Source organism: Marinobacter sp. G11, from assembly GCF_021282325.1.
Taxonomy (GTDB): Bacteria; Pseudomonadota; Gammaproteobacteria; order Pseudomonadales; family Oleiphilaceae; genus Marinobacter; species Marinobacter vinifirmus.
Genome location: NZ_JAJSPB010000015.1, coordinates 1 through 95,046 on the forward strand (window position 1 = coordinate 1; position 95,046 = coordinate 95,046).

Here is a 95,046-nt window from a genome sequence, read left to right on the forward strand (position 1 = left end):
GCTTTGTTCTCCACTATGGCATTTGCTAACTCTGGCTTGGCCGACCGGTTCAACGAGGCGCGAAGCTATCCGCACAAAACAACTGAGAGCACTATGGATACTGGCGCAATGACCAATCATCATGAGCAGATGAAAATGAATATGAGCAAGTCAGATATGGAAAATCAGCATAAAAAAATGCATATGAAAATGAGTGCAGCGAAGTTAAAGAGCCATCATGATTCATAAAGTATAAGAAGTTTGGAATCCACGCTCTCAAACACTGAAAATATTAGCAGCGAAAAAGCCACGTTAAAAACGTGGCTTTTTATTTTATATTTAAAAGGGTCGAATAGACTAAATTTTCCCAAAAGCTAAGGAAGGTCTGAATAACCGCTGCTTTTTGCCGATGTAGGTTTAAATCAGCAAAAATCGGAAGTTTCAGACGCTATTCTCCCGTTATTTGTATGTCTCTTGCCCATTTCCCGCCATTTTGGCGAAAAACAGGCGCACTGGCCCTACGCCAGCATGTATTTTTCACCAATAAGCAGGTTGCTGAACGCGGCCAGCAAATGCAGCCGGTTGTTGTTTTTGGCAAGACCGCGATAGCGGACTTTGCTGTAGCCGAAGACCTGCTTGATGTAGCGGAACGGATGCTCGACCTTGGCACGAACACTGGCTTTGATTTTCTCGGCTTTCAGCTTATTGGCATCCAGCTTCTTCCGGGTGCCAGGCCTTTTGGCAATGTACCAGGAGACGTTCTCGCGGTGCTTATGCTCATCCCGCTTTTGAATGCCAAGGTAACCGGCGTCGCCGAAAACTCGTTGCTCTTCTCCGTGCAACAGCTTACCGGTGGGCACGATGTCGTGAACATTGGCCGCCGTGGTGTCGATGCTGTGAATCAGTCCGAGGGTGTCGTCAACGCCGATGTGCATTTTCATGCCGAAGTGCCACTGGCTGCCCTTGCAGGTTTGATGCATTTCCGGATCTCGTTCGCCCTTTTCGTTTTTAGTGGAGCTGGGCGCAGAGATGATGGTGGCATCTACGATGCTGCCTTCGCGCAACATCAGGCCGTTCTTCTCCAGGTGTTTGTTCACCTCTTTAAACAGTGCCTTGCCAAGACCGTGCTGCTCCAGGAAATGCCGGAAGTTAAGAATAGTGGTCTCGTCCGGCAAGCGATCCAGCTTCAGGCCAGCGAAGTGCCGCATGGATTCGATCTCGTACAAAGCGTCTTCCATGGCCGGATCGCTCAGGTTATAGAACAGCTGCATGCAGTGAACTCGCAGCATGGCAGACAGCGGATACGGAGGCCGTCCGTTCTGGCCCTTGGGGTAACAACGGGCTACCTTCTTCTCCAATTGCTTCCAGGGAATCAGCTTGTCCATCCGTTCCAGAAAGATCTCGCGGCGGGTCTTGCGCTTCTTGTTCTGGTACTCGGCTTCGGAAAAGGTCATCTGATCCATGGCGGCAACGAATCCTAAGCGGTTGGCGATGGTCGTATTATCGCTGATTTTGAGACTTATTCAGAGTCTCCCTAAAGCTTACATCCCGCTCCTTTCAAACCATGCATCATATATCCGCTTATCCCATTTGCTCTGGAAGAAGGCGATAGCGGCTTTTTGATCGTCTTTAGAAAGTATACCTCCGAAGGCAGGCATTTGTCCGCCCATGGGAGCGCCACCTTGAGCGATTGTGCCCATCAGCATGTCGAATGGATGGTGCCAGGCGTGGCCTGTTCCGTTGAGTGGCGGCGGCGGAAAGGAACCATCCGCTAGCCGCTTTCTCCAATTGAAGGCGCCTTGAGCGTTGGATCCATGACAGCTTGCGCAGTTGTTGTCGAACACGGGTGATCCACGCTCGACTTGCGCCTGGGTATACCAGCGCCCATCCACAGTCCCATCACTGCAACCGCTGATAAATCCAATCATAAGAACACCCAAGGAAATCTTTACCTTACGCATCATGTTTTGTGCCTCAGATCTTTTGCGCACCCCCAAGCCAAGGCGGCTTGGGGTGCCGTTACACGTTCCACTGGGAAAGACTCAAACCGTGTTTATTTAAGCTTAACCACCCTCAAACGCAGCGCATTGGCAATGACACTGACTGAAGACAGTGACATCGCAGCAGCAGCAAAAATCGGTGATAACAGAATCCCTGCGACCGGGTAGAGCACACCGGCGGCAATCGGTATGCCAGCCGCGTTATAAATGAAGGCGAAGAACAGGTTCTGCCGTATGTTGCGCATGGTCGCGATTGATAAGTGGCGCGCTTCCACAATACCCATCAGATCCCCACGCAAAAGGGTTACGCCCGCGCTTTCAATCGCCACATCTGTGCCGGTACCCATGGCAATGCCCACATCGGCCGTTGCCAGCGCCGGTGCGTCGTTCACGCCATCTCCGGCCATGACCACGATACGGCCCTGATCCTTGAACCGCTGAACGATCTTCGCTTTGTCCTCTGGCAGCACTTCTGCTTCGACTTCATCAATATGGAGCTTGCGAGCGACGGCTTCGGCAGAGGTTCGGTTGTCCCCTGTCAGCATAACCACGCGGATGCCGTCCTTCTGCAACGCAGTTATAGCCGCTTCGGTGGTTTCTTTGATTGGATCTGCAATGGCGATCAACCCACAAATCCGGTCTTCCACCGCGGTGAATATCACCGTGGCGCCATCCACACGCAACTGGTCTGCCTTTTCTTCAAAAGCAGAGGTATCGACGCCTTGTGATTCCATCAACAGCCGGTTACCAATCAGAACGCTTTTCCCATCAATCTTGCCAGTTACGCCTTTACCATTGGGCGAATCAAAATCCTCTGCATCCGGCAAGGCAAGTTCCATGGCTTTGGCTTTATCAAGAATCGCATGGGCCAGTGGGTGCTCACTGCCCTTCTCCAGGCCACCGGCATATCGCATCAGATCTTCCTCACTGAAGCCGTTTGCCGGAACCAGTTTCGTCACCTTGGGCTTACCTTCGGTCAGTGTGCCGGTTTTATCGACCACCACCGTATCGACCTTCTCCATACGCTCAAGCGCTTCGGCATCACGGATCAACACACCATTTTGTGCGCCCCGCCCTACGCCAACCATGATTGACATAGGCGTCGCCAGACCAAGAGCGCATGGGCACGCAATAATCAGCACGCTCACCGCTGCAATAAGGCCATAGGCCATTGGAGGCGTTGGCCCGACGACGGACCAGACAATAAAGGCAATAACGGCGATCACGATGACCACTGGAACAAACCAGCCGGACACTTTGTCTACCAATGCCTGAATCGGCGCACGGCTGCGCTGTGCGTTGGCCACCATCTGCACAATCTGCGACAGCATGGTGTCGCGCCCGACTTTGTCAGCTCGCATGATGAAGCCGCCTTGCTGGTTCATGCTGCCACCAATCACCTGATCACCCGTCTGCTTGCTCACAGCCAGGGGTTCACCCGTCACCAGGGATTCGTCGACATTGGAGCGCCCCTCAAGAATCTCTCCATCCAATGGCACTTTGTCGCCCGGGCGTACTCGCAAACGATCACCGACCTTCACCTGATCAAGAGAAACGTCGGACTCACCCCCGTCATCGTCCAGCTTTCTTGCCGTGGCCGGGGCCAGATCCAGCAGGGCTTTTATCGCACCCGAGGTTTTCTCTCGAGCACGGAGTTCCAGCACTTGCCCAAGCAACACAAGCACCACAATAACGGCAGCTGCTTCGAAATAAACGGCGACCGAGCCATCCACCTGGCGGAAAGCATCGGGGAAAATCTGTGGAACCAAAGTCGCGACAAGGCTATAGATCAGCGCAACGCCAGTACCCATTGCGATCAACGTGAACATGTTCAGGTTGCGGCTGAGAACTGATTTCCAGCCTCGCACAAAGAACGGCCAACCACTCCAGACAACAACAGGCGTTGCCAGCACCAACTGAATCCAGTTAGAAGTTTGCGGCGACAGGATGTGATCGAGGCCTGTGAGGTGGCCGCCCATTTCAAGCAACAACACCGGAAATGCGAGAAGCAGTCCAATCCAGAATCGACGAGTCATATCCGTAAGCTCTGCCGAAGGCCCGTCGTCGAGGCTCACTTGTTCCGGCTCCAGGCCCATGCCGCAAATCGGGCAATCTCCAGGCCCTTGCTGACGAATCTCCGGGTGCATCGGGCAAGTGTACATGGTTCCGGGGGCTACCGGCTCCGCAGGCTCCTGTTTCTCCCCGAGGTATTTATCCGGGCTTTCATCAAACTTCGTCTGACATCGGGAAGAACAGAAATACCAGTTTTTGCCAGCATGCCGGCTGCGATGCTCCGCGGCATGGGGGTCTACAGACATTCCGCAAACCGGGTCTTTAACAGCGTGTTCATCGTGATGCTCACTCATTACGCGCTCCTGCTTTATCTGCCGGCCAATCCGCAAACGCAACGAAATATAGAAGAACCAGGTTTACCATCGGTATAAGGATCAATATTCCCATCCAACCGGGGTAACCGGTACGCTGACAGATCCGCCACGCGGGTATGACCACGACAATGGCGATGACCAGCATCCATAGCCAATGCCCTGCCCACATTGTATTCCCAAACATATCCCCTTCCATCATGGGGTTACCCTCCGATTTGCGTGTTGAAAGTCAGTGATGGTGTTCATGAGATTCATCACTGTTTAGCGACTTTCTTCTAGCGGACGACTTCAGGAATATCTGCTCGGCAACCGCTATTACAACCATTGTGGCCACCGCCACGCCTATTACAAAGGGGTCGGTGTTCAGCTTGACCCACACAAAGCCGCCCAGAATCATTAAATCCAGGATGATCGCCACCGCTGGTACCCATCTCGCAGCCTTCACATCCTGATGCAGGTAGCGCAGCACGCCCCAATGAATGGATATATCCATGATCAGATAAAACACAATGCCCAGTGCTGCAATTCTTGATAGATCGAAGAAAGCGGTCAGAACCAGGCCGAGCACCACGGTGTATACAAGAGTGTGTTTCTGGATGCTGCCAGGCATTCCAAAGTGGCTATGGGGCACCAGCTTCATCTCGGTCAGCATGGCCAGCATGCGAGAGACTGCAAAAATACTTGCGAGAATGCCTCCGGCCGTTGCCATCATGGCGAGCACAACTGTGAACCACAGGCCGTAATCACCCAGTGCCGGGCGCGCTGCAGCAGCTAGAGAATAGTCCTGGGTTTCAATGATTTCGGCTAGGGATAAATTACTCGAAACGGCGAACCCCACCAGTGTGTAGAGCACAACGCAGGCGGCAATGGAGATGACAATGGCGCGACCGACGTTGCGATGCGGGTCTTTCACCTCGGAGCCGCTGTTGGTAATGGTGGTAAACCCCTTGAAGGCCAGTATGCCCAGAGCCGTTGCGCCCAGGAAGTTACCGAAGGTGCCTGCTTCACCGCTTTGGGAAAAATCTACAGCGAGGCTGTCGGCCAGCCACACGCCTACCAGCCCGAAGACAAGAATGCCGCCAATCTTGAGCATCCCGATCAACGACGCTGTGCCCTGAATCCAGCGGTTACCAAGCAAGTTGATCAGGAATGCCGCAACAATCAGCGACACACCCAGGATGGAAACCATGCGCCCGCTTTCATCGCCGCCGAACAATTGCATGGTGTATGACCCGAATGTTCGAGCCAGGAAGCTCTGGGCAATCACCATGGAGAAATACATCAATAGCGCGTTAAATGCCGTTGCCAGCTTGTCCCCATAAGCCTTATGAAGATACATGCCAATACCACCCGCCGATGGGTAGGCATTGGAAATCTTGATATAGGAGTAGGCGCTGAACGACACAACGATTGCTGCCGCGAGAAAGGCCAGTGGAAAAAGAGCCCCGGCCATCTGGGCCATCTGCCCGGTAAGTGCAAAAATACCGGCGCCAATCATGACGCCGGTACCCAGCATGACTGTCCCTGGTAAAGTGAGACTGCCCTCCTGGTAGCGGGTAGTTCGATCTTCCTCCCTGTTCATTCAACCTCCTGTTATTTTTTCATGGGTGGAATCTTGGAACAGCAGAACGGCTCATGCTTGGCATTTGCCCGGACGTTGTCGTCGGTAAACCGGTACCAGGCCAGTTTGCGCCGGGTCCACCATCCGGTTTTCAATCGGCCACCGTAAGCCTTGATCAGTTCCAGTAATTCATCGACGGACCAGTGGGTTCCATCGTACGTCACCTGCAATGTGCCATTTGGCTTACGCTCGGCGAAATCAACGCATGGGTGGTGATTCAGATCGTGGATGAGCCCCTCCCACTGATCCTCTCCAAGCCCCTCGACGGTCATTTTTCGGCGCAACAAAAACTGCTCCTGATTGGTTGCTTTGTGTGCTTTGGTCATGGGGTAACACCTCTCTTCCTGATGACTTCTCCCTGTATCAAAACACTTCAATCTGAACTGCGGCTGAAAATGGACACAGACTTTCGGTGGATTTGAGTTACATCAAATCATAGACGAAAAAGGGCCGTGGGTTTCCCCATGGCCCATCAGCATCAGAATGCGATTCGAGCGCCGATCACGGCAAACCAGTCTTCTGTGCCACCGCCGTCCGCCTCGGCCAGGTCGGCGCTATCGCCATACTTACGCTCGTGCACCACACCCACGTAGGGTGAGAACGCACGGTCGATCAGGTCGTAGCTGAGCCGGAGGCCGGTTTCGGTGGAAACCAATCCCTTGCCGACGCCGATCTCTTCATCCTCACTGAACGCTACTGAGGCATCCAGCGTTGCCGCCAGAATCCAGTAGTTGGTGAACAGCAATTCGTACTCAGCGTCCAGTTCAGCTGACGTATCGCCATCCTTGCTGACATACAGATTTGCATCGATCTCAAACCATTGGGGCGCCAGCCCGGCCACACCGAGAACCGCATACGTACGGTCCGGCCCCTCGGGCGTATCGAAACGCACGCCCGCTTTGGCGTCGAAGAACTTGGAGATAGGGATCTGGCCGACCAGCTGGTTTTCCAGCGTTTCGTAGGCCTGCTCCTCTATCTCGTACTCCCCGGTTGTGAGCAGCCGGACTTTAAAGTCGTCGGTGCCATAGAAGGCATCCGCATTCCAGACGCCCAGCTCCTCGTCATCGTCGCTGTAGCGGTACTCAAATTCCTCGAATTGAACGCCCCAGGTTGTGAGCGGCTGTTTACGAGCCGTGGTGTCGGAAATCATTTCCTGAGCTGTCACCGCCGTTGAGACACCAATAGAGGCAAGAAAACTGACGGCGACAAGTGATCGAATACAACTCATGCCTCACCTCCATCTTCAGCAATCACGTCTGTTTTGGCCTGCGTTGAATCTGGCCCACCTTCAATAATTACCTTGCGGAACATACCAGCGGCCGCGTGATAGGACAGGTGACAGTGGAACGCCCACTGGCCGGGCGCGTCGACCTCGGTTTCCATGTAAACCGTGGTGCCTGGCTGCACACTGACCGTGTGCTTGATCGGGTTCCATTGGTCTGCACCAACATCGAGAATGGACCACATACCGTGCAGGTGCATAGGGTGAGTCATCATGGTCTCGTTCACGAATTTGAAGCGAACTCGCTCACCGTATTTGAGACGAATTGGGTCTGCGTCTTCGTACTTGACGCCATTAATGCTCCAGGTATAACGCTCCATATTGCCGGTCAAACGAAGCTCAATTTCCCGGGTCGGTTCGCGGTCTTCATACAGTGGATCTTGGGCCTTCAGGTCAGCATAGGACAGGAACTTGCCGCCATTGGCTGCCGTGGGTACAAGGCCACTTCCCTTGGCGTAAAAGGGGTCGCTTTGGCCGCCTTTTCCCATCGCCATGGAACCATGATCCATGCCTTCCATGTTGGAATGATCCATGCTGTCCATGTTGGAGTGGTCCATTCCCTCCATTGAGGAGTGATCCATCCCGGACATATCTTCTGAGCTGTCCATATCCATGTTCCCATGATCCATGCCCGCCATGCTGCCATGGTCCATACCAGGCATACCGCCCATATCAGCCATGGTCAGTCGGGCAGCTTCACGCAGTTGCGGCACTGCCGCTTCCATGCCCTCTTCGGGGGCCAGTGTTGCCCTGGCGTATCCGGAACGTCCCATGGATTCGGCGAAGATGGTGTACGCCTGCTCATCCTTCGGACGTACGATCACGTCGTAGGTTTCCGCTACACCAATCCGGAATTCATCGACACTAACGGGCTGAACGTTGTTGCCATCGGCCTGAACGACGGTCATATCCAGACCAGGAATCCGGATATCAAAGTAGGTCATGGCCGAAGAGTTGATGAATCGCAGCCGAATGCGTTCGCCCGGCTCAAAGAGTCCCGTCCAGTTCTGGTCCGGGCCTTTGCCGTTGATCAAGCCCGTAAAGCCATGGATATCCTCAACGTCCGCTTTCATCATCCGCATGCCACCCCAGGCCATACGGTCACTGACGGTGTTCATCAGGCCATTTTTTGACACGTCCGAGAAAAACTCGCCGACAGTTTGCTGCTCGCGGTTGTAGTAATCCGGCATCATTTTCAGGTTGCGCATGATGCGGTCACCGGAATGGGGGTGCTTGTCAGTCAGCTGCACCACGTATTCACGATCGTAGCGGAATGGCTCACGGCCCTCGGGCTCGATGACAATGGCACCATAGGCGCCGTCCGGCTCCTGAAAACCAGAGTGGCTGTGGAACCAGTAGGTGCCTGCCTGCTGGATAGGAAACTCATAGGTAAAGGTTTCACCCGGCTTGATGCCCGGGAAACTGATACCAGGCACACCGTCCTGGTTAAAAGGAAGGATCAGGCCGTGCCAGTGAATGGACGTCATCTCATCCAGGTTGTTGGTCACGTTGATCCGGACGTTCTCGCCTTCCTTGAAACGCATTACCGGTCCCGGAGATGCGCCGTTGTATCCAATGCCTTCCTTCACAAAATCGCCGGTATCAATTTTTACCCGGTCGACCGTAAGGTCGTATTCGCCGGCCAGAACCATGGCTGGCATCAGCAGGCTCAAAAGCCCTGTCAAAAAGCGTGGTTTCATCTGTGTTGCTCCGAACTACACGTCATTGAAGCCGGGCCGAGAAACGTGTCTCAGCCCCGCGCTCGCGGACCTCAGTTAAGCGAGTTACTCGAAATTGACCTCACCGTACATCCCGGCCTGATAGTGGCCCGGCACGTTGCAGGCAAATTCGATATTGCCTTTATCAGAGAACTTCCATACCACTTCTTTACTTTGGCCCGGTTCCAGCAACACGCTGTTCGGGTCGTCATGCTTCATGGAATGGCCATTCCCCATATCCATATTCATCATGTCGTGGTTCAGCTTGCCGCCCTGGATGACGCCATGCTCAACCATCATCATCATTTCCTCTTGATGAGCTTCGTGCATGTCGGGAGTGCCAACATTGAACTCATGGACGAGGTTTCCCTTGTTCTCCACCACGAAGCGAACGGTTTCACCCGGCTTTACACTGATTTCTTCGGGTTCGTAGTAGTTGTCGTACATCTCGACAGTTATGGTTCGGCTGGCCTCCGACGCTTTGCCAGGTTCACCGCTTGTAACGCCGTGCCCGTGGCCACCATCATGGGCGCCAGCCGCAAACGCTGTTGCCGACATTGAAAGCGCCATACCCGCTACGAATAGTTTTGATGCATTCATCTTTTTATCCTCTGTAAAATATTGCTCGAAAAACACTGCCGGATTGAGCCCCAATCTTGAGCAATGTCCAGAATCGGTTGTTACCTTCTCTCACTAACCTGAATTCTTTCTGAAAAACTCGAACTATTTTCCGTTCAGGCTGAATTCAGGTTAATCAGTCACACTTTCGACCGCGGACCATACATAGAAGGAAAAACTCATGCGTTTACTGCTCGTCGAAGATGACCGCTTGCTTGCTGAGGGTCTGGTCAGGCAGTTGGGAAAAGCAGGTTTCAGCGTTGATACAACTCCCAGTGCCCGAGAAGCCGTCGTTCTGGGTGAGCAAGAGGATTACCGTGCTGTTGTTCTGGACCTGGGTCTACCTGATGGCAACGGGCTGGACGTATTGAGAAAGTGGCGAACGAATCACGTCAGCTGTCCGGTCTTGATTCTGACCGCGAGAGGCGATTGGCAGGATAAGGTTAACGGCTTAAAAGCCGGGGCAGACGATTACCTGGCAAAACCTTTTCAGACAGAAGAGCTAATCGCACGCCTCAACGCACTCGTGCGTCGAAGTGAAGGAAGGGTCCATGCTCAGGTTAAAGCCGGCCGCTTTCAACTGGACGAAAACCGCCAGAGTCTCAAGATGGACGACGGCGTGGAACATACACTTACCGGCACCGAATTCCGGCTGCTACGTTGTTTGATGAGCCGCCCTGGCCACGTCTTTTCCAAAGAACAACTAATGGAACAGCTTTACAACTTGAATGATAGCCCGAGCGAAAACGTCATTGAGGCGTATATTCGGAGGTTAAGGAAGCTAGTGGGCAGCGAAACCATCTCAACACGACGCGGCCAGGGGTACATTTTTAATGCGATTCCTTAAAAAGCCTGCGTCCGTAAAAGGAACCTTGCTTGCGCTGTTACTGCCCGCCGGAATTGGTCTAATGGGGGTGGCGTGGTTGGTCCATGGCTTGCTGCTCGACCGAATGTCTCGGGAATTCGTTGAAAGCCGACTGAAAGATGAAGTCGTTTTCCTTGAGCACCAGATTCGCGACGCGAATGGTGAAGTTGACACTCTCCAGACGGGCGATTATTTCCAGGATGTTTTTCATCATGCCTTTGCCATACATACACCCGAACAGACCATCATTTCACCCAATACTTGGGAGCCCTTGTTAACGCCTCTGATTGAAAACGAAGAAGACGGAACCGTTCGCGTAGAAGATGCCGAAACCACTGATACTCCCTTAGACATCCTCGCCTACCGAAAGTCTTTTCAGGTCGGTGAAACACCCATCGTCGTAATCGTTTCTGAAGATCTGGGTGCGCTGAAACGCAGCCAAGCTGCACTTCATGCCTGGACCGCCGTAGTATCAGTTCTGTTGATTATGCTCTTGGTCGCCGTGCTCTGGTTCGGAATCACGATGTCCATGCGACCGGTTGTCACACTCAAAGCCGCATTAAAAAGACTCCAGGACGGAGAGATCTCCCGAATCAACGTTCAGTCGCCAGAGGAGTTCCACCCGCTGGTTCTTCAACTAAATCAGTTGCTGGACTCCTTAGATCATCGACTGGAGCGCTCCAGGGACGCTCTCGCAAACCTGTCTCATAGCGTCAAAACCCCCATCGCAGCCGTCCGGCAGATACTGGAAGACGACACACGTCCTCTCGACACCAATCTAAGGCGCCAGATGGTGGAGCGACTAAGCGATATCGACAGGCAATTAGAAGCTGAAATGCGTCGAAGCCGTTTTGCAGGGCCCCAGATTGGAAAAAGCGCCTACCCCATAAAACAGGCACGGGATCTTTTGTGGATGCTCGGTCGACTATATCCCGAAAAGTCGTTTGAACTATCGAGTTCCCTGCCGGAAGACAGCCGATGGCCGATAGAAGAACATGATCTGAATGAAGTGTTGGGGAACCTGCTTGACAATGCTGGCAAATGGTCTTCGAGATGCGTAGAGCTGTCCTTCGAACAAGGCAGTGGCTTTAAGCGAATAATTGTTGCTGATGATGGCCCGGGGGTTAACCATAAAGACTTAGCCAGTTTGGGCCAGAGGGGGCTACGACTAGACGAGCAAACACCCGGGCACGGTCTCGGTCTTGCTATCGTTCGAGATATAGTGACTCGCTATGAAGGTAAAATCAGCTTTTCGACTAAGTCTTGTAGCGGTTTACGCGTTTTTATCGAATTCTCAAAATAAAATAGATTGTAAACATCTCTGTTTTAGTTGCTCCTCGAATTAGGGTTCTCCGCCCGATTGCGTTTTGCCAAGTATTCCAACGGCCGCGAGTCTTTCATTGAATTGGGGGTGGGGAAGGCAACCAGCTCCCGCAGCCGAAGAAAAGGTCCGCTTTTTGATCAAATTCGGTCGTTTTTGAATGTTCGCTCTTGTTTAGCTGGGTTCAGAGGATGCCCTGGTCGCAAAGCGAACGTTCAGATTTCGGAATAACGCCCGGGCTCAGCGGCCGATTTGGAGGCGTAGCGCGCCGGAAAAACAGTCCGCTGCAGCCCTTGGTTAGGAGCTGCCTATGACTTCAGTGCGGACTAAATCTGCTAGCCACTTCGGCTGATCACATTGTACTGAATGACCTTTCCATACCTCCAGAATACAACCCTTACCCTTTCCTGTGCTCGTAGGTGGCGTTCAACCTTCCCGCAAGATAGTTCGAACAGGTGATCGGCTCATACTTCGGCGTCCCACTTCCGTTTATGTCCCGGGGGTCCACCACCGCATCCGGGTCCACTTCCAGAAAGAAGGCCACTGAATAGCGCTCCTGGTCTGGCACCTTCACCCTGTGTGGCGTCGAGAGATAGATATCGTTGGTCCAGCGCATCAGGCAATCACCAATGTTACAGACAAACGCGCCTGGAACATGGGGAGCTTCCAGCCAGTGCCCTTGTCGGCTGCGCACCTGAAGCCCCGCTACACCGTCCGTCGCCAGAATGGTGATGTTGCCATAATCGGTATGAGTGCCTGCCCCCGCATCTTCCCGGGCATGCACATCCGAACCCGGCGGATAACGCAGCATTCTCAGGGTTGCAATTGGCTGCTTCAGGTGGGGTTCGAAAAAGTCTTCAGCCAGCCCGAGATCCAGGCTAAAGCCGCGATGGATCAACCGGCCAAGCGCCAAGCATTCCGCAAAGTAATCCAGCGCCCCGGCCTTCCAGCCCTCAATCGGTGGCCAGAAATTAACACCCCGGAACGGCTTTCCTGCCAGTACATCCGGGTGATCTTCAGGGAAATCAGTGCCTATATTAAAGGCCTCTTTCCGGTCTGCGCCGGCTTGCGGGTTCAATCTTTCATCCGCCAGCGCCACATAGCCGCGATTGTGTGGCGACCGCTTGATCGACATCTGCTGCTTCTGCTCGGCTGGCAACTGGAATAACTGCCTGGCCAGATCAAATACGCCCTCACAGACCTCCGCCGGGATGCCGTGGTCACTGACGTAAAAAAAGCCGATATCCCTGCAGGCCCGCCCCAGTTCTGCCGCCGTTGCCTGGCGCTCGGTCAGGTCCGGGCTCCGCAAACCTTGTAGTGAAATCACAGGTAACTCATTCATGAACCTTCCTCAGGCAAAACCGGTTGTATGGGGGTGTTCAGCAGCACTTCGTCGCAGTTAACGCCCGGGCCGGCGCGATCCACCACCAGGTAATCGGAGTCAGCCGCCAGCGGCAGTAGCGGCGCGTGCCAGGTGCCCGGCCGGTAGTTCACGCCTTGCCCGCCCCTGGCCCAAAAAGCCCGAACCTCCGTTTCATTAAAGTCGCCGGGGGGCGCCACCACCGCCAGGAAATCTCCACCGTTCATTGGCACAAATGCCTGGCTCCCGAGGGGGTGTCGTTCCATCATGTGGATCTCCAACGGTAAAAGCGGCTGGCCCCGGAAAATGGAGAGGATAGCCCGGGCGCCCTCGCCCAGGCACTCAGCACCTGCCAGCTGGTGGAAACGCTCGGTGCGCCCCTGATTAATCAACAAAGGTGCCGGGCCGTGAGTGTCAATGACATCACCGAAGGGCTCAAAAGCTTCGCGGGTAAGCCGCTCAACCGCTATCAGTCGTAACACGCTCACAGAACCGGCTCCCCGAATAACCGCACCCGACTCACCCCGCCGTCAGGAATCATGTTGAAGCGAATGTGGGTAATGGCTCCAAGCTCCTTGAGATCCGTGAACTTAAGTATGGCGTCGGCCTCAAGGGGTTGGGGCTCCAGCAAGGTCGGCCAGAACATGCTCTGGGTGATCAGCGACGCCGCCGTGCCCGCCCCGGCTTCCACACAGGCGGCCTGTACCGAGCAGGCGGCCGGGAAGTTGCCCTTGAAGTGAGCAGTATCTACCTCGATGCTTTCCGGAATACCTTTGTGGCCGAGGGCCAGAATGCACCAGTCGTTGCCTGGTTCTCTCCTACGCCGTGTTTCCCAGCCGTCGCCCATATTGATGCCCCGCCCGGGGCGCAGCAGCTTTCGGGGTTCACCATAGTGGGCGTCGCTCCAGGCCACCTGGTCAGCACCGCATTCCAGCGCCAGCAAGTTGATGGATTGGTTGGGGGCTGCCCGGCGCCAGTCCATCCAGGGCCTGCCATAAACCCGCAGGCGCGCAAGCCCACCGTCCGGGTAGATATGCAAACGCACATGGGTCCAGGGCCGGTCAGAAGTGATGGCGCAGAACCGATGATCGTTGCCGGCAAGCTCGGTAGCCGGCACCAGGGGAACCCACTCGCTGTTGCCATCAGGCACAGATTCAGGGCTGTAACAGGCTTCCAGTGATGCCGCCGGTGGGAAGTTGCCGGTAAAGAAACTGGTATCAAAGTCCACGCCGGTCAGCACCCCCAGCATGGCCAGCCGCACAATGCACCAGTCATGGCCGGTGGTCCGGCGCCGGCGGGTTTCCCAGCCGTCCATCCACTTGCCGTGGTCATCGTAGCGGTCAGGGTAGAAAGCGGCCGGCCCAGGTGCCAGCATTCGCGCCCGGGGTGCAAAAAACTCGTCGGTGACTTCCAGTACTTCGGCTCCCAGAGAACTGTCCGCCAGGTTCAGTCCCAGCCGGGCAAACTCCGGGCCTTCCGGTACCGGGGCAATCACTACATCAGTCATGGCAGATACTCGAGGTAGGTTGAGACTCAAAGGGATGGTGCGTGCGCCAGTGCCGGGCAATGTCGACCCGGCGGCACACCCACACCCGGTCGTGCTGTTCCAGGTAATCCAGAAATCGCTGCAGGGCGCGGAATTTTCCCGGCCGTCCGATTAACCGGCAATGCAGCCCCACCGACAGCATCTTCGGGGCTTCCAGGCCTTCGGCGTACAGCACATCGAAACTGTCTTTTAAATACTGGAAGAACTGCTCGCCGGTATTGAAGCCCTGGGGCGAGGCAAAGCGCATATCATTGGCTTCAAGGGTGTAGGGAACCACCAGGTGGGGCTGCTGTGTGCCAGCGGAGTCGATCACCTGTGTCCAGAACGGCAGGTCATCACCGTAATAATCGCTGTCGTACAGAAAGCCGCCCTCCTCGACCACCAGCCGCCGGGTATTGGGGCTGTCGCGGCCGGTATACCAGCCTTGCGGGCGCTCACCGGTGAGTGCCTGGTGCTGCTCTATGGCCAGCTGCATATAGCACCGCTCTTCGGACTCGCTCATCTCCTGATAGTGAATCCAGCGCATGCCATGGCAGGCGATTTCGTGGCCGTCTTCAATAAACGCTCTGACCACCTCCGGGTTGCGGGCCATGGCCATGGTCACACCGAATACGGTCAGCGGCAGCCCGCGGCGACGAAACTCCCGCAATACCCGCCAGACCCCGGCCCGGGAGCCGTACTCATAGAGCGATTCCATGCTCAGGTGCCGGTCACGATAGGGTGCGGCGCCGATGATGTCGGACAGAAAGGTTTCCGAGTGCTCGTCGCCGTGCAGCACGCAGTTCTCACCGCCTTCTTCGTAATTCAACACAAACTGCACCGCGATACGGGCGTTACCGGGCCACTGCGCGTGGGGCGGATGTTCACCGTAACCGCGCATATCCCTTGGGTAGGTTTTACCTTCATTCATCCAGGTCGCTCCAGGCCACAGCCTCTGAGAATAACGTCAACAAGAAAATCCGCGGCATGCTCGAAGTCCCTTGGCTCGTACTCTGCCTTGTTTTCCACCATCAGGATTTGCACCTGAAAATCGGCATAATGCTGGGTCGACGACCAGATCAGGAAAATCAGCTGTACCGGATCCACCTGCGCCATCCTGCCCTCATCAATCCAGTGCTGGATTACCGACGCCCTGCCCCGCACCCACTCGCGCATGTTGGTGCGCAGGTGGTCGAGCAAGAAGGGCGCGCCCTGAATGATTTCCATGGCAAACAATCGTGACGCTAGCGGGTATTGCTGCGACATGTTCACCTTGGTGCGAATAAAGGTTTCCAGTGCAGTAGCCGGATCGTCGTCCGGTTTTATTTCCGAGAATACTTTGTTCCAGCGCAGCAGAATGTCGTCGAACATGGCGCTGTACATGCGTTTTTTGTTGCTGAAGTAATAAAGCACGTTGGACTTCGGCAAGCCGGCCCGTTCAGCAATATTCTGGATGGTGGTGCCCTTGTAGCCGTGCAGGGCAAACTCCTGCTCGGCCGCCTGCAGAATGGCTTCCCGGTTCCGCTCCCGGATCCGGCCAGGCCGGTAGCTCCGGGCCGCTTCAGATGTGTTCTGCTGCACTGACAGTGATCTGGTCATGGTTCACTCACTTGTTGTCCGGTGATTCAGGAGTCCACCCTTTCCATTCCGATGGACTCCTGAAATGGATCAAAAGTGGAATTTCACCAGTGCGCTGACTGAACTCTGGGTGTCTACCAGCGTCTCGTTCAGGCCAAACTTGTTGTTCCAGTACTGGTACTCAATACCGGCGTAGAGCACGCCCGGGTTGCCCATGAAGTTACCCACGTCCAGCTTGATCTGGGGCGTGAACTGGAACTCGGACTCGTGATCACTGGCCGAGGTGGACCAGTCGATGTAACCATCCACCAGGAATTTCGCCGCACCCACATCAAACGGCAGGCCCCAGGTGACCGTCATCTGCCAGTCATCACTGATCTCGCTGTTATCAACGTAGTAGAAAGATGTAGTGAAGTAACGGAACGCAGGCACGTCCCACGCCAGGCCGAAACCGTACATGTAGTTGTTTGCCTCGGTACCGCCGCCAAATTCGTACTGCCCGGCCAGGGTGATGTCTTTCACCGGCCCGAACGACAAATCCTGGCCTGTCAGCCAGCTGCCGCTGATATTGGGCGCGAATTCACCGTATACGTTGTCGGTACCTTCAAGGTCTCCCTGAGGCTGGTCCCGGTCGATAAAGAAGAAGGTGCCACCCCAGTTGTGGGCGGTCACGTTCTCGAACGTAAAGTAGGTCGCCTCGTATTCCACTCCCCCGTTACCACCGGCGTCGAACTGAACGCCCTGGTAATCGGCACTGTGCAGGATGGAGATACTGGAGCCACCGAAGAACTTCTCGGCATGGGCAGCAGGCGCAAAACAGGCTGCAGCAACGCAGCTTGCGATCAGGGTTTTACGAAGTGCTTTCATGGCATAGCCTCTCTGGTTACTTTTTTGGGTCATCGGTTGTTAGCAATACATCGTTTTAGTTAATGTCCCGGCCGGTAGGGCTGGCCAAGAGACAGCGGGGTGTTCAACCGGGTGCGTACCGGATCGAACGACAAAAGAATCAGCATCAGGATGGTGACCACATAGGGCAGCATCGCCAGCAACTCGGTGGGGCTTCGCCAGCCCAGCCCCTGCAGCACCAGGTGAAGAATGGAGGCCGCCCCGAACAGGTAAGCACCCAACAGCAAGCGCCCGGGGCGCCAGCTGGCAAACACCACCAGCGCCAGCGCTATCCAGCCCCGGCCTGACGTCATGTTCTCGGTCCACATTGGGGTGTAGGCCAGCGACAGATACGCGCCGGCAAGGCCGGCCATGGCTCCACCAAAGGCCACGGCAAGGTAACGCACAGTCAGAACCCGCAAGCCATTGGCGTTGGCCGCACCTGGCGACTCCCCCACAGCCCTAAGAACCAGGCCGCCGCGGCTGAAGCGCAGGAACAGAGCAACACCTGCAAACACCAGCCAGGAAAAATACACCAGCAAATCCTGGGTGAAGAGCGCCCGACCCAGCACTGGAAGATCACTCAACAGGGGGATCGCAATTTTTTCAAAACCCTCGATGGACTGGCCGACAAAGCCGGCACCCACGAAGGCGCTCAGGCCCGTGCCGAAGATGGTTAACGCCAGCCCGGCGGCGTACTGGTTGGCGGAGAGGGTCACTGCCATAACGGCGAACAACATCGACATCGCCAGCCCGCTCAGCATGGCGACAACAACCCCGGCGGCCAGGCTGCCGGTAGACAAGGTCGCGATGAACCCGGCCACCGCGCCCATCAGCATCATGCCCTCCTGCCCCAGGTTGAGAACACCGGAGCGCTCACAGATCAGTTCGCCCAGAGCCACCAGCAGCAGCGGGGTGCCGGCCACCACCGTGGCGGCAAGAATGTTGGTCAACAGGTCCATATCAGAGCTCCTGGCCGGCCGGGACGGCGGGTTGGGACAGGCCTGCCGGTAAAGGCCGGCGAAAACGAATCCGGTAGTGAATAAAGGCATCGCAGGTGAGCAGGTAGAACAGCAGCATTCCCTGGAACATGGCGGTCACCGCCTTGGGCATGTTCATGGCAATCTGCAACATCTCGCCGCCAATAAAGGTCAGGGCCAGCAAGGCACTGGCGGCAATAATGCCCAGGGCATGCATCCGGCCCAGAAACACCACAATGATCGCGGTGTAGCCATAGCCCGGCGACACCTGGGGCACCAGCTGTCCGATCGGCCCGGTCACTTCCGCGGCGCCAGCCAGCCCCGCAGTTGCGCCACCAACCAGCAGCGCAAACCAGGTCAGCCGTCTGGCACTGAACCCGGCAAACGCCGCCGCCCGATGATCCTCACCCACCACGTTCAACTGGTAGCCGATGAAGCTGCGGGCAAACAGCACCCATACTGCGACAGCCGCCAGCAACCCGAAGGCCAGGCCGATGTGCAGCCGCGTGCCGTTAATCAACGCTGGCAACAAAGCCGCATCGGCAAACATCACCGACTGGGGAAAACCAAACCCGTAGGGATCTTTCAGGGGCCCGTGCACCGCATAGAGCAGCAGGTTCAGGGCGATGTAATTGAGCATGATGGTGGTGAGGATTTCGTTGCAATTCAGGTGGGTCTTGAGAAACGCGGCAATCGACGCCCATGCCATACCACCGGCGATGCCCGCCAGCAGAACCGCCGGCAAAACCAGGAATCCACCGGCATCCCCCACCGAAACCGCAACAGCACTGGCAGCCACCGCGCCAATCAGGAAATGGCCCTCGGCACCGATATTCCAGATTCTGGCCCGGAAGCAGACCGTCAGCCCGGCGGCACACAGCAACAAAGGCGCGGTTTTCAGGCCCAGCTCGGCAAGCCCGGTGAGGTCACTGATCGGCGTGATAAAGAAGAAGGTCAGGGCCTGGATCGGGTCTTTGCCCATGCCGAGGAATAACAGGAAGCCGGTTGCGACCGTCAGGGCCAGGGCCAGCAGAGGCGATAACCAGCGCAGGGTGGTAGAGGCTTCAGGGCGGCGCTCAAGCTGCAGCATCAGCAAGCTCCTCCACCTCGAAGTTTCCTGCCATCCACTGCCCCAACTGATTGATGCTCAACTCAGAGGCCGGGGCCAGTGGTGACAGACGGCCATTACAGATCGCGCCCATCCGGTGGCAGAGCTGGTAGAGCTCATCCAGGTCTTCTGAAATCAGCAGGATGGCGGCGCCCTCATCGCGCAGTTTTACCAGCGCCTGATGAATAGCCACTGCCGAGCCCACATCCACACCCCAGGTTGGGTGGGAGGCCACCAGAAGCCTTGGTGACTGACAGGCTTCGCGGCCGAGGATGTATTTCTGCAGGTTGCCGCCGGACAAGCTCGAGGCGCTGCTTTGCTCGCCAGAGCAGCGCACGCCAAAGCGTGAAATGACGTCTCTGGCAAACTCCCGAACCCGTTGCCGCCGAATCACACCACGCCGCACCAGGCCCTGCCCTGCAGCGGTCAGCAACGCATTGTCGGCCAGCGACATCACCGGCACTGCACCCCGGCCCAGCCGCTCCTCAGGCACCACAGCCAGCCCCCGGGCTCGCCGTGCCCCGGGAGGCAGGCGGTCAATCGCCTCGCCGGTGAAACGAATGGCCTCACCCTTGAGGGTGATCTCTCCGGACAAAACCTTGAGCAGTTCCTCCTGGCCGTTTCCGGCCACCCCGGCAATGCCGACGATCTCGCCAGCGCGCAAGGAAAACCCGATGTTCTTCAGGCTGGTGCCGAAAGGGTCATCCGTTTGCCAGCTCAAATTCTGCACCTGCAGCAGGGTGTCACCCGGTTGGGCAGCGCTGACCTGGGTTGAAATCGGGGTATCGTCGCCCACCATCAGGCGGGCGATGTCTGAGGCAGACAAGTCTTTCGGCTGGCAATGTCCGCTCACCCGGCCCTGGCGCAACACCGTGGCCTGATCACACAAGCTTCTGACTTCCTCCAGCTTGTGGCTGATAAACAGAATGCTGCAGCCGTCCCTGGCCAGTTTGCGCAACGTTTTGAACAGTGTGGCCACTTCCTGGGGTGTCAGTACCGAAGTGGGTTCGTCCAGGATCAGCAGGGTACTTTCCTGAACCAGGCAGCGGACAATCTCCACCCGTTGCCGCTCCCCCATAGACAAGGTGCTGACAAAGCGCCGGGGGTCCAGGGCCATGCCATAGTGTTCGGACACCTCCCGGATACGCTGCTCCAGTGCGCCTCGGTCGCGAACCTCGTCTGCCGGCAGGCCCAGCGCAATGTTTTCCGCCACAGTCAGGGTTTCAAACAGAGAGAAGTGCTGAAAGACCATGCCTATGCCCAGTTGCCGGGCTCGGGCAGGGTTCTCCACTGTCACCGGGTGGCCATTCCAGACAATACGACCGGCATCCGGCTGAACCACGCCATAGATGATCTTCATCAGCGTGCTTTTGCCCGCGCCATTCTCCCCCAGCAGGGCGTGGATCTCGCCGGCGCCCACAGTAAGGTCTACGCCGTCGTTAGCCCGGCATCCCGGGTAGTCCTTCACGATCCCCTGCAGCTTTAACCTCTGAGCAGAAACTGCCATTCCCGGCCTCCTCGTAGTCTGGGTCTGGTCCGGCCATAAAGAATCTGACCAACCAATCAATATTTGGTAGCTGAGCAATAACCTTGCCAAAAATGAATTGGCGCTTGATTTGAACAGAGCTAACCAGTTGGTCAGCTTTTTGCAGAAGCTCTGGAAAAGAACCTGATCCGGGCGCCTGCCTTATAGGTGCAAGGCCCCGGAATCCCCTTTCCAGACAGCAGAAGCGGAGACCAAGGTGATCGAATTTGTTCTCAACGGCCGTGCCGAAAAAATTGACCAGGCCGACCCAAACCAGAGCATTCTGGAGTGGCTACGCACCAAAAAGCGGCTTACCGGTACCAAAGAAGGCTGCGGCTCCGGAGATTGCGGCGCCTGCACCGTGATTACCGGGGCGCCAGACAAGAACGGTCAAATTCGCTATGAAGCCATTAACAGTTGCATCACCCTGATTGGCAGCCTGCAGGGCAAGCACCTGCTGACCATTGAAGCCTTTCGGGAACAGCCGGCACACCCGGTTCAGCAGAGCCTGATGGACTGCCACGGGGCACAGTGCGGTTTTTGCACCCCGGGCATTGTCATGTCATTGATTGCCCTGCACAGCGAATCTGCACCGGGCGACGCCGACGACCACAAACTGATGGAGGCCCTGGCCGGAAACCTGTGTCGCTGTACCGGCTACCGGCCGATCATGGAAGCCGGCCGGCAGGCGCTGGTGCAAAGCTGGCAACCTGGCTCCGATAACCACCCTGCCCGGTATCTGGCCAGGGCCGATAAAGCGGATGGGCTCGCAACGGTTGACGACACCTCGATGACCAGTCTGGAAGCCCGGAACGGCAATCAATACTACGCCCCGGCAACCCTGCCTCAGCTCAAACGCCTGTTGCGCGCGCACCCGGATGCCCGGCTGATTGCCGGAGGTACGGACCTGGTGCTGGAGATCACCCAACAGCTGAAAACCCTGCCCAAGCTGATTAGCCTGGAGCGGGTGCGGGAACTGAATGGCTGCCAGCTGGAAGAAAACCACCTGGTGATCGGGGCCGCCACCCCCTACCGGCAGTTCCACAGCCAGCTGTCCGGGCTCTGGCCGGCCTTCGACCACCTGCTGGAACGGCTAGGCTCATTGCAGGTGCGCAACCGGGGTACCCTCGGCGGCAACATCGCCAACGCCTCCCCCATTGGCGATATGCCGCCGGCATTGATAGCGCTCGATGCCACCCTGGTACTGGAAGGCCCGGAGGGGGCCAGGGAACTCCCGGCAAAACAGTTCTTCAAGGGCTACCGGCAAACCGACCTGCAGCCCGGCGAGTTTGTCCATTCCATCCACATCCCCGTTCCCGAGCCCAACCAGCGCCTGTTCATCTATAAGGTTTCAAAACGGCTCGATGACGATATCTCCGCGGTGCTCGGAGCTTTCCGGCTGACCCTTCGGAACGGTGTGGTTCAGGATTGCCGACTCGCCTACGGCGGTATGGCCGCAACCCCTGCCCGCGCACGCCTTACAGAAGCCGCGCTGCTGGGCAAACCCTGGAATCAACGTTCTGTTGAGCAGGCTATAAAAGCGCTGAGCGACGACTTCTCCCCGTTGACCGACGTGCGGGCTTCTTCCGCTTACCGGTTACAGGTCGCGGGCAATCTGCTTTACAGGGCACTACTCGAAAACTCCGACCTGCATCACCGGGATACCCCGCTCATGGTGACCGACTATGCGTAAACTTCCGCTCAATACCCCCACCCCGGCCCACAGCGCTCTGGGCGTAGTGGGCACCGGCGTCGAACACGACAGTGCCTGGCTGCATACCAGTGGCCAGGCCCGGTATATCGATGACCTGCCAGCACCGGAAGGCCTGTTGCACGCGGCCGTGGGCCATAGCGAACAGGCCCATGCCTGGATTCTGGAGCTGGACCTGTCCCGGGTTCATGCGTCCCCTGGCGTTGTCGCCGTGATTACCGCAGCCGATGTACCCGGCCACCTGGATATCGGCCCGGTGTTCCCCGGCGATCCGGTGCTGGCCCAGGACACGGTTGAACACATTGGCCAACCCCTGTTCGCCGTTGCCGCCACCAGTCACGAGGCGGCTCGCAAAGCGGCCCGCAAAGCCATCGTGAAGTATCAGCCACTGGAAGCCGTCATCACCGTTCAGGATGCCCTGGAGCAGCAGCTGTTTGTGCGGCCGGGCCGGCGCCAGCAACGGGGCGACCCGGACCAGGCCATCGCCGGCGCCTGCCACCAGCTTAAAGGCCAGCAACACATCGGCGGTCAGGAGCACTTTTATCTGGAGGGCCAGGCCTGCCTGGTGGAGCCCACCGAAGATGGCGGCATGTTCGTCCATACCTCCAGCCAGCACCCCAGTGAGGTGCAGAAGCTGGTGGCTGAAGTGCTGGGCCTGCCCATCCATTGCGTGCAGGCCGAAGTACGCCGCATGGGGGGCGGCTTTGGTGGCAAGGAAACCCAGGCAGCACCGCTGGCCTGTGTGGCCGCACTGCTGGCCCGGGTGACGGGCTGCCCGGTCAAATACCGCTTGTCGCGCTCAGACGACATGGTGCAAACCGGCAAACGCCATGATTTCTTCAACACCTACCACATCGGTTTTGACGACTCGGGGCTGATCAAAGGCGCGGACCTCATGGTGGCCGGGCGCTGCGGTTATTCTCCGGATCTTTCAGATGCCATTGTCGACCGGGCCATGTTCCATGCCTGCAACGCCTACTACCTGGACCAGGCCCGGGTGGTTGGCCACCGGTGCAAGACCCACACGGTATCGAACACCGCGTTCCGGGGCTTTGGTGGCCCCCAGGGCATGATGATCATCGAACAGGCCATGGACGACATTGCCCGCCATCTGGGCAAAGACCCCCTGGATATCCGCAAACTCAACCTGTTCGGCCCCGGCCGCGATGTCAGCCACTATGGCCAGACCATCGAACAACAGGTGCTGCCGGAACTGATCGCACAACTGGAACGCAGCTCCGCTTACCGCCAGCGGCGCCAGGAAATCATTGCCCTGAATGCCCGCAACCCGGTGCTGAAACGCGGGCTGGCGCTGACCCCGGTGCAGTTCGGCATCTCCTTTACCGCAAAACACCTGAACCAGGCCGGTGCACTGGTGCACATCTACACCGATGGCAGCATTCAGGTAAATCACGGTGGTACCGAGATGGGCCAGGGCCTGTACATCAAGGTAGCGCAGGTGGTCGCAACCGCCTTTCAGGTGGACGTGGCGCGGGTCAAGGTTTCCGCTACCCGCACCGATAAGGTACCGAACACCTCCCCCACGGCGGCCTCTTCCGGTTCCGACCTCAATGGCATGGCTGCGCTTGATGCCTGCGAAAAGATACTGGGTGGCCTGACCGCCTTTGCTTCATCCCACTGGAATGTGCCGGAAGAACACGTGCGGTTCCATGCTAACCAGGTTCATATCGGAGACCACTGCCTGAGTTGGGAAGACTTTATCCAGACCGCCTACATGCACCGGATATCCCTGTCCTCCAGCGGCTTCTATGCCACACCGAAGATCCACTATGACCACGACGCCGGTCAGGGCCGGCCGTTTCTGTACTACACCAACAGTGCCGCCTGCTCCGAGGTCGTAGTCGACACCTTGACTGGTGAATACCGGGTGCTGCGTACCGACATTCTGCACGATGCCGGGCGCTCCCTGAACCCGGCCATCGACATGGGTCAGATTGAAGGCGGCTTCATTCAGGGCATGGGCTGGCTCACCACGGAAGAGCTGGTGTACAGCGCCGAAGGCCGGTTACTGACCACCGGCCCAGCCACCTACAAAATTCCCGCCGTTTCCGATTGCCCGCCAGACCTGCGGGTAGCGCTGCTGAAAGACAGCCCCAACCACGAAGCCACGGTATTCCACTCCAAAGCCGTGGGCGAACCCCCGTTCATGCTTGGCATTTCAGTGTGGAGCGCGCTTCGCGACGCGGTATCCAGCCTCAGCGACTACCGCTTCAGCCCGCCACTGGACACGCCGGCCACACCGGAACGTGTACTGAATGCCGTTACCGAAACCCGGCGCTGGGTAAACCAACAGGAGAACGGACAATGATGGCAACGCCCCTTAACTGGCACCAGGCGGTCGCCCTCTGTGAGCAGCGTGGTGAGCCCTATGCCCTGGTGACCGTGCTGGGGGTGACCGGCTCGGTACCGCGGGAGCCCGCCACCAAAATGGTGATCACCGGAGAACACTGTTACGACACCATTGGCGGCGGCCATCTGGAGCACCGCATCTGCCAGCAGGCCCGGGAGCGTCTGGCCAAGGGGCTTTACCAGAGCGAACTGGCGCATTTTCCCCTGGGCGCAAGCCTTGGCCAGTGCTGCGGCGGCAGTGTGTCGGTGCTTCTGGAAACCCATCCGGGCAGCCAGCAACAACTGGTTATCTTTGGCGCCGGCCACGTGGCCAGGGCCCTGGTGACCATCCTGGCGGAACTGCCCTGGCGCGTTACCTGGGTTGACCCGCGACCAGAACAGTTTCCAGCCGGACCACCGGCCAATGTCCGGATTCACCACACCGATGACCCCGCCGGCGATGCGCCTGAACTGTGCAACCAGCAACAGGTGTTGATTGTCACCCACAATCACCACCTGGATTTCGAGCTTTGCCGGGCTCTGCTCACGGCCGGTACCCCCGCCGGTATCGGCCTGATCGGCTCTGCCACCAAGGCCGAACGTTTTCGTCAGCGCCTGGCCCATCGCGGCTTTTCGGATACCGACATTGCCCGCATCCGCTGTCCTGTGGGGCGGTCCGACGTGCCGGGCAAACGCCCTATGGAAGTAGCAGTTTCCATCATGGCTGAACTGCTCACCCTGACAGCACAGCCCGATAACCCTGCGTCCAAACGGGGCATTTCCTGGCAACAACTCAAAGGCCTGCTGCCCGAAAAAGAAACCGGAGACCTCCCTTCATGAACCTTGGCGATTTCAATCAACTGCCAGCAGCCGAGGCGGAACCACTGCTGCGGAACTGCTGCGCAGCAGAGACCTGGGTGCAAGGCATGCTTAACGCCCGCCCTTTCATGGATCGCGGCAGCCTCTACGCCGCGTGCCGGCAACTCTGGCCGATATTGACGGAAGCCGACTGGCTGCAAGCGTTCGAGGCCCATCCCAGAATCGGCAATCTTGACAGCCTTCGGAAAAAATACGCCAGCACCCGAAACCTGGCCGGCGACGAGCAGGCCGGCACCCGGCAGGCGGATGAAGACACCCTGCAAAGACTGAGCACCGGCAACCAGGCTTACCTGGACAAGTTCGGGTTCATTTTCATTGTCTGTGCCACCGGCAAAAGCGCCCCGGACATGCTGGAACTGCTGGAACAGCGCCTGTGCAACACCCGGGGCGAGGAGCTGCAGAACGCGGCACAGGAGCAGGCAAAAATAACCGAATTACGACTGGAGAAACTGTTATGAGCCCGATCACCACCCACGTCCTCGATATCGGTAGCGGCAAACCGGCCGCAGGTGTTCGGGTTGTGCTGGAACGGATCACCGAAGGCGGCCCCGAACTCATGGCCGAAGGCGCTACCGACCAGGACGGCCGGATAACATCCTGGCTGTCTGGTCCGGTTGACTCCGGTCATTACCGGCTGCGCTTTGCCACCGGCGACTGGTACCAAAAGCGCAAGCTGGACTGCTTCTACCCGGAAGTGACCATCGACTTCACCGTTGCCGACACCGATAGCCACTACCACGTGCCCCTGCTGTTGAACCAGTGGGGCTATTCCACTTACCGGGGGAGCTGATAGACGTGGACCCATTACTTGCGTTTCCGGCGGGATGCCAGGCTTACCGGGGCAACATCCTCCATTTTCTCAACGACCCGGGCAACGCCCCCGAGCCCGAACCTGACAGTTACGAGTACTACCCGGACGGCCTGCTGGTCGTTCACCAGGGCCGGGTACTGGCCACGGGGCCGGCCCCCGAACTCATATCACGCCTGCCCGGCGGAACCGATATCCGGCACTGGCCCGAGGGCCTGATTATGCCGGGCTTTATCGACACCCATGTGCATATGCCGCAACTGGCGGTGATGGCCAGTTATGGCACCCAGCTTCTGGACTGGCTGGAGACCTATACCTTCCCCCATGAAGCCCGGTTCTGCCAGGCCGACTGGGCCCGGGCCGAAGCCAGCCAGTTTCTGGATTTGCTGTTGTGCCATGGCACCACCTCTGCCCTGGTGTTCTGCACCTCGCACCCGGCCTCGGTTGATGCGGTGTTTGAGGGCGCACAAAGCCGGGGCATGGCCCTGACTGCCGGCAAGGTCATGATGGACCGGAACGCGCCGGCGAACCTGACCGACACAGCCCGGGAAAGTTATCGGGACAGCTGCGAACTGGCCAAACGCTGGCACAACCGCGGTCGCCTTCGCTACGCCATCACCCCCAGATTTGCCATTACCTCAAGCCCGGCACAACTGCAGCTGGCTGGTGAACTGGCACAGGCATTCCCGGACGCCCTGATCCAGACCCACTGGGCTGAGAATACCGGTGAAATCGAGCTCACCCGGCAACTGTTCCCGGAGCGCCACAGCTACCTGGATGTGTACGACCACTATGGTTTGCTGGGCCGGAATACGGTGCTTGCCCACGGCATCCACATTGGCGACCAGGACCGCCACCGGCTGGCGCAAACCGGCGCGTCTATCGCTTTCTGCCCCACCTCTAACACCTTTCTGGGCAGCGGCCTGTTCGATCTGGGCGCCGCCCGCGCTGCCGGTGTCCAGGTCGGGCTGGCGTCAGACGTCGGCGGCGGCACCAGCCTGTCCATGCTGGCCACCATGGCAGAGGCCTACAAGGTGTGCCGGCTCAGGGGCCAGACACTGACACCCTGGCTGGCCTTCTATCTGGCCACATTGGGCAATGCCAGGGTTCTGCAGCAGGAAGACCAGACCGGTAATTTCCGCCCCGGTAACCAGGCCGATTTTGTGGTTCTGGACCCGCTTGGCGCACCCATCACGGCGATGAAACACCGTGCCGGCCAAAGTCTGCAGGAATTGCTCTTTGACCTGATGATTCTGGGCGATGACCGGGCCATTGCCGCAACTGCCGTCGCCGGCCAGCTTCTCTGGCAGCGCCCTGACGCAGACGAACAACCTGCCCCCCTTTCTTTGACGGCAACAGGAGCCTGACCCTATGGAGGCGTATCTCACCGAATGGCTTGGGCTGATTATTCGCTGGTTTCATGTGATTGCCGGCGTCGCCTGGATTGGCGCATCTTTCTATTTTATCTGGCTGGACAACCACCTTCGGGAGCCGCCGGAATGGAAGCAAGCTAAGGGCATCAAGGGTGACCTTTGGGCCATACACGGTGGTGGCTTTTATGAAGTGGCCAAATACCATCTGGGCCCGGAGCAGATGCCCAGGGAACTGCACTGGTTCAAGTGGGAAGCCTACAGCACCTGGCTCAGCGGCATGGCCCTGCTGCTGTTGGTTTACTATCTGGGCACACCCGGCTACCTGCTGGACCCGGCCAAAGCCGATCTCGGTGCCGGCACCGGCGCCGCCATCGGGCTGGCCAGTATTGCCGCGATGCTTGGCATTTATGAGCTGATGATCCGCAGCCGGCTGGCCGGCAATGGCAAGCTGTTCGGTGCCCTGCTCTACGCACTCCTGGTGTTTGCTGCCTGGGGCCTGTTTCAGCTCTTCAGTGGCCGGGGCGCGTTCATTCATATCGGAGCGATGATCGGCACCCTGATGGTGGCCAATGTGTTTCTGGGGATCATGCCCTCACAGCGCGCCCTGGTGAGCGCGGTTCGCGAGGGCAAAACACCGGGGCCGGAGGTTGCCCGGCTGGCAGGCCTCGCCAAGCTGCGTTCCACCCACAACAATTACCTGACCCTGCCGGTGCTGTTCATCATGATCAGCAACCACTACCCCATGTTGTATGGCCACCCCGAAGGCTGGGCCATTCTGGCGGCCATCGGTTTTATCACCGCCTTTGCCCGGCACTATTTCAACCTGAAACACCGGGGCATCCATAAGCCCGGAATACTGGTGTTTTCGGCCTTCCTGACCCTGGCTCTGGTATGGGTTCTCGCCCCTGACAACCGAAATTCTGACGCCGCTGTTGAACGTGTTGTGGCTACCGATACCGAGGTTTCCGGTCTGCTCCGCCAGCACTGTACCGCCTGCCATGCCCGAGAGCCGGCGCATCCGGCCTTTCAGGCACCGCCTGCCGGCATCGTACTGGAACAGCTGGCTGACCTGCTGGCCCATTCCGCCCGGGTGCAGCAGGCAGCCGTCCGCACCCATTACATGCCCCTGGGCAATACCAGCGGCATGACCGAGCAGGAGCGTACCGCACTGGGGGGCTGGCTGGATAACGCTGGCCAATAACGCCCTGGCGGCACCGGTTTGGTCCACAGGGCCAGGCCGGAGCGCCATTTCAGGGCACTCTCTTAACACCCGGTGGAGCCCGGAAGCCAACAAAATAGACCATGTGGTCAGGTTTTACGGCACTCGGGCCGGTGTTCCGGGACTCTGGTACGGCAATTGCACTTTCCCTGTGAGTACGCAAAACCTCTATTCCAAACACAGCGAGGAACACCTCCATGAAAGCAAAACAGCAAAAGCCCGGCCTGCTCAGGGGGCTGTCAAAAGCCGTCACTCTGGCAGGCGCCTTGGCCGCGAGCACCTTCGCCCAGGCTGATACCGACATTCGGTTTACCCTGGACTGGCGTTTCGAAGGGCCCTCTGCGCCTTTCCTGATGGCACTCGAAAAAGGCTACTTCAAGAGTGAGGGGCTCAACGTCACCATTGATGCCGGTAACGGCTCGGCAGGCGCGGTTACCCGCGTAGCCACCAATGCCTACGACATGGGCTTTGCCGACTTCAGCGCGCTGACAGAAACCACCTCAAAGAACCCGGAAACCGGCGTAACCGCTGTTTATATGGTCTACAACACCATGCCTGCGGCGGTGTTTGCCCTGAAAGACTCCGGCATTGAAAAGCCCGAAGACCTGGCAGGCAAAACTCTGGGCGCCCCCGTTTTCGATGGTGGCCGCAAAGCCTGGCCGTCGTTTGCGCGGCATAACAACCTGGCGGTGGACTCGGTTGAGTGGCAATCGGCCGATCCTGCCATCCGGGAAACCCTGCTCGCCCGGGGTGAGGTAGACGCCATTACCGGTTTCTACTTCACCAGTCTGCTGAACCTCGAAGCCCGCGGCGTGTCCCCGGACAACATCGTGGCGCTGAAATACCCGGATTACGGGGTGGAGTTCTACGGCAATACCATCATTGCCCAGGATGCCTTGCTCGAACAGAACCCGGAGGCGGTCAAAGGTTTTCTGAGAGCCTTCAACAAAGCGCTGAAAGAAACCATCGCAGATCCTGAAACCGCGATTACCTATGTAAAAAAACGGGATGGCCTGATCAAACAGGACCTGGAGCTGCGCCGCCTTAAACTGGCCATGGACAACCACGTGATCACCGAAGAAACCCGCGCCGAAGGTCTGGGCGCCATCACCGAAGCGCGCATGGAGCGGGCCATGGCGGACATGGTGGCCTCCTATAACCTGGAACCGTCAGACCAACTCACGCAGTTATTCGACAGCAGCTACCTGCCATCACAGGCAGAGCGCTCGATCGATTGACGCACCTGTGCCCGGGTACCGCGCACCCGGGCTCCCTGGCCTACCGGAGTACCAGATGGACCTTGTCGAGTTTGAGAATGTAAGCATGCGTTATGGAGAGGATGGCCCGCTGGCGATCGAAAACATCTCCCTGAGCGTGAAAGAAAATGAGTTTGTGGCGGTGGTGGGCCCATCGGGCTGTGGCAAGTCCACCCTGATGAAGCTGGTCACCGGGCTTGCGCCACCGAGCGATGGCTATGTCTATCTGGGGGGCAAGCAAGTGGCGGGCCCGCAGAAGGGTGTTGGCATGGCGTTCCAGGCCTCCAACCTGCTGCCGTGGCGCACGACCCTTGAAAACGTGCTGCTGCCACTTGAGATAGTGGCGGAGTACCGCCACAAGTTCCGCCGGGAAAAAACACAGTTCGAAGAACTGGGGCGCGCCCTGCTCAAGCGGGTTGGCCTTGCCGGCTGTGAACACAAATATCCCTGGGAGCTGTCCGGCGGCATGCAGCAGCGGGCGTCAATCTGCCGCGCACTGATCCACCGCCCCTCCCTGCTGATGCTGGACGAACCGTTTGGCGCACTGGATGCCTTCACCCGTGAGGAACTCTGGTGCATGGTCCGGGATTTATGGCAGGAAGAGCCCTTTACCGTGGTTCTGGTAACCCACGACCTTCGCGAAGCGGTTTTTCTGGCCGATACCGTATACGTCATGAGCAAGGGCCCGGGCCGGATACTGGTTCGCAAGCCGGTAAACCTGCCCCGGCCCAGAGAGCTTTCCGTCACCTACACCGATCCCTTTGCCGACCTGGTGTTCGAATTACGTGACCACATTGGCCGAATCCGGGAGGGATCCTGATGACCCTGGCTCAGCGCAAACGCCTGTTGATGAAAGCCTCGCCCTGGCTATTGCTCCTGTTTCTGGGGCTGTTCTGGGAGCTGCTTTGCTTTGCTTTCCAGATTCCTGACTACCTGTTTCCCGCCCCCACCGATATCTGGCGCTCCTGGCTGGAATACCGGCCACAAATCATTGAGCATGCCACCCAGACACTGTTCACCACCGTTGTCGGATTCGCCCTTGCCGTGGTATTCGGGCTGGTTCTGGGCATGCTGGTGGGTTCCTCACCGGTAATCTACAAGGCCGTCTATCCGTTGATGGTGGGCTTCAACAGCATCCCGAAAGTGGCTTTCGTGCCAGTGCTGGTAGTCTGGTTTGGCATTGGCACAGTGCCCGCCATACTCACCGCATTTCTGATCTCGTTCTTCCCGGTGGTGGTGAATATGGCCACCGGCCTGGCGACGCTGGAGCCAGAGCTGCAGGATGTTATGCGTTCGCTCGGCGCCAGCCGCATCGATATCCTGAAGAAAGTCGCCCTGCCCCGCTCCATGCCATACTTCTTCGCTTCACTCAAGGTTGCTATCACTCTGGCCTTTGTCGGTTCGGTCATCTCTGAAACCGTAGCGTCCAACGTTGGCATCGGGTACCTGATGCTGTCGGCAAGCTCGACGATGGATATGGGGCTGGTGTTTGCAGGCCTGGTGGTGATCGGCGTCATGGGCGTGGTGATGTACGAACTCTTCGCACTGGTCGAGCGACGGATGACCGGCTGGGCCACGCGCGGTTCCGACCCCGCTTTCTGAAACACACCCGCTAGTCAGCCAAAAAAGAGCCCCATTGATCGGGGCTCTTTTGTCAGTGTCTGATCAGAATCGTTACTGCGGCAGTGTTGCCCCGACGCCTTCCACGAACCAGTTCATACCCGCCAGTTCCTGCTCGGTCATGGTCACCCCGTCTGCCACTTTCAGCTCGCCGGCCTGGTCTTTCAAAGGACCGGTAAACGGATGCAACTCACCGGCGCCAATAGCCTCAATCACCTGGTTCACGGCCGCCGACTGCTCCTCGCTCAGGCGGTCGCTCAGGCCGATAATCTGGATCATATCCTCGTCAATGCCACCCCAGTGATCCTCTGGCACCCAGCTGTCATCCATGACCTTCTGAACCTGCTCAACGTAATAAGGCCCCCAGTTATTGGCGACGGATAACAGGTGGGCCTCCTTGCCAAACTCCCGCATATCAGATGCCTGCCCGACACCCCAGTTACCCCGGCGCAAGGCGGACATCAGAGGCGCAGGGCTGTCGGTGTGCTGAATCACCACATCGGCCCCCTGATCCATCATGGCGTTGGCAGCATCGGCCTCTTTGGCCGGATCAAACCAGGTGTTGGCCCACACCACCTTGATCTCGATATCGGGGTTCACCGACTTAGCCCCCAGATACACCGCGTTGATATCGCGAATGACTTCCGGAATCGGGAACGAGGCAATGTAACCCAGCACATTCGACTCGGTCACCAACCCGGCCGCCACTCCCGTTACATAACGCCCCTCGTAGGTCTTGGACAGATAGGTACCCACGTTATCCGCCTGCTTATAGCCGGTGGCATGCATGAAGGTGATATCAGGGAACTGTTCGGCAACCCGGATGGTGGGGTTCATAAAACCGAACGACGTGGTGAAGATAACGTCGTTGCCGGCCTGGGCCAGCATGCGGATGGTGCGCTCGGCGTCGGCACCTTCGGCCACGTTTTCCACATAGGTGGTTTGAACCTGGTCACCGAAGTGCGCCTCAACGGCTTTGCGGCCCAGATCGTGCTGGTAACTCCAGCCGTGATCCCCGATGGGGCCAACATAGACAAATCCGATTTTCATCGGGTCTTCTGCCATTACGGAAGAAGATAAAGTCAGGGCAATGGCCGCTGCCAGACTGCGTTTCATGCTCATGCATCGTTCTCCTGAACCATTCTGAAGTTGTGTTGCACCGCCCTAAGCGGGTAACAACATCAGATGGAGCAAAAAGCTGGCCAATTGTTCAGGTTTTTCAATGCATTGTTTTTAATGAATTTTCCATTGTCGCTTTGCCAGAATTTAAAAGGCCTGCACTACACCGGTGCGCAACGCCACACCGACAGGCAAGCCCCGGGGCAATAATCACCAGCGATCCCGTTCCTCCTCGTCTGCCTTCTCCTGCTCCGCCTTACGCTCCCGAATTTTTTCCAGCTTTTCCCTGGGAATTTTCATATTGGCGCTATCCCGCAAAAACAGCAGGCTGCCGACAACCAATGCGAATGCAGCGAAAAGAAATAGCCAGCCAATGAGCGGCATAATACGGTCTCCTTGAATATCGGCCTTTACGAACAGTAGCACAGCCGGTAAAGGCGCGCTCCCGTAGCCGTTTCCGCTATAATGCCCGGCCTGCTTACCTGAAACCGGAGTACTCCAGCCACCATGCGCCAGACCATCGACCTGACTGTTGAAAGCTCCCGGCTTGCGGTAGATGCGCTGGCGGAAGCCTCTGGCCTGCCCAAGCAGCGCATCAAGGATGCCATGGCCAAGGGCGCCTGCTGGTGGACACAGAAAGGCAAGCAGGTGCGGTTGCGGAAGGCCAAGCGGGAGCTGAAGCCGGGCACTCGCATCCAGTTGTTCTATGATGACCAGGTTCTGGCGCGCCAACCGGAAGAACCCGAATTGCTGGAGAACAAAGGCCGTTACACTGTCTGGTTCAAGCCGCACGGGTTGCTGTCCCAGGGTTCGCAGTGGGGCGACCACTGCAGCTTGCTGCGTCTGGCTGAAACCGAACTGAACAAACCCTGTTTTCTGGTGCACCGGCTGGACGGGGATGCCGCGGGCATCATATTGATCGCCCACGATGGTAAAGCCGCGGCAGCGCTGTCCCAACTTTTCTCCGGGCGAACCATGACCAAGATCTACCGGGCCCGGGTAACCGGCAACCTGGTTGCCGACGACCTGCGGATCGACACGCCCCTGGACGGCAAAGCCTCGGTCAGTCGCGTGACTACCCTCACCTATGACGAAGATTCCGATACCACCGCGTTGGAAATCCGCATCGAAACTGGCCGAAAACACCAGATACGGCGACACCTGTCCGGTATTGGTCACCCGATTGTCGGAGACAAACTTTACGGAACAGCAGATTCTGCCGGGCTGCAACTGACCGCAGTTGAACTGGCCTTCCACTGCCCGGTCACCGGCAGACCGGTATCTTTTGCGCTAACCAACCAGGTCTCGTAAACAAAGAAGGCCAGCAACGATGCTGGCCTTCTTTCTGTGCAGTGGCGATCAGACCTTGTAGAAATCCCGGTACCAGTCCACGAAGTTGGCTATGCCCTCTTCCACGGTAGTCGACGGCTTGTAGTCCACATCGTTGATCAGGTCGTCCACATTGGCGTAGGTCGCCGGCACGTCACCGGGCTGCATGGGCAACAGGTTCTTCTCGGCCTTTTTGCCGACCCGCTCTTCGATGATCTCGATAAACCGGGACAGCTCCACCGGGTTATTGCTGCCGATGTTGTAGATGCGGTACGGCCCCTTGCTGGTGCCCGGGTCCGGCTGGGCACCGCTCCAGTCTTCGTTGGGCTGGGCGACGTTGTCCAGCGTACGGATGACACCCTCTACGATATCATCGATGTAGGTGAAATCCCGCTTGTGATGGCCGTGGTTGAACACGTCAATCGGCTCGCCTGCCAGGATCTTCTTGGTGAAGATAAACAGCGCCATATCCGGCCGGCCCCAGGGACCGTATACGGTAAAGAACCGCAGGCCGGTGGTGGGCAGGTTGTACAGGTGGCTGTAGGTGTGGGCCATCAGCTCATTGGCCTTCTTGGAGGCCGCGTACAGGCTCAGGGGGTGGTCTACGTTGTCATGCACGGAGAACGGCATGGTCTCGTTAGCGCCGTATACCGAGCTGCTGGAGGCGTACACCAGGTGCTTCACGTCGTTATGGCGACAGCCTTCCAGGATATTCATAAAGCCAACCAGGTTGGCGTCTATGTAGGCGTGGGGGTTTTCCAGGGAGTAACGTACGCCGGCCTGGGCGGCCAGGTGCACCACCCGCTCGGGTTTGTGTTCCCGGAACAGGGCTTCCATGGCGGCCCGGTCCGCTACGTCCTGGCGCACTTCGGTGAACCCCGCCTTGCCGGTTAGCCGGGCCAGGCGAGCCTCTTTCAGGTTCACATCGTAATAGTCGTTTACGTTGTCCACGCCGATGACTTCATCACCGCGATCCAGCAGTCGATGGGCCAGGTGTGAGCCGATAAAACCGGCGGTTCCCGTAACGAGGATTTTCAAGATCTGTTCTCCATGAAAAATGGCGCCCGGAGGCGCCTTTTAATACTTGCTCAGAAGGTGAAGCCGACGCTGGCGAAGGGGCCGGAGAGCTCCACATCCAGGTTGTCGTCGTCATCTTCGTAATCGATCGCCATTTCACGGTAGCCTGCACGCAGCTGCAGCATGGCAATCTCGAACTGGCCATACACGTTCACATCGTGCAGGGAGTCGCCGCTGTAGCTTACAAAGTTACCGTCAGCGCCCACAGATACACCGGTGAACGGCAGGTCGAAGCGGGCGGCCAGGTAGCCCATGGGTACCACGGCATCGACGGTGGTTTTACTGACGTTGGCGGTGTTGGTCTGGTCCCGAACGATCAGCTCGCCATCAAACTTGCGAGCGGTCAGGCCGAGATCCAGGTTTACCCAGTTATCCAGCACTTCGTAGTAGAAGGTGGCGTCCAGCTGATCCAGGTCCAGTTCTGACTTAACGTCTGCACCCGGGAGGATGCCATCGAACGCTTCCAGGCCAATCTTACCGCTACCACTCTGGGAAATGCTGGTGTAGTTCACCCGCACGTTCGGCAGCAGCAGCACCGGATGCTCGAAGTAAGCCGTGAAGTTGGCGTTGCTGTCGCTGTCCATATTGAGATCGTTCTCGATATCAACGGCAGAGCCTTTGTTCACCACCTCACCGGAGAAATCGGAATCCCAGTAGCTTACGTTTGCGCCCACGCCCAGAATGTCGGCATTGGCCAACGGGGCCGCCAGTACCAGCGAACCACCTACAGCAATCATCAACTTACGCATACATCACCTTTCTGCTTTTTGTGCTTTATTCAGTCAAAGTTGATGCCAAGACGGCGACCAACTTCCTCATAGGTTTCGATGACATCACCAAGCCCTTGACGGAAACGGTCCTTGTCCATCTTCTTGCGGGTTTCCTTGTCCCAGATGCGGCAGCCGTCGGGGCTGAATTCGTCGCCCAGAACGATCTGGCCGCCGCTGCGGCCGAATTCCAGCTTGTAGTCCACCAGCAGCATGCCGGCGTCATCAAACAGGGCCTTCAGTACGTCGTTCACCTTGTAGGTGAGCTCCTTCATCCTGGCCAGTTCCTGCTCGCCGGCCCAACCAAAGCTGACCGCTAGGGATTCGTTCACCATCGGATCGTGCAGGGCATCATTCTTCAGGAACAGTTCAAACGTGGGCGGATTCAGCTCCTGGCCTTCGTCTACACCCAGGCGACGGCACAGGCTGCCGGCGGAAATATTGCGAACCACACACTCCACCGGAATCATGTCCAGCTTCTTGACCAGTGATTCGGTATCCGACAGCAGGCCCTCGAAGTGAGTCGGTACACCGGCTGCTTCCAGCTTTTCCATGATGAAGGCGTTGAACTTGTTGTTCACCATGCCTTTGCGGTTCAGCTGTTCTTTCTTCTCGCCGTCAAAGGCCGAGGTGTCATCCCGGAATACCAGAACAAAACGCTCGGGGTCGTCAGTGCGATATACGGATTTTGCCTTGCCGGCGTAGAGTTCTTCGCGCTTTTCCATTGGGGTCTCCAAACGCGGGCGACCTGTCAGCCGCCCCGTTGATCAATACAGTTGTTCAAACAAACGGGTGAGCAAGTCAGATGCGCTGTACTCACCCGTGTAGTTGTCCTGCTGCTCGGCCGTTACAAACACGGCGTCGTCTTGCTGCTCAACCCGCACAGTATGGGTGTGAGTGGGTTCGTCTTTACTGCTGAACCAGGAGAACCAGCCGGGCGAGCGCTCGTCTTCGGTGCGGAAATCCACCTGGAACCAACCGGCACTGCGGTTAAGGTCCATCACCTCAGCGTCGATCTCGGTCAGGGACCGGTTTACCTCAGCCCAGGTTCGGCCGTAATCCAGCTCTACCCTCACCGCAGTGGCAACGTCGCCTTCCGACAACAGCCGCACCAGGGGCTCGGCCACCATGCCGGATGCTGCCCGGGAGAAGGACTTGTTGTCTTCACGGGCTTTGAGGAACGCGCCCAGTTCACCCAGCAGGGCTTTCTGGCGCTCAAGGGCCGATTCAGAGCCGGCAGCACCGTCATCCCAGCTGACCAGGCCCTCAGGGTTCTGTGCCAGTTCAACCGTGCGGATACGGATCTCGGTGGTCTTGCGGCGGATGCCCGGGGCCAGGCGGGTCTGTACCAGCACACGCGGCTCGTCGGCGGCCGGGGTGTTATCCAGGCCAAGAAGCTCACGGCTGCGCTTGCTGAAGTTAGCCAGCTCACTCTGCATAACGCCCAGCTGCGGGCTGTCGTGGGCCATGCCCAGGCCAGACTGGTTCATCCAGGCGCTGACCACCGGCCACAGCCGGCCCGGCACTTCGTTCACCAGCAGCCAGGCCCGACCATCCAGCTCTTCGATCACATAGTTCTGATCGAGAATTTCGGAGGTCATGTCCGGGGGTTTGGGAATCGACGACGGATACATCCGGCGGGAATCATCGGTATTGATGATCCGTACCGGCATGATTTCAGAAAAACGGGACTGGTCTGCGCTCTCCGGGATTTCAATGGGCTGCCCTTCGGGCGCATCCACGTAGCGCTGGGAACGGTCTTCCAGCAAGCTGCAACCAGCCAGGCTGGTTACAAGCAGAATCCCGGCCACTGGCCGGGACATCTGCGGGGTTTTACTGCGGGCTCGTGCAAGAAACTGCATCGGCAACTCCGGTTAGCGGGTGGTTCTTACGGCTTCAGAGAACACCAGCGGCTCTGAGGGCGTCTTCCACCTCGCCGTGGAACTTCTCGCTGAGCGGAGTCAGCGGCAAACGGATGCCTTCACCAATCATGCCCATGCGCTGCAAGGCCCATTTCACCGGAATCGGATTGGCTTCCAGGAACAGCTTGCGGTTCAGGGGCATCAGCAGCTCGTTAAGGCGAGCGGTTTCGCTCTGATCACCGGCAACCGCCGCTTCACACAGCTGGGACATGGCTTTCGGAGCCACGTTCGCGGTTACCGAAACGTTACCCTTGGCGCCGGCCAGCATCAGGTCTGCTGCGGTGGCATCGTCACCGGAGTAAACCGCCAGGCGACCTTTAACGGCCTCGATCAGTTCGCTGCCGCGGGGAATGTTACCGGTGGCGTCTTTAATACCGACAATATTGGGAATGTCAGCCAGGCGCTCAACGGTTTCGTTCAACATGTCACAGGCGGTGCGGCCCGGCACGTTGTACAGAATCTGGTTCATGCCCGGTACAGCTTCAGCGATGGTCTTGAAGTGCTGGTACAGGCCTTCCTGGGTCGGCTTGTTGTAGTAAGGCACCACAAGCAGACAGGCATCGGCACCCAGTTTGTGGGCTTCAGTGGTCAGTTCGATCGCTTCGCGCGTACTGTTACCACCGGTACCGGCAATCACAGGAATCCGGCCGGCCACCCGTTTTATGATATGCCCGATAACCCGACAATGCTCTTTCGGGTCCAGGGTTGCGGATTCGCCGGTGGTACCCACAGCAACAATACCGTGAGTGCCGTTTTCGATGTGAAAGTCCACCAGTTTGTCCAGATCCTCCCAGTGAATCTCACCGTCTGGATGCATGGGCGTGACCAGTGCGACAAGGCTACCCGTAATCATAAAAGCTCCGTCCGAATAAAACCGATATGGTAATGTTGGGCTCGTAACGACACAAGGGAATTCAAGGAGAACTCATGTCATCTGTAGCATTGAACCAACCCATCCCTGATTTTGAAGCCTCGGCCACCGGTGAACAGGTCATCCGGCCAGCCGACCTCAAGGGCAAAAACATCGTTATCTATTTCTACCCGAAAGACAATACACCCGGCTGCACCACCGAGGGCCAGGACTTCCGCGATCGCATGTCACAGTTCGCGGAGCTGGACACCGAAATCTTCGGTGTTTCCCGGGATGGCCTGAAAGCTCACGAAAACTTCCGGGCGAAATATGAATTCCCCTTTCATCTGATCTCAGACAAAGATGAAACCCTGTGCAAGCTGTTTGACGTCATCAAACTGAAAAAGCTCTACGGCAAGGAGCACCTTGGCATCGAACGCAGCACCTTCCTGTTCGACAAGAAAGGTGTGCTGCGCCAGGAGTGGCGGGGCGTAAAAGTGCCCGGCCACGTTGATGAAGTGCTCGAGGCCGTCAAGGCGCTCTGAATCAGGCTTTCTGTGCCGGTGCGGGTATGTCTTCCTGCACCGGCCACGCGGCAAACACGGCTTTCAGCATGGTTGCCAGCGGAATCGCAAAGAACACACCCCACAAGCCCCAGATACCTCCGAAGAACAGCACCGCCACGATGATGGCCACCGGGTGCAGGTTGTTTACCTCTGAAAACAGTACCGGAACAAGCACGTTGCCATCCAGCGCCTGGATAATGCCGTAAACCACCATGATCCAGATAAACTGGCTGCTCCAGCCGAAGGCGAACAAGCCGATCACGGCGACCGGCACGGTCACCACCGCAGCACCAATGTAGGGAATCACCACGCTCAGCCCCACCAGCAAAGAGAGCAGCGCCGCGTAGGGCATGCCCAGCAACTTGAACGCCACGTAGGTGGTCCCGCCAACGATCAGGATTTCCACGGCTTTGCCGCGCACATAGTTGGCACATTGCAGGTTAACTTCGTGCCAGATACGTACCATCATCGGGCGTTGCGGCGGCAGCAGGCGGCCAATGGAATTGACGATGAGCTCCCGGTCTTTCAGGAAGAAAAACACCAGGATCGGCACCAGCACCATATAAATCAGCAGGGCCACCAGGTCCGGAATACTGGAAAGCGAGAAAGACACCAGCCACTGGGTTGCGTGCCCTACTTCCGCAGAGATTTCCGCGTAGATCAGATTCACCGCCTCTCCAGAGACCAGGTGAGGATATTCCTGCGGCAACAGTGAAAGATACGACTGCAGCTCCCGGATAATCCGGGGCGCTTCGCCGGCCAGGGTGCTCACCTGCGTCCAGATAAGCGGCAGCAGGCCGAAGATAAAGCCGATCAGCACGCCCATAAACACCAGGAACACCGAAATAACCGCAACCGTCTGGGGAACCCCCATGCGATTCAGCTTGGACACCAGCCCTTGCAGGATAAAAGCGACAATCAGTGATGCAATGGCCGGGGCCAGCATGGCACCGAACCAGATGACGAAAATTGTTCCGGTCACCAGCAGCAAAAACAGGATGACCGCTTCTTCGTCCGAGAAATACTTGTGGGCCAGGCCCCGTAAAATTCTGACCATGAAAATCTCCGGAAATTAACCGCCGCACTCTATCATGAAACGATAGACGCCATTACTCTCCGATTGGCTGACAAGCCGGTGGGGCGACATGGCAACATAGGCGGGAATGTCCCGGTTAGAGCCGGCATCGGTAGCCAGCACTTCCAGCTGCTCACCCGGCGACATGCCGTTGAGCTCAAGCTTGGTCTTCAGTAACGGCATCGGGCAGCGCAGGCCGCTTGCGTCCAGACTTCGGTCAGCCATAAGAAAAAGTTACCATTAACATTCAGTCAGTATTCAGGCACGCATTATGCCGGTGGTGTTACCCTATTGCACCTCAAGAGTTGGTAATCCAAACCAGAACTTCGAAGGGCACCACTGGTCTAACGGCCATCTGAAACCGGGGCAGTATCGGAATCCATGACGCACTCCAAAAATCGCCGAAGCAGATCGCGTTTAAGCCTGGCCCTGACCCTGGCCCTGGCCGCCAGCCTGCTGACCACACCGGCTGCGCTGACCGCCAATAACTCCACACTGCCCAGCATTGGCGGCAGCGGTGGCCTGATTTCCGGCCAGCAGGAGGCCGACATCGGCCAGCAGGTGATGACCTCCATCCGGCGCTCGGCCCCGCAGATCCAGGACCCGCTGGTTTACGACTATCTCAGTTCAATGATTTACCGGCTGGTGCCCTCGGCTCCGCTGGATGATCGCAATCTCAGCCTGGCACTGATCGACAGCCCTGCCCTGAACGCCTTTGCCGTGCCCGGCGGTATCGTTGGCGTGAATGGCGGCCTGTTTTTGAACGCCGCCACCGAGCAGCAGTTTGCTTCGGTACTCGCCCACGAACTGGCGCACCTGAGCCAGCGTCACTTTGCCCGGCGCATGCAGCAGCAGGAAACCAGCGCACCGCTGACCCTCGCCGGCATGATTGCCGGCATTGTGTTATCGGCAGTCACCCAGTCAGACATCGGTATTGCCGCCATTGCCGGCACCCAGGCCATCTCCATGCAGAACATGCTGGCCTACAGCCGATCCCACGAACAGGAAGCTGACCGTGTGGGCCTGGACATCCTGGCCAGCGCCGGCATGGATCCGCGGGGCATGCCGGAAATGTTCGAGATCATGATGCGCCAGAACCGCCTGCAAGGTAATCGGCTGCCGGAATACCTTTCCACGCACCCGCTCACCCAGAGCCGGGTAGCCGACACCCGCAACCGGGCCGAGCAATACCCTGACGAACGAGTGCGGGATGGCCAGGAATACCACCTTGTGCGCAGCCGGCTGCAGGTGCACTACGCCCAATCCCCGGAGATTGCGATCGAAACCTTCGAGGCCTACCTGAACCGGGACGACGCCCAGCGCAACGATGCCATCCGCTATGGCCTGGCCGTGGCCTATCACGAAGCCAGGCAGTACCAGAAGGCAGAAAACATCCTGAGGGAACTGCTGGAAGACAATCCGGGGCGCATCACGTTTCAGGTCTCCCTGGCCGAAACACAGATCAGCCAGCAGCGCTTTGCCGAGGCCCGGAATCTGTTGCAGGGTGCGCTGTCACGCAATCCGGGCAACTACCCGATCAGTATGATGCTGGCCAGCGCCGAAATCGGTGACGGTAACGGCTCTGCAGCAGCGTCTGTACTCAGGGATATGAGCCGACAATATCCGCACCAGGAACAGGTCTGGCTGCGACTGGCAGAAGCGGAAGGTATGGCCCGCAATATTGTGGGCGTGCATCGGGCACGGGCAGAGTATGAGGTATTGATGGGAGACTGGCGTGCGGCCCAGCGCCAGTTGCGCCAGGCCCAGGAACTGCTGCCGGCCGGGTCTACCGAACGGCAGGTGATCAACCAGCGCCTGGGCGAAATTGCCAGCCGCCTGCAGGAAGCCCGCCAGTAATAACGGGCAAGGCTGAAATCAGGCGTTGCCTGCGGCCTTCAGGTTCATATTGGCGGTAAAGTCCAGCATACGGCGCAGGGGGCGCAGGGCATCCTCACGCAATGCATCGTCTACCAGCACTTCCTGGTCACCGGTTTCCAGCACATGCAGCAGGTTTTCGAGCCCGTTCATGGCCATCCAGGGGCAATGGGCACAGCTGCGGCAGGTAGCGCCGTTTCCGGCAGTCGGGGCTTCAATCAAAGTCTTGTTCGGCGCCAGCTGCTGCATCTTGTAGAAGATGCCGTTGTCGGTGGCGACAATGAACTCTTCATTCGGCAGGGTCTGCACCGCGTTAATCAGCTGGGACGTTGAACCCACCACATCCGCCATCTGCACCACGGCATCCGGTGATTCCGGGTGCACCAGCACGGCGGCATCCGGGTACAGGGCCTTGAGGTCTTCCAGGCCGCGGAACTTGAATTCCTCGTGCACAATGCAGGAGCCGTCCCACAGCAGCACATCGGCGCCCGTGGTCTTCTGCACGTAGTGGCCAAGGTGTTTGTCTGGCGCCCACAGGATTTTCTCGCCCCGGGCATCCAGGTGCTCAACAATAGCCTGGGCACAGCTGGAGGTAACCACCCAGTCTGCCCTCGCCTTCACGGCCGCCGAAGTATTGGCGTAGACCACCACGGTCCGGTCCGGATGCTGGTCGCAGAACTCGGAGAACTCGTCCGCCGGGCAGCCCACATCCAGCGAGCAGGTCGCTTCCAGGGTGGGCATAAGTACACGCTTCTCCGGGTTAAGGATCTTGGCGGTCTCGCCCATAAAGCGGACGCCTGCCACCACAACCGTAGACGCGGGATGCTGGTTGCCAAAGCGGGCCATTTCCAGCGAGTCTGCCACACAGCCGCCGGTTTCCTCAGCCAGTCGCTGGATGTCCGGGTCTGTGTAGTAATGCGCAACCAGCACGGCATCCTTCGCCTTGAGGGCATCTTTGATGCGCGCCTCGAGGTCGGCCTTTTCACTGTCGCTCAAAGGCTTGGGCTCGGCTTGGTGGGCCAGGTGTTCCTGAACAAGGATACGGTCTTGCGCTCGTGTCATCGCTGGATCTCTGAAATACGTTTACCGCCAGAGTATATCACTTCCCCACCGCATTTCATCGGCCTGCAATATACCCGTGATAAAGCCCTGAGTGGCTGCCGGGGCTGATTGAAAGATGGTGGCCCGACAGGCAAAAAAAAAGAGCCCGAAGGCTCTTTTTTTCAACCGAACTGCCCTTAGGCACTCCGGTTTGTTGGTGGGTCGTGAAGGATTCGAACCTTCGACCAATTGGTTAAAAGCCAACTGCTCTACCAACTGAGCTAACGACCCGTAACTGTTTTGCCGGCCTTTCATCCGGCGAACACCCGCGTTGGTTTCGGGTATTCTGTGTTTGGTGGGTCGTGAAGGATTCGAACCTTCGACCAATTGGTTAAAAGCCAACTGCTCTACCAACTGAGCTAACGACCCAAACGAGGCGCACATATTACTGAATTTTTTTTGGTGATCAACCCCTTTTTTCGGGAATCTTTATATTTTTTTCCTGACTGATCACCCGACAACCAGATCGTTCAATGTGCGATCAACTTCCTGCACTGTCCAGGTATTTTTTAGCCAGGTCTGCGGCAGACGACTGTGGATAACGATCGACCACGCTCTGCATCCGGCGCACGGCTTCGTCTTTCTCGCCCAGCCGATCCAGCGCGACACCCAGCTTGTAGACCGCATCTGGCGCTTTGCGGTGATCACTGTAGCGGGTTGCCACAATCGTGAACGCCTGCTTTGCCTGCTCGGGCTGCGGCTTTGCCAGATAAACCTCACCCAGCCAGTAATAGGCATTCACGGTAAGGTCGCCTTCGGGATACTTGTCGACAAAGTCATACAGCCGTGAAATGGCGGTGTCGTAATCCTTGTCGTTACGGATCAGGCTGATGATCTCGTCGTAGGCCTGCTTTTCATCCGCTTCCGGAGACCGGTAAACCTTCACCGGCTGTACCGGCTGCGAGCCACTGCCCCCTGAAGCGTTCGCGGCCCCGCCTGAACTTGCGGCAGCAGGCTCAGGGCGCGCCTCGATCGCCTTGGAGAGATCCAGGATACGCTGATCCAGGTCGACGTACCGATCCCGGCCCTGCTGTTGCAACCGGCTGATTTCGTGCTGCTGCTCTTCAACCCTGCCCTGCAGGCGGCGAACATCGCCCTGCAACTGCTGGATCATGTAGAACAGTTCGGCACTGCTCTGGGAGGAGACATTCGACGACTGTGCCTGAACGACTCCCGCCAGGCCAAGGCCCAGCGGGATCAGCACGGTCGCCATGAGCTGTTTTCTCATGGGCCCGTCCGGTTAATCAGAAGGTTTACTGGAAAATCAGCTCTACGCGACGGTTCTGCGCCCGGGCGCTGTCGGAAGTGCCACGTACAGCCGGCTTCTCTTCTCCGTAGCTTACGGTTTCCATCTGGCCACGGGAAGCCCCGTTCACAATCAGGAAACGCTGGATAGCATTGGCACGGCGTTCACCCAGGGCCAGGTTGTACTCCTTGGTGCCGCGGTCATCGGCGTGGCCTTCCAGGCGAACCTGCTGGCGCGGATTGTCGGCCAGGTAGCGGGCGTGGGCAACCAGCACGTCACGGGCTTCCTGCTTGATTTCGGAAGTATCGAAATCGAAGTAGAAGGTTGTGATATCACGCAGGGCCTGCTGCTCGGCCTGCTCACGGGCAGCCTGACGCTCTTCGTCGCTCAGAACACCGGAGGAAACGCCATCGCCATCGTCGCCACCATATACCGTAGAGCCGTCATCACCGCCGATAGCCTGGACGTCAGAACCGTAGGCTTCGTCTTCCATGTTTTCGCCGGTGGAGCTACAACCTGCTACCAGTCCGGCAGAAAGCACCATAGCGAACACTTTTGTTGAGAATGACAGTTTCATACTTCCTTTCCCTCTTTTTGAGTTTGCTTAAACCAGTTTTTCTGCCCGCGCTAACAGCCTCAGCGGGTGATCGGCCCCCAGGCCGGTTCTCTTACATCGCCATCGGCCGCTGGCAGGCTGTAGGCCGCACCGCCGTCAGCAGAAACAACGGTCAACACGCTGGATCCGTTCTGGCCGGTGGCATAGATCAGCAGTCGGCCATTGGGCGACACACTGGGTGATTCATCCGATTCGGTGCGGGTGATAATGCTTTCGTCACCGGTTTTCAGGTTGGTGCGGGCAATGTGGAATGCCCGGTCCCGCTGGTGCACGTAATACACGTACTCACCCTTGTTATCCGGCCGAGGCCGTGCGTTGTAACGACTGCCGAAGGTGATCCGGCGCGGCTCGGCACCCGGGCGCTCCATGAAGTAGATCTGCGGGCCACCGGAACGGTCCGAGGTAAAGTAAATGCCCTTGTTGGCATAGTCCCAGGCCGGCTCGGTGTCGATGGCCCAGTGGTTGGTCAGCTTGGTGGTTTTCCGGCTGGCCAGGTCCATCTGGTAGATTTCCGCATTGCCGTCACGGGACAGGGTCATCAACAGCGACTTGCCGTCTTCCGACCAGGCCGGGGCCGAGTTCAGGCCGGAGAAATCCGCTACCTTGTCCCGCTGTCCGGAAGACAGCTCGTGCACGTAGATGGCTGGCTTGCCAGTTTCGAACGACACATAGGCCAGCTTCTTGCCGTCCGGCGACCAGGCCGGGGACAGAATCGGCTCACGGCTTTCCAGCCGGATTTTTGCCCGCTTGCCGTCCACGTCACTGACCTGGAGCCGGTAACGCATCTGGTCGCCCTCACCGCTCACCGTCACATAGGCGAGCTTGGTGGAGAACACGCCCGGCTCTCCGGTAATGGCTTCGTAAATGCGGTCGCTGATGTGATGCGCCAGGGTGCGGACGCTGCCAACACCGGCAGCTGCGGTCTCACCCAGAATCCGCTTCTCCTGGTTTACATCAAACAGTTCATAGCGGGCCTGAACCCTGTCGCCACTGCGGGTCAGTTCGCCTACCAGCACATAGCGCTGGCCGAGCATGCGCCAGTCCCGGAAGTACACATCTGAACCCTTCGATGGCAGGCTCAGCATTTTCGAGGGTTCAAGCGTGCGGAACTCACCGCTCATGGTGAGGTCGCCCTGTACGATACTGCTCACCTTGTCGCCCGGCGGCATGGCGCCGCTTTCGGCAAACGGCACAACCGACACCGGAATGGCCGAGTTCGCCCCTTCGGTTATCCGGATCAGCAGCTCGGCGCTGGCGTTACCTGCCGACAGCATCATCGCTGCCAGCCAGCCGGTCAGGAGCATTTTCACGGTTGTTTTATGGCAACTCGTTTTTTGTGTCATATCAGTCCCTGGCCTCACCGCAGGCGTTGCGGATTGAATTCAATCGTAAACTGGCGGAAGTACCGCTCGAAAGTATCCCTGTCGTCCGGTACCGGGTAGCGGTTAAGCGAGCGAGCCGCACCCAGCGCCGAGTTATCGAATGCTGTATTACCACTACTGCTGACCAGCCGCACATTGGCGAGTTCCCCGGTCGGCAACAGGGTTATCTGCAGCCTGGCCACCATGTTCTCTGTGGCGGAAGACGGCGGATACCAAACCTGAGTCAGACGGTCCCGAATCAGGGCCTGGTATTTTTCGCTGTCACTGAGCATCCGGGCTTCCCGGGCTCGTGCCGCTGCTGCCTCCTGCTGGCGCCGTGCTTCTGCCTCACGTTCCTGCCGCGCCTGCTCAGCCAGCGCTTCCAGCTGCTGTTCTTTCAGGCGGCGTTCGGCTTCTTTGCGCTTACGCTCCGCCTCTTCCCGGGCTTGCTGTTCCTGGCGCTGGCGTTCGGCCTCCTCTCGGCGGCGCTGCTCTTCTTCCGCCTTACGCTTAGCCTCTTCGCGGGCACGCTGTTCCTGCTCGGCTTTCTGGCGAGCACGCTCCTTTGCCTCGGCTTCCGCTTTCTGGCGGGCGGCTTCTTTCTCGCGAGCCTGTTGCTCGGCCAGCTCCCGGGCTTTCGCCTCCTGCTGCTTGCGCTCCTGCTCTCGCTTGCGAGCCTGCTCTTCGGCCTCTTTGCGCCTGGCTTCTTCCTGTTGCCGCTTGCGCTCGGCTTCCGCTTGCTGCCGCTCTTTCTCTTCCTGCAGACGACGCTCTTGTTCCTTGTCGCGCTGATCCTGCTCGTCGACCACCGGGCTGGGCTTGGGCTCGGGGCTTACCAGCCTTGCCGAGATACTGCGGGGCTCCGGTTCCTGTACAGGATTGGTCCACGACCAGCCAGCCAGGGCAATCACCAGAAGCAGCACATGCAGCGCCACCGATAACACAACCGGCGACTTCCACGGCGGCGTATCGGTACTGATCGTTTCCCGTTCGTGACCTGTCACAACTCGTTCGCCACCTTGTTACGGGTTAGTGTCGGGCATGTCTGTGATAAGTCCAACGCCGCTGGCGCCGGCCGCCTGCAATGCTGCCATCAGGCGCACCACAACACCGTAATCCACAAACTCGTCCCCGCGTACCATGATTTCACTGTTGGCCCGCTGGGAAAGAATCTTCGCCACCTGGTCGGTCACTTCGTCCAGCGACATCGGATCGCCGCCACGATCACCTACTTCCAGGTAATAGGCGCCATTGGCATCCACAGACACGGTAATGGATTCCACGTCTTTGTCCTGCTGGATCGGGTCAGACGTCGTCTCCGGCAAATCCACCTTCACCCCCTGGGTGAGCATGGGCGCCGTCACCATAAAGATCACCAGCAGCACCAGCATGACGTCGATGTAGGGCACCACGTTGATTTCCGACATCGGCCGGCGCCGCTGCTGGGGCATCATTCCCATGCCTTTCATACCGCTTCTCCCCCTTGCCTGGTATCAGCCATCAGCCTGCGGCCTGGTCGTTGTTATGAACCCGGCGATGCAGAATGCTGGAGAATTCCTCCGCGAAGGTCTCGTAGTTCTTCAGCAAGGCATCAGACATAGCGGCGAACCGGTTGTAGGCAATAACCGCCGGAATCGCGGCAAACAGACCCATGGCGGTGGCAATCAGGGCTTCGGAAATGCCCGGCGCAACCGTAGCCAGGGTTGCCTGCTGAACCTGCGCCAGGCCACGGAAGGAATTCATGATGCCCCAAACGGTACCGAACAGGCCCACGTAGGGACTGGTGGAACCCACTGTGGCCAGGAACGGCAAATGGGTTTCGAGCCGCTCCTGCTCCCGGGAGAAAGCCACACGCATGGCACGCTGGGCACCTTCCATGACCGCATCTGCGTCCCGACTTTGCTGGCGCAGGCGGGAAAATTCCTTGAAACCGGACCTGAACACCGCCTCCATACCGGAGTACGGCGTGGGGTCTGAGCTTACTTCCTTGTACAGCTGGCCCAGGTCCATGCCAGACCAGAACCGTTCTTCAAAGGCCAGCTGCGCACGCTTGGCCTTGCGAAACACCTGCAGGCGCTGAAAGATCAAAGCCCAGGACATAACCGAGGCTGCCACCAGCAACAACATAACCAGTTGCACCAGTACCCCGGCGTTCGCAATCAGATGCCAGACTGAAAGTTCCGCTTCCACTATCTACTCCCGACCAAGTTTATTTTTCAATTCGTTACGCGGAGTTCTTCAGAATCTCCAACATGTTTTCCGGCAAGCGGCGCGGCTTGCCGGTATCCAGTGCAATACACGCCACCCGCACTTCTGCCTCACACAATAACTCCCGGCTTTCCGCCTTCAGTACCTGCTGGCGAAAGCTCATCCATACCCGGGACGATGCCGCCGGCTCGGCAGTGACCAGCAGCTGGTCATCCAGCTTTGCCGGCGTCCTGTAATGGATGTTCATGCGCTGCACCACATAGCTGATGTTGTCCTCAAGGCCAGCCCGAAGTCCCACACCCCGGCTGCGAACCCATTCGGTTCGTGCCCGTTCCATGTAGTGCAGGTACCTGGCGTGGAAAACAATACCACCGGCATCCGTATCTTCTATATACACCCTGATGGGTAGTTCGAAGATATTCGGGCTGTTCTCAGTCAAAACGATCTTCCTCCCTACCGGATTTCGGCGGGACTACACCGAAATGCTGGTAGGCGTTGGAGGTCACCATACGCCCCCGGGGAGTGCGCACCATGTAGCCCTGCTGGATCAGGAACGGTTCCAGCACATCCTCGATGGTGCCCCGCTCCTCGCTGATTGCAGCCGCCAGGCTTTCTACGCCCACCGGGCCTCCATCAAACTTTTCGATCATCGCCAGTAACAGGCGGCGGTCCATGTGATCAAAGCCCTGGCTGTCTACTTTCAGCATATTCAGGGCCTGGTCGGCGATATCGGCGGTGATATGGCCGTCTGACCGCACTTCCGCGAAGTCCCGCACCCGGCGCAGCAGTCGGTTGGCAATCCGCGGTGTGCCCCGGGAACGACGGGCAATCTCGAAGGCACCGGACTCGTCAATTTTCACCGACGACAGGCGAGCCGAACGGATGATGATGTGGGTAAGGTCCTGGGTGCTATAGAACTCCAGCCGCTGCACAATGCCAAAGCGGTCCCGCAGCGGCGAGGTCAGCAGGCCGGCACGGGTGGTGGCGCCCACCAGCGTAAACGGTGGTAAATCCAGCTTGATGGAGCGGGCGGCCGGCCCTTCTCCGATCATGATATCCAGCTGGTAGTCTTCCATGGCCGGATACAGCACTTCTTCAACCGCAGCGCTCAGGCGATGAATCTCGTCGATAAACAGGACATCGCCTTCTTCCAGGTTGGTGAGCATGGCGGCCAGGTCGCCGGCTTTCTCGAGCACCGGTCCGGAGGTGGTCTTGATAGACACACCCATCTCGTTGGCAATGATGTTGGCCAGCGTGGTTTTACCCAGCCCCGGCGGGCCGAAGATCAACACGTGGTCCAGGGCTTCCTGCCGGGCACGGGCGGCAGAAATAAAGATTTCCATCTGCTCACGGACACTGGGCTGGCCAACATACTCGGATAGCAGCGTAGGCCGGATGGCCCGGTCCTGTACTTCCTCGTAGTCTCCGGCTGTCGCCGATATCAGTCGGTCCGATTCAATCATGGCATTATCCGCTTGCTGGGAATAAACAACGTGCCCGTTGGTTGCCCCTGAATTCCAGGTTTCACCAATTGTACAAAGGGCTTGGTTCGAGTCACGTTACGCTCTCTACACAATAGTGTCATGGAGCGACACAAAAAAGCCGGGACATCACCCGGCCGGTATCATGTTCTTCAGGGCAAGCCGAATCAGCATTTCGCTGGTCATCTCCGGCTGGGCTACCTTACTGATGACCTTTGCCGCTTCCTGGGGTTTGTAGCCCAGGGCAATCAAGGCCGCTTCTGCTTCGTTCCGCGGGTCCGGGCCTGTTGGCGAGTGGTTGCCCGGGCCGCCGGATGCAGACGGGGTGTCCGGCGCGGATGGTACAAACTGCCCTTCCAGCTGGCCGATACGGTCCGCCATCTCGATCAGCAGTCGCTCTGCAGTCTTTTTGCCGACACCGGGCAGTTTCACCAGGGCGTTAACGTCTTTCACCTCGACGCAGCGGATAAACTGCTGCGCATCCAGGCCGGAGAGTATGCCTACCGCCAGCTTGGGGCCTACACCGTTGACCTTGATCAGCAGGCGGAACAAATCTCGGTCGAGCCTTGAGGCAAAGCCGAACAGGCTCTGGGCATCTTCCCGCACCGCAAAGTGGGTATGCAGGGTGACTTCCTGGCCCGCATCCGGAAGATGAAAAAACGTGGTGTAGGGAATGTCGATTTCGTAACCCAGACCAGAGCATTCCACCAGAACGTGCCCCGGCGCCTTCTCCAGCAATATTCCTCGAATACGACCAATCAAAGCAGGACTCCTGTAGCTGTTGCCAGCCGGTTATTGTTGTCGCACACGCCCGCTACGCACCTTGCCACCAGACCGTGCCAGCTTCATGACACTCTGGTTCATATGGGCATGGCAAAGGGCAATGGCCAGGGCGTCAGCGGCATCGGCCTGGGGCTTACGGGACAACCCCAGCAGCGCCTGTACCATATGCTGCACCTGGGACTTGTCCGCGCCGCCAGTCCCCACTACCGCCTGTTTAACCTGCCGGGCCGAGTACTCGTGTACCGCCAGGCCGCTGTTGGCAGCACTGACAATGGCCGCTCCCCTGGCCTGCCCCAGTTTCAGGGCGGAATCCGGGTTGCGGGCCATGAACACCTGCTCGATGGCAAATTCTTCAGGGCGATACTCGCCGATGAGAAGCGCAAGGCTTTGGAAGATGGTTTGCAGACGCTCGGCCATGGGCTTTTCCCCCACCCGGATGCAGCCGCTGTCGATGTACTCGATGGTGCGACCTTCCACGCGGATGATGCCGTAACCGGTAATTCGGGAACCGGGGTCTACCCCCAGGATGATTGCCATCCGTCTGCCCTCGGAAGTGGGAGAGTGTGGCCAGGCCGGAGGTGGCGCACCACCTCCGGCATTGCGCCCTTACTCTTTGTCTTCTGCCTTGTTGCCTTCAACGGCCTTGGCAGAGCGGCGCAGGCGAATGTGCAGTTCTTTCAGCTGCTTTTCATCAACCTCGCCCGGCGCCTGGGTCATCAGACAGGTGGCGCTCTGGGTTTTCGGGAAGGCAATTACGTCACGGATAGACGACGAGCCGGTCATCAGCATCACCAGACGGTCCAGGCCGAAGGCCAGGCCACCGTGGGGCGGGCAACCGAACTTCAGGGCATCCAGCAGGAAGCCGAACTTGGCGCGGGCTTCTTCCTCACCAATGCCGAGGATGCGGAATACGGCTTCCTGCATTTTCTCGTCGTGGATACGGATGGAACCACCACCCAGCTCGGTACCGTTCAGAACCATATCATAGGCACGGGACAAGGCGTTCGCCGGGTCTGCGGCCAGGTCTTCCGGGCTGCAGGACGGTGCGGTGAACGGGTGGTGGATAGCCGTCAGGCCGCCGTCCGGCAGTTCTTCGAACATCGGGAAGTCGACAACCCACATCGGTGCCCACTCGCAGGTGAGCATGTCCAGGTCGTGGCCAACCTTGATGCGCAAAGCGCCCAGAGCTTCATTCACCACGGTGGCCTTGTCAGCACCGAAGAATACAATATCGCCGTCTTCTGCACCCACGCGCTCCATGACCGCCAGGGCAACGTCATCACCCAGGAACTTCACGATCGGGGACTGCAGGCCTTCGGCACCCTTGGCCAGTTCGTTGACCTTGATATAGGCCAGGCCTTTCGCGCCATAGATACCGACAAACTTGGTGTAATCGTCAATCTGCTTACGGGTCAGCTCGGCACCTTTGGGCACACGCAGGGCGGCCACACGGCCTTTCGGGTCCTTGGCGGGGCCGGCAAACACCTTGAAGTCGACACTTTCAACCAGGTCGCCCACGTCTTGCAGCTCGAGCGGTATACGCAGGTCCGGCTTGTCGCTGCCGTAGCGCTGCATGGCCTCGGAGTACGGCATGCGCGGGAATTCCGGCAGGTCGACATCCAGCACGTCTTTGAACAGTGCACGGATCATGTCTTCGTTCAGCTGCATCAGGGTCTCTTCGTCAATGAAAGAGGCCTCGATGTCTACCTGAGTGAATTCCGGCTGACGATCGGCCCGCAGGTCTTCGTCACGGAAGCACTTGGCAATCTGGTAGTAACGATCAACACCGGACACCATCAGCATCTGCTTGAACAGCTGCGGAGACTGGGGCAGCGCGAAGAAGGAGCCTTCGTGGGTACGGCTCGGTACCAGGTAGTCGCGGGCACCTTCCGGGGTGGCGCGGGTCAGGATGGGGGTTTCCACATCCATGAAGCCGCGGCTGTCCAGGAAGTTACGGATGTAGCTGGTTACCCGCGAACGGAAACGCAGGCGGTTGATCATTTCAGGACGGCGCAGGTCGATAAAGCGGTAGCGCAGGCGAACGTCTTCACCAACGTCTACATGCTCATCCAGCGGGAACGGAGGCGTGGCGGCGGCGTTCAGGATGGTGACTTCCTTGCCCAGCAGCTCCACCTGGCCGGTCGGCATGTTGTTGTTTTCGGTACCTGCCGGGCGACGACGCACGCGGCCGGTTACTTTGACAACAAATTCGCTGCGAACTTTCTCTGCAAGCGCAAAGCTCTCCGGGGTGTCCGGGTCGACAACCACCTGGGACATGCCATCCCGATCCCGCAGATCCAGGAAAATTACCCCACCGTGGTCACGGCGGCGGTGTACCCATCCGCAGAGTGTAACTTCCTGATCAATGTGAGATTCGTTGATCCCACCGCAATAATGACTGCGCATATCGGTTCCCGTTACGTTTAATGTGTACGTTTGACTTTGAATTCTGGGCGATCGGCGCCCGCATCAGGTGGGGGAAAGGCCTTCCGAAAAACGCTCGAGACATCCCTGTGCGCTTCTGCTCCGCCATCCATGGCTCCGCAAATTTTCGGAAGGCCTTTCCCCCACCTGACGCTATTGTGTTCCCGACCTCAAAGATGTTGGGCCGGCACAAATGAAAGCCGCTCATTATAAACATATTGGGATTGAAAATCAGGCGTCAGGCACCGCAAATCGGGCGTAGAGGTGACTATCAAAAAACCGGCAGCTAGAATGCATGGTTTGACCGGCGGATGGAGTTGTAAGTTGGCCACCAGAGCGGAACAGAAACAGAAAACCCGGCGGGCGCTGATGGATGCGGCCCTGGCACAGCTGAGCGCGGATCGGGGCTTTGGCAGTCTCAGTTTGCGGGAGGTTGCCCGGGAGGCCGGGATTGCGCCAACGTCGTTTTACCGGCACTTTGCCGAGCTGAATGAGCTGGGGCTGGCATTGGTGGACGAAGGCGGTGTGGCGCTACGGCAGCTGATGCGGCAGGCCCGCAAGCGGATTGTGCGCGACGGCAGTGCTATTTCTACGTCAGTGGATACGTTTATGGAGTATCTGGGCAATAACGCCAATCTGTTCCGGCTGATGCTGCGGGAGCGTACCGGGGTGTCGAAGCCGTTCCGGACGGCGGTGAAGGCGGAGATTGATCACTTCGTGACCGAGCTGGCCGATGATTTGCGCCGGTTTGCCGAGGAGCAGAACAAGCCATTGGCGGATGCCCGGCTGGTGGCCGAGTCCATGGTTACCCTGGTGTTCAATCAGGGCGCGGAAGCGCTGGATGCCACACCGAAGGAGAGGGAGGAGCTGAAAGCCAAGCTGAAGACCGAGCTTCGAATGATTCTGGTAGGCTCCCAGACCCTCGCCCAGTGGCAGCAGGGCCGGGAGTAATCCCGGCGAGCGCTCAGGCCAGCTGTTGCAGCAGCGGCCGGAGTTTTGCCTTGATCTGTTCCAGTTCGCCGTCGTCGTAGGGAACCGGCGGCTGCTTGCCCCACACCGGGCCCGGCCAGGCCGGGTCGCCTTCAAAGCGTACGATGTGGTGCAGGTGAAGCTGCGGCACCATGTTGCCCAGTGCCGCCACGTTCATCTTGTCACCCCCGAAGCTTTCCATCATGCCCTGGCTCAGGGCCGATGACTCTTCCAGCAAGCGCTGCTGTTGCGCTTTGTCGAGTTGGTAAATCTCCCGGATCTCCGGCACTGCCGGTACCAGGATAATCCAGGGCCAGGTGCTGTCGTTCATCAGAAGAACTTCGCACAGGCGGCTGCGCCCCAGGTTATGGGTGTCCGCCGCCAGGCGTTCGTGTAGCTGGAACATCACCTGCCCTCCCCGGCTCAGAGCGCCGAATGGAACTGGTTACGGCCGCGGCCGATGGCGTAGTAGATCAAACCATAGCGCTCGAGCATTTCCGGCTCGTACAGGTTACGACCATCAAAGACCACCGGATGCTTGAGGGTGTTGGACACCACGTCGAAATCCGGTGAACGGAATTCTTTCCACTCGGTGCAGATGGCCAGGGCATCGGCGCCTTTCAGGGCCTGTTCCTTGGTACCGCACAGAGTGAGGCCATCCTGGTCACCGTAGATACGCTGGGTTTCTTCCATCGCTTCCGGATCGAAGGCCTGTACGGTGGCCCCGGCTTTCCAGAGGTCTTCCATCAGGGTGCGGGCCGAGGCTTCACGCATGTCGTCGGTATTCGGCTTGAAAGCCAGCCCCCACAAGGCGATGACCTTGCCCTTCAGGTCGCCCTGGAAGTAATGGCTGATCTTGTCGAACAGCACGTGCTTCTGGGCGTAGTTCACCGCTTCTACAGCATTCAGCAACTTGGACTCGTAATCACAGTCGCGGGCGGTGCGAGCCAGGGCCTGGACGTCTTTCGGGAAGCAGGAGCCACCGTAGCCGCAACCGGGATAGATAAAGTGGTAGCCGATACGGGGGTCGGAACCGATACCGCGACGCACTTCCTCGATATCCGCGCCCAGTCGCTCGGCCAGGTTGGCCACTTCGTTCATGAAGCTGATCTTGGTGGCCAGCATGGCGTTGGCAGCGTACTTGGTCAGCTCGGCGGAACGGATGTCCATGAAGATCATCCGGTCGTGGCTGCGGTTGAACGGGTAGTAAACTTCGCGCAACAGATCCGCAGCTTGTTCGCTGTCAGTGCCCACTACAATCCGGTCCGGCTTCATGAAGTCGTTGATGGCCGCGCCTTCTTTCAGGAATTCCGGGTTGGAGACCACATCGAAATCCAGCTCCAGCCCGCGATGATCCAGCTGGGCACGAACCGCGGCTTTCACCTTATCGCCGGTGCCAACCGGTACGGTGGATTTGTCCACCACTACCTTGTAATCGTCCATGTACTGGCCGATGGACTTGGCCACGGCCAGCACGTATTGCAGGTCTGCAGATCCGTCTTCATCCGGCGGCGTGCCCACTGCGATGAACTGCAGGGTACCGTGTTTGACGGCTTCTTCGGTATCGGTGGTAAAGGACAGGCGGCCCGCTTCAACCGTGTGCTTCACGATGTTATCCAGGCCCGGCTCATAGATGGGGATCTGGCCGTTCTTCAGCTTTTCGATCTTGCCCTGGTCGACATCCATGCACAGCACGTGGTGCCCTACATCCGCCAGGCAGGCACCCGTCACCAAGCCAACATAACCGGTTCCGAAAATCGTGATTTTCATGTAACTGTTCCTGAAATTCGTTTGAAAAGTGCGTCAATCAGCGGCTTTTTTCTGCTGCCAGATTTTTTCCCAGGCCAGCGCGGTGCGCACGATGTTATTGAGGTCATCGTAATCCGGCTGCCAGCCCAGAACATTCTTGATGCGCGTATTGTCGGCCATCAGCGCAGCCGGGTCGCCGGCGCGGCGGCCGGTTTCGGTGACCGGAAAATCCACACCGGATTCTGCTTTCACCACATCAATCACTTCCCGCACGGTAAAGCCGCGGCCGTAGCCACAGTTCAGCACCTGCGACTCCCCGCCTCCGGCCATATAATCCAGCGCCATCACATGGGCCTTGGCCAGGTCTTCCACGTGGATGTAATCACGGATGCAGGTGCCATCGCGGGTTTCGTAATCGGTGCCGAACACGCTCATGCCCTCGCGCTGCCCGGTCACGCACTCGCTGGCCACCTTGATCAGGTGAGTCGCCTCCGGCGTTGCCTGGCCCAGAAGTCCTTCGGGGTTGGCGCCGGCCACGTTGAAGTAGCGCAGAATCACATAGTTCAGGCTGCTGGCCGCGGCCAGGTCCATCATCATGCGCTCGCTCATCATCTTCGAAGCACCGTAGGGATTGATCGGCGCCAGCGGCAGGTCTTCGGTCAGTACCGTTTCTTCCGGCATGCCATACACCGCGGCCGTGGAGGAAAACACCATGTAGGGCACCTGGTGGTGCTCTACCGCCTTGAGAAGGTTCAGGGTGTTCCGGGTGTTGTTGCTGTAGTACTTGAGGGGGTTGGAAACGGATTCCGGTACCACGATATTGGCGGCAAAGTGCAGTACCGCCTCGAACTTATGCTGCGAAAAAACCGCACTGAGGGCTTGCTCATCGGCAAGGTCGCCCACCACCAGCTCGCCGGCGGTCACCGCCCATCGATAGCCGGTGGAAAGATTGTCGAAAACCACAATGTCGTGGCCTGCTGCTGCCAGCTGCCGGACCACATGACTGCCGATATAGCCGGCACCGCCGGTAACAAGTACTTTCACGCAGAGTTACTCCTTCCCTGAATTCTGTTTACGCCGCCGCCGAATCTCCGCCCGCCGCCGGCTGAAAAAATCACTGATAACCTGGCCGCACTCGTCTTCCAGGACACTGCCTTCCGCTTCTACTTGCCAGTTAAGGTGGGCCTCGTCCAGCGTACGCCGGGCAGATTCTACCGCACCCGCTTTGGGCTCGCGGGCACCATAAACAAGGCGGCTGATTCGGCTGTGCACAATGGCGCCCACACACATGGTGCAAGGCTCAAGGGTGACGTATAAAGTTGCCCCGGTCAGCCGGTAGTTCCCCACCCTGGCGGAGGCATCCCGCAAAGCCCGAATCTCCGCGTGGGCTGTGGGATCACAACCGGTAATGGGTGCATTGTAACCCACGCCCAGCTCCTGGCCATCACGGACCACAATCGCACCAACGGGCACTTCGCCTATCGAGGCCGCCCGTTCCGCCAGCATCAGTGCACGAGCCATCCAGTATTCGTCATTCTTTGGTAATTCCGACATAAACGCGGCTCTGCTTATAGCGCCTTATACAACTACGATATTGCCCAACCCCGAAAGCGCCACGAAAATACCATTATTCGCCGCCTTAACCAAGCGACGGCCCCGGGCGCACCCGCACTGAAAGAAGATTTTTTACTCAGACAACTGTCATACCGTTTTACCTTTCGGGGCCTATACTGACATAAGTCATGTTTCAATCAGTGCAGTCCGTGCAAGACTTACAAGGACCTGAATCGCATCTGCAGCCGCAGACCCTTCAAGGAGAGAACATTATGAAAGCATTGGTATTTCACGGACCAGGAAAGCGTAGCTGGGAAGACAAGCCACAGCCTGCAATCGAGAAACCCACAGATGCCGTGGTGCGCATCACCCATACCACCATTTGCGGCACCGACCTGCACATCCTGAAAGGCGATGTGCCAGCGGTCACGAAAGGTCGCACTCTCGGCCACGAAGGCGTGGGAGTGGTCGAAGAAGTGGGTGACGGAGTAAGTAACATCAAGGTTGGCGACAAAGTGTTGATTTCCTGCGTCACCTCCTGCGGGCGTTGCGACTACTGTAAGCGCGGCATCTATGCCCACTGCCGGGACGGCGGCTGGATTCTGGGGCATTTGATCGATGGCACCCAGGCTGAGTATGTACGCATCCCCCATGCCGACAACAGCCTGTACCACCTGCCTTCAGGAATGGACCCGGCTGCTGCGGTGATGCTCAGCGACATCCTGCCCACAGGACACGAGATTGGCGCTCTCGCCGGCGAAGTCAAACTGGGGGACACAGTCGCCATCATCGGCGCCGGCCCCATCGGACTGGCCGCCGTAATGACCTCCCGCTTCTACTCACCGGCGCGTATCATCATGATTGATCCGGACGAGAACCGCCTGGCAATGGCCAGGATGCTGGGGGCCACAGACACCATCGCCCGAGACCCCATCGAAACCATCAAAGAACTGACCAACGGTGAGGGTGTAGACGTTGCCATGGAGGCGGTCGGCATACCTGAGACCTTCGATATCTGCCAGAGCATCATTCGCGCTGGCGGCAACATCGCGAACATCGGCGTACACGGCAAAAGCGTGGAATTCCGGCTGCAGGACCTGTGGATCAAAAACATCACGGTACGCACCGGCTTGGTGAGCACCAACACCATTCCCGTGCTGATGAAGGTCGTCGAGAGTGGCGATGTGAAGCCGGAGGACCTGGTCACACACCGCCTCAAGCTCAACGATATCGAAAAAGCCTACGACATCTTCAGCCAGGCGGCGAAGGAGAAAGCAGTCAAGATGTTGCTGACCGCCGAATGACGACCTGAAAACGAAAAAAGGCGGCAAGCATCCCTGCTTGCCGCCTTCCGGCTCTAGCCTGCCCGACTCATTCCCATTCAATGGTCGCGGGCGGCTTGGACGAAATATCGTAGGTCACCCGTGATACACCGGAAATCTCGTTGATAATCCGGTTGGATACGGTTTCCAGCAGTTCGTACGGGAGCCGCGCCCAGCGTGCCGTCATAAAGTCCACGGTTTCCACGGCACGGATCGCGATCACGTATTCGTAGCGGCGGGCATCACCCACCACACCAACGGATTTCACCGGCAGGAACACAGCAAAGGCCTGGCTGGTCTTGTGGTACAGGTCCGCCCGGTGCAGCTCTTCCAGGAAAATGGCGTCTGCGCGGCGCAGAATCTCGGCGTACTCTTTCTTCACTTCGCCAAGGATACGCACACCCAGGCCCGGCCCCGGGAACGGGTGGCGATAAACCATGTCGTAAGGCAGGCCAAGCTCAAGGCCAATCTTGCGGACCTCGTCCTTAAACAGCTCGCGCAGCGGCTCTACCAGTTTCATCTTCATGGTTTCCGGCAAGCCACCGACATTATGGTGCGACTTGATGACATGGGCTTTACCGGTTTTGGACGCAGCGGATTCAATCACGTCCGGATAGATGGTGCCCTGGGCCAGCCAGTTCACATCCTTGATCTTCGCGGCTTCAGCATCAAACACGTCAATAAAGGTGTTACCGATGATCTTACGCTTCTGCTCCGGATCGTTCACGCCCTTGAGCTTGGACAGGAACAGGTCTTCGGCATCGGCACGGATGACCTTTACGCCCATATTGCTGGCGAACATGTCCATCACCTGGTCGCCTTCGTGCAGGCGCAGCAGGCCGTTGTCCACGAACACGCAGGTCAGCTGCTCACCGATGGCCTTGTGCAGAAGCGCAGCGGTGACCGAGGAATCAACACCACCGGACAGGCCCAGCAGCACCTTGTCGGAACCCACCTGCTCGCGAATCTGGCGAACGGCATCGTCAACGATCTTGGCCGGGGTCCACAGAGCCTCACAACCGGAGATGGTCAGGACAAAGTGCTCGAGGATGCGCTTGCCCTGCAGGGTGTGAGTGACTTCCGGGTGGAACTGAACGCCGTACAGGTTGCGGCTCAGGTCCTGCATGGCGGCAACCGGTGCGCTTTCGGTAGACGCCAGCAGCTCGAAGCCTTCCGGCATGGCGACCACTTTGTCGCCGTGGCTCATCCATACGTCCAGCAGGGAATCACCGGCCGGCGTCAGGTGGTCGGTAATGTCTGCCAGCAGCGGGCCCTTGGCACGAACCTTAACCTGGGCATAACCGAACTCGCGCTTCTCGGAGCTGGCCACCCGGCCGCCGAGCTGCTCGGCCATGGTCTGCATGCCGTAGCAAATGCCCAGAACCGGGATGCCCTTGTCGAACAGGCCTTCCGGAGCACGGGGACCACCCAGCTGGGTTACCGACTCCGGACCACCGGCCAGAATGATGCCTTTGGGATTGAACTCGGCGAGTTCTTCGTCTGTGATATCAAAGGCCTTGATCTCGCAGTAAACCCCGATTTCCCGAACGCGACGGGCAATCAGCTGGGTGTACTGGGAACCGAAATCAAGAATCAGGATACGGTGGTCGTGAATGTTCTGAGCCATGGAGTCCTCGGGCTTTAAAAAAACAACGCGGCCCGGAACCCGGGCCGCATCAGATCAGGCTGAATTAACCGATGCGGTAGTTCGGCGCTTCCTTGGTGATGGTCACGTCATGAACGTGGCTCTCACGCATACCGGCATTGGTAATCCGCACAAATTCAGGCTTGGTACGCATGTCGTCCATGGTGGCGCTGCCGGTGTAACCCATGGAGGCACGCAGGCCGCCAACCAGCTGGTGCACGATGTTACGCATCGGGCCCTTGCAGGCAACACGACCTTCGATACCTTCCGGAACCAGCTTCTCAATACCTTTGCTGGCGTCCTGGAAGTAACGGTCGCTGGAGCCCTGCCCCATGGCACCCAGGGAACCCATACCACGGTAAGCTTTGTAGCTACGACCCTGGAACAGTTCAACTTCACCCGGGGCTTCGTCAGTGCCGGCCAGCAGGCTGCCAACCATCACGGCGTGGGCGCCAGCGGCAATGGCCTTGGCGATATCGCCGGAGAACCGGATGCCACCATCGGCAATCAACGGCACGCCGCGCTCTTTCAGGGCAGCGGCTACATTGGACACCGCAGAAATCTGGGGTACGCCAATACCTGCCACAATACGGGTGGTGCAGATGGAGCCGGGGCCGATACCAACCTTCACGGCATCTGCGCCTGCGTCGGCCAGGGCGATGGCTGCTGCGGAAGTCGCAATATTGCCACCAATCACCTGCACATCCGGGTAGTTCTGCTTGACCCAGCGAACCCGGTCAATCACACCCTTGGAGTGGCCGTGGGCAGTGTCTACCACGATCACGTCTACACCGGCTTCGGCCAGTGCGGCAATACGGGCTTCGGTGTCGCCACCGGTACCCACCGCAGCACCAACACGCAGACGGCCTTGCTCGTCTTTACAGGCCAGCGGGTAATCCTTGGCCTTTTGGATATCCTTAACAGTAATCAGGCCGCGCAGCTGGAAGTCGTCGTTGACCACCAGCACTTTCTCGATGCGATGGCGGTGCAGCAGCTCTTTCACGTCTTCAAGGCTGGCGCCTTCTTTGACAGTCACCAGCTTGTCTTTCGGCGTCATGATATCCCGCACCGGGGTATCCATGCGGCTCTCAAAGCGGATATCACGGCCGGTAACGATACCTACCAGGTCGTTGCCATCCACCACCGGCAGGCCGGAGATGCTGTTGGCCATGGTGATATCAACCAGTTCCCGCACGGTGGTGTCCGGGTTAACGGTAATCGGGTCTTTCACCACACCGCTTTCGTATTTCTTGACCTTGCGTACCGCAGCAGCTTGCTGTTCAACCGTCATGTTCTTGTGCATGATGCCAATGCCGCCTTCCTGCGCCATGGCGATCGCCAGCTCAGCTTCGGTTACCGTGTCCATGGCCGCTGATACCAGCGGAATGTTCAGGGTGATACCTTTGGTCAACTGGGTTTTCAGCTCAACCTGGTGAGGTAGAACTTCCGAGAATCCGGGAACCAGGAGAACGTCATCAAACGTGAGGGCTTCTTCGGCAATACGCAGCATTTGGGTCCGCCTTTTGAACATGCTAAGTTTGGAATTTCCCAGCTGCACCCGCGGCGGTGCAACAAAGCAAAATCCTTAATCGATCTATTATAAAGTGGTGACAGAACACAGTAAACCGCAGGGTTTTTGCGGTTTGGTTGCATCTTTCTGAATTTACGTTATTTTTGCCTGTCACCTTCGGCTATTGCGTATGAAAAAACCGGGAGCCCGCCCTTTGATACCCCCCTATCCGGACACCCGCCCAAGAGCACTGAGCGTTTCCGAACTCAATCACCAGGCCAGGCACCTGCTCGAATCCAGCTTCATGCAGGTGTGGGTGGAAGGCGAATTGTCCAGTTTTTCCCGGCCATCGTCCGGCCACTGGTACTTTTCGCTGAAAGACCAGAAATGCCAGGTACGCTGCGCCATGTTTCGCGGGGCGAACCAGCGTATTCGCACCCTGCCGAAAGAAGGCGACCAGATCCGCATTCGCGGCAAGGTGACCCTCTACGAGAACCGGGGTGACTTCCAGATCATCGTAGAACACCTGGAACCTGCCGGCCTGGGGCCGCTGCAGCAGGCATTTGAAGCCCTGAAAATGAAACTGCAGGCCGAGGGCCTGTTCGACCCGGCTCGTAAAAAGCCCCTGCCCGTTACGCCGCGCCATATCGGCGTGGTTACGTCGCCCACCGGCGCAGCCATTCACGACATTCTCACCGTGCTGGCACGGCGTTGTCCGGCCATTCCGGTCACGCTCTACCCCACGGCCGTTCAGGGCCAGGCTGCGACGGCCGACATTGTGAACGCCATCGATCGCGCCCAGCGCCACGGCGTGGCGGATGTGCTGATCATCGGCCGGGGTGGCGGCTCGCTGGAGGACCTCTGGTGCTTTAACGAAGAAGCCGTCGCCCGGGCCATTGCCGGATGCTCTATTCCCACCGTCAGTGCAGTGGGCCACGAAGTGGACGTTACCATTGCCGATTTCGTGGCAGACCTTCGGGCACCCACCCCCTCTGCCGCAGCGGAAAAAATCTCGCCGGATCAAAGCCAGTGGCTGCGCCGGCTGGCTGAACAGCAACTCCGGCTGGGGCAATCCGCCCGCCGTTTGCTGCTCCGGCTGGACCAGCAACTCGGCCACCTGGCCGCAAGGCTTCGGGACCCGCGCCGGGAACTCCAGGACAAAGCCCAGCGCATGGACGAGCTGGACATGCGCCTGAACAAGGCCATGAACCTGACGCTGCAGCAACAGCAACTTAAAACCGGACACCTGGCGCAGCGCCTGGGCACCCAGTCGCCAGCAAAAACCCTGCAGAATGCCGGGGAACAGGTGCAGCGGCTGAATGAACGGCTGGACAAAGCCATTCGCCAGAACCTGCGGCAGCAGCAGGAAAAGCTCCAGCTGAACGCGCAGACCCTGAACGTGGTCAGCCCGCTGGCCACCCTTGGCCGGGGCTACGCCATCGTGCGGGATGACCAGAATCGCATCGTACGGAGTGCCGATCAGCTGTCAGCCGGCCAGGCCATCAGCGCCCGGTTTGGACAAGGCAACGTGTCGGCAGAGGTGACGAAAGTCAATTCCGTCACAGAATAGACCCGGAACCGATCAAAACTACGCCTATGGTCTAGTAGCCCCCTTTTTCAAAGCCCCTACAGTTGTAGCCATCAACCCTAAAATAAAAAACGATACAACTGAGGTGGAGCACATGAGCTACAACGCCGAATTCCGTCGGTCGATTGATCAGCGGGACGACTTCTGGCGCGACCAGGCGCAAAACATCGACTGGATCGAGCCACCCAGGACCATCTGGCAGGCCAAGGATAACGGCCACGGCGAATGGTTTCCCGATGGTGTACTCAATACCAGTGACGTAGCGCTGGACGCCAACATCCGCGCCGGCCGCGGCGACCAGACCGCCCTGATTTACGATTCTCCCGTTACCGATACCCGCCAGACATTCACCTACAACGAACTGCGTGACGAAGTGGCCAGCTTTGCCGGCGCCCTGCGTGATCGCGGTATCGAAAAAGGCGACCGGGTAATCATCTATATGCCGATGATCCCCCAGGCCGCCATTGCCATGCTGGCCTGCGCCCGCCTTGGTGCCATCCACTCTGTGGTGTTCGGCGGTTTTGCCGCCCACGAACTGGCGGTACGGATTGAAGACGCCAAGCCCAAGGCCTTGCTGACGGCTTCCTGCGGCATCGAAATCACCAAGGTGATCGAATACAAGCCGCTGGTAGATAAAGCCATCGAGCAATCCAGCCACAAGCCGGAATTCTGCGTGGTCTACCAACGCCCGCAGGCAAAGGCAGACATGCAGGACGGCCGGGACTTTGACTGGAACACCATTTCTGCCGCAGCCAGCCCCGCAGACCCGGTACCGGTTAAAGCCAGTGATCCGCTGTACGTGCTGTACACCTCCGGCACCACCGGCAAGCCCAAGGGCGTGGTAAGGGATAACGGCGGCCACGCCGTCGCCCTGAAATACAGCATGGAACTGGTCTATGACGCCAAGCCCGGAGATGTTTTCTGGGCCGCCTCGGACGTCGGTTGGGTGGTTGGCCACAGCTATATTATCTACGCGCCGCTGTTCACCGGCTGCACCACCATCCTCTATGAGGGCAAGCCGGTACGCACCCCGGATGCCGGCGCTTTCTGGCGCGTGGTTGAAGAACACAAGGTGAACATGCTGTTCACCGCTCCGACTGCCTTCCGCGCCGTGCGCAAGGAAGACCCGGAAGCGGACCAGCTGGCCAAGTACGATGTGTCTTCCCTCAAGCGCATCTTCCTGGCCGGTGAGCGACTGGACCCGCCCACCTACGAGTGGCTGAAAGAACACACCGGCCTGCCGGTGCTGGACCACTGGTGGCAGACCGAAACCGGCTGGGCCATTTGCTGCAACCCGGTCGGCATTGAAATGATGGCCACCAAACCCGGCTCCGCCACGGTTCCCTCGCCCGGCTTCAACGTTCAGGTGGTGGATATGGACGGCCGCCAGGTACCCGCCGGCGAGCAAGGCCAGATTGCCGTTAAATTACCGCTGCCACCGGGCTGCCTGATGACCGTGTGGGGCGACGACGAGCGCTTCCTGAACAGCTACCTGCGGCCCATCGAAGGCTTCTACAGCTCCGGCGATGGCGGTTTTATTGACGATGACGGCTACGTGTTCGTGATGGGCCGTACCGACGACGTGATCAACGTGGCGGGCCACCGCCTGTCCACCGGCGAAATGGAAGAGGTGGTTGCCTCTCACCCGGCCATCGCGGAATGCTGCGTGGTAGGTGCCCACGATGATATGAAAGGGCAGATCCCGGTCGGCCTGGTACTGATCAAGGACGGCGCCACCATCGACCAGGACGAGCTGGAAGAGGAACTGGTGGAGATGGTGCGGGAGAAGATCGGCGCTATCGCCTGCTTCCGCCGCGCCATTGTGGTGGAAAGGCTGCCGAAAACCCGGTCAGGCAAAATCCTGCGGCGGGTGATCCGGCAAATCGCCGACGGTGAACAGTACAACGTACCCAGCACCATCGACGACCCGGCAATTCTGGAAGAAATCAGCGAGAAATTCGGACGCTGATCCGGCCCGGACCCTACCGTAAGAAAACCCATCAAGGCCTGCTCCCGACGGAACAGGCCTTGATGTCATTTTTATTACAACTCCTTGTTTTTTATCAATAAAAGCAAGAAAATCAATCTTCAGAAAATAATTGACGCCCCCCAAACTCGGTCTATACTGAAAATTGCTGTGAACCTCTGCAGCGGTATTTGGCGAATGCGTTCCAACGTCCTGCCCCGGCTTTTCGTTGCCCCTTCCTCAGTACGCTCCGGATGTTTCAGCTCATAACTGCCTAAGTGCAAAAATGAAGGTCCCGTGAGGGCAAATTTCAGTAAGACAGGAAAGATCGATGTCCGATACCAAAACCGGCCACGTGAAGTGGTTCAACGAATCCAAGGGCTTTGGCTTCATCGCCCAGGAAGGCGGCAGTGACGTTTTCGTTCACTACAGTGCAATCAACTCAAACGGTTTCCGTACCCTGGCTGAAGGCCAGCAGGTACAGTTTACCGTTACCCAGGGCCCGAAAGGCCCGCAGGCGGAAAACGTAACCCCTCTGTAAGGGCGCGCGTTCTCCGCCGGATGCCCCTCACGGGCAGACGGAAAAACAAGAAGGCCGGCAAATTTGCCGGCCTTCTTGTGTTCTGGTTAGCTCATCACAAACTGAGTCAGGCGCTTTCAGTCGGTTCCGGCGCCTTGGCTGCCGGCATTTCCGTACCTACGGCCTGGGCCACCGCAGAGAACAGGGCCTGCAGGGTCGCCGAGGTGGTGTCTTCCGCCAGGGCGGCAGCGCTACAGTGCTGGCCATTGGCTGTCAGGCGGATACACGCCAGTGCGTTAGCGTTGGTGCCCTCACCCAGCGCAAACTCGTCATAGGCCTCTACGGCGACGGTTACACCAAAGCGCTTGGCCAGGCCGTCCGACACCGCCTCTACCGCACCCAGACCGCGCCCTTCAAGGGTAACCGGTGCCTTCTCGCCACCTACCACCACTTCTGCGCGCACGCCATCTTCGTCCCGGTGCAGGTCATACGAACGCAATGACCAGTCACCGTACACCTTCAGATAGCGATCTTCGAACAACCGGTGAATGGTGTGGGAATCGATCTCGCCACCATTGGTTTCGGCCTCACGCTGCACCACCTTGCTGAACTCGATCTGCAACCAGCGCGGCAGGGTAATGTCATAGTCCCGCTCCAGCACGTAGGCAACGCCACCCTTGCCGGACTGGCTGTTGATACGCACCACTTCTTCGTACCGGCGGCCCACGTCGAACGGGTCGATCGGCAGGTAGGCCACGTTCCAGACGTCGCCTTCCTTGCGCTTTGCCAGGCACTTGCGAATCGCATCCTGGTGACTGCCGGAGAAGGCGGTAAATACCAGCTCACCTGCATACGGATGGCGCGGATGAGTGGAAATCTCGGTACAGGCTTCCACCACCTCGGTGATTTCCGCCATGCCGGACAAATCCAGGGTCGGGTCGATGCCCTGGGAGTACAAGTTCATGGCCATGGTCACCAGGTCCATGTTACCGGTGCGCTCGCCATTGCCCATCAGGGTGCCTTCCACCCGGTCAGCGCCGGCCATGACACCCAGCTCCGCGGCTGCAACCGCGCAACCCCGGTCGTTGTGGGTGTGCAGGCTGATGCTGATGTGCTCGCGGTAGCGAATGTTCTCGCAAATCCACTCTACCTGGTCGGCAAACACGTTGGGCGTGGACATCTCCACCGTGGCCGGCAGGTTGATAATGACCGGCTGGCCCTGGTCCGGACGCCAGACGTCGGTGACGGCATTAATCACTTCCGCGGCAAAGTCCAGCTCGGTACCCGTGAAGCTCTCCGGAGAGTACTGGAAGGTCCAGTCGGTATCCGGGTGGCGAGCCGCGATTTCTTTCACCAGGGTGGCGCCATTTACGGCAATCTCGCGGATACCGTCACGATCCAGGCCGAACACCTGCTCCCGCTGCACCGTAGAGGTGGAGTTGTACACGTGCACAATCGCCTGTTTCGCACCTGCCAGCGCTTCATAGGTGCGCTCGATCAGTTCCGGGCGGGCCTGGGTCAGCACCTGGATTTTTACATCCTCAGGAATGCGGTTTTCCTCGATCAGCTTGCGGCAGAAATCGAAGTCCGGCTGACTGGCTGCCGGAAAACCGATTTCGATTTCCTTGAAGCCAAGCTTGACCAGCAAATCGAACAAACGCTGCTTCTGGGCAACGGACATGGGCTTGATCAGGGACTGGTTACCATCCCGCAGGTCAACGGCACACCAGGTGGGGGCTTTTTCGATAACCTGGTCGGGCCAGCGGCGGTCTTTCTTGGCAACCGGCTTGAAGGCAACGTATTTACGATGATCAAAGGCCATATCTGACAATTCCTTTCACGGGTCTGTGTAATGACACCATTCTAACGCCGCTGCGGCGATATTTGGTTGCTATTTCGGGGCGCTTTCACTAACTTTACGGCATATAATTGCGATCATTAAAGGTTATAAAGAATAAAATGCCCACAAAAGAAAAGACCCTGATACAAATCGACAAAACGGACCGGAAAATCCTCGAACAATTGCAGAAAGACGGTTCGCTGACCAACCAGCAGCTGGCCGAAAAGGTGGGGTTATCGCCGTCGCCCTGCCTACGCCGGGTCAGGGCCCTGGAGGAAGCGGGCATCATCATTCGCACCGTAACCATCCTGGATCACAAAAAACTGGGGCTGGCGTTGACGGCGATTATCCTGATCGGCATGGACCGGCACACACCGGAGCGGTTTGCCGCCTTCGAGGAACAGGTTGCCGATTACCCGGAAGTCCAGGAGTGCTACCTGATTACCGGCCAGAGCGCCGACTACATGCTGAAGATTGTGGTGCCGGACATGGACCACTATCACCAGTTCCTGCTGAACCGGATTACCCGTATCCCGGGGGTCAGCGGCGTACATTCCAGCTTTGTTCTGCGGCGGGTAATCGACAGCACCGCCCTGCCTCTGGGTTACCTCTCCTGACGGATCAGCTCGGCCACATAGGCCTGGGTCATCACTTTCAGTTCACCGACCAGTTGCCGGCCCTGCTGGTCCGTCAGTGTCGCTGCCAGGCGCAGAATGGACCCGGCCGCCCGCGGTAGTAACAGGCTGGCATTCCAGCGGCGGTCATCCGGCAGGTCGGGGTATTCCTGTTGCAGGCGTGCATCCAGGTCACTGGCGTTGTTGTAGAGCTCGCGCAGGTCCAGGTCCCGCAACTCGGGCATGGCTTCAACGCCACTCCAGATGGCCGAATAGGCAGGCTCGGTGCGGTAGAAGGTGTAGAACTGCTCGATCAGCACTTCGATGGCCTCATCCAGGCCAAGTTGCGGCAGCTTCTCCCGGAGTGCACGTTCCATTTTCTCCACATGGCCTTCGGCAATGGCGTGGACGATGGCCGCCTTGTTCGGGAAATACCGGTAAAGGGAGGCGAGGGACATGTCCGACTGCCGGGCAATGGCCGACATGCTGGTGCCGTCTACCCCGTTCTCGTGAAAGATCGCAGCGGCGTGCCGCAAGATGGCGTCTACACGCTCCCTGCTCCGGGCCTGTACGGGCTTTCGGCGTGGTGTTACGTCGATAGATTCGTCAGTCATTATCTGTACCTTGTGCAGCAGGCTCCGTACAATAACGCCCACTTTACGACAAAGAAAGGCAGAGTCAGGCCAACAGACCTGCCAATTAGTCTTAACCCCGGATTTCAAAAAACGGAAGACACCATGCGAGCAAGCCGCTACCTGATTGCCACCCAGAAAGAGACCCCCGCCGATGCCGAGATCATCAGCCACCAGCTGATGCTGCGCGCCGGCATGATCCGCAAACTGGCCGCCGGCCTTTACACCTGGCTGCCCATGGGGCTGCGTACCCTGCGCAAGGTAGAGCGGATTGTTCGTGAAGAAATGGACAAGAGCGGCGCCCAGGAAGTGCTGATGCCCGCCGTTCAGCCCGCGGAACTGTGGCAGGAATCCGGCCGCTGGGAACAGTACGGCGGCGAGCTGCTGCGCATGAACGACCGCCATGGCCGGGATTTCTGCTTCGGCCCGACCCATGAAGAAGTCATCACCGACCTGATCCGTAACGAGCTCAAGAGCTACAAGGAACTGCCGGCCAACTTCTACCAGATCCAGACCAAGTTCCGCGACGAGCGCCGCCCGCGTTTCGGTGTGATGCGCGCCCGGGAATTCATCATGAAAGACGCCTACTCGTTCCACGTGAACGCGGCGTCCCTGGATGATACCTATCAGCTGATGCACCAGACCTACTGCAACATCTTTGATCGGCTGGGCCTGGATTATCGCCCGGTGCAGGCGGATTCCGGCTCTATTGGCGGCAGCGCTTCCCACGAGTTCCACGTGCTGGCCTCCTCCGGTGAAGATGCCATCGTGTTCAGCACCGAAAGCGACTACGCCGCGAACATCGAGAAAGCCGAGGCCGTGGCTCCGGCAGGCGAACGCCCGGCACCGGGCGAAGCCATGCAGGAAGTACACACCCCGGGCCAGAAAACCATTGAAGCGGTGTCTACGTTCCTGGGCCTGCCGGCAGAGCGCAGCGTGAAAACCCTGCTGGTAAAAGGCGAAGCCGACGAGAACGGCGAATCCGGCCTGGTGGCACTGATCCTGCGCGGCGACCACACCCTGAACGAGATCAAGGCTGAAAACCTGGCCGGCATTGCCGAGCCGCTGACCATGGCCACCGATGAAGAAATCGTGAAAGCCATTGGCTGCAATCCCGGTTCCATCGGCCCGGTTAACCTGCCGGTGCCGGTCATTGTCGACCGCAGTGCTGCCCACCTGGCGGACTTCGTATGTGGTGCCAACAAGGATGACTATCACCTGACCGGTGTGAACTGGGAGCGTGATGTAGCCCTGGGTCGGGTGGAAGACCTGCGCAACGTGGTGGAAGGTGACCAGAGCCCGGACGGCAAAGGCACACTGGAGATCCGCCGCGGTATCGAAGTGGGCCACATCTTCAAGCTGGGCAACAAATACAGCCAGGCCATGAATGCCACTGTGCTGGACGAGAACGGCAAGGCCGTGATCATGGAAATGGGCTGCTACGGCATTGGTGTGTCCCGCATCGTGGCGGCGTCCATTGAGCAGAACCACGATGACAAGGGCATCATCTGGCCCGACGCCATTGCTCCGTTCGAAGTGGCTATCGTTACCCTGAACGCCCACAAGAACGCCGTAGTGGCCGAAGCCGGTGACAAGCTTTACGAACAACTTCGCCAGGCCGGCTACGATGTGTTGCTGGATGACCGGAACGAGCGCCCGGGCGTGAAGTTTGCGGACATGGAACTGATGGGCATTCCGCACCGGTTTGTGGTTTCCGAGCGGGGCCTGGCGGCCGGTACCCTGGAATACAAGGGCCGTCGCGATGAAGATAAACAGGATATTGCCCTGGAAGAAGCCCTGCCCTTCCTGGTGAAGGCCTCACCCAAAGGCGGGCTCTGACCCGCCCGTCTGGTCTTTGGCGGGTGGCCGGCTTGGCCGCTCGCTGAAGGCAGGTAACACTGCAACAAAGTCTCAGTTACCGACGATACCCGGTTCCTGCTCCAGCCCCACCCCGAACTTGTTCCGCACCGATTCCCGCAGCTCCTGCGCCAGTGCCAGGATGTCCTGCCCGCTGCCCCCGGAATGATTGATCAATACCAGGGCCTGGCGGTTATGCACACCGACCGTTGCGTTTCGGTAACCCTTCCAGCCGGCCTGGTCGATCAGCCAGGCTGCCGCCAGTTTGACGCCTTCAGCAACCGGGTAGGACACCACGTCCGGAAAACGGCTAACAATGTCTTCAAATTGCGCCTGGCTGACCACCGGATTCTTGAAGAAGCTTCCGGCATTGGGCAGCACAGCCGGATCCGGCAGTTTTCGGCGGCGAACTGCCATCACCGCTTCTGCCACAGCCAGGGGCGTCAGTTGATCGGTGTCCTCGCTTCCCAGGTACTCCTGCAAGTCACGGTAACCGAGCTTCATCGGCTCGGTTCGGGACAGGGCCAGGCGGATTTCAAGAATTATGTAACGGCCGGGCTGATGCTTGAACAGGCTGTCCCGGTAGGCAAACTCGCAGTCGGCTGTCGGTAACTCGACCACTTCCATGGTCGTGCGATCCAGGGCCGTGACCGTTTTCAGGGTGTCGCACAGCTCCACACCGTAGGCGCCAATGTTCTGGACAGGCGCGGCCCCGGCGGTTCCCGGAATCAGTGCCAGGTTTTCGATACCCCGGTAACCGGAGCGGGCCGCATACAGCACCGCATCGTGCCACTTTTCCCCGGCCGCCAGCACCAGTACCGCGTCATCTTCCCGCACCTGCTCCCAGGTACGACCCCGGAGCGCCATGTGCAGCACCAGACCGTCGAAGTCACCGGCAAAGACCAGGTTACTGCCACCACCAAGTACCAGCGTTTGCTGGCCATTCTCGCGGGCCCAGTCAAGGGCCGCTTCAAGCTCGTCGGCGGTGGTAATGTCCGCAAAATAACGGGCCTTAGCCGGCACTGCCATGGTGTTCAGGCCTTGCAGGCTGACCTGCTCACGGATCTCGGGCAGTCGGCTCAAGCCAGCCGCTCCCGGATGGATTCCAGCAGGCCTTCGCTGGCCTCATGGATCAGGTCCAGCACCTGCTCGAAGCCGTCCTCACCGCCGTAGTAGGGGTCTGGCACCTCGGCATGGCCGGATCGACCGAACTCCAGGAACAGCCGGGGCTCTGTGCCACCGTTCTGGTTCCAGATATCCCTTACATCGGCCAGGTTGGAACGGTCCATCACCAGCACATAGTCAAACCGGTCAAGATCTTCGGCCTGGATCTGCCGCGCCCGAAGCTCCGCAATATCGACGCCGCGACGCTCCGCTGCGGCGGTGGCGCGGGCATCCGGGGCCTTGCCGATGTGCCAGTTACCGGTGCCGCAGGAATCAATATGCAGGCTTTCGAGCAAGCCCTGCTCTGCGGCCAGTTGCCGGAACACGCCCTCCGCGCTCGGCGAGCGGCAGATGTTACCCAGGCAGACAAACAGAACGCTGACTTTTCCGGATGCAGCATCAGACATAGCGCCCTCCCGCTTCAAGCAATGCCCGAACCCGGGCCAGGTCTTCTTCGGTGTCCACGCCGGCTGCCGGTGGCCGCTCGGCAATGTCCACATGGATACGGGCACCGTTGTACAGTGCCCTCAGTTGTTCCAGCGCTTCAACCTGCTCGGTAGGCGCAGGCGGCCAGGTGACGAACTGCCGCAACACGCTGGCGCGGTAACCATAGATGCCGATATGGCGGAAATAACCCACACCATCGGGCAGGTCTACATCCACCGCTGGCGCATTGGCCGGCCAGAAATCCCGGGCCCAGGGAATGGGCGCACGGCTGAAATAGTGGGCCATACCACGGGCGTCGAACACCACTTTCACCACATTCGGATTAAAAACCTGGCGGGCATCGTGGAGCCGCTCGCACAACGTAGCGATCTCGGCTTCCGGGTACAGCTCCAGGTTCTCTGCCACCTGGTTGATCAGGGCCGGCGGAATCAGCGGCTCGTCGCCCTGTACATTCACCACCCGGTGGTCGGCATCGAGCCCAAGCTTGCGGGCCACTTCTTCCAGCCGGTCGGTGCCACTGGCGTGGTTCGGTGAGGTCATCACCACCTCGGCTCCGAACCCCCTGCAGGCTTCTTCAATGCGCGCATCATCGGTGGCAACCACCACGCGGCTGGCACGGCTTTCTGCCGCGCGTTCGCACACATGCTGGATCATCGGCTTGCCAGCTATCATCGCCAGGGGCTTGCCGGGCAGTCGACTGGAAGCGTAACGGGCCGGGATAACAACGGTGAAAGACATGGACTACCCCGTACAGATCAGTGCTTGTCGAGACGTTCGTCGGTGCTCAGGGTCCGCGCTTCAACCGCCAGCATCACCGGAATACCCTCACGGATCGGGAATGCCATGGCATCCTGGTAACAGATCAGTTCGGTGCGGGCTTCGTTAAGCTTGAGTTCACCCTTGCAGACCGGGCAGGCCAGCAGGCCCAGCAGTTTTTTATCCATGGTCAGATCTCTCGGTATCATGTGGTTTAAGCTGCCCGGAACACTCCCTGAGCCGCTCGATAAAACGTTGTTCAAAAGGTTCCGATACCCGGGCCTCTACCGTCAACACCCAGGCGTTGTCGGGCGCAAAGCCACGGCATTTCACCGCATCCTTGGCGGTCATCACCAGCCACTCCAGGGCGCCGGAGGCCAGGTCTTCCGGGCGGAAATGGTGATGGTCAGGAAATGGCACTTCATTAACGTGTGCACCCAGGCCACGAAGCGTGTCGAAGAATCGCCCGGGGTTGCCGATACCTGCTACCGCCCGTACCGGTTTGCCTTTCAGCTTTTCCGGGGGTACGGTCTCACCGGAATTCAGGTTCACCAGGGCGGAGGGCACCAGCTCCATGGCATGGATATCCGGATGGTCAACGCCGGCAAAGCTGTCCAGGGTCTCACCTGCTTCCGGGAATCCGGCGCCGTTAAGGATGACAAAATCGACGCTGCCCAGGCGCTCGACGGGCTCCCGCAATGGGCCTACCGGAATAATCGCACCGTTGCCGATGCCCCGCCGGGCATCAAACACCGCCAGCTCGATATCTCTTGGCAGCCGGTAGTGCTGCAGTCCGTCATCGCAGATCAGCACGTCGCCCAGACCGTTCTCCAGTGCCCAGGCAGCGCCCCGGCACCGTTCCGGATCCACCACCACCGGGCAACCGGTTGCCTGGGCCAGCATCAGGGGCTCATCACCGCTCACACCCGGCGAAGTGCCTTCACTGACTAACAGGGGGTAGTGATTGCTTTTGCCGCCGTAGCCCCGGCTCAGAATGACCGGTTTCCAGCCTTCCTGCTTCATGCGCTGCACCAGCCGGGCGGTCAGGGGCGACTTGCCGGTACCGCCGGCGGTGATGTTACCCACCACCACCACGGGTACCGGGAGGGATTCGTTACGGGCCTGCCAGGCCTTCCGGCGCCGGGATTCCGACACCGCCCGGTACAGCCAGGCCAGTGGCGTCAGCAGGGCCAGTGGCCTGCCCCGCCCGTACCAAAGCCGATCGACCAGGCTGGTACTCATGCCTGCTCGCTGAACTGAATCTGGTGCAGCTGGGCATAGGCGCCATCGGCCGCCAGCAGTTCATCGTGGTTACCGGATTCAACAATGTGGCCCTTGTCCATCACCAGGATCCGGTCGGCTTTCTCGATAGTGGAAAGACGGTGCGCAATCACCAGCGTTGTCCGCCCTTCCATGACCGTTTCCAGCGCTTCCTGGATATGCCGCTCAGACTCTGTATCCAGCGCCGAAGTGGCCTCATCCAGAATCAGGATCGGCGCGTTCTTCAGCAGCGCCCGGGCAATGGCCAGCCGCTGTCGCTGACCACCCGACAACATCACACCGTTATCGCCGATCATGGTATCCAGCCCTTCCGGCATGCGGTCGATAAACTCCAGGGCATGGGCCTTGGCCGCTGCTTCCCGAATCTCCTCACGGCTGCAATCCCGCAACGCGCCATAGGCAATGTTGGCGGCGATGGTGTCGTTGAACAGCACCACGTTCTGGTTTACCAGGGCAATCTGCGAACGCAGCGCCTGCAGGGAGAATTCTTTCAGGGAATGGTCGTCGATGCGGATATCACCGCCGGTGAACTCGTAGAACCGGGGCAACAAACTCACCAGCGTGGACTTGCCGCTGCCGGAGCGCCCGACCAGGGCAACGCTCTGGCCCGCTGGAATGCTCAGGGAAATGCCTTCCAGTACGTTATCCAGCTGGTCGCGGTAGCGGAAGGACACCTGGTCAAACTCGATACGGCCTTCCACCCGCTCCGGCGCGAACCCGCCACGGTCTTCTTCCGGCTGTTCGTCCATGGTTTCGAACACGTCGTAGGCGGCGGCCACACCCTTCTGGATCTTGGCGTGTACCGATGTTACCTGGCGGATCGGCTTGGCCATGGTGGTTGCCGCGGTAATGAAGGCAACCAGTTGTCCGGTGGTCATTTCACCGCGAATTTCCGGGGCCAGCATGGTCCAGACCAGGGCCGCAATGGCAATTGCCACCAGCACCTGGATCACCGGCACACTGATGGCCTGGGTGGAAGCCATTTTCAGGCTCTGCTTCAGGTTGCGCTCGCTGACATCGCGGAAACGCTCCCGCTCGTAGTCTTCGCCACCGAAGGTACGCACCACCCGGTAACCGGTAATGGATTCCGAGGCCACGTGGGTAATATCACCCATGGAGCCCTGAATGCGCTTGCTGATCCGGCGGAAGCGTTTACTGGCATAGCTGACCACGAAACCGATCACCGGCCCGACGGTGAGGAACACCAGGGTCAGTTTCCAGTTGGTATACAGCATGAAGCCCAGCAAGCCGACAATGGTCAGGCCTTCGCGCAGGGTAATGGTGATGGCATTGGTAGCCGCTTCCGCCACCTGCTCCACGTTGAACGTCAGCTTGGACACCAGCCGGCCAGCGGCGTTGTCGTCGAAGTAACGGGATGGCAGGGTCATCAGCCGGTCAAAGACATCGTTACGCAGGGCGTTGATAACATTGCGGCCAACATAGCTGATGAAATACTGACTGAAGAAGGTGCCCAGGCCGCGCAGGGCAAACACACCAACGATCAGGCCGGTCAGGAGCATCCGGTTCTGGTCGGTGGGGTTTTCAATGGCGGTGATCACATACTCCATGGCTGCCGCCATACCGGTAGACGCCGCCGCGTAGATAATGTTGCCCAGCACCGCCAGCGAAAAGGCCAGCCAGAAAGGTTTTACGTAGGTGAGCAGGCGCTTGTAGGTTGTCCAGCTTCCAACCGGCGGAGCTTTGAGCGGTTCCGACCTTACATCGATCACTGGCTGTCAGCCTCCCGCTCTGTGGTTATGCTCAGTTTCGCAAACCCCAGGCGACCGGCCACATCCATGGCGCGCACAACAAATTCGTGGGGAGTACGGGCATCTGCCGTGATGATAAACGGCAGGTTGCTATCTCCCTCAGCCAGTTCCCTGACACCCCGCTCCAGGGTCTCGCGCCGGTTGTTCACCAGTGTCCTGTCATTCAGGATGTACTGGCCTTCGGCATTGATCACCACGTCAATCTGGTGCACTTCAGACGGCGTTGCCGGATCACCACTGGCTTGCGGCAATTCCACTTCCAGGTGGCTTTCCCGGGTAAAGGTGGTGGATACCATAAAGAAAATCAGCAGCAGGAACACCACGTCGATCAGTGGCGTCAGGTCTACCCCGACTTCCTGGCTTCGTTGGCGCTTGAACTTCACTGTGTTCAGGCTCCTTCCACGTCGATTTCACGGTCACCATGAACCACTTCCACCAGCTTTATGGCTTCCTGTTCCATGTTAACCACCAGCTCGTCAACGCGGCGGATAAAATAGCGATGGCAGATCAGCGCCGGAATGGCAACGCTCAGGCCTGCAGCCGTGGTGATCAGGGCTTCGGAAATACCGCCTGCGAGGTTGCCTGCGTTACCGACACCGGCCAGCTGGATCTCGGCGAATACCTTGATCATACCGATAACCGTCCCCAACAGACCCAGCAGCGGGGTAATGGTGGCAATGGTTCCCAGCGGGTTCAGGAACCGTTCCAGCTCGTGGATAACCTGGCTGGCTTCGTGTTCGATGCTTTCTTTCATGACCTCACGGCCATGCTTAGCATTGATCAGACCACCGGCCAGAACCCGGCCCAGCGGAGAGGAGCCCTGCAGGGCTTTGAGCTTGCGACCGTTAAGCTCTTTTTTCTTGATCCAGCGCCAGAGCTCATTGATCGATTGAGGCGGCGCTACGCGGGAAGCACGCAAAGACCAGAATCGCTCCAGAACGATGGCAAGGGCCAGAATGGAACAGGCAACAATAGGCACCATCAGGATGCCACCGGCTTTCAACAGCTCGAACACGCTTGATCTCCCTGATTAATTACAAGCCGCGCTACTTTAGCATAGCTGCCGGTGCAGGCCACACCCGGAATGTCACGGTATATTACATTGGTCACGGGCCAGGCCCGGAGCGGCTACCCAGAAGGGTGCGGAATGGCGGATTTCTTCGATTTCCGGGCCTGTCGCCGGCAAGGTAATGGCAACCTGACCGGAACAGGCTGTATTCAACGCCCGGGCTCCAGCCTGTCGATAGCGGGCCGTCACCTCCGGATGGGGGTGCCCGAAGCGATGGCGATATCCGGCGGTGTAGATGACCTGGTCGGGCCGCAGAGTTTCCACCCAGCTTTCTGACGACGAGGTTTTGCTGCCATGATGGGGTGCCAGCACCAGGCGGTGGGCCGGCCGCCGATGGAACCAGTCCAGTTCCGGGTCCGCCAGCATCCGGGCTTCTACCCCGTCGCTGATATCACCGGTCAGCCAGATCTCGGTATCCGACAGCCCATGGCTTACCCGGAGCACACAGGATGCATCGTTACCCTCCGTTGCATCCGGCGCTTGCCAGAATGCCAGCTCCAGGTCTCCCCAGTGCTCGGCGACTGCCGGGCAGTCATGCACAAGGCGCAGGCCGTCCAAACTCCCGGATAACTCCCCGGCTTCACCGCTGGATATCCGCACCACATCGAAGGTATCGAGCAACACAGGCAAGCCGCCGGAATGGTCGTTATCGGCATGGCTCAGCACAAGGTGGTCTATCCGCCGGACACCCCGGGCGCTAAGCTCCGGTATCAACACCGAATCGGCCGCAGAAAACACGCCTTTCACCTCCGGGCCGGTGTCATAGAGCAGCACCTTGTCATCCACCCGGATCAGAACTGACAGCCCCTGCCCCACATCCAGGATGCGAATTTCCGGAACCGCCACTGACGAGTTCACCGGGTCGCGATGGTACAGCGCCGCAAGACTCCATAAGGCGATGGCGGCGAATGCCGCGGGCCGGAACCCGGGCACCGGCAGCCGGATCATGACAACCACCACCAATGCCAGCAAGCCGGACTGCGCAACCTTGCCTCCTCCGGGCACAGGCCAGTCCAGAACCTGGACCCACTCAAGCCAGCCCCAGAGCAATGCCAGTGCCCCGTCCATCAGCACCATCGCGAAGCCCGACAACCCGCCGCCGGACAGCGCCGACAGCAACGCACCCACAAACAACACCGGCATCACCACCAGGGACACCCAGGGAATGGCCAACAGGTTGGCCAGCAATCCAGCCACCGGCTGGCCCAGACCGAAGTGCGACAGAACCGGCCACAAACCGGCGAACACCGCAAACTGCGCGAGCACCAGGCCTTTCAGCCAGCCCGGAGCCGCCACCCTGCCGGCAAACACCAGCAACAATACCGCCACCGCACCAAAGGAAAGCCAGAAGCCCTGATCCAGCGGCGCAAATGGATCCAGCAGTAACACCAGGAACAGCGCCGCCACAAAGGGTTGCCAGGCACTGGCTTCCCGGGCCATCAACAGATACCAGCCACCCACAACCACCATGATCAGGGCCCGGCGGGTAGGCACCGTAAACCCCGCCAGCAGGGCATAGGCCAGGCTGCACAGCATCACCAATGCAAACACCGCCACCCGGCCTTGATGAACGGACACCCACCCCGATGGCACCAGCAACAACAGCCGGCGCCCGAGCAGCCCCACTGCTACCGCCACCAAGCCCAGATGCAGGCCGGAAATAGCCACCAGGTGAATGGTGCCGGTGGCTTTCAGGGTATCCCAATGGGCGTTTTCCAAATGCCCGCGGTTACCGATCAACAGCGATGCAATCAGGGGAAACTGTTGTGCCTCACCAAACCAGTCTTCCACCACAGCCGCCACCGACCGGTGCCAGGCCCGGTATTCGCAGTGCCAGCGACAGGCAAGCCCGGGCTCCGGGGCAACACTTTTGACGCTGCCCGTGGCTCGGAAGCCGTTCCGGAACAGCCAGTCCTCGTAACGAAAGCCGGCCTGGTTCAGGTTGCCGTGGGGGCGTTTGAGGACGACTTCCAGGCGCAGCCGGTGGTCAGGCAGGTCTTTACCGTCACGCCCGTACCAGGCCAGCCGCAGGGTTTCCGGCAAGCGGGTGCCTTCGGGCACCGTCGCAGGTTCGTGCCAGCGCTCGACACAGAGATTGAAACGGAGACTGCCAAAGCTGCCCGGTTGAGGAAGGCTGCACAGATGACCGGAGACTGTCACCTGCTCGCCCTCAAGCCCCTGGGGCAACCGCTCCGCCAGGCGCCCATCGGCATGCCAGGTGGCCCAGAGCAGGCCCAGCAGCCCGAAACAAACCAATAAACAGAGACTGGAGAACCGGCTGCCCCGACCCCAAAACGCGACGGCACCAACCATGAAGGTAAGCACAAACAACCATGTATAAGGTGGTAAGACTGTCAGCCAATACAGTAAGATAACGCCGCTAGAGAAGGCGACCATGCAGGATGCGGCCAGCGCCGGTTTTATGCGCTCACAGCCGTTATAAACTTGCCCGGACACTCCCTGTCCTCCTCTGGTAAAAGCTGACAATTTCCGTTTGTCAGTGGTGTTTCACTGCAACGCAACAGGCCGAACTTCCAATGCCGAAGAAGTTCATGAAACGGTATTTGCCCAGCCCCGAGAGAGTGCGCGCCATGCGTTCGCTGCACTTTCTGGGCGATATCCTCCATGAACCCAACCTGTGGCACATCAACCGGCATTGCGTAGCACGGGCGTTCCTGGTCGGCGTCTGGTTCTGTTTTATTCCTATGCCCTTCCAGATGCTGGCCGCGGCCTTCTGTGCCATCTGGATCAACGCTAACCTGCCCTTGTCGGTGGCACTGGTGTGGATCAGCAACCCGCTGACCATGCCACCCATGTTCTATTTCAACTACAAACTCGGGGCCTGGCTGCTGGATCGCCCGGTGCTCGACTTTGAATTCGAACTTACCTGGCACTGGATCAGCCACCGCCTGGTGGACATCGGCATTCCGCTGTACCTGGGGTCACTGATCATCGCCACCCTCTGTGCCTGCCTCGCCTATCTGGGCATCCAGTATCTGTGGCGGCGAAAAATCCGCACCGACTGGCGCCAGCGACGCATAGCCAGGCGCGCTGGCCGCGCCCCTGGTAATCAGACTTCCTGAACCAGCCGGCCCTGTTCCAGGCGCAACACCCGCCCCAGACTCCGGGCCATGGTCATATCGTGTGTCACCATGATGAACGCGATGCCGGACTGATCACGCAGCTCCTCGATCAAAGCCCGAACCCCCTCACCGGTGTGCTGGTCCAGGTTACCGGTAGGCTCGTCCATCAACACGCAATCCGGCTCGTTCACCAGGGCACGGGCAATGGCCACGCGCTGGCGCTCTCCGCCTGACAGTTCACCCGGCTTATGACGAAGCCGCTCAGCCAGGCCCACACGCCCGAGAAGCGCTTCGGCTTTCGGAAGGGCCTGGGCCGGCGACAAGCCACCCAACACACAGGGCAGCATCACATTCTCCAGTGCGGAGAATTCTGGTAACAGGTGATGAAACTGATACACGAACCCCAGATGGCGATTACGGAAGCGGGCCCGGCCGGCTTCCGAGAGTTTGTGAATGTTCTGGCCACAAATCTCGATCTGGCCGGACGAGGGCTTGTCCAGCCCGCCCAGCAGGTTCAGCAGGGTAGTCTTGCCTGCACCGCTGCTACCGACAATGGCAACGGTTTCTCCGGGCGTCACCTCCAGCGAGATGTCAGAGAAAATCGTGAGCTTCTCCGGGCCCTCACTGTAGGTTCGGGTTACCTGCCGGCAGTCGATCACCAGAGGCTTGCCTGCCTCGTTCGCTGTGACATTACTCATAGCGCAAAGCCTCCGCCGGTTCGACCCGCGATGCACGCCAGGCCGGGTAAATCGTTGCCAGCAGGCTCATGGCAAGGCCGGCACCGCTGATAATAAACACATCCTGCCACTGCAACTGCGATGGCAGATAGCTGATGAAGTACACATCCGCACTCAGGAACTGGTGCCCCATGGCGCTTTCCAGCCAGGCAATAATGCCGCTGATGTTGAGTGCGCCCAGCACACCCAGGGTGGTGCCGACCAGCGTACCGAACACGCCGATTACCGCCCCCTGGATAATGAAAATGCGCATGATCCGGCCCGGGGTGGCCCCCATGGTGCGCAGAATGGCGATGTCGGCCGTCTTATCCGTTACCACCATCACCAGGGTGGATACAATATTGAACGCAGCCACCGCCACAATGAACATCAGCAACAAGCCGATCATGGTTTTTTCCATGCGGATAGCCTGGAACAGGTTGCCGTGGGTGCGGGTCCAGTCGGATACGTAATAGCGGCCACCCAGCTCCTGGGCCACCTGGTTAACCACCCGGGGCGCGGCAAACAGATCATCCACCAGCAAGCGCACACCTTCCGCCTTGCCACCGGTGCGCATCAGTCGCGCAGCATCGTCCATGTGGATCAGGGCGTAGTTTCCATCGAGTTCTGCGCCGACACTGAAAATACCCTTCACGGTGAAGCGTTTGAGCCTGGGCAACACACCGGCCGGAGTCACCGACGCTTCGGGCAACACCACCGTCAGCTTGTCGCCAATCGCCAACCGCAGACTGTTGGCCATCAACCGGCCGATAATGATGCCGAATTCACCGGATTTGAGATCGTCCAGCCCACCTTCGATAAAGTGGTTCTCGATGATCGAAACCGAGGCTTCTTCTTCCGGCAGAACACCGCTGAGCATCACCCCGCGCACATTGCCGCCACCGGTCACCATGCCCTGCCCCTGGATAAACGGCGCAGCCGCCAGCACCCTGGGATGTTCCTGCACCAGCTGGTCAATCTGCTGCCAGTCTTCCAGCGGGCCATTGGCGCCCTGAATGGTCGCGTGGGGCACCATGCCCAGAATTCTCTGCTTGAGCTCCCGGTCGAAGCCGTTCATCACCGACAACACAATAATCAGCACCGCCACACCCAGCATAAGGCCGATCATGGAGGTCAGGGAAATAAAGGAAATAAAGTGATTGCGCCGTTTGGCGGCCGTGTATCGCAGGCCTATATAAAATGATAAGGGTCTGAACATTAGGAGGTGCCTGTCGCCACTTTCAGAGGGGTAGATGCCGGCGCGCATTATCGCCTTGGATCAAAATGCGTTGCAACCGCACCACCCGCCGCACCATGGCCGGCAGGCTGCCCCCAAATTTGCCCCCGATGTGATCCAATGACTGAAAACACGGGGGCAAACCGGATAAACTCTCGAAAATATACTGACTTTTGCTAATATTTTCGGGATATTACGTTTTATACACATTCCGTGGACACACCACAGCATTCCGGCATCAGTGGAGAGCCATCTATGAACAACAAACGGAACCTGATCGCTGCGTTTACCATGGCCGCAGCAGTTGCGGTTGCAGCCCTGCCCCAGGCCCATGCAGAGCAACTGACCATCCCGGTTGGCAGCCAGGCCGACCGCAGCCTTGTCAAACTGCCGGCCAACGGCATGACCGGCGATTCCGTGCAGGGCCGTTGGGGTGCCCCTATGGAGATTCGGGGCCCGGTTGGCCAGCCACCGATTACCCAGTGGCACTACCAGGATTTCGTGGTGTATCTGGAGCACGACCGGGTTATCCATGCGGTCATGAAGCGCCGCAAATAACCGGTCGGGGGCAATACACCGGATTTTCATTGCCCATGTCCTGACGTTGCCTTAGCGGTCAGATAGAATGACTGCTTTTTGCGAACCAAGGTGGCAGATAACAGTGACTTCCAGACGAGTGTTGCCTGCGGAATGGGCTCCCCAGAGCGCAGTAATGTTGACCTGGCCTCACCCCGGAACCGACTGGGCCCGGATGATGGCAGATGCAGAACAGGTCTTCCTCGACATTGCCAAAGCGGTACTGCGCTTTGAACATTTGGTAATCAGTTGTGAGTTTGTGGCCGGGCTGCAAAAGCTGGGTCAGGAACTGAACCAGTACGCTGAAGACAACAACCTCCCCGGCCGCGTTGTGGCCGTACCGGCCCCGGCCAATGACACCTGGGCACGGGACCACGGCCCCATTACCGTTACCGATGCTGACAGCGCCACGCTTCTGGATTTCAGCTTCAACGCCTGGGGCGGAAAATTCCCCTGGGAGAAAGACAACGCCCTCAACCGACACCTGGCCAATGCAGGCGTATTCGGCAAGACACCGATGCAAGCGGTGGATTTTGTCCTGGAAGGCGGCTCCATTGAGTCTGACGGCCAGGGCACCATCCTGGCCACCAGCGAATGCCTGCTGACCCCCACCCGCAACCCGGACCTTGATCGCTCAGACATCGAACATCGGCTCTCCGAGTTGCTGGGCGCAGACCGCATATTGTGGCTCAACCACGGCTACCTGGCCGGCGACGACACCGACAGCCACATCGACACCCTCGCCCGCTTCTGCGCCCCGGACCACATCTGTTATGTCACCTGTCCGGATGTGGCAGACGAACACTACAGCGCCCTGGCCGCCATGGAAGAGGAACTGCAGGAGTTCCGCCAGCAGGATGGCAGCCCCTACAAGCTGACTGCCCTGCCCTGGCCCGATGCCATCTATGACGAAGAGGGCGAGCGCCTGCCGGCCACCTATGCCAACTTCCTGATTATCAACGATGCAGTTCTTTTGCCGGTCTACGATGTGCCGCAAGATCCGGAAGCCATTCGCATCATGGGTGAGATCTTCCCGGAGCGGGAAATCATTCCCGTTAACTGCCGTCCACTGATCCACCAGCATGGCAGCCTGCACTGTGTCACCATGCAGATTCCTGCCGGAGTCGTTTCCCTATGAGCCAGCTGAAAATCGCTGCTATCCAGCAAAAGTGCAGTAACGACAAAGCCGCCAGCCTGGCAACCTCCGAAAAACTGGTGCGGGAAGCCGCCACCGGGGGGGCGCAACTGGTGGTACTGCAGGAGCTGCACGCCACCCTGTATTTTTGCCAGACCGAAGACACCGCCGTTTTCGAACTCGCCGAACCCATTCCCGGCCCCACCAGCAACCGCCTGTCGGAGCTGGCCAGGGAGCTCGGCATTGTGCTGGTAGGCTCTATCTTCGAGCGCCGGATGAACGGGGTGTATCACAACACCTCGGTAGTGTTTGATACCGACGGCAGCCTGGCCGGGATCTACCGGAAAATGCACATCCCGGACGACCCGGGCTTCTACGAAAAGTTCTATTTCACCCCGGGCGACGCCCGCTTCAACAATGGCGACAGCGGCTTTACCCCGATCAATACCTCCGTCGGCAAGCTCGGGGTATTGGTGTGCTGGGACCAGTGGTACCCGGAAGCCGCCCGCCTGATGGCGCTGGCCGGCGCGGAAATCCTGATCTATCCCACGGCCATCGGCTGGGACATTACCGACGAAGCCGACGAACAGGCCCGCCAGCTGGAAGCCTGGGTGACCGTTCAGCGGGGCCATGCGGTGGCTAACAACCTGCCGGTGATTGCCCCCAACCGGGTGGGCACTGAACCCGACCCGTCTGGCCAGGGCGACGGCATCCGCTTCTGGGGCAACAGTTTTATCTGCGGGCCCCAGGGCGAATTCCTGGCCCGGGCCGACGATGAAAGCGAATGTATTCTGACCGCCACGCTGGACCGCGACCGGACTGAATCCGTCAGGCGTATCTGGCCGTATCTTCGGGATCGGCGCATTGATGCCTACGACGACATTCTCAAACGGGTACGGGACTGAGGCCTGCATGAAACAGAAAATGGACAGCGTGGTTGCCGAGCTCAACAAGATTCTGCTGGGCAAAGACAACCAGATCCGCCTGGCCCTGTGTGGCCTGCTGGCCCGCGGCCACCTGCTGATCGAAGACATACCGGGCATGGGCAAGACTACACTGTCCCACGCGCTGGCGAAGATCATGGGGCTGAGCTATCAACGCATCCAGTTCACCAACGACCTGCTACCCGCGGACGTTCTGGGTTATTCGATGTACGACCGGGAGGCCGGCAGCCTGGTGTTTCACCCGGGCCCGATCTTTGCCCAGGTGGTACTGGCAGACGAAATCAACCGGGCCTCGCCCCGCACCCAGAGTGCCCTGCTGGAAGCGATGGAAGAGCGCCAGGTATCCATTGAAGGCGAAACCCGGCCACTGCCCTCTCCGTTCTTTGTGATTGCCACCCAGAACCCCATTGAACAGGGCGGCACCTTTCCGCTGCCGGAATCCCAGCTCGACCGTTTTCTGATGCGCCTGCAACTGGGCTATCCGGACCCGAAAGCGGAACGGGAGTTACTGGAAGGCGAAGACCGCCGCGCCATCACCGGGCGGCTGCAGGCCATACTGCCCCAGCCGGAGCTGGAAGCGGCTCAGGCCGCCGTCGAAAAAGTCAGCGCCAGCCCTGCCCTGCTGGACTACCTGCAGCGACTGCTTGAACAAAGCCGGCGCATGCCAGGCCTGGTCTACGGCCTGTCGCCGCGAGCCGGCCTCGGGCTGTTGAGGGCCGCCAAGGCCTGGGCCCTGATGGCGGGGCGTGACCACGTGCTGCCAGACGACGTCCAGGCAGTGTTCCCCTCCGTGGCCGAGCACCGGCTTGAGCAGGGCGAATCCGGCAAGAGCAAAGAGCGGGTGCGACAGCTGCTGACCACGGTCTCGGTACTTGAATAATCCGGCTCCGGCCTCATACATCCAGATTACATATCACATACCAGCGAGATTCCCATGAGCGAAACACAGCACTCCCGACTGATCATTCTTGGTTCCGGCCCCGCAGGTTACACCGCAGCAGTCTATGCCGCCCGCGCCAACCTGAACCCGACCCTGATTACCGGCATTGAAGTGGGTGGACAGCTCACCACCACCACAGACGTGGACAACTGGCCGGGCGACAACGACGGCGTTCAGGGCCCTGAACTGATGCAGCGCATGCAGAAGCACGCAGAGCGCTTCGAAACCAGCATCGTGTACGACACCATCAACGAAGCGGACCTGCAGAATCGCCCGTTCCGCCTCAAGGGCGACAGCGGCGAGTACACCTGCGACGCCCTGATCATCGCCACCGGCGCCTCCGCCATGTACCTGGGCCTGGAATCCGAAGAGAAGTTCAAGGGCCAGGGCGTATCAGCCTGCGCTACCTGCGATGGTTTCTTCTACCGCAAGCAGAAAGTCGCTGTGATCGGTGGTGGCAACACCGCCGTTGAAGAAGCCCTGTACCTGTCGAACATTGCCGATGAAGTCACCCTGGTACATCGCCGCGACAAGCTCCGCTCTGAGAAAATCCTGCAGGACAAGCTGTTCGAAAAGGCCGAGAACGGCAACGTGAAGATCGTCTGGAACCACACCCTGGATGAAGTACTGGGCGACGGTACCGGCGTAACCGGCATGCGCATCAAGAGCACCGAAGACGGCAGCACCCGGGACATCGACCTGGCCGGCGTATTCATCGCCATCGGCCACAAGCCGAACACCAGCCTGTTCGAAGGCCAGCTCGACATGGACAACGGCTATCTGCGTATCCAGTCCGGCCTGAACGGCATGGCCACCCAGACCAGCATTCCGGGCGTATTCGCCGCCGGCGATGTAGCGGACCACGTTTACCGCCAAGCTGTTACCTCCGCCGGTTTCGGCTGCATGGCCGCCCTGGATGCCGAGAAATTCCTGGACCAGCAGGACTAAAACGGCCATCACGGAATGACCTCTCTACCCTGGCTGAAGCCGGAGGAACTTTGGTTCCCTCCGGCCGACGAAGCACTGGACGATCCGGACGGTCTTCTCGCCGCGGGTGGCGACCTGTCCCGGAGCCGGCTCCTGCTGGCTTACCGGAACGGCATCTTCCCCTGGTTCAGTGACGACCAGCCCATTCTCTGGTGGTCCCCCAATCCCCGTTGCGTCCTGTTTCCGGACGAAGTCCACGTATCCCGCAGCCTGCGCCGCACCCTGAACCAGCACCGGTTCGAGGTTACCGCAGACCGATGCTTCAGCCGCATTATCCGGTTGTGTGCCACCACCCGCGCCGAAGGCACCTGGATTACCGACGACATGATCCAGGCCTATACCGACCTGCACCGGCACGGCACCGCACACTCCATCGAAGTCTGGAACCGCAAGGGTGAGCTGGCCGGGGGCATGTACGGCATTGCCCTGGGGCGTTGCTTCTTCGGTGAATCCATGTTTTCCCTGGAAACCAATGCTTCCAAGGTTTTGATGGTGCACCTGGCCCGTCAGCTGGCACAATGGGGTTACAGACTGATGGACTGCCAGGTCGAGAGCGACCATCTGCTCAGCATGGGTGCGAGCACTATTCCCAGGGACGAGTTTTTATCTATACTCGGGAAGTACGTGGATCAAAAACCGGAAAAGGAAGACTGGGCCTTCAACTGGCGCTGGCCCGGGCCGGAGGAATGAATGAGCAATCTCAGAACGCTGGTCTTCTTCGCAACGCCGCCCCACGACTGCAGTTACCTGCCGGATCGCGAAGCCACCACGATGTTTGTGGACCCGAGGGCCAACGTCGACAAGAAACTCTACAGCCAACTGACGGCACTGGGGTTCCGGCGCAGTGGCTCCCACTATTACCGCCCCCATTGTGAACATTGCAATGCCTGCGTGCCGGTACGCCTGAAGGTAGATCAGTTCCAGCCGGACCGTAACCAGCGCCGTGTTTTGCGCAAGAATGAAGACTTGTCGTGCCGCATGGTGCCCGCCGCGTTCAGCGAACGTTATTACCGGCTGTACGCCCACTACATTGAAGAGCGCCACCGCGATGGCGACATGTACCCTCCCTCTAGGGAGCAGTTCACATCGTTCCTGGTAGACGGCGCCACCGACTCCTGGTTCCTGGAAATTTCCCTGGGAGACGAACTGGCCGGCCTGGCGGCGGTCGACCTGCTGGATGACGGCTTGTCCGCCATCTACACCATTTTTGCTCCGGAACTGGAAGACCGGAGCCTGGGCACCTTTGCCGTGCTCTGGCAGATTGAAGAAGCCCGGCGCCGGGGCTTGCCCCATCTGTACCTGGGTTACTGGATCCGGGAATGCCGTAAAATGAACTACAAAACCCGTTTCAAACCCATCGAAGCGCTGCGCGACGGGCACTGGCGAGAACTGCAATCAGACTGACTTTTGCCAAACGGCAAGAATTCAGGCAGAATTGCGCAATTTAAAATCACCGAAAAGCATTCCGAACGAGGTTTCTACTGAATGGCGAAATCAGATGTCATTGAAATGGAAGGCGTTATTATCGACACCCTTCCCAACACCATGTTCCGCGTTGAGCTGTCCAACGGCCACGTTGTGACTGCCCACATCTCAGGAAAAATGCGCAAGAACTACATCCGCATCCTGACCGGAGACAAGGTCAAGGTTGAGCTGACTCCCTATGACCTGAGCAAGGGCCGCATCGTATACCGCGCCCGTTAACCTGCTCGAGTGACATCTGAAAAGCCCCGCAAATGCGGGGCTTTTTTGTTGCTTCAGAGGGCTTCTGCCGGTTCGTTCTCGTACTCGAACACCAGCTCGTCGCCTTTCAGGTGGATGAACACATCCCCACCCTTCTCTGCCAGGCTTCCGAACAGGATCTGCTCGGCCAGTGGCCGCTTGATCTTGTCCTGGATCAGACGCGCCATCGGGCGTGCGCCCATGGTCACATCGTAACCCTTCTCGGCCAGCCACACCTTGGCAGCCTCATCCACATGCAACACCACGTGTTTCTCATCCAGTTGCGCCTGCAACTCGGTGAGGAACTTGTCCACCACATGGGTAATGGTGGCCTTCTGCAGGTCAGCAAACTGGATAATGCCATCCAGGCGGTTACGGAACTCCGGCGTGAAGGTCTTGCTGATCACTTCCATACCGTCGGTGCTGTGATCCTGTTCGCTGAAGCCGATGGAACGGCGAGCCATGCTCTCGGCGCCGGCGTTGGTGGTCATCACCAGGATCACGTGGCGGAAATCCGCCTTGCGGCCGTTGTTATCGGTCAGGGTACCGTGGTCCATCACCTGCAGCAGCAGGTTGAACACCTCGGGGTGCGCCTTCTCGATTTCATCCAGCAGCAACACACAGTGCGGATGCTTGTTGACCGCCTCGGTCAGCAGGCCGCCCTGGTCGTAACCGACATAGCCCGGAGGCGCGCCGATCAACCGCGATACGGTATGGCGCTCCATGTATTCGGACATATCGAAGCGAACCAGTTCGATGCCCAGAACCTTGGCCAGCTGCTTGGTCACTTCCGTCTTACCAACACCGGTCGGACCGGCAAACAGGAAGGCACCTTCCGGCTTCTCAGGTGCTTTCAGGCCGGCGCGGGCCAGCTTGATGGCCGTAGCCAGGGATTCGATGGCCGGATCCTGCCCGAACACCACCATTTTCAGATCCCGCTCCAGGTTACGCAGCAGGTCTTTGTCGCTGGTGGAAACGTTCTTCGGCGGAATGCGCGCAATGTTCGCCACCACGTCTTCGATATCCGAAACTTCGATGGTCTTCTTGCGCTTGTCTTCCGGCTGCAGCCGCTGCCGGGCCCCGGCTTCGTCGATCACGTCAATGGCCTTGTCCGGCAGGTGGCGATCGGTGATATACCGGTCTGCCAGCTCTGCAGCCACGCGCAAGGCCTGGTCGGTGTAGGTCAGGTCGTGGTGTTTCTCGAAATTCGGCTTCAGGCCTTTGAGAATCTGGTAGGTATCTTCAACACTCGGCTCGTTCACATCGATTTTCTGGAAGCGACGGGCCAGGGCGCTGTCTTTCTCGAAGATTCCCCGGAACTCCTGGAACGTTGTCGAACCAATGCAGCGCAGTTCGCCGGAACTGAGCATCGGCTTGAGCAGGTTCGAGGCATCCATCACACCGCCGGATGCCGAACCGGCACCGATGATGGTGTGGATCTCGTCGATAAACAGGATGGCATGATCCTGTTTTTTCAGGTCGCTTAGCAGGCCCTTCAGGCGCTTTTCGAAATCACCGCGGTACTTGGTACCGGCCAGCAACGCGCCCATATCGAGGGAATACACCACCGCATCGGAGATGATATCCGGCACCTGGCCGTCAACAATGCGCTTGGCCAGGCCCTCGGCGATGGCGGTTTTACCGACACCGGCCTCGCCCACCAGCAAGGGGTTGTTCTTGCGACGGCGCACCAGGATTTGCACCACCCGCTCCACTTCGTGCTCGCGGCCGATCAACGGGTCGATCCGGCCCTGCCGTGCCTGTTCATTCAGGTTGGTTGCGTAGCTGTCCAGCGGGCTGGACTGGCTGCCTTCTTCTCCGGCTTCTTCGTGGGCGGAATGATCCAAACCGTCCTGGTCTTCTGCACCCTGTACCCGGGAAATTCCGTGGGAGACAAAGTTGACCACATCGATCCGGGCAATGTTCTGCTTCTTCAGCACGTACACCGCCTGGCTTTCCTGCTCACTGAAAATCGCCACCAGTACGTTGGCGCCGGTGACTTCTTTCTTGCCGGAAGACTGCACATGGAATACCGCCCGCTGCAGCACACGCTGGAAGCCCAGTGTCGGCTGGGTTTCGCGTTCGCTGTCGGTGCTCGGTATCAGAGGTGTGGTTGAATCCACGAATTCGACCAGCTCTTCCTCGAGCCGCTGGAGGTCTGCACCACAGGCTTTGAGAACGCCCACCGCCGATTCGTTGTCGAGAAGGGCCAACAACAAATGCTCCACGGTCATAAACTCATGACGCTTGTCCCGGGCATTTTTGAAGGCCGTATTCAGCGTAATTTCAAGATCTTTGCTCAGCATGGGCCACCCCGCCGTCTATCAGTCAGCACGTTCAATCTCACAAAGGAGCGGATGCTCACATTCCGAAGAATACTGATTCACCTGTGCCGCCTTTGTTTCTGCGATGTCACGGGTATATACCCCACATACGGCTTTTCCCTGCGTATGGACGAGCAGCATCACCTGCGTCGCCTTTTCCTCATTCATTCCGAAGAACTTCATCAATACTTCCACCACGAAGTCCATGGGTGTGTAATCGTCGTTCAGGAGCACCACCCTGAATCGGGCCGGGCGCTTCAGGGCAGGCTTTTCAGGCGCAACACTGACCCCCTCATGGCGCCCTGGCTGTTCGTCCTCCCCCTGATTGAATACTAGTAGAGAATTCTTAATTGTCCGCATGGTTCTGTTTACCGGTTATTCGGTTTCCTGACTAAATGTGGTTGCCCGACTGCGGCTTTTCAAGCCGGAAGCGGAGCAAGCGTGCGTTATTTATCAATACGGACATGATACAGCTTCCAGACCTGCTTCAACCACTCATTCACCCCGTCAGAACTCTTGACTCAGACGCCGGATTGGCAGAGAGTTAACCTGCATTGTAAAACAATGTAAATAAACACAAGACTTATGTAACCAGAAGCAACACACGCACAACGCTCAATCCAATAATAAGACAGACAGGGAACAAGGGAGTTCATCATGCCAAAAGGCAAAGTCAAATGGTTCAACAACGCCAAGGGATACGGCTTTATTATCGAAGACGGCTGCAGTGACGATCTGTTCGCCCATTTTTCTTCGGTACAGATGGAGGGTTATAAAACCCTGAAGGCGGGCCAGTCGGTCACCTTCGACAAAAAGCCGGTCGAAAAAGGCGTTCACGCCATCAACATCGTACCCGATGAAGCGCCAGCAAAGCGGGAACCGGGCCAGGAGTCCAGGCAAGGCGGCGAGTCCCCGGATAGCGGGCTGTCAGGCCACTCGGGGTATCCTCCGAGAGCTGTTAACGGCTGAGACAGTCGCGGCGATTATTTCCCCGATTCCTGCCGGGTAGCCGGCAGGCCGTGTTTTTTTGTGCTTTTTCCGGAATTCCGAATCCTTTAGGCTTGCCACTCCTCCGTATTACCAACAGGAACCGTGCATGGCCGAGCTGATTCTGTTCAACAAACCTTTCCAGGTGCTGAGCCAGTTCACCGATGACCGCGCCGGACAACCCCGCGCAACCCTTGCCCAATGGATTAAAAAGCCCGGTTTCTACCCCGCCGGCCGGCTGGACTATGACTCCGAAGGCCTGTTGCTGCTGACCAACCACGGCGCGCTGCAGCACCGGATTGCCTCCCCCACCAACAAAATGCCGAAAACCTACTGGGTCCAGATTGAAGGGGAGATCTCCGACGATGCAATCGCACAACTGTGCAGCGGTGTCGAACTGAAAGACGGCCTGACCCGCCCCGCCAGCGCCAGGCGGATGGCAGAACCGGATGTCTGGGCCCGGGTACCTCCGGTGCGTTACCGTGAATCCATCCCCACCAGCTGGCTGGAACTCACCATTACCGAAGGCCGTAACCGGCAGGTGCGGCGCATGACAGCCGCCGTGGGCTACCCTACCCTGAGACTGATCCGCTACCGGATAGGGGACTGGACACTGGACGGCCTGAAACCCGGCCATTTCCGCCTTGAAACCATTCACTTGCCAGACACTCCGCCGGCCGGCAAACAAAACCCGCGCAGGGCCAGGCCCGGGCGCCGCACTACCAACAGGAGGCCAAGCCGAAAATGACCTGGAAACCCCATGCCACCGTGGCCGTTGTGGCCGAAGACGAACAGGGCCGCTTTCTGCTGGTTGAAGAGGAAAGCCACGGCAAGGTCGTTTTCAACCAGCCTGCCGGGCATATCGAGGAAGGCGAAGCCATTCTGGATGCAGTCCGGCGCGAAGCACTGGAAGAAACCGGCTGGCAGGTTGAGCCGGAGTCCTTCCTTGGCGTTTACACCTACAAGGCCCCGGCCAACGGCGTTACCTACTACCGCTTCTGTTACGCCGCCAAAGCCGTCAGGCAAATCACCACCGAGCTGGATACCGGCATTATCGCCCCGCACTGGCTTACCCTGGACGAAATCCGCAACCTGGGCACCCGGCTGCGCAGCCCGCTGGTGCTGCAGTGCATCGAGGATTACCGAAACGGCCGGCGATTCCCCCTTGAAGTGGTGGTCGACGGACAGACGTAACCGCCACAAGATGGTAAAATCGCCCCTTTTCAGCGGTAACCCGGAAAACCAATGACCCAGACTGCAGAACCCAAGACTCCCCAGAACACCCGCGTGATCGTCGGCATGTCCGGCGGCGTGGACTCCTCCGTAGCTGCCTGGTTGCTGAAAGACCAGGGCTACCAGGTGGAAGGCCTGTTCATGAAGAACTGGGATGAAGACGACGGCACCGAGTACTGCACTGCCATGACAGACCTGGCCGATGCCCAGGCGGTGGCCGATGCCATCGGTATCAAGCTGCACACCGCCAGCTTTGCCGCCGAATACTGGGACCGGGTGTTCGAGCATTTCCTGTCCGAATACAGCGCCGGGCGCACCCCGAACCCGGACATCCTGTGCAACAAGGAAGTAAAATTCCGCGCTTTCCTGGATTACGCCGTCACCCTGGGCGCCGACTACATTGCCACCGGCCACTACACCCGCCAGCGCCCCCTCAACGATGGCAGTGGCAAAGCGCAACTGCTGAAGGGACTGGATCCGAACAAAGACCAGAGCTACTTCCTGCACGCCGTCTCCGGCGACCGCATCGCCCGCACCCTGTTCCCGGTGGGCGAACTGGAAAAGCCGGAAGTTCGCCGCATTGCCGAAGCCCAGGGTTTTGTAACCCACGACAAGAAAGATTCCACCGGTATCTGCTTCATCGGCGAGCGCAAGTTCACCGACTTCCTGAAGCAATACCTGCCGGCCCAGCCCGGCAACATTGAAACGCCGGACGGCAAGGTGATCGGCAAGCACCAGGGACTGATGTACCACACCATTGGCCAGCGCCAGGGTCTGGGCATTGGCGGCCTGGCGGAGTTTGGCGATGAACCCTGGTACGTGGCAGAAAAAGACCTGTCCCGCAACGTGCTGATCGCCGTTCAGGGCAAGAACCACCCGCTGCTGTTTTCCCGGGGCCTGGTCTCCGGCCCCATCGACTGGGTCGCAGGCGAACCGCCGGCGCAGCAGTTCCGGTGCAAGGCCAAAACCCGTTACCGCCAGCCGGACCAGGACTGCGAAGTCACGATCATCGATGGAGGCGTGAAGGTGGTCTTTGACGATGCCCAGCGTGCGGTGACCCCTGGGCAGTCTGTAGTGTTCTACCAGGGCGAAGTCTGTCTCGGTGGTGGTGTGATTGAAGCAACCTGGCGCGATGGCGACCCC

At 58.8% G+C, this 95,046-nt stretch carries 95 protein-coding genes, 2 tRNA genes and 1 pseudogene; 36 read left to right on the forward strand and 62 right to left on the reverse strand.

All coding sequences use genetic code 11. The features are described from left to right. Positions 1–228 (forward strand): annotated as a pseudogene (locus LWH94_RS10860) (hypothetical protein); the annotation flags it as partial. A 269-nt stretch (positions 229–497) separates the two neighbouring features. Here the strand turns inward: LWH94_RS10860 and LWH94_RS10865 are convergent. The 9 genes from LWH94_RS10865 to LWH94_RS10905 form a co-directional block, all read right to left on the reverse strand. After that, positions 498–1,442 carry an IS5 family transposase gene (locus LWH94_RS10865; protein ID WP_232902227.1) on the reverse strand — a complete coding sequence of 315 codons (945 nt, stop codon included), beginning with the start codon at positions 1,440–1,442 and terminating at the stop codon, positions 498–500. Between the two features lie 78 nt (positions 1,443–1,520). Further along, the gene (locus LWH94_RS10870; RefSeq protein WP_232902228.1) at positions 1,521–1,943 is read right to left on the reverse strand and encodes a c-type cytochrome; all 423 of its coding nucleotides are present in this window, start codon (positions 1,941–1,943) and stop codon (positions 1,521–1,523) included. Positions 1,944–2,032: 89 nt separating this feature from the next. Next, entirely contained in the window at positions 2,033–4,345 is a 2,313-nt protein-coding gene (locus LWH94_RS10875; protein WP_232902229.1) for a heavy metal translocating P-type ATPase, read from the reverse strand. Further along, positions 4,338–4,565 (reverse strand): hypothetical protein, encoded by a 228-nt coding sequence (locus LWH94_RS10880; RefSeq protein WP_200204630.1) that lies wholly within the window; start codon positions 4,563–4,565, stop codon positions 4,338–4,340. Before LWH94_RS10880 ends, LWH94_RS10875 begins: the two co-directional genes overlap by 8 nt. A 30-nt stretch (positions 4,566–4,595) precedes the next feature. Beyond that, the gene (locus LWH94_RS10885; RefSeq protein WP_232902230.1) at positions 4,596–5,948 is read right to left on the reverse strand and encodes an APC family permease; all 1,353 of its coding nucleotides are present in this window, start codon (positions 5,946–5,948) and stop codon (positions 4,596–4,598) included. Between the two features lie 11 nt (positions 5,949–5,959). After that, complete coding sequence (locus tag LWH94_RS10890) at positions 5,960–6,313, reverse strand: hypothetical protein (protein ID WP_048496392.1); 354 nt, start codon at positions 6,311–6,313, stop codon at positions 5,960–5,962. Between the two features lie 152 nt (positions 6,314–6,465). Next, positions 6,466–7,215: a copper resistance protein B gene (locus LWH94_RS10895; RefSeq protein ID WP_232902231.1), complete on the reverse strand. Its 750-nt coding sequence runs from the start codon at positions 7,213–7,215 to the stop codon at positions 6,466–6,468. After that, the gene (locus tag LWH94_RS10900) at positions 7,212–8,969 is read right to left on the reverse strand and encodes a copper resistance system multicopper oxidase (RefSeq protein WP_232902232.1); all 1,758 of its coding nucleotides are present in this window, start codon (positions 8,967–8,969) and stop codon (positions 7,212–7,214) included. Before LWH94_RS10900 ends, LWH94_RS10895 begins: the two co-directional genes overlap by 4 nt. 84 nt (positions 8,970–9,053) lie before the next feature. Then, on the reverse strand, positions 9,054–9,587 hold the full coding sequence (locus LWH94_RS10905) for a cupredoxin domain-containing protein (RefSeq protein WP_232902233.1): 534 nt from the start codon (positions 9,585–9,587) through the stop codon (positions 9,054–9,056). 199 nt (positions 9,588–9,786) lie between these two features. Between LWH94_RS10905 and LWH94_RS10910 the strand changes: the two genes are divergently transcribed. Both LWH94_RS10910 and LWH94_RS10915 read left to right on the forward strand, forming a co-directional pair. Beyond that, a complete protein-coding gene (locus tag LWH94_RS10910) occupies positions 9,787–10,452 on the forward strand; it encodes a response regulator transcription factor (RefSeq protein WP_232902234.1) in 666 nt (221 codons plus the stop codon). Further along, positions 10,439–11,773, forward strand: coding sequence for an ATP-binding protein (locus tag LWH94_RS10915; protein ID WP_232902235.1), 1,335 nt, complete (start codon positions 10,439–10,441; stop codon positions 11,771–11,773). Before LWH94_RS10910 ends, LWH94_RS10915 begins: the two co-directional genes overlap by 14 nt. Positions 11,774–12,188: 415 nt before the next feature. Here LWH94_RS10915 and LWH94_RS10920 read toward each other — a convergent pair whose 3' ends face one another. From LWH94_RS10920 to LWH94_RS10960, 9 genes are all read right to left on the reverse strand, one after another. Next, positions 12,189–13,133 (reverse strand): isopenicillin N synthase family dioxygenase, encoded by a 945-nt coding sequence (locus LWH94_RS10920; RefSeq protein WP_232902236.1) that lies wholly within the window; start codon positions 13,131–13,133, stop codon positions 12,189–12,191. Continuing rightward, the gene (locus LWH94_RS10925; RefSeq protein ID WP_232902237.1) at positions 13,130–13,639 is read right to left on the reverse strand and encodes an ureidoglycolate lyase; all 510 of its coding nucleotides are present in this window, start codon (positions 13,637–13,639) and stop codon (positions 13,130–13,132) included. Before LWH94_RS10925 ends, LWH94_RS10920 begins: the two co-directional genes overlap by 4 nt. After that, entirely contained in the window at positions 13,636–14,658 is a 1,023-nt protein-coding gene (gene alc / locus LWH94_RS10930; RefSeq protein ID WP_232902238.1) for an allantoicase, read from the reverse strand. Before alc ends, LWH94_RS10925 begins: the two co-directional genes overlap by 4 nt. Beyond that, positions 14,651–15,607, reverse strand: a complete 957-nt coding sequence (puuE, locus tag LWH94_RS10935) for an allantoinase PuuE (RefSeq protein WP_199457935.1) — start codon at positions 15,605–15,607, stop codon at positions 14,651–14,653. The genes alc and puuE overlap by 8 nt, the downstream gene beginning before the upstream one ends. Next, the gene (locus LWH94_RS10940) at positions 15,604–16,275 is read right to left on the reverse strand and encodes a TetR/AcrR family transcriptional regulator (protein ID WP_232902239.1); all 672 of its coding nucleotides are present in this window, start codon (positions 16,273–16,275) and stop codon (positions 15,604–15,606) included. Before LWH94_RS10940 ends, puuE begins: the two co-directional genes overlap by 4 nt. Before the next feature lie 69 nt (positions 16,276–16,344). After that, a complete protein-coding gene (locus tag LWH94_RS10945) occupies positions 16,345–17,121 on the reverse strand; it encodes an outer membrane protein OmpK (protein ID WP_232902240.1) in 777 nt (258 codons plus the stop codon). A gap of 59 nt (positions 17,122–17,180) precedes the next feature. Next, positions 17,181–18,101 (reverse strand): ABC transporter permease, encoded by a 921-nt coding sequence (locus tag LWH94_RS10950; RefSeq protein ID WP_232902241.1) that lies wholly within the window; start codon positions 18,099–18,101, stop codon positions 17,181–17,183. Between the two features lies 1 nt (position 18,102). Next, positions 18,103–19,212 (reverse strand): ABC transporter permease, encoded by a 1,110-nt coding sequence (locus tag LWH94_RS10955; protein ID WP_232902282.1) that lies wholly within the window; start codon positions 19,210–19,212, stop codon positions 18,103–18,105. Beyond that, positions 19,196–20,734, reverse strand: a complete 1,539-nt coding sequence (locus LWH94_RS10960; protein WP_232902242.1) for an ABC transporter ATP-binding protein — start codon at positions 20,732–20,734, stop codon at positions 19,196–19,198. The genes LWH94_RS10955 and LWH94_RS10960 overlap by 17 nt, the downstream gene beginning before the upstream one ends. Positions 20,735–20,969: 235 nt before the next feature. On the opposite strand from LWH94_RS10960, the gene xdhA reads away from it, so the two are divergent. The 10 genes from xdhA to LWH94_RS11010 all read left to right on the forward strand — a co-directional run bounded on the left by xdhA (position 20,970) and on the right by LWH94_RS11010 (position 31,949). Then, positions 20,970–22,445, forward strand: coding sequence for a xanthine dehydrogenase small subunit (gene xdhA / locus LWH94_RS10965; protein ID WP_232902243.1), 1,476 nt, complete (start codon positions 20,970–20,972; stop codon positions 22,443–22,445). Next, complete coding sequence (gene xdhB, locus LWH94_RS10970; protein ID WP_232902244.1) at positions 22,438–24,792, forward strand: xanthine dehydrogenase molybdopterin binding subunit; 2,355 nt, start codon at positions 22,438–22,440, stop codon at positions 24,790–24,792. The genes xdhA and xdhB overlap by 8 nt, the downstream gene beginning before the upstream one ends. Beyond that, positions 24,789–25,652, forward strand: coding sequence for a xanthine dehydrogenase accessory protein XdhC (gene xdhC, locus LWH94_RS10975; protein ID WP_232902245.1), 864 nt, complete (start codon positions 24,789–24,791; stop codon positions 25,650–25,652). Before xdhB ends, xdhC begins: the two co-directional genes overlap by 4 nt. After that, positions 25,649–26,149, forward strand: a complete 501-nt coding sequence (gene uraD / locus LWH94_RS10980) for a 2-oxo-4-hydroxy-4-carboxy-5-ureidoimidazoline decarboxylase (RefSeq protein ID WP_232902246.1) — start codon at positions 25,649–25,651, stop codon at positions 26,147–26,149. Before xdhC ends, uraD begins: the two co-directional genes overlap by 4 nt. Further along, complete coding sequence (uraH, locus tag LWH94_RS10985; protein WP_232902247.1) at positions 26,146–26,481, forward strand: hydroxyisourate hydrolase; 336 nt, start codon at positions 26,146–26,148, stop codon at positions 26,479–26,481. Before uraD ends, uraH begins: the two co-directional genes overlap by 4 nt. A gap of 5 nt (positions 26,482–26,486) precedes the next feature. Beyond that, positions 26,487–27,866 carry a guanine deaminase gene (guaD, locus tag LWH94_RS10990; protein WP_232902248.1) on the forward strand — a complete coding sequence of 460 codons (1,380 nt, stop codon included), beginning with the start codon at positions 26,487–26,489 and terminating at the stop codon, positions 27,864–27,866. Between the two features lie 4 nt (positions 27,867–27,870). After that, entirely contained in the window at positions 27,871–29,073 is a 1,203-nt protein-coding gene (locus LWH94_RS10995) for a urate hydroxylase PuuD (protein ID WP_094624146.1), read from the forward strand. A 215-nt stretch (positions 29,074–29,288) separates the two neighbouring features. After that, positions 29,289–30,329 carry an ABC transporter substrate-binding protein gene (locus tag LWH94_RS11000; RefSeq protein WP_022989085.1) on the forward strand — a complete coding sequence of 347 codons (1,041 nt, stop codon included), beginning with the start codon at positions 29,289–29,291 and terminating at the stop codon, positions 30,327–30,329. Between the two features lie 55 nt (positions 30,330–30,384). Continuing rightward, positions 30,385–31,167 (forward strand): ABC transporter ATP-binding protein, encoded by a 783-nt coding sequence (locus LWH94_RS11005; protein ID WP_022989086.1) that lies wholly within the window; start codon positions 30,385–30,387, stop codon positions 31,165–31,167. Further along, positions 31,167–31,949 carry an ABC transporter permease gene (locus tag LWH94_RS11010; protein ID WP_022989087.1) on the forward strand — a complete coding sequence of 261 codons (783 nt, stop codon included), beginning with the start codon at positions 31,167–31,169 and terminating at the stop codon, positions 31,947–31,949. Before LWH94_RS11005 ends, LWH94_RS11010 begins: the two co-directional genes overlap by 1 nt. A 72-nt stretch (positions 31,950–32,021) precedes the next feature. Here LWH94_RS11010 and LWH94_RS11015 read toward each other — a convergent pair whose 3' ends face one another. After that, positions 32,022–33,089, reverse strand: coding sequence for a BMP family ABC transporter substrate-binding protein (locus LWH94_RS11015; protein ID WP_022989088.1), 1,068 nt, complete (start codon positions 33,087–33,089; stop codon positions 32,022–32,024). A gap of 207 nt (positions 33,090–33,296) precedes the next feature. Then, complete coding sequence (locus LWH94_RS11020; RefSeq protein WP_232902249.1) at positions 33,297–33,470, reverse strand: DUF2897 family protein; 174 nt, start codon at positions 33,468–33,470, stop codon at positions 33,297–33,299. Positions 33,471–33,593: 123 nt separating this feature from the next. Here LWH94_RS11020 and LWH94_RS11025 point away from each other — a divergent pair, with 123 nt between their 5' ends. Beyond that, positions 33,594–34,397, forward strand: coding sequence for an RluA family pseudouridine synthase (locus LWH94_RS11025; protein WP_232902250.1), 804 nt, complete (start codon positions 33,594–33,596; stop codon positions 34,395–34,397). A 48-nt stretch (positions 34,398–34,445) separates the two neighbouring features. Here the strand turns inward: LWH94_RS11025 and LWH94_RS11030 are convergent, their stop codons facing one another. From LWH94_RS11030 to dapA, 5 genes are read right to left on the reverse strand one after another with little or no spacing between them, the layout of a single operon-like run. After that, entirely contained in the window at positions 34,446–35,453 is a 1,008-nt protein-coding gene (locus LWH94_RS11030) for an NAD-dependent epimerase (protein WP_022989091.1), read from the reverse strand. 50 nt (positions 35,454–35,503) lie between these two features. Continuing rightward, complete coding sequence (locus tag LWH94_RS11035; protein ID WP_232902251.1) at positions 35,504–36,241, reverse strand: TIGR04219 family outer membrane beta-barrel protein; 738 nt, start codon at positions 36,239–36,241, stop codon at positions 35,504–35,506. 29 nt (positions 36,242–36,270) lie between these two features. After that, positions 36,271–36,984 (reverse strand): phosphoribosylaminoimidazolesuccinocarboxamide synthase, encoded by a 714-nt coding sequence (gene purC, locus LWH94_RS11040; RefSeq protein WP_232902252.1) that lies wholly within the window; start codon positions 36,982–36,984, stop codon positions 36,271–36,273. Between the two features lie 42 nt (positions 36,985–37,026). Next, complete coding sequence (bamC, locus tag LWH94_RS11045; RefSeq protein ID WP_232902253.1) at positions 37,027–38,121, reverse strand: outer membrane protein assembly factor BamC; 1,095 nt, start codon at positions 38,119–38,121, stop codon at positions 37,027–37,029. Between the two features lie 34 nt (positions 38,122–38,155). Beyond that, a complete protein-coding gene (dapA, locus tag LWH94_RS11050; protein WP_232902254.1) occupies positions 38,156–39,034 on the reverse strand; it encodes a 4-hydroxy-tetrahydrodipicolinate synthase in 879 nt (292 codons plus the stop codon). Positions 39,035–39,108: 74 nt separating this feature from the next. Between dapA and LWH94_RS11055 the strand changes: the two genes are divergently transcribed. Beyond that, the gene (locus LWH94_RS11055; RefSeq protein ID WP_232902255.1) at positions 39,109–39,576 is read left to right on the forward strand and encodes a peroxiredoxin; all 468 of its coding nucleotides are present in this window, start codon (positions 39,109–39,111) and stop codon (positions 39,574–39,576) included. 1 nt (position 39,577) lies between these two features. Here LWH94_RS11055 and LWH94_RS11060 read toward each other — a convergent pair whose 3' ends face one another. After that, complete coding sequence (locus LWH94_RS11060; protein WP_232902256.1) at positions 39,578–40,654, reverse strand: AI-2E family transporter; 1,077 nt, start codon at positions 40,652–40,654, stop codon at positions 39,578–39,580. A gap of 15 nt (positions 40,655–40,669) precedes the next feature. Next, positions 40,670–40,897, reverse strand: coding sequence for a sulfurtransferase TusA family protein (locus LWH94_RS11065; RefSeq protein WP_058340729.1), 228 nt, complete (start codon positions 40,895–40,897; stop codon positions 40,670–40,672). Positions 40,898–41,053: 156 nt separating this feature from the next. Between LWH94_RS11065 and LWH94_RS11070 the strand changes: the two genes are divergently transcribed. Then, positions 41,054–42,529 (forward strand): M48 family metalloprotease, encoded by a 1,476-nt coding sequence (locus LWH94_RS11070; RefSeq protein ID WP_232902257.1) that lies wholly within the window; start codon positions 41,054–41,056, stop codon positions 42,527–42,529. Between the two features lie 18 nt (positions 42,530–42,547). On the opposite strand, the gene nadA is transcribed toward LWH94_RS11070, so the two are convergent. The 14 genes from nadA to aspS all read right to left on the reverse strand — a co-directional run bounded on the left by nadA (position 42,548) and on the right by aspS (position 53,749). Then, positions 42,548–43,609: a quinolinate synthase NadA gene (gene nadA / locus LWH94_RS11075; RefSeq protein WP_058340727.1), complete on the reverse strand. Its 1,062-nt coding sequence runs from the start codon at positions 43,607–43,609 to the stop codon at positions 42,548–42,550. A gap of 194 nt (positions 43,610–43,803) precedes the next feature. After that, positions 43,804–43,879: transfer RNA gene (locus LWH94_RS11080), tRNA-Lys, on the reverse strand. A gap of 62 nt (positions 43,880–43,941) precedes the next feature. Beyond that, positions 43,942–44,017 (reverse strand) — tRNA-Lys (locus LWH94_RS11085). A gap of 112 nt (positions 44,018–44,129) precedes the next feature. After that, complete coding sequence (ybgF, locus tag LWH94_RS11090) at positions 44,130–44,876, reverse strand: tol-pal system protein YbgF (protein WP_232902258.1); 747 nt, start codon at positions 44,874–44,876, stop codon at positions 44,130–44,132. Between the two features lie 25 nt (positions 44,877–44,901). Further along, complete coding sequence (gene pal, locus LWH94_RS11095) at positions 44,902–45,471, reverse strand: peptidoglycan-associated lipoprotein Pal (protein WP_058340725.1); 570 nt, start codon at positions 45,469–45,471, stop codon at positions 44,902–44,904. Between the two features lie 59 nt (positions 45,472–45,530). Then, positions 45,531–46,814 (reverse strand): Tol-Pal system beta propeller repeat protein TolB, encoded by a 1,284-nt coding sequence (gene tolB, locus LWH94_RS11100; protein WP_232902283.1) that lies wholly within the window; start codon positions 46,812–46,814, stop codon positions 45,531–45,533. A gap of 53 nt (positions 46,815–46,867) precedes the next feature. Next, positions 46,868–47,875: a cell envelope integrity protein TolA gene (gene tolA / locus LWH94_RS11105; protein ID WP_232902259.1), complete on the reverse strand. Its 1,008-nt coding sequence runs from the start codon at positions 47,873–47,875 to the stop codon at positions 46,868–46,870. 18 nt (positions 47,876–47,893) lie between these two features. Then, positions 47,894–48,340, reverse strand: coding sequence for a protein TolR (tolR, locus tag LWH94_RS11110; protein ID WP_022989105.1), 447 nt, complete (start codon positions 48,338–48,340; stop codon positions 47,894–47,896). Between the two features lie 31 nt (positions 48,341–48,371). After that, positions 48,372–49,061 (reverse strand): protein TolQ, encoded by a 690-nt coding sequence (tolQ, locus tag LWH94_RS11115; protein ID WP_022989106.1) that lies wholly within the window; start codon positions 49,059–49,061, stop codon positions 48,372–48,374. Between the two features lie 34 nt (positions 49,062–49,095). Then, positions 49,096–49,518, reverse strand: a complete 423-nt coding sequence (gene ybgC, locus LWH94_RS11120) for a tol-pal system-associated acyl-CoA thioesterase (protein ID WP_232902260.1) — start codon at positions 49,516–49,518, stop codon at positions 49,096–49,098. Continuing rightward, entirely contained in the window at positions 49,511–50,542 is a 1,032-nt protein-coding gene (ruvB, locus tag LWH94_RS11125) for a Holliday junction branch migration DNA helicase RuvB (RefSeq protein ID WP_232902261.1), read from the reverse strand. The genes ybgC and ruvB overlap by 8 nt, the downstream gene beginning before the upstream one ends. A gap of 147 nt (positions 50,543–50,689) precedes the next feature. Continuing rightward, positions 50,690–51,322: a Holliday junction branch migration protein RuvA gene (gene ruvA / locus LWH94_RS11130; protein ID WP_232902262.1), complete on the reverse strand. Its 633-nt coding sequence runs from the start codon at positions 51,320–51,322 to the stop codon at positions 50,690–50,692. A 30-nt stretch (positions 51,323–51,352) separates the two neighbouring features. Beyond that, the gene (gene ruvC / locus LWH94_RS11135) at positions 51,353–51,880 is read right to left on the reverse strand and encodes a crossover junction endodeoxyribonuclease RuvC (RefSeq protein WP_022989110.1); all 528 of its coding nucleotides are present in this window, start codon (positions 51,878–51,880) and stop codon (positions 51,353–51,355) included. Positions 51,881–51,949: 69 nt separating this feature from the next. Further along, positions 51,950–53,749, reverse strand: coding sequence for an aspartate--tRNA ligase (gene aspS / locus LWH94_RS11140; RefSeq protein ID WP_232902263.1), 1,800 nt, complete (start codon positions 53,747–53,749; stop codon positions 51,950–51,952). A 342-nt stretch (positions 53,750–54,091) separates the two neighbouring features. On the opposite strand from aspS, the gene fabR reads away from it, so the two are divergent. Beyond that, the gene (gene fabR, locus LWH94_RS11145) at positions 54,092–54,718 is read left to right on the forward strand and encodes an HTH-type transcriptional repressor FabR (RefSeq protein ID WP_232902264.1); all 627 of its coding nucleotides are present in this window, start codon (positions 54,092–54,094) and stop codon (positions 54,716–54,718) included. A gap of 13 nt (positions 54,719–54,731) precedes the next feature. Here the strand turns inward: fabR and LWH94_RS11150 are convergent, their stop codons facing one another. Genes LWH94_RS11150 through tadA form a run of 4 tightly spaced genes read right to left on the reverse strand, consistent with a single transcriptional unit; the run spans position 54,732 to position 58,039 of the window. After that, positions 54,732–55,142: an HIT domain-containing protein gene (locus tag LWH94_RS11150; RefSeq protein WP_232902265.1), complete on the reverse strand. Its 411-nt coding sequence runs from the start codon at positions 55,140–55,142 to the stop codon at positions 54,732–54,734. Positions 55,143–55,159: 17 nt separating this feature from the next. Next, complete coding sequence (locus LWH94_RS11155) at positions 55,160–56,506, reverse strand: UDP-glucose dehydrogenase family protein (RefSeq protein ID WP_094624166.1); 1,347 nt, start codon at positions 56,504–56,506, stop codon at positions 55,160–55,162. Between the two features lie 33 nt (positions 56,507–56,539). Further along, the gene (galE, locus tag LWH94_RS11160; protein ID WP_232902266.1) at positions 56,540–57,529 is read right to left on the reverse strand and encodes a UDP-glucose 4-epimerase GalE; all 990 of its coding nucleotides are present in this window, start codon (positions 57,527–57,529) and stop codon (positions 56,540–56,542) included. A 6-nt stretch (positions 57,530–57,535) separates the two neighbouring features. Continuing rightward, a complete protein-coding gene (gene tadA / locus LWH94_RS11165) occupies positions 57,536–58,039 on the reverse strand; it encodes a tRNA adenosine(34) deaminase TadA (RefSeq protein WP_232902267.1) in 504 nt (167 codons plus the stop codon). 272 nt (positions 58,040–58,311) lie between these two features. On the opposite strand from tadA, the gene LWH94_RS11170 reads away from it, so the two are divergent. Next, positions 58,312–59,343, forward strand: a complete 1,032-nt coding sequence (locus LWH94_RS11170) for a zinc-dependent alcohol dehydrogenase family protein (RefSeq protein WP_011785196.1) — start codon at positions 58,312–58,314, stop codon at positions 59,341–59,343. A gap of 67 nt (positions 59,344–59,410) precedes the next feature. Here LWH94_RS11170 and guaA read toward each other — a convergent pair whose 3' ends face one another. Together guaA and guaB are read right to left on the reverse strand one after the other, a co-directional pair. Beyond that, on the reverse strand, positions 59,411–60,988 hold the full coding sequence (gene guaA, locus LWH94_RS11175) for a glutamine-hydrolyzing GMP synthase (protein ID WP_232902268.1): 1,578 nt from the start codon (positions 60,986–60,988) through the stop codon (positions 59,411–59,413). Positions 60,989–61,052: 64 nt separating this feature from the next. Continuing rightward, on the reverse strand, positions 61,053–62,516 hold the full coding sequence (gene guaB / locus LWH94_RS11180) for an IMP dehydrogenase (protein ID WP_022989118.1): 1,464 nt from the start codon (positions 62,514–62,516) through the stop codon (positions 61,053–61,055). Positions 62,517–62,706: 190 nt separating this feature from the next. On the opposite strand from guaB, the gene xseA reads away from it, so the two are divergent. The 3 genes from xseA to LWH94_RS11195 all read left to right on the forward strand — a co-directional run bounded on the left by xseA (position 62,707) and on the right by LWH94_RS11195 (position 66,611). Continuing rightward, positions 62,707–64,086 (forward strand): exodeoxyribonuclease VII large subunit, encoded by a 1,380-nt coding sequence (xseA, locus tag LWH94_RS11185; protein WP_232902269.1) that lies wholly within the window; start codon positions 62,707–62,709, stop codon positions 64,084–64,086. Between the two features lie 70 nt (positions 64,087–64,156). After that, complete coding sequence (locus LWH94_RS11190; protein WP_332875490.1) at positions 64,157–66,073, forward strand: propionyl-CoA synthetase; 1,917 nt, start codon at positions 64,157–64,159, stop codon at positions 66,071–66,073. Between the two features lie 328 nt (positions 66,074–66,401). Then, positions 66,402–66,611, forward strand: coding sequence for a cold-shock protein (locus LWH94_RS11195; protein ID WP_022989121.1), 210 nt, complete (start codon positions 66,402–66,404; stop codon positions 66,609–66,611). Positions 66,612–66,717: 106 nt separating this feature from the next. Here LWH94_RS11195 and leuA read toward each other — a convergent pair whose 3' ends face one another. Further along, positions 66,718–68,412, reverse strand: a complete 1,695-nt coding sequence (gene leuA / locus LWH94_RS11200; RefSeq protein ID WP_232902271.1) for a 2-isopropylmalate synthase — start codon at positions 68,410–68,412, stop codon at positions 66,718–66,720. 137 nt (positions 68,413–68,549) lie between these two features. Between leuA and LWH94_RS11205 the strand changes: the two genes are divergently transcribed. Next, positions 68,550–69,047, forward strand: coding sequence for an Lrp/AsnC family transcriptional regulator (locus LWH94_RS11205; RefSeq protein ID WP_022989123.1), 498 nt, complete (start codon positions 68,550–68,552; stop codon positions 69,045–69,047). On the opposite strand, the gene LWH94_RS11210 is transcribed toward LWH94_RS11205, so the two are convergent. Then, complete coding sequence (locus LWH94_RS11210; RefSeq protein WP_232902272.1) at positions 69,035–69,658, reverse strand: TetR/AcrR family transcriptional regulator; 624 nt, start codon at positions 69,656–69,658, stop codon at positions 69,035–69,037. The genes LWH94_RS11205 and LWH94_RS11210 overlap by 13 nt on opposite strands. Before the next feature lie 123 nt (positions 69,659–69,781). Between LWH94_RS11210 and LWH94_RS11215 the strand changes: the two genes are divergently transcribed. Next, a complete protein-coding gene (locus LWH94_RS11215) occupies positions 69,782–71,515 on the forward strand; it encodes a proline--tRNA ligase (RefSeq protein ID WP_232902273.1) in 1,734 nt (577 codons plus the stop codon). A gap of 72 nt (positions 71,516–71,587) precedes the next feature. Here the strand turns inward: LWH94_RS11215 and murB are convergent, their stop codons facing one another. The 9 genes from murB to LWH94_RS11260 form a co-directional block, all read right to left on the reverse strand. Continuing rightward, entirely contained in the window at positions 71,588–72,616 is a 1,029-nt protein-coding gene (gene murB, locus LWH94_RS11220; protein ID WP_232902274.1) for a UDP-N-acetylmuramate dehydrogenase, read from the reverse strand. Beyond that, on the reverse strand, positions 72,613–73,104 hold the full coding sequence (locus tag LWH94_RS11225) for a low molecular weight protein-tyrosine-phosphatase (protein WP_022989127.1): 492 nt from the start codon (positions 73,102–73,104) through the stop codon (positions 72,613–72,615). Before LWH94_RS11225 ends, murB begins: the two co-directional genes overlap by 4 nt. Continuing rightward, positions 73,097–73,882: a 3-deoxy-manno-octulosonate cytidylyltransferase gene (gene kdsB, locus LWH94_RS11230; RefSeq protein WP_022989128.1), complete on the reverse strand. Its 786-nt coding sequence runs from the start codon at positions 73,880–73,882 to the stop codon at positions 73,097–73,099. Before kdsB ends, LWH94_RS11225 begins: the two co-directional genes overlap by 8 nt. Before the next feature lie 17 nt (positions 73,883–73,899). Next, positions 73,900–74,088, reverse strand: coding sequence for a Trm112 family protein (locus tag LWH94_RS11235; RefSeq protein ID WP_022989129.1), 189 nt, complete (start codon positions 74,086–74,088; stop codon positions 73,900–73,902). Beyond that, complete coding sequence (gene lpxK / locus LWH94_RS11240; RefSeq protein ID WP_058340705.1) at positions 74,081–75,142, reverse strand: tetraacyldisaccharide 4'-kinase; 1,062 nt, start codon at positions 75,140–75,142, stop codon at positions 74,081–74,083. Before lpxK ends, LWH94_RS11235 begins: the two co-directional genes overlap by 8 nt. Beyond that, a complete protein-coding gene (msbA, locus tag LWH94_RS11245) occupies positions 75,139–76,911 on the reverse strand; it encodes a lipid A export permease/ATP-binding protein MsbA (protein ID WP_232902275.1) in 1,773 nt (590 codons plus the stop codon). Before msbA ends, lpxK begins: the two co-directional genes overlap by 4 nt. Further along, positions 76,908–77,333, reverse strand: a complete 426-nt coding sequence (locus LWH94_RS11250; RefSeq protein WP_058340703.1) for an ExbD/TolR family protein — start codon at positions 77,331–77,333, stop codon at positions 76,908–76,910. The genes msbA and LWH94_RS11250 overlap by 4 nt, the downstream gene beginning before the upstream one ends. Positions 77,334–77,338: 5 nt before the next feature. Next, complete coding sequence (locus LWH94_RS11255; protein WP_022989133.1) at positions 77,339–77,965, reverse strand: MotA/TolQ/ExbB proton channel family protein; 627 nt, start codon at positions 77,963–77,965, stop codon at positions 77,339–77,341. 72 nt (positions 77,966–78,037) lie between these two features. Then, positions 78,038–80,416 (reverse strand): DNA internalization-related competence protein ComEC/Rec2, encoded by a 2,379-nt coding sequence (locus tag LWH94_RS11260; protein ID WP_269802572.1) that lies wholly within the window; start codon positions 80,414–80,416, stop codon positions 78,038–78,040. 140 nt (positions 80,417–80,556) lie between these two features. On the opposite strand from LWH94_RS11260, the gene LWH94_RS11265 reads away from it, so the two are divergent. Continuing rightward, positions 80,557–81,102 (forward strand): DUF2062 domain-containing protein, encoded by a 546-nt coding sequence (locus LWH94_RS11265; RefSeq protein WP_058340024.1) that lies wholly within the window; start codon positions 80,557–80,559, stop codon positions 81,100–81,102. Here the strand turns inward: LWH94_RS11265 and LWH94_RS11270 are convergent. Both LWH94_RS11270 and LWH94_RS11275 read right to left on the reverse strand, forming a co-directional pair. Then, a complete protein-coding gene (locus tag LWH94_RS11270; protein ID WP_232902277.1) occupies positions 81,090–81,800 on the reverse strand; it encodes an ABC transporter ATP-binding protein in 711 nt (236 codons plus the stop codon). The two genes, LWH94_RS11265 and LWH94_RS11270, sit on opposite strands and share 13 nt — an antisense overlap. Continuing rightward, on the reverse strand, positions 81,793–83,037 hold the full coding sequence (locus tag LWH94_RS11275; protein ID WP_199455989.1) for a lipoprotein-releasing ABC transporter permease subunit: 1,245 nt from the start codon (positions 83,035–83,037) through the stop codon (positions 81,793–81,795). The genes LWH94_RS11270 and LWH94_RS11275 overlap by 8 nt, the downstream gene beginning before the upstream one ends. Positions 83,038–83,310: 273 nt before the next feature. Between LWH94_RS11275 and LWH94_RS11280 the strand changes: the two genes are divergently transcribed. The 8 genes from LWH94_RS11280 (at position 83,311) to infA (ending at position 89,341) form a co-directional block, all read left to right on the forward strand. Then, positions 83,311–83,613 carry a hypothetical protein gene (locus tag LWH94_RS11280; RefSeq protein ID WP_232902278.1) on the forward strand — a complete coding sequence of 101 codons (303 nt, stop codon included), beginning with the start codon at positions 83,311–83,313 and terminating at the stop codon, positions 83,611–83,613. A gap of 103 nt (positions 83,614–83,716) precedes the next feature. Beyond that, a complete protein-coding gene (locus LWH94_RS11285; protein ID WP_332875489.1) occupies positions 83,717–84,769 on the forward strand; it encodes an agmatine deiminase family protein in 1,053 nt (350 codons plus the stop codon). Continuing rightward, on the forward strand, positions 84,766–85,671 hold the full coding sequence (locus tag LWH94_RS11290) for a carbon-nitrogen hydrolase (protein WP_094624184.1): 906 nt from the start codon (positions 84,766–84,768) through the stop codon (positions 85,669–85,671). Before LWH94_RS11285 ends, LWH94_RS11290 begins: the two co-directional genes overlap by 4 nt. Positions 85,672–85,678: 7 nt before the next feature. Then, entirely contained in the window at positions 85,679–86,590 is a 912-nt protein-coding gene (locus LWH94_RS11295) for an AAA family ATPase (RefSeq protein WP_022989142.1), read from the forward strand. A 54-nt stretch (positions 86,591–86,644) separates the two neighbouring features. After that, a complete protein-coding gene (trxB, locus tag LWH94_RS11300; protein WP_058340030.1) occupies positions 86,645–87,598 on the forward strand; it encodes a thioredoxin-disulfide reductase in 954 nt (317 codons plus the stop codon). A gap of 15 nt (positions 87,599–87,613) precedes the next feature. After that, entirely contained in the window at positions 87,614–88,327 is a 714-nt protein-coding gene (aat, locus tag LWH94_RS11305; protein WP_058340031.1) for a leucyl/phenylalanyl-tRNA--protein transferase, read from the forward strand. Further along, the gene (locus tag LWH94_RS11310) at positions 88,328–89,041 is read left to right on the forward strand and encodes an arginyltransferase (RefSeq protein ID WP_232902280.1); all 714 of its coding nucleotides are present in this window, start codon (positions 88,328–88,330) and stop codon (positions 89,039–89,041) included. A gap of 81 nt (positions 89,042–89,122) precedes the next feature. Continuing rightward, positions 89,123–89,341 carry a translation initiation factor IF-1 gene (gene infA / locus LWH94_RS11315; protein ID WP_014421226.1) on the forward strand — a complete coding sequence of 73 codons (219 nt, stop codon included), beginning with the start codon at positions 89,123–89,125 and terminating at the stop codon, positions 89,339–89,341. 53 nt (positions 89,342–89,394) lie between these two features. Here infA and clpA read toward each other — a convergent pair whose 3' ends face one another. Continuing rightward, on the reverse strand, positions 89,395–91,665 hold the full coding sequence (clpA, locus tag LWH94_RS11320) for an ATP-dependent Clp protease ATP-binding subunit ClpA (RefSeq protein ID WP_199455984.1): 2,271 nt from the start codon (positions 91,663–91,665) through the stop codon (positions 89,395–89,397). Between the two features lie 18 nt (positions 91,666–91,683). Next, entirely contained in the window at positions 91,684–92,043 is a 360-nt protein-coding gene (clpS, locus tag LWH94_RS11325; protein WP_022987989.1) for an ATP-dependent Clp protease adapter ClpS, read from the reverse strand. Positions 92,044–92,340: 297 nt separating this feature from the next. Between clpS and LWH94_RS19420 the strand changes: the two genes are divergently transcribed. From LWH94_RS19420 to mnmA, 4 genes are all read left to right on the forward strand, one after another. Further along, on the forward strand, positions 92,341–92,652 hold the full coding sequence (locus tag LWH94_RS19420; protein WP_058340033.1) for a cold shock domain-containing protein: 312 nt from the start codon (positions 92,341–92,343) through the stop codon (positions 92,650–92,652). 127 nt (positions 92,653–92,779) lie between these two features. Then, entirely contained in the window at positions 92,780–93,418 is a 639-nt protein-coding gene (locus LWH94_RS11335) for a pseudouridine synthase (RefSeq protein WP_022987991.1), read from the forward strand. Then, on the forward strand, positions 93,415–93,864 hold the full coding sequence (locus LWH94_RS11340) for an NUDIX hydrolase (RefSeq protein WP_199455982.1): 450 nt from the start codon (positions 93,415–93,417) through the stop codon (positions 93,862–93,864). Before LWH94_RS11335 ends, LWH94_RS11340 begins: the two co-directional genes overlap by 4 nt. Before the next feature lie 51 nt (positions 93,865–93,915). Beyond that, on the forward strand, positions 93,916–95,046 hold a 1,131-nt coding region (gene mnmA, locus LWH94_RS11345; protein ID WP_232902281.1), incomplete at its 3' end, for a tRNA 2-thiouridine(34) synthase MnmA.

What these genes read in the sequence shown, in the direction of transcription:
- LWH94_RS11060 (WP_232902256.1), bottom strand. Translation starts at nt 40,654, where the DNA reads ATGGTCAGAATTTTACGGGGCCTGGCCCACAAGTATTTCTCGGACGAA.
- LWH94_RS10875 (WP_232902229.1), bottom strand. Translation starts at nt 4,345, where the DNA reads ATGAGTGAGCATCACGATGAACACGCTGTTAAAGACCCGGTTTGCGGA.
- LWH94_RS11170 (WP_011785196.1), top strand. Translation starts at nt 58,312, where the DNA reads ATGAAAGCATTGGTATTTCACGGACCAGGAAAGCGTAGCTGGGAAGAC.
- LWH94_RS11275 (WP_199455989.1), bottom strand. Translation starts at nt 83,037, where the DNA reads ATGTTCAGACCCTTATCATTTTATATAGGCCTGCGATACACGGCCGCC.
- tolR (WP_022989105.1), bottom strand. Translation starts at nt 48,340, where the DNA reads ATGAAAGGCATGGGAATGATGCCCCAGCAGCGGCGCCGGCCGATGTCG.
- xdhC (WP_232902245.1), top strand. Translation starts at nt 24,789, where the DNA reads ATGATGGCAACGCCCCTTAACTGGCACCAGGCGGTCGCCCTCTGTGAG.
- LWH94_RS11205 (WP_022989123.1), top strand. Translation starts at nt 68,550, where the DNA reads ATGCCCACAAAAGAAAAGACCCTGATACAAATCGACAAAACGGACCGG.
- LWH94_RS11235 (WP_022989129.1), bottom strand. Translation starts at nt 74,088, where the DNA reads ATGGATAAAAAACTGCTGGGCCTGCTGGCCTGCCCGGTCTGCAAGGGT.
- LWH94_RS11035 (WP_232902251.1), bottom strand. Translation starts at nt 36,241, where the DNA reads ATGCGTAAGTTGATGATTGCTGTAGGTGGTTCGCTGGTACTGGCGGCC.
- LWH94_RS11150 (WP_232902265.1), bottom strand. Translation starts at nt 55,142, where the DNA reads ATGTTCCAGCTACACGAACGCCTGGCGGCGGACACCCATAACCTGGGG.
- LWH94_RS11025 (WP_232902250.1), top strand. Translation starts at nt 33,594, where the DNA reads ATGCGCCAGACCATCGACCTGACTGTTGAAAGCTCCCGGCTTGCGGTA.
- LWH94_RS11155 (WP_094624166.1), bottom strand. Translation starts at nt 56,506, where the DNA reads ATGAAAATCACGATTTTCGGAACCGGTTATGTTGGCTTGGTGACGGGT.
- LWH94_RS10920 (WP_232902236.1), bottom strand. Translation starts at nt 13,133, where the DNA reads ATGAATGAGTTACCTGTGATTTCACTACAAGGTTTGCGGAGCCCGGAC.
- alc (WP_232902238.1), bottom strand. Translation starts at nt 14,658, where the DNA reads ATGACTGATGTAGTGATTGCCCCGGTACCGGAAGGCCCGGAGTTTGCC.
- tolB (WP_232902283.1), bottom strand. Translation starts at nt 46,814, where the DNA reads ATGCTCCTGACCGGCTGGCTGGCAGCGATGATGCTGTCGGCAGGTAAC.
- LWH94_RS11280 (WP_232902278.1), top strand. Translation starts at nt 83,311, where the DNA reads ATGAACAACAAACGGAACCTGATCGCTGCGTTTACCATGGCCGCAGCA.
- tadA (WP_232902267.1), bottom strand. Translation starts at nt 58,039, where the DNA reads ATGTCGGAATTACCAAAGAATGACGAATACTGGATGGCTCGTGCACTG.
- LWH94_RS10870 (WP_232902228.1), bottom strand. Translation starts at nt 1,943, where the DNA reads ATGATGCGTAAGGTAAAGATTTCCTTGGGTGTTCTTATGATTGGATTT.
- bamC (WP_232902253.1), bottom strand. Translation starts at nt 38,121, where the DNA reads ATGCAGTTTCTTGCACGAGCCCGCAGTAAAACCCCGCAGATGTCCCGG.
- LWH94_RS11290 (WP_094624184.1), top strand. Translation starts at nt 84,766, where the DNA reads ATGAGCCAGCTGAAAATCGCTGCTATCCAGCAAAAGTGCAGTAACGAC.
- LWH94_RS10940 (WP_232902239.1), bottom strand. Translation starts at nt 16,275, where the DNA reads ATGACCAGATCACTGTCAGTGCAGCAGAACACATCTGAAGCGGCCCGG.
- LWH94_RS11340 (WP_199455982.1), top strand. Translation starts at nt 93,415, where the DNA reads ATGACCTGGAAACCCCATGCCACCGTGGCCGTTGTGGCCGAAGACGAA.
- uraD (WP_232902246.1), top strand. Translation starts at nt 25,649, where the DNA reads ATGAACCTTGGCGATTTCAATCAACTGCCAGCAGCCGAGGCGGAACCA.
- LWH94_RS11015 (WP_022989088.1), bottom strand. Translation starts at nt 33,089, where the DNA reads ATGAGCATGAAACGCAGTCTGGCAGCGGCCATTGCCCTGACTTTATCT.
- LWH94_RS10890 (WP_048496392.1), bottom strand. Translation starts at nt 6,313, where the DNA reads ATGACCAAAGCACACAAAGCAACCAATCAGGAGCAGTTTTTGTTGCGC.
- LWH94_RS11070 (WP_232902257.1), top strand. Translation starts at nt 41,054, where the DNA reads ATGACGCACTCCAAAAATCGCCGAAGCAGATCGCGTTTAAGCCTGGCC.
- LWH94_RS10910 (WP_232902234.1), top strand. Translation starts at nt 9,787, where the DNA reads ATGCGTTTACTGCTCGTCGAAGATGACCGCTTGCTTGCTGAGGGTCTG.
- LWH94_RS10950 (WP_232902241.1), bottom strand. Translation starts at nt 18,101, where the DNA reads ATGGACCTGTTGACCAACATTCTTGCCGCCACGGTGGTGGCCGGCACC.
- LWH94_RS10900 (WP_232902232.1), bottom strand. Translation starts at nt 8,969, where the DNA reads ATGAAACCACGCTTTTTGACAGGGCTTTTGAGCCTGCTGATGCCAGCC.
- trxB (WP_058340030.1), top strand. Translation starts at nt 86,645, where the DNA reads ATGAGCGAAACACAGCACTCCCGACTGATCATTCTTGGTTCCGGCCCC.
- LWH94_RS11335 (WP_022987991.1), top strand. Translation starts at nt 92,780, where the DNA reads ATGGCCGAGCTGATTCTGTTCAACAAACCTTTCCAGGTGCTGAGCCAG.
- guaA (WP_232902268.1), bottom strand. Translation starts at nt 60,988, where the DNA reads ATGGCTCAGAACATTCACGACCACCGTATCCTGATTCTTGATTTCGGT.
- clpS (WP_022987989.1), bottom strand. Translation starts at nt 92,043, where the DNA reads ATGCGGACAATTAAGAATTCTCTACTAGTATTCAATCAGGGGGAGGAC.
- infA (WP_014421226.1), top strand. Translation starts at nt 89,123, where the DNA reads ATGGCGAAATCAGATGTCATTGAAATGGAAGGCGTTATTATCGACACC.
- LWH94_RS11260 (WP_269802572.1), bottom strand. Translation starts at nt 80,416, where the DNA reads ATGGTCGCCTTCTCTAGCGGCGTTATCTTACTGTATTGGCTGACAGTC.
- LWH94_RS11055 (WP_232902255.1), top strand. Translation starts at nt 39,109, where the DNA reads ATGTCATCTGTAGCATTGAACCAACCCATCCCTGATTTTGAAGCCTCG.
- xseA (WP_232902269.1), top strand. Translation starts at nt 62,707, where the DNA reads ATGAAAAAACCGGGAGCCCGCCCTTTGATACCCCCCTATCCGGACACC.
- LWH94_RS11295 (WP_022989142.1), top strand. Translation starts at nt 85,679, where the DNA reads ATGAAACAGAAAATGGACAGCGTGGTTGCCGAGCTCAACAAGATTCTG.
- leuA (WP_232902271.1), bottom strand. Translation starts at nt 68,412, where the DNA reads ATGGCCTTTGATCATCGTAAATACGTTGCCTTCAAGCCGGTTGCCAAG.
- LWH94_RS11020 (WP_232902249.1), bottom strand. Translation starts at nt 33,470, where the DNA reads ATGCCGCTCATTGGCTGGCTATTTCTTTTCGCTGCATTCGCATTGGTT.
- LWH94_RS11010 (WP_022989087.1), top strand. Translation starts at nt 31,167, where the DNA reads ATGACCCTGGCTCAGCGCAAACGCCTGTTGATGAAAGCCTCGCCCTGG.
- LWH94_RS19420 (WP_058340033.1), top strand. Translation starts at nt 92,341, where the DNA reads ATGCCAAAAGGCAAAGTCAAATGGTTCAACAACGCCAAGGGATACGGC.
- LWH94_RS10880 (WP_200204630.1), bottom strand. Translation starts at nt 4,565, where the DNA reads ATGATGGAAGGGGATATGTTTGGGAATACAATGTGGGCAGGGCATTGG.
- uraH (WP_232902247.1), top strand. Translation starts at nt 26,146, where the DNA reads ATGAGCCCGATCACCACCCACGTCCTCGATATCGGTAGCGGCAAACCG.
- LWH94_RS11065 (WP_058340729.1), bottom strand. Translation starts at nt 40,897, where the DNA reads ATGGCTGACCGAAGTCTGGACGCAAGCGGCCTGCGCTGCCCGATGCCG.
- LWH94_RS10905 (WP_232902233.1), bottom strand. Translation starts at nt 9,587, where the DNA reads ATGAATGCATCAAAACTATTCGTAGCGGGTATGGCGCTTTCAATGTCG.
- LWH94_RS10885 (WP_232902230.1), bottom strand. Translation starts at nt 5,948, where the DNA reads ATGAACAGGGAGGAAGATCGAACTACCCGCTACCAGGAGGGCAGTCTC.
- LWH94_RS11005 (WP_022989086.1), top strand. Translation starts at nt 30,385, where the DNA reads ATGGACCTTGTCGAGTTTGAGAATGTAAGCATGCGTTATGGAGAGGAT.
- pal (WP_058340725.1), bottom strand. Translation starts at nt 45,471, where the DNA reads ATGAAACTGTCATTCTCAACAAAAGTGTTCGCTATGGTGCTTTCTGCC.
- nadA (WP_058340727.1), bottom strand. Translation starts at nt 43,609, where the DNA reads ATGACACGAGCGCAAGACCGTATCCTTGTTCAGGAACACCTGGCCCAC.
- LWH94_RS10915 (WP_232902235.1), top strand. Translation starts at nt 10,439, where the DNA reads ATGCGATTCCTTAAAAAGCCTGCGTCCGTAAAAGGAACCTTGCTTGCG.
- LWH94_RS10960 (WP_232902242.1), bottom strand. Translation starts at nt 20,734, where the DNA reads ATGGCAGTTTCTGCTCAGAGGTTAAAGCTGCAGGGGATCGTGAAGGAC.
- guaB (WP_022989118.1), bottom strand. Translation starts at nt 62,516, where the DNA reads ATGCTGCGTATTGCCGAAGAAGCCCTCACGTTTGATGACGTTCTCCTG.
- LWH94_RS11310 (WP_232902280.1), top strand. Translation starts at nt 88,328, where the DNA reads ATGAGCAATCTCAGAACGCTGGTCTTCTTCGCAACGCCGCCCCACGAC.
- LWH94_RS11215 (WP_232902273.1), top strand. Translation starts at nt 69,782, where the DNA reads ATGCGAGCAAGCCGCTACCTGATTGCCACCCAGAAAGAGACCCCCGCC.
- LWH94_RS11210 (WP_232902272.1), bottom strand. Translation starts at nt 69,658, where the DNA reads ATGACTGACGAATCTATCGACGTAACACCACGCCGAAAGCCCGTACAG.
- LWH94_RS11265 (WP_058340024.1), top strand. Translation starts at nt 80,557, where the DNA reads ATGCCGAAGAAGTTCATGAAACGGTATTTGCCCAGCCCCGAGAGAGTG.
- LWH94_RS10895 (WP_232902231.1), bottom strand. Translation starts at nt 7,215, where the DNA reads ATGAGTTGTATTCGATCACTTGTCGCCGTCAGTTTTCTTGCCTCTATT.
- LWH94_RS10945 (WP_232902240.1), bottom strand. Translation starts at nt 17,121, where the DNA reads ATGAAAGCACTTCGTAAAACCCTGATCGCAAGCTGCGTTGCTGCAGCC.
- clpA (WP_199455984.1), bottom strand. Translation starts at nt 91,665, where the DNA reads ATGCTGAGCAAAGATCTTGAAATTACGCTGAATACGGCCTTCAAAAAT.
- xdhB (WP_232902244.1), top strand. Translation starts at nt 22,438, where the DNA reads ATGCGTAAACTTCCGCTCAATACCCCCACCCCGGCCCACAGCGCTCTG.
- LWH94_RS10865 (WP_232902227.1), bottom strand. Translation starts at nt 1,442, where the DNA reads ATGGATCAGATGACCTTTTCCGAAGCCGAGTACCAGAACAAGAAGCGC.
- LWH94_RS11225 (WP_022989127.1), bottom strand. Translation starts at nt 73,104, where the DNA reads ATGTCTGATGCTGCATCCGGAAAAGTCAGCGTTCTGTTTGTCTGCCTG.
- kdsB (WP_022989128.1), bottom strand. Translation starts at nt 73,882, where the DNA reads ATGTCTTTCACCGTTGTTATCCCGGCCCGTTACGCTTCCAGTCGACTG.
- LWH94_RS10995 (WP_094624146.1), top strand. Translation starts at nt 27,871, where the DNA reads ATGGAGGCGTATCTCACCGAATGGCTTGGGCTGATTATTCGCTGGTTT.
- lpxK (WP_058340705.1), bottom strand. Translation starts at nt 75,142, where the DNA reads ATGAGTACCAGCCTGGTCGATCGGCTTTGGTACGGGCGGGGCAGGCCA.
- purC (WP_232902252.1), bottom strand. Translation starts at nt 36,984, where the DNA reads ATGGAAAAGCGCGAAGAACTCTACGCCGGCAAGGCAAAATCCGTATAT.
- aspS (WP_232902263.1), bottom strand. Translation starts at nt 53,749, where the DNA reads ATGCGCAGTCATTATTGCGGTGGGATCAACGAATCTCACATTGATCAG.
- ruvC (WP_022989110.1), bottom strand. Translation starts at nt 51,880, where the DNA reads ATGGCAATCATCCTGGGGGTAGACCCCGGTTCCCGAATTACCGGTTAC.
- ybgF (WP_232902258.1), bottom strand. Translation starts at nt 44,876, where the DNA reads ATGAGAAAACAGCTCATGGCGACCGTGCTGATCCCGCTGGGCCTTGGC.
- dapA (WP_232902254.1), bottom strand. Translation starts at nt 39,034, where the DNA reads ATGATTACGGGTAGCCTTGTCGCACTGGTCACGCCCATGCATCCAGAC.
- ruvB (WP_232902261.1), bottom strand. Translation starts at nt 50,542, where the DNA reads ATGATTGAATCGGACCGACTGATATCGGCGACAGCCGGAGACTACGAG.
- puuE (WP_199457935.1), bottom strand. Translation starts at nt 15,607, where the DNA reads ATGAATGAAGGTAAAACCTACCCAAGGGATATGCGCGGTTACGGTGAA.
- aat (WP_058340031.1), top strand. Translation starts at nt 87,614, where the DNA reads ATGACCTCTCTACCCTGGCTGAAGCCGGAGGAACTTTGGTTCCCTCCG.
- LWH94_RS11195 (WP_022989121.1), top strand. Translation starts at nt 66,402, where the DNA reads ATGTCCGATACCAAAACCGGCCACGTGAAGTGGTTCAACGAATCCAAG.
- LWH94_RS11270 (WP_232902277.1), bottom strand. Translation starts at nt 81,800, where the DNA reads ATGAGTAATGTCACAGCGAACGAGGCAGGCAAGCCTCTGGTGATCGAC.
- LWH94_RS11000 (WP_022989085.1), top strand. Translation starts at nt 29,289, where the DNA reads ATGAAAGCAAAACAGCAAAAGCCCGGCCTGCTCAGGGGGCTGTCAAAA.